Genomic DNA, 115,343 nt, shown 5'->3' on the forward strand with positions numbered 1-115,343 from the left:
CCCTAGCGCTACTCCACCCATCACGGCAAACAGAAGAAAGAAGCGGTACATAAATGATCTTGTAGGCCTAAAGCTAGCGTTTAAGGAGCTTCTTCACGCCCCGGCGGCCGTCGGCGGTGGTCAGTTCCACCAGGTAAAGGCCCGCAGGAAGTTGGCTGACGTCCAACGATATATCAGATACGGACGGGCGTCGGTCCACGAAAAGCCGGCCACTCACCCCGTAGATCCGTACGCGGTCGGAACGTAAAGAGGTGACCGTACGCAGGTTTACGCGGTCGTAAGCGGGATTAGGGAAAACGGACCAATCCCCATCACCCAATCCAGGTTCCTCCGTATCCGTGCAATTATTGGCGAAGGTGAAAGCGCGGAAGTCACCCGCCGTTCCATCACAAAGGCTAGCCAACTCAATATCGTAACTCCCACAGAGGTCGAGCCCTTCAACGGTAGTTTCGATACCGGTGATATCGAGCGTAGTCCAGTTCACCCCGCCAAAAGTGGGTCGGTAGCGGAGTTGATAGTCGTTCCCCGCAGCGGAAGAGGCCTTCCAGGAAAGCAGCGTGACATCCTCGACGAGATCGTACGCTAATTCCAACCCTTTGGGCGCGGAGCAATCCGAGTCGGCGGGCGCGACGGTAATGCAGTAGTCCTCATATTCTCCAGCCTGGATGTTCGAACAGGCCGTTCCCTGCAAGCGGAGGAAACTCATCAGGACGCGCATCCGGGTGGAGAGTAATTCAGCGTCGTCCGGCACGGTGAGGTCCACGATCACTGCTTCTCCTCCGTTGGAAGTGACGTTGTCCGAAGCTTCCGAACCGCTGAAGATGCCATCCTGGTTCCAATCCACGTAGACGCGGAAGACCTCCTGGGCGCGCGGGTCGGTGGTTCCAGGCGTAAGGGTGACGGGGTAAGTCCCACCGCGGTGCCACGTTACTTCATCCGCACCGGTGAAGTCGCCGTAGGCTCCCTGCTGGGCGCCAGAAACGACAATTTCCAGGTTAGCCAGATTGACGGCCTCGATCCAGTCCGCCGCGTTGTCGATCGCATTCGGGCGGCAGTAGCTCTCTTCGAGGCAAGCACCACACCCCAAGCTGAGGACGGTGAGACCAGCCCCAAACTCCGTTCGCGCCGTATCACAGTCCGTTCGGAACTCAAATTCGTAGGCTGTGCAGGGAAGTATCCCGCCAGCAATGATGACATTATCGTTGCGGGAGCTACGCGTCAGCCAGTTCTCCGTACCCGCCTGGCGGTAGCGGACGCGGTAAAATTCACCCGCGAGATTAGGCGTCCAGGTAGCCCGGAAGGTCAGGTTGTTACCGGCCGCTACGCTGAAGTCGGCGGGGATGACGCAGCAGCCGTCCGTACTCGCGGTCAGGGTTTGCACGGGAAGGTCGGTACCGCCACAGGACGCCCGCAATTCAAATTCGTAGGCGACGCAGGTTCCCAAGTCATCTATTTGAAGGGGTAACGCAGGGCTACCCAGGTCGATCCAATCACTTGCCCCTACTTCCCGGTAGCGGAGTTCCGTGGCATCGATACTGGCGATCGCGTTGTAGTTGACCTCGAGCGCGGTGGCGGACCCGGCCTGGGGCGTAACACTAAAACCGGTGGGCGCAAAACAGGCGTCGCAGTCACTCATCAGCCGGGCCATGGCGGCTCCCACGTCCAGTTGGCCACCCGTGCTCGTCCGCCCCGCCAGCGATGAGTTGGCGGCGGTGGTTTCCAGCAGGATCTGCCGGACGTACAGCGCGGCGGCGGCGGGGTCCGCTTCCAGTAATTCGGCGAAAGCAGCGCAGGGTGCGGCGTACAGCAGCGCGGCCGCTCCGGCGACGTGAGGCGTAGCCGAGGAAGTCCCCCCAAAGCGTCCGTAACCGTTGCCCGATTCGGTCGTCAGGACTTGCTCAGCGTGGGCGCCGAGATCCACGGAGGTAGCGCCGAAGCCGCGGCCCGTAGGCTTCTGACCGTTCGTGTTCAGGCTCGTCACGCCGATGAGGTAATCGGAAGTACAGCGGGTGGGTAGGTCGCCGTCCCGCTCAACGTCAATCTCCAGGTTGGCGACGGCGCCGGTGTTGAGGATACCCGCTTCTCCTAATTCATCGTAGAGGGAGCACCAAATGGGGCTATCGGCGGGGTCACCGTAATTACGGCCCCAGCTGGCGTTGGTGACGACGACGTAAGCACCTTTCGTTCCGTTGGAAGTTTTGTAGAGCCGTCGCTGGTCCAGCACGTAGCTGTAGGCCTGGATCACTTCTACTTCGGAGGCAAAGAAGTCGTTGCGGATGATCATCAACTTGGTTTCCCAATTAATGCCCGCTACGCCCAGGCCATTGTTCCCGCGGGCGCCGATGATGCCGGCGACTGGCGTACCGTGGTTGGAGTTGGTTTCCGGGTTGCCGTCGTTATTGGCCGTATCGAAACCGAAGATGTCGTCGACGTAACCGTTTCCATCGTCGTCGATACCGTTGTCGGGGATCTCCGCGCGGTTGCGCCACAGATTTGCTACGAGATCTTCGTGGTCCAGATCCGCCCCGTCGTCAATGACGGCCACTACGATGGTATCTCCGTTCTCGGTTACGCCGCCGGTGGTGACGTCCCAGGCGGGCTCTACGTTGATGTCGGCCCCGAGCGGACCGTTGAGTTGGCCGGTGTTGTTGAAGGACCACTGATCGTCGTACCGCAAGTCATTCGGTTGGCGGCGGAACGTTACCGGGTGGTTGTACTGTACGAGCCTGACTTTGGAGTCCGCGTAGAGTTCTCTTAGTAGGTTTTTTTCCCCCACCGCATCGTGGTCGAAGTCGATCACCAGGATCGGGGTCGTCCGTCCGAGCCGGCGGGGCGTCCCGGGTCCGGGGTAGTCCTTCATCCATTTCCTGGCATCTACGTCAGCGCCCAACTGGACGATGAGTTGGCCGGGCACGTGATCGATACGCTGCGCGCTCAGGCTGGCGAGGCAACAGAAAAGCAGCAGCGGGGTGAGGAAATGTTTGAACATGTGTGGATATAATAGGGTGCTCGCAAAGTAAGACTTTGGCCCGGGAAAAACTGTCGGGCCCGCACGCACCCCGCCATAAATTATCGGGCCACGCAAGTGAAGTTGGTGGCTTCGGTGCGCCAAATTTGCTTCCCGTCCAACGTACCCTGCCGGGTGAAAGCGATGCGCTGGCCGGCTTTATTACTTCCGCGCGCCTCCAAATCTGTCGGCAGCAGGATGTCTACGTACGGGACGTCGAAGGCCGCTTCGTGGGTGAGGCGTAGTTCTTCACCGGTCCATTCCCAGCTCACCGCTACCGGGCCGCGGGGCGATTCGAAGGTGGTCGCGGCATTCTTCAACGTCGGGAAGCCACCGGGTTGCAGCCGGTAAGTCGCCCAGCCCGGGCTGGTGGCCACGGCGCCGGCCAGGTATTTGTTCATGATCGTGAGGGCGCCACCGCTCCAGGCGTGGTTGTAGGTGCCACCGCCGTAACCTTCTTTTCCAATGCCCCACCCTTCGAACAGGGTTGTGTATTCGCTGTCGATCATTTTGCGGAAGCGCTTTTTCATCCGGGTGATGGCGTACTCCTCCTCCCCCATTTTGCAGAGGGCTTCGAGGACGTACTTTTCCATGTAGGGGCTGGCGTGTTCCTGTTCGCGGAAAACCTGTAGGATGGCGGGATACTTGGTCGGATCGGCGAGGCCGGAGACGACAGCCAGGGCGTGTCCGCGTTCATCGGTTTCTCCTTTATAATCGGCGCTGCGGTAGCTGCTCCCGTTCCAGTAGGTCCGGTTGAAGGCCGCTTTGAGCTGCTCCATTTTCGTCCGTGCTTCGCTGGCGGTGGTGGCGTCGTTCTCCAGGGTAGCCATTTGCTCCAGGCCGCGTAGTGCAAGGTAGTACCAGGCGTTGAAGAGGATGGGCATATCCTTATTATTCCCCCAGTCGCCCCAGGTCCAGCCCCCCTTGCGGCGGACGACGAGGCCGTCGGGCTGGGTTTTCCAGACGGCGAGGTAGCGTTTCACGGCGGGGTACACTTCGGAGATGAGGTCGCGGTCGCCCGTATTGTGGTAGTAGTGCCAGATGCCGTAGTGGCTCACGCTGGCGAGCATTTGCATGGGGAGTTCCTGGTCCCAACTTCCGGCCGGGACGGGGCTGTAGATCGTCGAATCCTTCCGTTGCCAGTGCATGAGTTCGCGGATGGCCTTGCGGGTGAGGTCGTCACTCCGGCGGTCCAGCGCGTATACGGTTTCGCCGAGTTCGTTCACGACGTCGCCCCACCACTGGGCGCGTTCGCGGTCGGGGCAATCCATGTAGGTATCCCGCATCGTCAGGTAGAGCGTGCGTTGGGCCTTCTTCCAGAGCAGGTCGAGATCGGCGTCACTGCTCTTAAATAGTGGCGTGAATTCGGTAGCGAATCCGCTCTCCCTGTAGGCCAGGTCGAACACCTCGATGCCGGCCGGGAGGACGTACCAAACCTCGTGGCCGTTCATCCAGCCCGGGGTTTCGAAACTCTGTACGCCAGCCTTCGTGTAGTACACCGTTCGCACGTTCGGCGGGCCGCCACCGCGGTAGTTATCGGTCAGGATTTCCAGACGGAGGCCCGCTTCCGGGGCCTTGATGCGGAAGTAGGGCGTCACCTGGGCATTGTAAGGTAGGGCCAGTTTCAGGGTATCGAAGGTCTGCGTGGCGCCACGTTGGTAAGGCGTTTTGTACTGGGCTAGCGGGCCATTCTTCCACTGGGCGATCGGTCGGGTTTCGCCCCGGTGGCCGGGCAGTTCAATTTGGCGCTGACGCTGGTGCGAAGTAAGTGGGAAGGGCCGTTCAGCCGGGGGAAAGGGGTGGACCTCCAAACTCCGGACCCGCGGCCAGGCAGAGTCGTCATAATCCGGAACCTTCCAGAAGTCGTCGTACTTCGTCGCGTCGAAAGCGATGTTGGATTCCGGCAGCCGGTAATTGGGCCGCGGTGGCCCCGTCTCCCCGAAAGCCGGGTGGATGATCCCCCGCCACTCCGCCGACGACTGAATGGCGGATGGCCCGTCCAACCAAAAACCGGGGAAGCCGCTGGACTGATGGGAAAAGCTCTGCTTCCCGAAGTACCACAGCAGAATCCCAATGGTATTCTCCCCCTCCAACAAATGGGCGGCTAAATCGAAAGTATCAACGTAATACGCATTAAGGTAGGGCCCCCGCTTAAGGCCTCCCTCCCGGACGACGAGTTTACCGTTGACGTACAACCAGTACTTGGAATCCGCCGCAATTTTAATGGGGTACTCCGCCATTTCCGCCGCACTGACGCTGAAGTCGTGGCGAAAGGCCTGCCACAGATTTGGCGAATCCTCCGCGGCCCGGGCGGCGATCCACGTCTGGGCGGTCAGGGATGGAAGGAAACTCAGCAAGCAGCCAAAGAGGAAAAGTAAACGCATGGCCCTAATGTAAGCGATTGGCGGGGTAGGAAGGCGTAGAACGGTAGGGCTACTGCCCGTGGTCTCCGTCAAAACTGATCCAGTGGCAAATCTTCCGGTGGCGGGGGACGCAACATCCGTTTGACCGCCGCGTAGCCGAAGACGGCCACGATGATAATGGCGGTACCGACGTAGAAGGTGGGCTCCAACTCTTCGGCATCGTTCAACAGGAAGTAGGCCAGCAGGATCCCGTACACTGCCTCCAGGTTGACCGTCAGGTTGGCCGCGAAGGCGGAAAGGGAACGGAGGGCCTTGAGGAATAACCAATTGGTAAAAATGGTGCAGAGCAGGGCGAGGGCCACCAGCCAAAACCAGTCCGTAGCGGAAGGCCAGAACTGCCCGCCGTAGAAGGGTAAGAGGGGGGTGAGGAAGAGCGTCCCCGCTCCCAATTCAAGGAAGACGATTTGTAGCGGTTCGGCGCGTTCGACGTACTTCTTATTGTAGGAGGTGAAGACCGCCACGAGTAGGGCCGAAACCAGCCCGACGATCACGCCGGTGGTCATTGATGGGTCCACCCCGTCGGCGATCAGGTAGATGCCCGGCAGGATGAGGAGGCCGACGGATGTTTCGTACCAGTTGAATTTCCGCCTCACGATCCACGGTTCAACGAGGCTGGAGAACAGGGAAGTCGTCGCCAGGCAGATGAGTCCGACGGAAGCGTTGGCCAGTTTTATGGCTCCGTAGAACGTCACCCAGTGCAAGACCACCAGGACCCCCAAACCCGTGAATATCAGCACCTGCTTTCGACCGAGGTCACGCACCAGGTTGGCGACTCCTACGAAAGGAGCCAGGGCAACGGAAGTAATCAGTACCCTCCACCACACCAGCGTCAGCGCCGAAAGGTTAATGATGTCTCCGATAATACCGGTCGCCCCCCAGAGTAGGACGGCCAGGTGCAACATCGCGTAGGCGTTGGTGACGTTGGGAGGAGTGGATTTGATGGGGCCTAATTGAATAAATAATCAAAGTGCACTCCCACGGGGAACCGCCAAGGAGCAACGCAAAGATCAAAAAAGAAAAGCAGGGCCAAAAGTGGCTTCGAGGAGTTGGGGAACTGCCTACAAACGCGCACTTGGCGCCACCTCGTGCCCGACAAATTCCCCGGCAGCATATTTAAAGGTCGCCGTAACGCCGATCATCGCCGCGTTATCGGTGCAGTACTGGATGGCGGGGACGAAGGTCTCCCACCCTTCCCGTTCCCCGAGCTCGGTGAGGCCTTGGCGGAGGGCACTATTGGCACTGACGCCCCCGGCCAGGGCTACGCGCGTCAAACCCGTTTGGGCCACGGCAAGCTGGACCTTCCGCAACAGAACGGACACGATGACGTGCTGGATGGAAGCACAGATATCGGGCAGGTTTTCCTTCACGAACTGGGGATCAGTCTTCAATTTCTTTTGCAACGTGTACAGCACGCTGGTTTTGAGGCCGCTGAAGGAAAAGTCCAACCCTCCGGGATCGGGCTCGGCGAAGGGGATGGAAGGTTCCCCCTCCCCGGCCAGTTTATCGATCTGGGGGCCGGCGGGATAGTCGAGGCCCAGCATCTTTCCCGTCTTATCAAAGGCCTCCCCGGCGGCATCGTCGACCGTCCGGCCAATGACCTCCTGGTCCATGGCCGACCGTACGACCACTAATTGGGTATGTCCTCCGGAAACCGTCAGGCACAAAAAGGGGAAGGCCGGCTTGGGGTCCTCCGCAAAGTGAGCCAGGACGTGAGCTTTCATGTGGTCCACCTCGATGAGAGGCAGGTCCCGCGCCAAGGCAAAGGCCTTCGCAAAACTGACGCCGACCATGAGGGAACCGATCAGTCCGGGGCCCCGGGTGAAGGCGACTGCATCTACCAAATCGGGAGTAACGCCAGCCCGTTCGAGGGCGACGGCCACCGTAGGCACGATGTTCCGCTGGTGAGCGCGGCTGGCGTGCTCCGGCACCACCCCCCCGTACTCCACGTGAATGGCCTGGGTAGCGGTGACGTTGGATAGCACTTCCCCATCACGGACAATGGCCGCGGAAGTATCGTCGCAGCTGGATTCGAGGGCTAGGATAGTGGGCATGTGGCGAAGGTAGTTTATAGTCTGTAGTCTACAGTCTGTAGTCTGTAGTCTGTAGTCTGTAGTCTGTAGTCTGTAGTCTGTAGTCTTTAGTCGGGGCCACTATAGACTACAGACTATAGACTCTAACGCGCAGCCTTCGTCTAATGAATTGGGTAGTTCGTAGATAAACCAGGCATTTTACACCCTCCCAAATAACCTCACTTCCCCGCTGCGCGTTACTACTCTGTATGCGCAAGAAAATCACCAAGTACGTCAAGCAACAGCTAAAAGACTCGATCATGAATCCGAACAGCAATACGGACAAGAACCGCCACGCCGAAACTGTCATCCGAAACCACGTGATCTGGAGCATGGGGGCCAGTTACATCATCCCCCTTCCAATTGCGGACGTGTTTGCCGTCTCAGCCCTGCAGCTCGACATGATCCGCCAACTCTGCCGGGTATACGATATTGACTTTGCGGAAACCCAGGGTAAGGCGATCGTCTCTTCCCTGACGACTTCCACGATGGCGAGAGCCGGCGCGCGAAGCCTGATCAAGGTGATTCCTGGCATTGGCACCGTCGTTGGTGGCATTACTACGGCCATCATTAACGGCGCGAGTACTTACGCTTTGGGTGAGGTCTTCAAGCAGCACTTTGCCCACGGTGGTACCTTCCTGGATTTTGATACCGACCGCTTAAAGAAGCTTTACAAAGAGAGCTTCGAGAAAGGCAAAAAAGTAGCCAAGGACTGGAAGGAAGAAGAAGCCACCGCTACGGCTACGCCTCCCCCCACGCCGGGCACCAACCCTACCCCACCCCCGACGCAAACGGCCGTTCCCGACCCTCACGCCCCCACCTTCGCCGGTACGGACGCGCCCCAGGCTACCGCAGCCACCACACTGGTGGAAGACCCAACCGCCCCCGGTCCCGCGCCCATCAATGATGAGGCCATCCGGAAGATCAAGGAACTGGCGGAGATGAAGGCGCAGAACATCATTACGGAAGAGGAATTCCAGGTGATGAAGAAGCGGATCTTGAGTTAGGAAGTTGCGAGTTTCGAGTTGCAAGTAGCGAGTATATAAGTTGCAAGTATCGAGTCGCGAGTTGCGAGAACTCGACACTTGCAACTTGCAACTTGCTACTCGAAACTATCTTTGCGCGATGCAGTACCTCGCCCAACACATCGAGTCCCTCATCTTTGCCGCCCCCGCCCCGATTTCGCTGGAGGAATTGCAGGACGTCCTGACCGAAAACTTCGGCGTCCGCTTCGCGCAGAAGGTGATGCTGGAAGCCCTCGACGAGTTGGCCAAACGCTACGATTCCGACGCCCACAGTTTTGAAATCGTGGAGGTAGCGGGTGGTTACCGCTTCATGTCCAAAGGTGCCTACCACGAAACGATCGGTACCCACCTGCGGATGCAGAGCAAGAAGAAGTTGAGCCGTTCCGCGCTGGAATCCTTGAGCATCATTGCTTACAAGCAGCCCGTCACCAAATCCGAATTAGAAAAGATCCGGGGGGTGAGTTGCGATTATGCCGTGCAGAAACTGCTGGAGAAAGAGCTCATCACCATCCTTGGCCGTGCCGATTCCGTCGGGAAGCCACTGCTCTATGGCGTTACGAACCGGTTTTTGGATTACTTCGGCATCAAGTCCATTGCGGATTTGCCGACGCCGAAGGACTTTTCGATGCCGGAGAGTGAGATTGGGGAGGTAGTGGAATAGTTGGGTAGTTGGGTAGTCGGGTAGTCGGGTAGTATCGTAGTCAGGCACTACCCGACTAAGTACTACCCGACCAACAACTCAACCCACAGGCCAACCATACCGTTTCCTCCAAAACGCCCCACCCCATGGCCGAAACCCTCACCAACCGCGTCGCCGCCTCCGGTCTCATCACCCTCAAGCTGGAGGAATACTGGCCCACCGCCGGCTTTGCCACGTTTGACCTCAAGGACTATCTCTTTATGGGGCTCATCCTGAAGGAGAAGGATTTTCGGGCGGCGGTGAAGGAGCACGACTTCAGCCAGTACGCCGGGAAGACCTTGTTGGTCTTTTGTTCGGCGGATGCCATCATCCCCAACTGGGCCTACATGCTGGTGGCGGCTGCTGCGGCGCCCTTTGCGGCGGATATTTACCAGGGCACCGAAGAGGCGTACTTACGGCAGCATTTCCGGGGGGTAATCCAGCAATTAAATGTCGCCGACTTTGCCGATAAGCGGGTCGTTATTAAGGGGTGTGGCGACCGGGCGGTGCCGGCTTCGGCCTACCTGGACGTCACCAAACACCTGCAACCCCACGTGAAATCGTTGATGTTCGGGGAGCCGTGTTCGACCGTCCCCGTTTTCAAAAAGCCGCGGAAGAAGTAGCGGGTCGTTTTTGCGCTGCTTAGGGTGGCCCACCGAGGCCCGGGCGCGTCCTTTATACTCATAGTTAAGTAGTATCTTGCCGTTCGCCGCGCCGGTTTTCTGGTGGGTGGCCATGATCCCTTAACCCGCTCCTTTATGCGTTTACACCGCTTATTGCCCTTCTGTTTTGCCCTGGTTTTCGCCACCGGCCTGCGCGCGCAGGACAATCTTTACACCCTCCACGACATGGCGCCACTCTGGCTGAACGCCGCTAATACGGGCGCTTTCGCAGGTTCCGTGCGAGTGGGTGGGATCTACCGCGGGCAATGGTACAGCATCAACGGAATTCAGTCACCGACGGCCTATTTGGATGCGCCATTACCATTCGCGCTGCGTAAGCAGGACTGGATTGGTGTAGGACTAAGCCTGGTGAACAGTAAGCAACCCTTTAACGGGATGAATGATACGGATGAGAGCCCCGTCAACGCGGACATCACCGAGAACTTCTTTGGTTTCAGTGCGGCCTATCATTTGAGTCTGGATAAGAAGCGGACCAACATCCTGACGCTCGGCGCCCAGTACGGTTCCATTTCCTACGGCGGGGAATTTGCGGGCGTCCTCGATCAGGAGGGTAACATCGCCAGTGCACCCGGCTTCCAAACGGAGGGTTTCAACGAGTTCCAGCCGACTGGTAACAATATGGGCAGCGGCGGCAGCGGCCAGGGCAACAACAACCGCAGCGTTAATGATCTCAACGTTGGCCTCAAGCTGAAGCTCCTCCTCGATAAGAAGAAGGAAAACGTCTTTGAAGGTGGCGTCACCATGCTCCACCTGACCAGCCCCGAGCGGCGGCCCATTTTCATGCGGGAAGGCGTCACCAACCCGCCTGATTCGATGGGGATGAACCCGATTAACCCCGGCAATGGACCGCGGGAGCTAAGGGAACGCAAACCGGCCATCCACGCCCACGCGCGCTTGGACCTGGAGATGAGCGAGAAGTGGCGCCTCCAGCCGACGGCCGTCTTCCTGCAATCCAGCCGGTCCAGTTTCGTGAGTGCCCAGGTTTGGGGGCAGCGGAATTTGCGTAAGGACCTGGACCTTCGCCTCGGCGTGGGTTACCGGACGGGCGATGCGGCTCAATTACTGTTCGGGTTAGACTTTGAACAGATCAAGACGGCCATCAGCTACGACCTGACGGTAAACTCCAACTCCCGGCAAGTGACCAACTACCAGGGAGCTTTTGAGATCTCGGCCCAGTACATCTTCAACATCTACAAGAAACCGGAGGTCGTCCCGACCATCCTTTGCCCGGATATTTAGGCTCATCTTTCGCCTGAGTGCGTAGTCCCTCAGCTTTAAGCTTGGCCCCAATGTCGGCCGGCGGGGGATTTTACCTACTTGCCTGGCACCTGCGGCAGCGCCCGCTGCGTTATACATTTCCCGTTGCTACTCGGTTATCTACTTACGAATATGAGATATTTCTTTTCCGCCCTGCTGTTGCTTTCCGGAATCTGCGCCGCCGAACTGGCCGCCCAGCCCCTGGCCGGCACCTCCAACGTGGAACAACTGCAACTGGCGGCAGACTCCGCCTACGCCAACCAGAACTGGTACGTTGCCCTGGAGAACTACGACAAACTCTACGACGAAACGGACGACGACGCCATCATCCCCATCAAGGCGCTCATCAATCTGAAACTGCGCGACATCGCTTCGGCCACGCGCGGCTACAAACAGGTGTTTAGGCGCATGGAAGCCAGCGACACGACCTACAACGAACACCGTTTCTACTACGGACAGGCATTGAAAATGGACGGGCAGTACGACGACGCGCGGACCTACTTCGAAACCTTCCTGATGCACAACACCGACGAGCGAATGGCTGAATTCGCCAACCTCGAACTCGAAGGCATCCGCCTCTACCGCGACGCCCCGCAGGAGACGAGTGAAGTAGCCCTGGAAATCCTGGGCAAAAGCGTGAACGGCGCCTTCAGCGAGTACTCCCCCGTGCTGACGGCCGATGGCAATACGCTGTACTACTCCACCTGGAAAAGCAGCAGCGAAGTGGTGCAGGACGGCGAAGAAGACAGCTACAGCCGCATCTTCCGCTCCACTAAAAGCGAAAAGGGGGAATGGGGCAAACCCGAAGCCCTCGGCAAGGAAGTGAACCGCCCCGGCGTGCAAACCGCCAACCCCGCCCTGAGCATCGACGGCCGCCGGATGTACTTCAACCGCCTGCGGATGGAGAGTAATCGCATCGCCGAGGCCAAGATCTACGTCAGCGACGTGGAGGACGATGGCTGGAAGAGCGGCAACCCTGTCGGGGGCATCAACAGCAATAAACACCTCGCCCTGCAACCCGCCGCCGGTGAGCTGTTTGGTAAGGAAGTCATCTTCTTCGTCTCCGATATGGACGGCGGCTTCGGTGGCCTGGATATTTACTACGCTACCTACGAAGGCGAAGGCCGTTTCGGCAACCCCATCAATCTGGGGGAAGAAATCAATACGATCGGTGACGACATCACGCCGTTTTACTTCGACGGTACGCTGTATTGGTCCACCGACGGCCGGCCCACGATGGGTGGTAAGGACCTTTTCTTCAGCGCCTGGACCGGTAATAGCTGGACAAAGCCCGAGAACATGGGCACGGGCTTCAACAGTACCGTAGATGATAAATCTTTAAGTGTATACGGCGATGGCCTCATTGGTTTCATGACCTCCAACCGCGAAGGCGGCCGGTCAGTGAAGAGCAAGACTTGCTGTGACGATATCTATGGCTTCCAGGTAGCGGAGATCTTTGCGGACCTGGTGGTCGGCGTTTTCAACGAAGCCAAAGAGCCACTGACGGTAGGCCAGGTGAAACTCCAACCCACCCGGAACGGCAGCGACGATGGCCTCGGCCAGCAAAAGACCCGCGACGACGGAAACCGCTACGACTTCGGTTTGGAGTTGGAGACCGAGTACTCCGTAACGGCGACCTCTCAGGGCTACTTCCCCGAAACCGTGGAGATCAACACGCTGGGGCTGACGGAATCCAAAGAGATCCAGCACATCTTCTTCCTGAAGCGCGACCCCTCTCAACCCCTCCCGGGTGAAGAAGGCGACGGCAGCGGTGATGGTGATGGCAATGGTGACGGTAGCGGCACCCCCGTATTCGATACCATTCAGATCGAAGAGGCCGTTGTGCTGGAAAATATCCTGTACGACCTTGACAAATCCGACATCCTACCCGAAGCGGAGGGTGACCTGCGGCAATTGGTGCAGATCATGGAACAGTACCCGGACATGATCATCGAACTGAGCTCCCACACCGATACGCGCGGCCCGGACGATTATAACCAGGACCTCAGTAAGCGGCGGAGCGCCAGTGCGCGGAAGTGGCTCATCATTCAGGGCAACATTGCCGGCCCGCGGATCAAGACCAAAGGTTACGGAGAGACCCAACCCCAGGTCGTAAGCGCCCGCCTAGCGGAGCGGACTGGATTCCTCGCGGAAGGGGACGTCATCACCGATGCCCTCATTGCTAGCCTGGCCACCGAAGAACAGAAAGAGCTGGCCCACCGGCTGAATCGCCGGACGGAGTTCAAGGTGCTGGAAGGCCCGGACAACATCATTATCCGCCGCGACGTCATTGAGCGCCGTCTGGAGGGTGCGGATCGCCAGTCATTACCAACGGAAGCAAAGCCCACGCGTCAGCCCCGCCGGGTAACGCCGACGGTTCAACCGACCGGCACGAGCGCCGCATTGCAACGGATGGACCCGCCGAAGATCAACCGATTTAGTACCCTCTTTGGCCAGGAAGACATCAGTGGATTACCCATTCTGAAGTTCGACCGGCGCGAGGTGGATCTGGGCGACATCAAGCACGGTGATTCGGCGGAGTTTGAGGTCAGTTTCGTTAACCGAGGTACTGCCCCCGCCAAGGTGATGCTCATCTCCGCCTGCGACTGCACAACGGTGACGCACGACAACGCGAAGACCTACGCACCGGGTGAAGGTGGCACGCTGCACGTCCTTTTCGACAGCACGGAGAAAGAGGAAGATGAGACGGTTACCATTGATATTTACCTGGAGCAGGAGGATAAGAAGGGCGTCCCCATTCTGGAAATGGTGGAGTACAAATACCATCTGCTGAAGTAGGTACTTTTGTAAACATCCCCAGTAATTGTATCTTACTCCCGTTCACCACCCCCTTCATCATCAAACTAGAAACACACAACTACTATGATCGAATATTTTAAGTTAGCACTGAGTAAGTACGCTCAGTTTACGGGCCGCTCGCGGCGGAGTGAGTACTGGTACTTCACGTTGGTCAACGTGATCATCAGCTTTGTCATCGGTATACTTGCCACCGTTATATCAGACTCCATTTCCTACCTCGGTAACCTGATCAGCCTGGCGCTCTTCATTCCTGGCCTTGCCGTAGCCGTCCGCCGTCTGCACGACGTTGGCCGCAGTGGTTGGTGGCTATTGATAGCCTTCACGGGTATCGGTATCTTCGTACTGCTCTACTGGTACATCCAGGATAGCGAACCCGGCAGTAACGAATACGGCCCCAACCCCAAGACTGGTGCTACCGCCGAGGACGTTGGCCGCCACTTGGTGGACTAAGTTTAAGACTACAAAAACAAAAACCCGACTACGCTTACGTGTAGTCGGGTTTTCTGTTTTTGAGAATGGTCTAAGTGGAAATTACTACGCAGGGGTCTCTTCTGCCATGGTAGGGTAATCGATGTACCCTTCTGGGCCAGGAGTGTAAAAGGTTTCCTGTTCGGGAAGTTGGAGCTTGTGGGCACCGAAAAAGCGGTCGACCAAATCCGGGTTGGAGATGAAGGGGCGGCCGAAGGCAACCAGGTCCGCTTTGCCGGCTTCGATATCGTCCCCGGCTTCGGTAGCATCGTAGTTACCGCACAGGATAACGGGGCCACCAAAAGCTTCCTTGATCTTGGTTTTGATGGAAGACGGCACGGCGGGGGCACCCAGACCAGAGTGGTCCACTACGTGCATGTACACCAATCCAGTCTCCTTCATCAGTTTGGCCAGGCGGACGTGGGTTTCCTCCACGGAATCGAACTCGCCCATTTCGCCGAAAACGCCGTAGGGACTGACACGCATTCCTACTCGATCGCCACCGATGCGGGCGACAACGGCTTCGGCCACGTTGCGAACGAAGCGCAGGCGGTTTTCTACGGAGCCGCCGAACTGGTCGTCGCGGCGGTTGGTACCGGGGTGGAGGAATTGCTCCAGCAAGTAACCGTTGGCGGCGTGCAGTTCGACGCCGTCAAACCCCGCATCGATGGCGAGTTGGGCGCAGTCGGCGTATTCCCGGACGGCTTCCGTGATGTCCGCAATCGTCATGGGCGTAGCGAGAGGGATGGGTAGTTCACCCTTACCGTCTACGTACATTTTGGTCTGCTCCATCGCAACGGCGCTGGGTGCGAGGACGCGACCGCCGGCGGGTAGATTATCCGGGTGGGTCACGCGGCCGGTGTGCATGATCTGAAGAAAAATCTTTCCGCCGTTATCGTGGACGGCTTTCGTCACTAGTTCCCATCCAGCTACCTGCTCGGACGAAAAGCAACCGGGGATACGAGGATAGCCGAGCCCGTTGGGGCTGGGGGAAGTCCCCTCCGTAATGATGAGGCCAGCACCGGCGCGCTGGCCGTAGTACAGGGCCATCATTTCGTTTGGAACGTTGCCGACGGCGCGGCTGCGGGTCAGGGGTGCCATGACAATACGGTTCCGTAGTTCAGACTTACCGAGTGCAATGGGAGAAAATAACTGGTTGGGCATGGTAGGATAGTTTTGAATGCCTTCCCGTAACGGGATGACCAAGCGGGATGTTGAGTAGCCTGCTCGTTGAAGCGTTGGGTTGAGCCACTACGAAAGAACCCCATCCGAAACAGTTCCGGATGGGGTTCTTTAGATTAACCTTATGGGTTGCAGCTTAGCTTAAGCTTCCTCCACGCGATCTTCTTCAATGTTGTCGTCGACGAGGATACGGTTGCAGTGCTCACAGATCATGACGCGCTTACGCTGGCTGATCTCCAACTGCTGCTGAGGTGGGATGGAGTTGAAGCAACCACCACAAGCATTCCGCTCTACGGTTACAACGGCGAGGCCATTGCGGTAGGAGTTGCGGACGCGATCGTAACCCCGCAGGAAGCGTGCTTCGATGGGCTTGCGTTGCTTGTCGGACTGGCGGCGAAGTTTCTTCTCTTCCTTTTCCGTCTTGGCGATGATGGCCTTGAGTTCTTCCTGCTTTGTTTCGAGGAGGGCGACTTTGGCGGTTTTCTTTTCGTTCGTGGCGTCGAGAGCAGCTTGCTTCGTCTCAAGTTCGCGGCCGCTAGAGCCGGACTTCTTATCGGAGAGTTGGATCTCCAGGCGCTGCATTTCGGTCTCCTTCATGAGTGCCTCGTACTCGCGGTTGTTCTTGACGTTATTCATCTGCTCCTCGTAGCGGAGGATGAGCTGCTCGGATTCGGCGATGTTGGCGCTGTGGCGGCTGATCTCCGTCTGGAGTTCTTTCACTTGGCCTTCGAGGCGATTGATGCGGGTGTCGAGGCCGGCGATCTCATCTTCGAGGTCAGACACTTCCATGGGAAGTTCTCCTTTGAGGATCTCGATCTGGTCGATCTTGGAGTCGATCTGCTGCAGGCGGTACAGCTCGCGCATTTTTTCTTCTACCGTCTTTTCGGTTGCTACTGCCATAGTTGGTCTGTTAGTTCGTTAGTCTGATGGTGCGAAAGTCACCGCTGGGGGTGCGGTCCCGCCGGAAGCGGAGTCAGAGAGGTATAAGTTCTTTACTGACGACTGTTGAGGCAATTTCCCTACACGAAATACCGAACGGGATTGGTGTTTCGCTCCGTGCAAAGAACCGCAAAGGTAGGGAATTTCTCAGTTAACAACTCCGCCAGTAATTGGGTTGTAAACTGCTCGCTTTCGTAGTGGCCAATATCGCAGATGATGATTTCCCCATCCGCGTCGAAGAACTCGTGGTATTTATAGTCGGAGGTGACAAAAACATCCGCTCCAACTGCTTTGGCGCGGTCGAGTAGGAAGCCCCCCGCCCCACCGCAGATGGCTACTTTGGCTACGGGTTGGCCGGCTAGTTCCGTGTGCTTGATGGTGCCCGTTTTCATCTGTGCTTTGAGGTGGCGGAGAAAAACTTCCTCCGAGAGTGGATCCGGCAGCTCGCCCACCATGCCCGAGCCTACGGTGCCCTCTTCATTTTTGGGGCTGAGGATTTCCAGATTCGTGAGGCCCAGCACTTCGGCGATCTTGGCGTTCACCCCCCGGTTGCGGACATTATCCAGGTTGGTATGGATGGCGTAGATGGCTACCCCTTCCTGTATAGCCTTGATGATGGTCCGTTCCACGTAGTTGGCCCCGTTGAATTTCTTTAGCCCGCGGAAAACGATGGGGTGGTGAGCAACGACGAGGTTACAGCCTTTTTCCACGGCTTCTTCGATGATGGTTTCGGTGCAGTCCAGCGTAGTAAGGATACCGGTTACTTTGGTGGTGGGGTTACCTACGATGAGGCCGGCATTGTCGTAGGATTCTTGCAGGTTTAGGGGGGCGATGGATTCTAGGTAGTCCGTGATGGTTTTTATGGTGTGCATGTTGCTTTGCTGGAGTTGTTTAGTTGTTGAAGGAATAATGGCTGCCGTATCACTTAGGTTGCCTCGCTATTTTTTGTGGCCTGGATTTAGCGGCTCCCGGGAGTGTGGCCTTTAGGCCAAACCTAGTGGATTTGTCTGCTATCTCGTCTAGCACTTCTTTTGTGATCACCACTTAGTAGCAGCGCAGCTAAAAGAAGCAAAAGTCTTGTCTGTTGCAGGTGGCTTAACACGAAATGCTACTGGCTCCCGGCCTCCAGGCCGGGCTCTAGTGTTTTGCTGTGCTATCTCGTCTAACACTTCTTTTGTAGCCACCACACAGTAGCAGCGAAGCTAAAAGCAGCAAAAGCTTTGTCCTGTGACCGTGGCTTAACGCGCTTTCAGCGGCAGAAAGCTAAAATTTGCCAACTCGCCAATCGACGGTGGTTCCAAGCATTGAATCTACCGTTTACACTAGACAATAGCTTTTGCATTCAATTGGCGGCTGCTCACACAGTGCAAATTTCTTCACGCTTTCTGCCGCTGAAATCACTACCACGGTCAAGGGACGGATTACTTTGAGGCTGCTATCTATCTTCTAAAATCTAGCATCTAAAGTCCCCGTCCAAGACTTCAGGTATCCCGTCTAAAATCTAACTTCTAAGATCTAAAGTCCTACCTACCCGCTCAATCACCCCCGAAGAGCTCAACCCATCTACGAAAGAAAGGACCTTTACTTCGCCACCCCACGACTGAACTTCCTTGGCGCCAACGATGGTATCAACGGTATAGTCGCCACCCTTGACGAGGACGTCGGGGCGGAGGGTTTTGATGAGTTCGAGGGGGGTGTCCTCGTCGAAGGCGATGACGCCATCTACGAAGAAGAGGCCGGCCAGGAGGCGCATCCGGGCTTCGAGGGGCATGATGGGGCGGTCGTCACCCTTGAGGCGCTTTACGCTGGCGTCAGAATTGACCCCGACGATGAGGCGGACGCCCAGGCCCGCCGCTTCCTCTAGGTACTGGAGGTGGCCGGGGTGGATGAGGTCAAAAACGCCATTGGTGAAGACCGTTTTATGGTCGTAGCAACGCCATCCGCAACGGCGTTGGGAGAGTTGTTCGAGGGTTAACAGCTTGTCTTGTACTAGTTGGGCGGGCGTCATGGGTGACGAAGGTAGTCCCGTAAATTGACGTGACCAATTTGCGAATTTTCGCTACGGTAAACCCTTAATAACCAACGGAATACAGCACCTACGGGCAGGTCTTTCGCTGCGGGGTCTCGTCCCAATTCCCATTTCATCGCACCTGCGGCAGCGCCCAATGTCGATTCGTGTTTAAACGCCCGATCTATAAGGGTAATCGGGTCTTAGCCTAAAAGCGGGATTTACTCAATTCCTTCGTCTGCTTGGCCAGGTAAAGATCGCCAAAAGTGACGCTGGCCGTGATGGTACCTCGGCGCTCGGTGACCGGACGGATGGCCACGCGGCGGACCTCCGTGGTTTGCTCCAACTCCATCACCTTCAGGCCCTCGGGGAGCCGAAGATTTCCGTTGTTGAGGTTGAAATCGTAAGCCAAGCCCTCTACGTTGAGGGGCTCGTAGATGTGGACGTCCGACTTATCCGCCGTAATGCGCAGGTCCCGCATCGCAGCGTTGGGGCTGATGTTGAGCTCGCCGTACTGCGCGTTGATGGTGAAGGTGCCGCCCACGTCGAGTAGACTGATGTCGGAACGGCGGGAGTTGATGACGACGTTGCCGTCGATACGCTCACCACTGATGTCGCCAAAACGGGTGCGGATGTCGAGCAGACCGTGGACGTTATCGATGTTGATGGCCGAATACTCGCCGTTAATCCGTAGCTGGTTCCGGAGATTGGAGATCGTCGCGCCCCCGAAGTGGCTTTTGAGGTAGACGGGACACTCCTCCGGCAGGGTGATGTAGTAGTGAATCGTGAGTTCACTGGATGCATTATAGGTCTTGTCCTTGAGGTTATTCTTTAGGAAGATCTTATCGCCGGCGGCTTCGGCGACGTAAGCCAGGTTTTCGAGATCCTGCTGGGCGCTTTCGAGGGTAGCGTGGCGGGCGGTCATGACGATCTTGACCTCGATCTCCTGCTTATCCCAGGTTTCCACGAAGATCTCCGCCTTTTCACCTTCCACGGCGAGTTCGCGGCCAGGGGTGTATTTGTAGGTATCCTCGATGGTTTTGCTCACCACTTCCCGGTAAGCATTGGCCGTCTGGGCGTGCAGGCTCCCCGCACTTCCAAAGGGAAGGAATGCACAGAGGGAGGGCAGCAAAGTAAACAGGAAGAATACGGTACGCATGCGGTTTGGTTAGCGGGCTGAGGAAGAGGGCGGAGCCGTTAGATGCGCACGATGATGCGGCGGTAGATCTCACTCCGGTCGCGCTCGATGGCGGCGAGTTGGCGCACGACTGCGGGGTCGTCTCCGTAAGCGACGAGGACGGCTTTGACCTCCTCTTTGGCTTCCGTAAGCTCCTCCAGTTCCATACGCATCGTATTGAGCTCAGGCTCGTTGATGGCTTCCAGTTGGGCGAGTACCCTGGCGAAACTTTCTTCGTCGTCGTCCCAATCCTGCACGGGCTGGGTGCTCGGAGCGACTTCCTTATTGAAAGCGTAGGTGACGGTCGGTCCGCCATCCGCGGTAGCAACCGTGTAAGCGATCCCCAGAGTCAGCAGGAATGCGGCGGCAACGGAAAGCCAGCGGAGCGGTAGTTTGCGGAGAGGCCTAGTAACGGTCGCTGCGGGTTGCGGGGCAGCTTCCGCGCGGGAAAGCTCCTCGGCCAGGCCGTTCCAGACCGCCGGGGGTGGTTGGTAGGAGGGCAATCGGTCGCCGAGGGACGGCGTCAGCTGCCGATCGATTTCCCGCCATACACCGGGTGCGGGGTCGTGCTGGGGAAGGGCGTTCAGCCCATCGTGCAGGGTACGTTTATTCAGCTCCTTCATACGTAATGGCGCAGGTATTCGCGCAGTTTTTTCTTGGCGTAAAAGAGTTGGCTCTTGCTGGTGCCGGTGGTGATATTAAGCATTTCGGCGACCTCCTTGTGCTTGTAGCCTTCCACTTCGATTAGGACGAATACGGCCCGGTAACCATCGGGTAACTTGGCGATAGCTTTTTCGAGGTACTCGGTATCGAGGGCGGAGGTGCCCCAGTCAAGTTCTTCGTCCGCGTGGTTGAGCGGCAGGTCCTCCATGATCTTGCGGCTCCGCAATTTGTTGAGGGCCGTGCGCACGATGACGACCTTCATCCAAGCACCCACCGTAGAATCGCCGCGGAACGTATCCAGCTTCTGGAAGACCTTGAGGAAGCCTTCCTGCAGGGCGTCGTTGGCGGAATCAAAATCGCCGCAGATCCGGTAGCAGGCCGTGTACATCGCCCGGGAGTAGCGGTCGTAGAGTTCTTTTTGCGCGCGCCGGTCCTGGCGGCGGCAGGCGGCAACGAGTTCTTTTTCAGTCATGCGGGCCGGGGTCGGTGCGGAAAACGTCGGGCCGCGGTTTACGGAAAGCTTCATGTCAACGTGGAGTGTAAGGTAAGGAGGTGGGCCCTCCTTTAACGGTTGGTTGGTGGGGTTGATTATTTTGGGGGCCGCCACCTTTAAACCAAGCCGGACGCTCGCGGGACCTCCTGCGTCGGACGCCACGAGGACCTGCAGATTTCGGTAGCTGAATAATTCTCTCGACTCTTATAGCTCCTCGTAGCGTCGATTCTATTGTAGCGCAGCGGAAATAGAATCGTCCTGCGAGCGTGCGGCCAAACACACTACCAGACGCTCGCAGAACCTCCGGCGTCCGCCCCCCCGCGCACGTCTAAGATCTAATGCACGGAGTACTGCGAAGCAAATCCAACTTCTAACGTCTTCTCCACCTTACCTTAATCCCCCCAACCACCACCCCATGCCAAAACTCACCATCGAGTACCAGTCCTACCCCTCCCCTAGTGAGCTACCGGTGGCCGACCAGGAATTACTGGAAGCAGCGACCGCCGCGCTCCCTAACAGCTACTCGCCTTATTCCAAATTCCGGGTGGGCGCCGCGGCCTGCCTGCAGGACGGCACCATCGCTACGGGTTGGAATACCGAGAACGCCGCCTACCCCATGTGCCTCTGCGCGGAGCCGGCCGCCCTCGCCGCAGCGGCCAATTTGCGGCCGGGGATGCCCGTCGTAGCCATGGCCATTACCGTCAAAAGCAACGGGCAGGTAGTTGATAGCCCGGCCTCTCCCTGTGGCTCCTGCCGGCAGCAACTTAGCGAGCACGAGGCGCGGTTCGGCCATCAAATGCGGTTGATCCTACGGGGAGAAAACGGGCCGGTTTACGAGCTCCGTTCCGCTTCCGACCTGTTACCCTTCGGATTTTCGGCTGATCTACTTTAAAAAATAGTAATCGTCAAGGCAGTGAACACCGGTCTGCATGCAGGGTATTATCACAAATTGTCTACCTTGGCCTGCCTACTTTTACACTCATGAAGCTAATACCTACGCTGCTCGCAGCGCTTTTCCTCCTGGGCCCCGTGGCCCTTTCCGCACAGGACTGCCCTTCCTGCGGTGAGGAAGTGAAACTTTCTACGGACGAACTGAAGTCCCTGGCCCGCAAAATGGCTGAGTTACGGGCCCGCCGCGTCGCTCAGTACCAACAGCAGATGGCCTTGTGGCAGCAGTACAACTATTATCAGCAACAACAAGCGGGCGCTGCCGCAGGTGCTCAGCAAGGACCGGGTACGGTACGTAGGGAAATGAACGTAAGGATCGATACCCGGGGAGGTGTGGAAACGGACACCATCATCACCATCGACGAAAATTTCAACGAGGATACGACGATCATCGTCCGCAACATCGCTCCTCCACCGCCGCCCACCGTGGCAGATGATGGCAGGCTCGACGCGGAAATGGAAGCCCTCCGCCAACGCCTCGACCGCCAGGAAGAACTCCTCCTTCAAATTCGGGACGCCAACCTGATGGCCAAATCCGCCCCCGCAAAACGGGACACCGTCATTGAACGGATTCTGACGAACGACGACCCCGATCGCCTCACGCGCACGGACCTTCGCCGCCTCTCCGATGAGATGGGCGAGATGAACCGCGAGATCGCTCGCCTCCGCAATCAAGTGCAGGTAGAAGAAAATCGCCGCCGCCGCGCCGAGGACCGGATGGAAGACGTCCTGCGCGACAACCGCAACGCCATCCGCAGCAATAACCGCAATGATCGGGATACGCGCATCGCCGTCCAACCCAACGTTCAGCCGGACCGCCGGGTACGGGAGCCCGTCGTGATTCGGGATACCGTATTTGTGGATCGTACTGCTCCCGCCCGGGTCGATACCGTCGTCCAAACCGTAGCCGCCGAGCCGGAGATCCGGACCATCCGTGACACGGTCGTTCAGACCCAGGACCGGATCGTGACGGAAGAAGTCGTCCGCACCGAAACCGTCCAATTGGCGGCGAAGGAGCCCATCAGTTTCCCGACCGTATTCTTCGACAACAACTCCGCTACCCTGAACACCAACCACCGGAACATCATCGCTACGATGATCGAAGACATGGAGAACAAGGGAAGCTACAACGTCCGGCTTACCGGCTATGCCAGCCGGAGTGGCAATGCGGACTACAACCAGCAACTAAGCGCCCGCCGCGCGGAAGCCGTTAAACAAGGGCTCGTGAATATGGGGATTTCCCCCAACCGCATCCGTCTCGTCGCTGGAGGTATTGACTTCCAGGCTACAACACCCGCCGCCGGCCGCCGGGTTGAAATTCAGGCCATCCCACAGTAAACCAACAACTACATCTCCCAGTCTCCCCGGAGGCTACTCTCAGCTAAGAATAACCTTTGAATATGAACATCAAGCACTACGCAAAATCGTTCTTCCTCCTGCTGGCGCTTGGCGCTGGTTGCGGGTTGAACGCTCAGGTGAACGGTCTGTCTTACACCCTTCAACCAACGATCAACTACAATATTTTCGACGACCAGTCCGCACTCGATAATGGCATCATGTACGGTGGACGATTGGGATTGGGCTTCGGCCAGAACGTGGAACTGCGCGCGCTGTACATGCGCTCCGCTTCCCAAAACACCAACTTCAGCAACTTCGACTTCGATGATTTCGACTTCATGGGTGACGAACTCGGTGACCGGGATATCGACCTGACCCGTTACGGTGGTGAAGTAAAACTGAACCTTTCCCGCGGTAAGCTCCTCCCCTACCTGACGGTCGGTGCCGGCATTCAGGAATTTGCACTGGACGGTGGTGACTTCGACGATCTGGAAAGCGAAACGATCTACGCCGCGGGTGGCCTCGGGGTGACCTTCAGCTTCCTCGACCGCTTCACGCTGAACCTCGAAGCCCGCAACACTTCCTACAACCAGAACGCCATCCAGAACCTCGTCCTGGCTGATGACCGTGACCGGATCAACCTCGACCCGAAAAACTTCACGGCGGACCGGCTTTACAACTGGTCCTTCGGTGCCGGCCTGGAGTTCTACCTCGGTGGCCGCCGCCCCGGCACCCTTTCTGCGGTTGACCAGGCTTACTCCGAGACCTTTGGTAACGGCTTCCGCAACGTCAGTCTCCTCGTAGAGCCTACGCTCGGTAACGTGAACTGGGATGATGCCCTTCCCTACCAAGACACTTACTTCGGTGGTGCCAGCCTTGGTTTGGACTTTGGCCCCCTCGTCGGAGCCCGCGTCTTTTACTACCGTTCCATGGAGGATGGCGACGTCAACTTTGATTTTGACGACCTCTCCATGTACGGTGCCGATTTCCGTTTCCGCTTCAGTAGCGTGACGACCGGCCTCTCCCCCTTCCTGACGGTAGGTGGTGGTTACATCGACGTGCAAGATGACTACCTCGACCGCAACGGTGAGTTCGGCCAGGCACCCAGCCAGGGCTTTGCTTCCGGTGGTGGTGGTATCTCCCTCAACATCACGCGTAACTTCCGTCTGACGGGCACCTACCGCGCCCTCCTCACAACGGGTAGCGACATCGAGAACGTCAACACGACCGACCAAATTCGTACCTCCAACCAGTGGACGGCAGGTATCAACCTCGCCTTCGGTAAGAAAGCCGCACGCCCCGACGCCGTGTTCAGCAGCACCGCCGACGCCCGCGTCCGCGCCCAGCAGAACGCCGACCAGGCCCGCATGCAGGCCGCCCTCGCCAAGCAGGCCCAGGAAAACAAGGACGCGACGAATCAACTCCGCGCCGACTACGAAATGCGGATGGATGACCTCCGCGCTGAACTCGCTCAGGCCGAGATCGATCAGGACACCGCCCTCGTTGCCGAACTCGAAGAAGAACTTGACGAAGCCGAAGAGGTCGTCGCTGAACTCGAGGACCGCTCCGAAGAGTACGACGAAACCATCGCCCAAGCCCAAGCTAATCAGGCGGCTCTTCTCGACGAAGCTGCCACCATCCAACAGAACACCGCACCTGCGGCAGCGCCCGCATCCAACGGCCGCATCAGCCTTACTCCGGCTGAACTAGAAGGCCTCATCGAAGAGATCTTCGAAGGCATCAACGCCGGCATGAACATGATGCCCGCCCCCCCGATGATGGGTGGCCAGCCAATGATGATGCCCGGAGGTGAATTCGGAATGGCGACCGATACCGCCCGCATCAACCAAATGGAGCGTGAAATCGCCGATCTGAAAGCCGCCATGGGTGAAATGACGGAATTGCAGAAAGAGGAACGCGAACTGAACGCCGCTGCCCGCGAGGAGAACAAAGAGGAACTCCGGAAGGAAATGAACGAGTCCACGAAATCCATCCTCACCGCCATTCAGGACATGCGCAGCGAGATCCGCCAGGAGCTCGACAACAAGTCCAACATGAGCGACAAGGAGCGCAAGCAGATCAACAAAGCCGCCGCCGACGAAGCCGCGAAAGCCGCCAAGGAAGCTGAAAAAGCAGCGAAGGAAGCCCAGCGGGCCGCCGAGAAAGCCGCTAAAAAAGCGGAGAAGGAAGCGAAGAAGGGGAATAACTAATTCTCGCCCTATTTGCTTTGAAAGCCCGGTTACTCGTTGAGTGGCCGGGCTTTTTTGATGACTTTAGACGTTAGATTTTAGATTTTGGACGGGGTGTGCCTAACCAAATAGCGTTGACAGATTAATAATGAAGTCGCGCCATTACGCACGACGGTTTTTAAATTTTTCCTCAGTTAGGTACTTGACACCGGCGGGGAGTATTTGCCCACGCCCCTCACGGGCATACTTGCCGGGCGTGGGTAAATACTTCACGACGGTTGGGCACAGGTCTTCATTCACCCCCTGGCCGTCCTTGATCAAGAGCGCATAGCGGTAGCCTGGCTGATCCGATCGCCAGCCGGCCACAAAGGCTTTGGGACTGCTTCGCAACGGCAACCTTCCGTGGATCCGTTTGGTATTATAGTGCTTCACGGCTCTGTTTACCAGGCGCTTTAGCTGGTCAAAGTCTTTGGGTTGCCAGTGGTCGAGGTACTCTTGTTTGATCACACCGTTGAGGCGTTCAGCGTAAGCATTGTCCAGCGCTACGTCGCACATACTACTTGAGATGCCTCTGCTACGCAGTCGTTCGACGAACTGACGACTACGATACTGCGAACCACCATCGCTGTGGAAGATGAGACCCTGTAGATCTGACTGACCACACTGGCGAAAAGCGCTTTCCAAGGCAGCGATGTTTGCCGTTGCCAGTAGGTGTTTGCTCGTATGGACACCTACGATCTGACGGCTATAAACGTCAATGATGAAGGTGATGTAGTAAAAGCTATTGTTGATGCGATAGTACGTCGTATCGCTCTGCCATACTTGGTTAACCCCATTGATAATCAGTTCTTTAATTAAATTAGGATAGCGATAGGACCCCGATCGGGTTACCCGCACGTAGTTGCGTTTACGGACTAGGGCATAGCCACGCCGGGTCATCTCACGGCAGAATGCGTTGCGCGAGATATGCCGCGGCCGTAGCATACTCCAGGCTTTCTGTAGGCCCAGGCCGGGGTGTTCTCTGCGCAACAGTTTTAACTGAGACTCAGCTCCGTTCATGGCATCCTCGTACTTAGCTCGGCGCTTCCAAAAAGCAGCGTGAGCTTGTCGACTAACGCCCAAGGCTAAATAGATCGTTTGCTTCGTCATTGGCTCTTCTTTTTGCTCGAAGAGTCGGCTGAGCGCAGTGTGGAAGCAGCTTTTTTTTTGAACTCCGGCATCTCCTCTTCGTAAATGGCCAGCATTCTCGTTTTGTGGTCAAGTTGAATGGCCATCCGACCGAGGAGGGCTTGCTGTTCGGCGAGCTGACGTTGCAGTTCTGCAAGCTTAGCAGTTTGACTATTGGGGACTTCGACGATAACGGCATTCTTCTTGGCCATGCTACTGTATTTAGCGATCCAGTTGTAGATCGTTTGATAAGATACGCCGTAAAGCTGGACCATTTGCTTGACACTAAAGGTGCCCTCCTCAAAATCTTTGACGCGGGCTCGTTTGAAGCACTCGCCGTAGCGCTTGGTGGGACGGATCTTCCGATTTTTTGTTGACATTTCGATGCATTGGTGTCAACGTATTTGGTTTAGGACAGGGTACCTGATACCGTCGTAGTTTATCCGTCCCTTGCAGGTGGTAGTAAAATTTCTTCGGATTAGCGTTAAGAACGCTGCACTGTTCGAGCTGATACAGTTTATGAATGAAACCCAAATTGATGCAACCGCAAATCGCCGCCTGAAAATAAGTCGTTGAGCGAGTTTAGCTTCGCTGATCGTCGTACCTCCTCTGAGTTGCAGCGTTTAGCTAATCCGAAGAAATTTTGCGTTAAGCCACCTGCACAGGACAAGAATTTTGCTTCTTTTAGCTGCGCTGCTACTGCGTGGTCTTCTGAAAAGAAGTGCTAGGCGAGAAAGCTTAGAAGGCTAAAAGCCCGGCCTGGAGGTCGGGAGCCGGAGAACAAAGAACCCGCTCATTCAACCAGAATGAGCGGGTTCTCTAAACAGGTAACTAAACTCACTTCGAAAAGTGGCCGTGAATCTTTTCAAACAACTCCGTACCAATGTTGTACTGCGCTTCTCCAGTCGCCGCCCCAATATGCGGCGTAACGCTGATCTGCGGGTGCTCCAGCAAATCCCGGCGGGGGTTGGGTTCACCGACAAAAACGTCGAGGGCGGCACCGCGGACTTTTCCTGATTCCAAAGCAGCCAACAGGGCATCTTCGTTGATGACGCCGCCGCGGCTGGTATTGGCGAGAATCACGCCATCCTTCATTTTGGCCAGCTCCGCTTCACCAATGAGGTTACCACCGGGAACGTGGATCGTGATGTAATCCGACTCTGCCAACATCTTTTCCATAGAGACTACCGGTACGTTGACGGTCACTTTCTGGCCGAGGAGGTCCAGTTCGATGTCTTCGCTCTCCTTAACGAGATCGACGGGGAGGACGTTCATGCCCAGGCCGATGGCGATGCGGGCGGCTTCCACACCGATGCGGCCAAACCCGAGGATGCCGAGAGTGCGGCCACGTAGTTGCTGGCCCTTCGCGTAAGCTTTCTTGAGGCCTTTGAAGTTGCTATCCGCCTGGCGCAGCTCGAAGTTGGAGCGCTGCACGTCGCGGCTCAGGGAGAAGAAGTGGGCGAAAACTAACTCCGCTACACTCGCGCTCGAAGCAGCTGGCGTATTGTAGGTAGGAATGCCCTTGGATTTGGCGTATTCGTGGTCGATGTTATCAATACCAACACCACCGCGGCAGATGGCTTTGAGGTTGGGGCTGGCATCAATCAGATCCTTCCGCACTTTGGTAGCGCTGCGAACGCAGATGACGTCGAAATCATTCAGTTTGGTCATCAATTCCTCCTGGGGGATGTGGTCGGTGACGACTTCGTAACCGGCGGTTTCCAGGGCTGCTTTTCCGTTGGGCGCAATGCCGTCGTTGGCGAGGATTCTGATCATGTTGGATTTTTTATGGGGAAATGAGGGGCAAAGAAACGGTTTTTCTACTGGGCGGGGTGTGGGAAAGCGGGGGGAATTACTACGCGCTGCGCGCTTGGCGTAACTGGTGGTTTGGTACTTTGGTGCTTTGGGCTGCCGCACATCACAGCGGCAGCCCAAAGTACCACCACGAAGTAGCAGCCTAGCTAAAGCACTAAAACACCCTCGGCAGGATCATCTTGACCTGGCTATCGCACGTCCCATCCTTCCCCAATTCAAAACGTTATCCTCTTACACGCCGTACCTTCGCACTCCCAAATCCACCAACATGGCTATTGACATCATCTGCCTGATTTTTGCCGCTTACGGATTTTACGTTGGCTACACGAAAGGCATCATTTCTACGGTACTGACGCTGGCGAGTTACGTCATCGGTTTACTGGCCGCCATGAAGTTTGGCCCGATTGCCGGAGATATGCTTTTCGAAAGCTTTCCGGCCGTGACCAAGGGCGGCAGCTTTTTGTTGGGGGTCGTCCTCGTCTTCTTTCTTACCCTACTCCTGTTCAAACTGGTGGCGCGGGGCCTGACGGGCTTTATGCAGACGGTCAACATCAACATCGTCAACCAGCTGCTGGGCGGTATCATTTCGGGGCTGTTCTTTGTCTTCGTGTTTTCCGGCCTCGTGCTGTTGGGCGACGGTAGCCGAATCATCACCAAGGAACTCCGCGATACCAGTATCACTTACGGGCCCATTACTCAGCTACGGGAAACCGTCTGGGAAAAGGGCAAGGGTCTCTTCCCCGTCTTCCGCGATTTCTACGACCAGGCCGTTGACTCCATGGACCGCATGCGCGACGGTATTGAACGCGGCGAAAACGACAGTATTTACGATATGGAAGAATGAGAAGGGGAGGCATCGCTGGTAAGGATTCGTTAAAGTTGAAAGCCAATCGTAACGAGCTATGAAGTGGCAGAGTCTATAGTCTGTAGTCTATAGTCATCCGTTCAAGCTCCAAACTATAGACTGCAGACTAAAGACTATAGACTCCAGACTATAAAATGCGCTATTACCTCATCCCCATACTCGCCCTCTTCCTCTGCACCCGCGGCAGCGCCCAGGTGACGCAACCCGAGCCGGTGGCCGAGAAGGAAGTGATCAGCATCGATCGGGCGGATGAGCTGCGGATGATCGGCCAGGGGAAGACTCAGGAGTTGGTCGGGAACGTGGAACTGAGCCAGGACAGCATCTTTATGTATGGCGATAGTGTCATCCTCGTCGGGGAGCAGCAGGTGTACGCTTACGATAACGTCACGATCCAGCAGGGAGACAGCCTGGCAGCTTTTTGTGACGTGCTTGACTACAACGCTGGAACGCTGTTGGCGGACCTGCGGGGAGACGTCGTCCTCAAGCGCGGCGAGACCGAACTCTATACCCAACGGCTCGATTACAACCTCGCCACCAAAGTGGCCACCTACCACAACGGCGGGCGCATCGTCCGGCAGGGAACGGAACTCAACAGCCGCCACGGCTACTACTACGCCGATGCCCGCGAAGTGTATTTCCGGGATAGCGTTGTAGTGGTGGACGACCGCTTCGAGATGCGCGCCGACACCCTGAAGTACGACCTGCTGAATGAAAAAGTATACTTCCTGGGGCCTACCGTCATCCGCACGGATACCCACCGGATTTACTGTGAATCGGGTTACTACGACGTGGCCAACGACGTGGCCGTTTTCGCCCAGAACGCCCAGTACAAAAGCGGTGAACGGGTGGCGGCGGCCGATACGATCAAGTACTTCGGGAAAGACGAAAACTACATCCTCGAGGGCGACGCCTACGTAGCCGAAGGCGACAACCAACGGGCGACGGGGGACCGGATCAACTACTTCCGCCGCCAGGATCGGTACGTACTGGAAGGCAACGCCTTCGTGCGGGATTCCACCCAAACCGTGACGGGTGATACGATTGATTACAACGCTAAGCAGGAGACCTACTCCGTGGCCGGCGGGCGACCCCGTGTCTCTGCCCCCCCGATGATCGTGGTGGCCGACCAATTGAATTCCGACCCCGAAAGTGGATTCTCCACGGCGCTCGGTAACGTGATCTGGCAGGACACCTCCGCCAACCTCATGATCGAGGCCGAGAACGCCCGCTACAACGAAAGCTCCGGCTACCTGAAAGCCACCGGTGGAATTCGTGGCCGCCCGCTGCTGACGTCGATCCTGGACCAGGATACCATGTGGATGTCGGCGGACACCCTGCTCTCCGTCCGGTCGGACAGCGTGGATACGCAGGGTGATACGGTGCGGTTCCTCTCCGCCTACAACGACGTACGCATCCTCAAATCGGATATCCAGGCCGTGTGTGACTCCCTGGGCTTCAATACGGTGGATAGCGTGCTTACCCTGTACCAAAACCCGGTCCTGTGGCAAGACACCAGCCAGCTAACGGGGGATACGATCGCCATTCTCTTTAAGGGGGAACAGCTCGACCGCGTCAAATTGCGCCGCAACGCCCTGGTCCTCACTTCGCCGGACCTCGTCTTTTTCAACCAAGTGAAGGGCAAGAACATCGTGGCCACCTTTGACGAATCCAGCCTCACCCGGACGGACGTGGTGGGTAACGCCGAGGCCATCTACTACATCCAGGACAAGGTGGGCGCTTACGTGGGCGTCAACAAAACCGCCTGCAGCTCGATGTCGCTGGATTTCCTGAACGGTGCCGTCCGTAAGATCCGCTTTCTGGATGCCCCGAGCGGCAAGATGGACCCGATGGGCGCGGTGAACCACGACGCCTTTAAGTTGGAAGGTTTCCGGTGGGAGGTGGCGCGGCGGCCTCGGGTGCTGGGGGATTTGTTTGGGGTGTTGTTGCGGTGACGCGCAGATGCCACAGTTAGCTTGAATAACGTAGCTTTGAGTTCGGCAAACATTTTTCCGCTAGCACCTTAAATACTGTAGGCAACTAACATGGTTTCAGCTCCTTTCCGATACCTCGTCGTGGTCGCAGTCCTACTCTTCGGATATACCGTTGTTGGCCAAAGTAACGCACTGGTTGAAGCCCGGGAAGCACTGACTTCAGGTAATCCAAGCGAAAAGATCTCCCTGCTCGACAGCCTCACTAAAACCAACACCCTCTCCCCCACCCTCTACCAGGCCCTGGGCAACGCCCACCACGATCGGGGAGAATACGGGAAGGCTATCCTCGCCTACGAGCGGGGGCTGCGGTTACAACCTGCCAATAAGGACCTAGCGAATAACTTGAAGTACGTCCGCGGCGAAGCGGGCATTGACCGGCCCATCATCAAAGAATTTTTCGGCGTCCGCTGGTGGCGCAGTTTTGGTGCCTGGGTGGGCGTCGCCGCCGCCAAGTGGATCGCGCTGCTGTGCTGGTCCCTCGCCGTTGCGGGAGCCGCCCTGTGGTACCTCCGCCGCGAGCAAATGGCGGAAACCCGGCGCTTCGCCCTGCTGCCCGCATCCGGTGTACTCCTGGCCCTAGCCTTCGTTTTTTACGTCCTGGGCTCCAGCCGCGCGGCTTACCTGGGAAATGACCGGGACGCCATTCTCACCGCCCGCTCCGCCGAACTCCGCGTTGCCCCCGGCCCGGACGCTACCCTCGAAGAAACCCTCACCGAAGGCCTCAAGGTCCGGATCCTGGACGAATTTGAATCCTACGTAAAAGTCTCCCTAGAAAACGGCCGCCAGGGCTGGCTAAGATCCGACGTAGTTGACATTATTTGACCACTAGTCCCGGAGGGGCGCCTATTGTAGCGAGGGGATGCTTCCCCTCGTTTTCGTTGACAATCGTTGCATCGGATGCTCCCCTCGTATTCGTTAAATATTGTTGCAGGTATGCTTCCCCCCATTTTCGTTTCCCCTCTTATTCGTTGAATATTGTTGCAGGGGATGGTTCCCCTCGTTTTCGTTTCCCCACATATCCGTCTCCCCTCACACACCCCCCGCAAAACTATGCCCCTCCCTCCGCGTTAACCGAGGACCAAATCACCCCACCCACCCAGCGTGCGCGAACTACAATACCTCAACAAATTTTTCTGGCGCTACCGTGGCCGTTTGCTCCTGGGGATCATCTTCATTTGTACCTCTAATTATTTCCAGGTCCTGCAGCCACAGGTGATTCGGGAGGCGCTTGATCTCGTGGTCGAGCACCTGAATAATTACCAGATGTACGAAGGCTTCGGAGCGGTCCGTGACCAGTACTTTGGCGTCCTGAGTCACACGTTGATGTTGTTCGGTGGCCTTGTCTTCGTCCTCGCCTTAATGATGGGTTTTTTCCTGTACCTGACGCGGCAAACCATCATCGTGATGTCCCGCCTCATCGAGTATGACCTGCGTGAGGTGATCTTTGACCACTACCAGGAACTGAGCCTCGACTTCTACAAACGGAACAACACCGGTGATCTGATGAACCGGATCACGGAGGACGTCAACAAGGTGCGGATGTACCTGGGGCCGGCCATCATGTATTGCGCGAATTTGATCTCTACCATCGCGCTGGTGGTCTACGCGATGCTAAAGGTTAGCCCTACTTTGACTTTATACACGCTGATACCGCTCCCATTGCTGGCCATCAGTATTTACTACGTGAGTAACATCATCCACACTCGCTCGACCTTTATTCAGCAGCAGTTATCGAAGCTGACGAGTATTGCTCAGGAGGTGTTCAGTGGTATCCGCGTCGTAAAGAGTTACGTTCGGGAACAGCAGCAGGTGGCCTACTTCTCCGAGGAAAGTGATAAGTACAAGGAGATGAGCATGGACCTGGCTAAGGTGGATGCCTGGTTCTTTCCCCTCATGGTATTTATGGTAGGGGCCAGCACAATTCTGACCGTTTACGTCGGTGGCCTCCAGGTGGTGGCCGGGAACATCTCAGCGGGTAACATCGCCGAGTTCGTCATCTACGTCAATATGCTAACGTGGCCCGTCACGGCCATCGGCTGGATCGCCAGTATCGTTCAGCAAGCCGCCGCCAGCCAGAAACGGATCAACGAATTTTTGAGCTCCAAAACGAGCATCGTCGACCCCGCGCCGGAGGAGGATCACGCCCTACGTGGGGAGATCACTTTTGAGCGGGTAGCCTTTACCTACCCGGATACGGGTATCGAAGCCATCAAGGAGGTAGATTTCCACCTGCGGGCCGGCGAAAAACTGGCCATCATTGGCCGCACCGGCTCCGGTAAAACGACCATCGCCGACCTGCTTGTCCGCATGTACGACGTCACCAAAGGGCGTATCCTTATTGACGGCAAAGACATCCGCGAAATTGGCCTGGCCAATCTGCGCCGCCGCATCGGCCTCGTACCGCAGGACGTCTTTTTATTTTCGGACACCATCCACAACAACATCGCTTTCGGTGCCGACCACGACCCCTCACGCGAGGAAGTCACTCAGTTCGCCGAGTACGCGGCGGTCAAGGATGACATCGAAAATCTACCGTTAGGATTCGACGCCATGGTGGGCGAACGCGGCGTCACACTTTCAGGCGGCCAGAAGCAACGCGTCAGCATTGCCCGTGCCCTCATCAAGCATCCCGATATCGTCATCCTGGATGATTCCCTTTCCGCCGTAGACACCAATACGGAGCAGCAGATCCTCGGCTACTTCAACGAAGCACTGGCGGATAAGACCTCCATCATCATCACCCACCGCATCTACGGCCACCTCAAGTTCGATAAGATCATCGTCCTGGAAGACGGCCGTATCGCCGAGATGGGTACCCACGAAGAGCTCATCGAAAATGGCGGCTACTACTCGGAGGTGGTGGAGCGGCAGATGGCGGAGGAGGTGGAATGATTGGCGATTTGCTTCGCAGTACTTCGTGCACTCGATTCTCGATAAGTGAGGACTGATTTCGCTACCGCACGGCTTTGTCGCACTGCGTGCTTCCGCCGGTATCATAGTGAAGGTTATATCCTTACATAGTTTATCTAGGTATCGTAACCGAGCGAAGCGAGAGTAACTGCGGTAGCGCGGAGCGAAGCGACTGTAACAGCGGTAGCCAATCAGTCCTCGCCAATCGAGAATCGAGTATCGAGAATCAGAAAGCCCCACCTGCAAACTGCAAGCGGGGCTTTTCAAATCGGATGTTATTGCTATTAGACAACTTTCACATCAACTGCATTCAGACCTTTACGGCCTTCTTCCACGGTGTAGGAGACTTTGTCGCCTTCGCGGATGTCGTCGATGAGGTCATTGGCGTGAACGAACACGTCTTTGCCCCCGTCGTCGGGAGTGATGAAGCCAAAACCTTTGGCGTTGTTGAAGAATTTAACGGTTCCCTCGCTCATGTTCATGATATTTAGGGGGTGACTAAGAGGCTGCAAGGTAGGCGCAGAAAAGTCGGTAATCTCTTTATCCACCGTTTGCCAAGCTTTTACGGGCAGTATTTCCAACAATAAATTCCCCGAAATCACGAGGCCACTTCCCTGATTATCGGCTAACACCTAGCGGGGCGGGGCTTCCCCCCGTTTGGGTTTAAGGGTAGGCCCAAGTAAAAAGATGGCTCAAAAGAAAATTGAAAATAAATATCGAAATGGCCATAAAAGAGCGGAGGCTTTACCGAATGTAGCCATTTCTGACCTGTTCCGATCATAAAACGACATCAATTACAGCTATTTGAGTTTCAGACACTTGCAACTATGATGACTTATAACGTAATTTTACGTTAAGTAACGAATCATGAATAAATTAACCACGGCTCAGGAGGAGATCATGCACCACGTCTGGTCGCTCGGTGAATGCACGGTGGGCGACGTCCGCGCCAGCGTTGCAGAAGCCAAGGGAGGCAAACAGCCTGCGCACAGTACTATTTCTACACTGATGCTTGCCCTCAAAGAACGAGGCTTTCTGCACCATAAGGCCTACGGGCGCACCTTCGTCTACCGGCCTGCCATTACGCGCGAGGCGTACGGCAGCCGCTCCCTGGCTGGTCTGATCAAAAACTTCTTTGGCGGCTCCGCTTCCCTGGCCGTCAGCAACCTTGTGAAACGGGAAAATCTTGACCTGGATGAGCTTAACGCCCTCGTCCGCCAACTCGAAGAAGAATGATGGACTACCCCGAATTCCTGTTGCGGCTGTCGGTCGTTTGGGCCGCCCTGATCGCTTACCACTGGATCGCTCTGCGCCGGGCACCGTTCCGTACGCAACGCATCTACTTGCTGTTCGCCACGTTCGCCGGCTTGGTGATCCCCACGCTACCGACGATTTCGGGATCTGCCGTACTTCCCATACTCGTGCCCATCCAAGAAGCCTTTTCCTTCACGGTCGTGGCGGGTGAGAACTTGATTACGGCAAACCCGCAATCCATCATGCCATCGTTCTGGGTGATCGCGTATGCGTCTGGCGTTCTTTTCCTTTTGGCGCTGTCGCTGGTGCAGTGGTGGGGACGGAGGCGGTGGAATGCGACTGGAGACCAAGCCTCCCACGAAGGATATCAACTGACCATCCATCCCGACATCCCCAGCCCGTTCACCCTCTTTGGGCGGATCTACCTGCCACAGCGTTTGGTCGGGACATCGCTAGGCGATACCGCACTACTCCACGAAACATCGCACCTGCGGCAGCGCCACCACTACGATGCGCTGCAGATGCAGATGCTGTGCACGCTGCTATGGTTCCACCCCCTCAGCTGGATACTCCGGAAGCTGCTGAGCGACGTCCACGAATACGAGGCGGACGCGCAGGTCATCAAAACCATTCCCCGCAACGCTTACGGGCTGCAGCTATTGCGCGCCAGCCAGACATCGGGCTTCGCGCTCGGCCTATTTTCTTCACCACTTAAAAACCGTATTAACATGCTTACGAATTCATCACCCCGCCGTAACCGCCTCGAACTGGCCATCCTACCCTTATTGTTGGGGCTGCTCACCTTTACCTGTAGTGACGTGATCGCTCAGGACGCCCCAATTAAAGCCGTTGCCGTCAGTGCCGCCGGTGTGCCTCACTTGGCTAGTCTTCCCGAAGATGCTACGGATGAAGAAGCTCTACGCGCATTCATGAAGGCCGTGTACAGCGAAATTCGCTACCCGCAATCGGCTCGCAACTCCGGTGTCGAAGCCAGAATCTACCTATCCATGTCCGTAAGCCCGGACGGCAAAGTGCGCCAGTTTGAAGTGACGGACCGGGGTAACGGCCCTTCCTTCGGCGGCGACAACATCGTCGTGATCGGCTACGGAGATAAGGGTGCCGGCGACGCGGGAGAGCGTAATAGCGAATCGTTGATCGCTGAGGTCCGTCGCATGGTTTCCTACCTCAATCAACAGGGCGGCTTCAAATACGAAGACAGCGGTTACGCCGACGTCCCCGTGACCTACGGCATCAGCTTCCGCTTCAAGTTGGAGCCCGAAGAGGATGAATAGTTTACGGATTCGTTAATCCAGCCAGACCAGATCAACCCGGCCACCACGCACGCGTACCTTTGCGGTACAACCCACCCGCCATGCCCCTGCTTGCTTTACTTTCTGCCTTGCTGCTCGGCTTCAATGCCCCGGTGCACGAATACCACATCTCAAAGACCAATATCCGTTACGTAGCCGAACGGCAGCAGGTACAGGTGGAGATGCACCTCTTCGTAGAGGATCTGGAAAAGGACATGATGGCCTTCGGCGCTCCGGCCGGCCTCGAGCTCGGGACGGAACTGCAACACGACCAGGCTGAAACCCTATTAACACAATACCTGGCCGATCACTTCCGCATCAACTGGAACGGCGATGACCTACCCTTAGAAATCATCGGCTACGAACTGGAGGATGACCTCCACGGGTTTTGGGTCTATCTCGCCGCGGAGGAGGTGGCTCCACCCACCGAAGTTGAAGTAATGACCTCCCTCCTCACCGAGACTTACGCCGACCAGAAGAACATCGTCAAGATCTACAACGGCGAAGAACGGGGCGCGACATTGTTGATGTCGAAACAGCGCAGTGTAGGGAGGTATAGTCTTTAGTCTGCAGTCTGTAGTCTATAGTCTGGCACTACAGACTACAGACTACAGACTAAATACTAATCCACCGCCGCCGCCGCATCAACAATCCCCCAACCGAAATTCCGATCCCGGCTCGGGTAGATGGAAGCGGCCTGCTTCATCCGGTTTAAGACTTGACTGCGTGACTGGCCCGTATTCGTAGCCCACACCAGCGCGGCGATACCGGCCGTTGTTGCCGTTGCGGCGCTGGAGCCGCCAACGTAACCCGGTGTATTGTTGTAGCGGCTTAGCGTGAGGCTGGTCCGATCAGTAGCGTTGCGGCGTTGCATGACGGCTACGAAATCTACTTTGCTACCATCGTGGCAAGTGTTACAACGTTGGAGGGGTGAGCCGTCCCGCACGCCCGTCACGGCTACTGTCCGGCTGAGGGAAGCGGGGAAGATGACGCCGTACCAGCTCGTCCAACTCAGCGAAGTGCCGGCTGCGGCGAAGATCATTTTGCCGCGGTTATACGCGTAGTCGATTCCGTCTTCCACCGTTCCGCTACTGAATACGTCACCGATGCTCATGCTGATGACCTTAATGTTGGATTGCTGCCCGGCATTGACGAGGGAATTCTTCACGCCCCGCTTTTCGCGGCTGTTGTTGACGATCACGTCGCTCGTGCCGCGGTAAGTCCGCAAGTTGGCTTTGTACGCTACCCCGACGGTGGCGCCACCACTACGGCGGGGGCCGGCGGCCAGTCCGGCCATTTGGGTGCCGTGGCCACAGCGGTCATTGGGGCCGTCAGTAGCGCTACTCCACCAGTTCGGGCGGTAGTAGCCCAACTTGCTAATGGACCGGCCCGTACTGTATCCGGAACTGAAATTTCCGTTCAGATTTGCTTGCTCAGGGTAGGTACCGCTATCAATCACGGCGATGCCGATGTTGTCGCCCTGGCTCGTGTTCCAGGCCTGCTGGATGTTCATGTAGCTATAGTTCCACGGCACTTTTGCTCCGGGGGTGATCGTGGTGTAATCCGCGCTGTTGATGTTATTCGCCGGGGCTTCGGAACAGCCGGACCCGGAACGGAGGGAAATATCTCCGCCTTCGTAGTTGCTGGGTTCGAGGTAGCGCACGTCGGGGCGGTTCCGGAATTCATCCACCAGGCCGGCGTGCAGTAGCTTCACCTCGATGAGTGGAAGCACGCCGTCGTCCTCTACCAGCAGCAAGTCTTTTTCGGCGATGGTTTCCCCCGTAAGTCGTTCGTGGGCGGCGCGGAGGTCCGCGACGAGTTCATCACGGGTTTGCTTCCAGTCGCCACGGCTTACGTCGACGAGGTGGATTGTCTCCTTCAGGTTATCGTAACCGGCTGGTTGGTAGCCAATTACGGCGTGGTGCTCGCTCAGGTCGAGGGCACTCCACAGCATATTGCTGGGTGCTTCATTCCAGTCGAAGGGGCGGTCCGTAGCGTGCAGGTGGGCCTCCACGGCAGCGTTGATCTCGGAGCGGCTGAGCTGCTCGTCGGTGGTTTCGTTTTGGGGTGCGACGGTCGTCAAGTCATCATCACACGCAAAAAAGGTGAGCGCCAGGGCGCAGCAGAGTAAAATCTTTCTCATGATCGAATAAAGGTTTGGTTTGGGGCGCCCGGGCGCTGCCGCAGGTGCCCCAGAAATGGGCTAGAAAACGTAGGTAACGGATGGCAGGCGGACCAGACCCAGTGCAACGGAAGCAACGAAAACCAAATGATTGATCGCCACCAGAGCCTCCTACCAATTATTACGGCTGTAATATAGCAAGGAACTTTTCTTTTCCATGATTTCGGACTCAGGAATAAAGAATTGAGCCATCTCGATAGTGCGCTTCAAAAAAGGAACGGACCGCTAATTTGATACCACGAAGACCGATCCGCCTTCACTTACCTTTGTGGCCGACAGTTGAACTTTCCCCATGCGTATTCTTCCAATGGCCTTGTTGCTTTTCCTGGTAGCGCTCTGCAGCCACTCAGCCAGCGCGAACGAAACGACGCCCACTACGCTGGCGGCGGGTATGGACTACGGCGGCCCTACAGACCTAAGAAAGGACACCGACGGAGACGGCATCCGGGACCGCGATGACGACTGCCCTACCGAAGCCGGCCCCGCCTCAACGAACGGCTGCCCCGATACCGATGAGGATGGCGTCGCCGACCACGAAGACGAATGCCCCAATCTACCAGGTACCGAAGCCCACGCCGGTTGCCCCGACCGCGATCGCGATGGCCTCGTTGATAGCCTCGACCGTTGCCCCAACCACTACGGCCCCGCCCGCTTCAGTGGCTGCCCGGATACCGACGGGGACGGCATCGCTAACCCCGACGATAAGTGCCCCCGCGAATTTGGCTTGGCCGCCACCAAAGGCTGCCCCGACGGTGACGGGGATGGCATTATCGACCGCCGTGACCAGTGCCCCGGGGAATACGGGCTCAAAAGATTCCAGGGCTGCCCCGATCGCGATAACGACGGCCTACCCGACGAAGCCGACCGGTGCCCGGATCTGCCAGGCAACCTCATCACCGGCTGCCCCGACGCCGACGAAGACGGCACCAACGACGCCGATGACGAATGCCCCGACGAACCCGGCCCCCTCCGCGGTTGCCCCGATACGGACGGAGATAAGGTGGCCGACTGGGAAGACAATTGCCCCCGCAAGTCCGGGCCCGCCCTCAATGGTGGCTGCCCCGACGTACAGTTCCGAAGGCTGAGCCCCAGCGCCCTGGAACAACTCCGCCTCATCGGAGAAAACATTAAGTTCGAAACCGGTTCCTCCGAATTAAGCGCGGCCAGTAGCCAGGAGATCCTGGATCTGGCGGAGGTCGCCCGTCGCTACCCTAATCATACCTTGGTCATCAAAGGCCATACGGACGACGTGGGGGACGACGAAAAGAACACCCGCATCAGCCAGGAGCGAGCCGACGCTTGCCGGGACCTTCTCCTCGCTTACGGCTTTCCGGAAGACCGCGTACGGGCCGTCGGCTACGGCGGCAGCACCCCCGTGGCGGACAACTCCACCGCCGCCGGCCGGGCCCGCAACCGCCGGGTAACCTTTGAACTCCTGGAGCGATGATGCGCCACCTCGCGATCGTGCTTTGCCTCTGCGCCTGCCTTTTAGGCTGCAATCGAACCGCCCGGACCTACGACTTTCCCCGACCGGTGGACACCAACGATCAACCCACTGATATCCTGGAGGGTAAAGCTTGGAATTTGGGCAATGGCATCAGCCTCAGCACCAATTTTCCTTCCGCTCGGCTTACGGAGGTGAAAGTAGCCGCTCCGGGCCTCATCACCGGTTTCGTTCCTGGGGAGAACACGCCCATTAACGTCAGCCCCTGGTACGCTTTCCTACTTTCTTCCGCCGTGGATACCACCCTCCGGGTACAACTTGGCTATCCAAATACGGCCTACCACCGCTACTGGCCCAAACTGAGTAGTGATGGTGACACCTGGATGAGGATCGATAGCACCAGATTTCGAGTGGCTCCGGACAGTAAACTGGCCACGCTTACCCTGAGATTGACTGCAGGGCAGCCACTTTGGGTAGCCGCTCAGGAACTCCACGATGTCCGCCGGGTCGAGACATGGATCGAGAAAATTGCACGCAACCCCAACGTAAGGGTGGAATCCGTCGGAACTAGCGTTGGCGGTCTGTCGCTTCCCAAAATCACTATCCGTCGTCCGGGTGGTTCACCGCGGCGTACCATTGTTGTTTTGAGCAGACAACACCCACCGGAGGTGGCGGGCTACCTGGCCATGAAAGCCTTTGTAGAGGAGCTACTTGCCGACCCCAGGTTTTCAAATTTTATAGACCGATACCAAGTGCTGGTCTATCCACTCCTAAATCCGGATGGCGTCGAGCTTGGCCACTGGCGCCACAACCGGAATGGCGTAGACCTTAACCGGGACTGGGCCTTCTACCGCCAACCCGAAATCCGGCAGGTAGCAGACGACATTGTCCGGACGGCTCGCAAATCAAAGGCTCCCGTCGTGTTGGGTTTGGACTTCCATTCTACCTGGAAGGATGTGTATTACACCCACGACGATTCCGTACAACCACCTTCCCTACTTGGCGATTTTAAGGACCGCTGGTTAAACACCATTGAGACCGAAATCGGAGGCAACTTCAAGATCAATGAAGAAGCGGAGCCCATCGGCAGACCTACCTCCATGAGTTGGTTCCGGACTCAGTTTAACGCCGAAGGCATCACTTATGAGATCGGAGACGATACACCACGGGACTTCGTCCGCCGGAAGGGTCAGGTTTCCGCGCGGGCGCTCATTACGGAATTGATGAAATAGCCCACCAAGTGATTCTATACACGTTTGAGCCGGACTGGATGGGTCCGTCCGGAGTACCATTGCGGGACGTAGAGGTTACCATCTTCGTCGGCACAGACGTCGTGGGGGTTCATGAAGGTTTCTCCATCCCAATTAACGTCGTTGTAATTATCCAATCCTACTGGTGATGATCCGCCGGGGAGGGATAAAACGTTAAAGTCTTTGTCCAGTATGGCCACCATCCCATCGTAGTGCCACCAGCTGGTGGTGACGATCACAGCGAAGAGGGTTTCGGCGCCGGAAATGACCGGTCGGCAAATTTGGAGGCCGGGTAGTTCGTGGGTTTGCAGGTGCTCACCGTTCAGGCTCCAGCGTTGGAAGTTCTGGGCGGCACGGCTGGTAATGAGTAGCTCCGGGGTGCTCCGCCGCTCGTCTAAGGTGATGCCGTGGCAGCAGTCAAAGTGGTCCGGCCCGCCGAAGGAATTTACCAGTTTGCCCTGGCCATCAAAGTGGAATATGAGGTTAGTGCCGTAACCATCCGCCACGTACACGTCTCCGTTACTGGCAACTGTTGTCTCCGTGGGTTTGAATTGCTTTCCTTCCGGAATCAGGTCGTCTGGTACGTCCAGTTCGCGAATAAGTTGGCCGTCCAGCCCAAGATTGATAACCCGGCCGCTTTCGCTGTCCGTAAGCCAGAAAGTCTGGTCGCTCCCCTCCCCTGCTTTAGTGAAACCATGTGGTTCGACCAACCCGTGTTTGAAGGAATCGAGAATCTTTCCATCCTTATTATAGACGAGTACGTCCGCCTTTTCGCTCACGGTGGAACACACCAGCCGCCCGCGGCTATCTAGGACCATTTCGTGGCAATGCATCACTGGGTGAGCGGCGGTATTACCTGAGTTCCACTTCAAGTCTGCTTCGTAGGTGAAATTACCGTGGCCAACAATTCTGCTGGGAGGTGCTGTTTTAGTCGGCGTTTTCTCTTCCTCGCAGGAAGAGTAAGCCAGGGGCAGCAGAGCGGCGGTGGCACCCAGACCGGCTTTGCGCAAAAATTGGCGGCGATTATCAGGCTTAGGCATACGTTCTTGACTAGTTATTTATTTAGACGTGGGCGCGGCAACTGGCTGGTATCCAGTATTTACGGCAATACTTGGATGAGCGGCGGTGAAAGCTTCCACGGCGGCCGGGCTCACCCCCGTCTGCCACAGATAGACGCGCTTTAGTTTCGGGTAGTCCGCCAGATGCGTAAAAATGTCATCCTTCACTTGCGTTCCGTAGAGGTTCAGGCTTTCGAGATGCTGGAGCTCTTTTAGTTGCTCCACGGTGCTACCAGTTACCTGCGTACCGTTCAGGCGCAGGCGATTCAGGTTCTGGAATTGGCGCAAGGGTAGCAGGTCTGCATCGGTGACCGGCATTCTATCCAGGCTGAGGTAGACGACCTGGTCGGCGGCCACTCTGGCGAGTTCACTGATGGCTTTGGGGCTGGTGCTTTTACCGGGCTGCACTTTTGCTTCCAGAGCGCCTCCCTTCGGTTGCAGGGAACTGAGCGACCATTCCAAACCAGCGAGTTCTTCCATTTCCTGGGCGCTCAACGCGGGTGCAGTGATCGTTTCGACGAATAAGCGCGGGCGTAGGTCCAAACCATAATCCCGTTGGAGGAGAAGCTTAATGGATTCGGGCGTATCCCTTGGGTCGAATGTAAAGAGGGTGTCCGCTCCCTGATCAATCCAATACTTCAGCAGCTCTATCTCCGTATAATCCCACGGATCACCCTGGGGGGGCATTGCTTTGGCATTTGAGGAAGGCAGGGTGACACGTTTGGTCCACAGGCTCCCGAACGCATTACCGGGGACGAACAGGGGGCCAGTATCTCCGCCCAAGAAGGCAAAGTGAGGTTCATCCATCCGCAGGCCTCCATTTTGCTTCTGATCGTTGTGGCACTTCGCGCACGTTTCGGTGATGGCCGGCTGGAGGAAGGTGTGGTAAAGGTTGATGGAATCGGTATTGACCGTCTCCCAGTCGCGAATAGTCTCCGCCTCTCCCTCATGGCCGGCGATGCGTTGAACGATTGGCGGAGCGTGTTGGAAGAGGTATTCCTCACCGTGCGTCAGGTTGCCGCCCTGGTGACCGGCTAAGCCGAGGAGGCCGGCTACTACTATTCCGTAACCCTTAGCCAGTTTACCCCCCTTATGCGTTAAGAACACTCCAGCCACGGCCAGTACGGCTACGCTGATCCCTAACCATCGGTGCCAAAAGAGGGTATCTCCCCCACCACTCTCTTCGGCCAGTAACCAACCGAATAAGGCGGCGGCCACCGCGGAGGCGGCGCCGAGTACCCAGGCTACGCGGATGGCGGGCCTGGCTTTACTGCCCGGCCACCATTCCAGAACGGCCGCTAACAGCAAAAAGCCGATCGGCAGGTGGACGACCAAAGGGTGAAAGCGGCCAAAAAAAAGGCTCAAATCGGTTAGTAAAACGGGTGGCATGGTGAAATTCTTAGCCCTAAGGTATTAAACTTTGGGGCAAGCACTCACCTACCCCCACACAGTTTATTCCTTGGCATTTAGGGGCCGGAACCACTTTTATGTCGGTCCGCAACCCAAAAGAAGCGATCCATATTTTCCCCATTGCATCATACCCGCGGAAGCGCCCAAGTGGACAGTGAAAAATTTGCAGCAAAGACTCAATGCTTACTTGCCGGCGTAAGGGTTGCGCCTTAACTTTGCGGGTCCAACGACAAAACCGACCGCCCCTTCAGGGAGGAAATCGGTACTTAACTAACCTAGATAATTTGTCCTTATGCCAGTTCGTCTCAGACTCCAACGCCACGGTCGCCGCAAACGTCCCTTCTACCATATCGTAGCCGCTGACTCCCGCGCCCCCCGTGACGGTAAGTTCATCGAAAAGCTCGGTACTTACAACCCAATGACCACCCCCGCTACGATCGATCTTGATCGCATGGCCGCTTACAAGTGGCTGACGAAGGGTGCTCAACCCTCTAACACCGTAGCCGCCATCCTCCGCTTCAAGGGAGTGATGTACTACAAGCACCTCATGCGGGGTGTCGCTAAAGGTGCCCTCACGCAGGAGCAAGCCAGCGAGAAGTGGGTAGCCTTCATCGAAGGAAAAGAAGGCGCCGCCGAAGCCGCCCGCCAGAAGGAAGCTCAGAAAATTGCTGACTTCCACACGGCCATTGCCGGTGTCGCACCCGTCATCGAAGAGCCCGCTCCCGAAGAAGTTGCAGTCCCAGCCAACGCCGAAGAGCAACTCACTACGCCCGACGATCAGCCCGAAGAAGCTGCCGCTACCGAAGCCGCCGTTGCTGAAGCTACCGGCGAGGGCGTAGAAGCTGCCGCTACCCCCGACGCTGAAGTTGAAGCCGCCAAGATCGCCGGTGAAGCCGTCGCCGAAGCCGAAGCTGCTGCCGCCGCCGAGGAAGGCCTCAAAGCCGCCGAAGAAGTTGCCCCCGAAGGCGCTTCCGACGTAGAGAAGAATGCTTAATCCAAGCAAAACTCACAATAAAGAGCCCCGCTTGCCAACTGGTGAGCGGGGCTTTTTCTTTGGCTTGAGTACCTAAACAGTAGCAGGTAGCTGATTGAGAATTCAGGGAGAAGCTACTTCGATGAATCCCAAAAGCGATTGACGTCTACCTCTGCGGGAATCGCCTGATTATTGGTGATAAATTCAAACAACCACTTGCTGCCCAGGGGAGCCAGCGAAGCGCCCTTCGTTCCCAAGCCATTGAGGATTAATAGTCGCTTCTTTGCCGGATGGGCACCGATCATCATCCGGCGGTCCCGAGATGTTGGGCGCACGGCAGCGGCGTGGGAAATGATCTCGTAGGGCACGGTTAGCACTTCGGATAATCGATCCTCCAGAAACTTCCGGTTAGCAGCAGTTGGCGCATCGTCCTCAAACTGATTTTCACTAGTCGCTCCCACCCAGTAAAGCTCCTCCTCAACGGGAACGAGAAATACCCGGTGCTTAAACATTCGATCCAGTTGGGGTGCGTCGGTCTTCACGAATAAGACCTCCCCCTTGTTACCGGAATGGCCGGCGAAAATGAAGTAGGGGTTATAACGAGCCCGCCAACCTTCGCAGAAAATGATACGGTCGTAGCGCTCGAGGTGTGCCGGCACCTGGTCATATTCGAAGGTGCCAGCGGTAAACCGCCTATCTCGCAAAAGGTACGCGCGGTAATCATTCACCAGGTTTTTTACGTCCACCCGTCCGGCTTGCTGAACGCCGCAGTAGGCAAAGACGGGTGCAGTAATTTCGGGAAGCTGACCCAGAGCCGGGTCGTCGTCCATATACGCTACGTAACCCTCATCCGCGGACCGCACCTCCCAGTCATTAACATCTCCCCGATTGTACAGTGTGCGAATCAATGGTTGCGGATGCCAGTAAGTGCGCCCGAGTAAATTGGATATCCGACCGTACAAATTGATGGTCTCGGGCAAGAGCTCATCGATCTTCCAACTCTTGACGAAACGGCGCCCCGTAATGGGGTTAATGATGCCCGCTGCGATACTACTGGAAGCGGTCTGACCCGGTGCATCCATGAAGTTTACGTCGTACCCGGCTTCCGCTAACCGAAACCCCAGCAGCGTCCCCGCCAACCCCTGACCAACAATAAGCATCTTCATGGACCAAAGGTAGCTCAATGCTGAACTGCAGACTAAAGACTATAGACTACAGACTAAATCCTACCTTCGCCCCATGAAAACAGTGACCCTGAGCAAAGGCAAGGATGGAGCCATCCGCCGCCGCAACCCCTGGATCTTTTCCGGCGCCATCAAACGGGAAGATAATGGCATTGAAGACGGAGAATTGGTGGCCGTAGATGCCATCGACGGGGAGCGCCTAGGGTTTGGCCATTACGCCACTGGAGGTATTCGTGTCCGACTGTTGGACTTTGGAGAGCACGAACTTCCGATCGAAGAACTGCTACGGGATCGCCTCGAGGATGCCATTGCCTTGCGTAAACAATTAGGCCTGAGCGAAGACCCACTCACGAATGCCTACCGCCTGGTACACGCAGCCGGTGATGGCTTGCCGGGCCTCATCGTGGACCGTTACGCGTCCGTAGCCGTCATCCAGTGCCATAGCGTGGGGATGCACCTGCTCAAGGACACCATTGCGGCCCTCCTGTTGGAATTACTTTCTGGCACCATTACTACCGTTTACGATAAGAGTAGTAGCACCCTACCGGGCCACTACCAGGCAGAAAACGGGGTACTGGCGGGTGAAGAACTTACCGAACTTGTCATCCTGGAAAATGGCCGTCGTTTTCGCGTCAACGTAGCCGACGGGCAGAAAACCGGCTTCTTCCTGGACCAGCGCGACAACCGGTGGTTACTCGGGAGCTACGCCGAGGGCAAAAAGATCCTCAATACGTTCTGCTACACCGGTGGTTTCTCCGTGTACGCACTTTTGGGCGCCGCCGCGCAGGTGCAGAGTGTGGACCTGAGTGGATCGGCCATCACGCTGACGGAGGATAACGTTTCACGAAATGGTGACTTCGATCCCGGCCGCCACGAAGCCCACGCCGCCGACGTCATGGAGTGGCTAAAGGAGCACGCCGCGGACCAGGATTACGACATCATCGTTGTCGACCCACCGGCCTTCGCAAAGAACAAGCATAAGCGCCACAAAGCCGTCCAGGCCTACAAACGGCTCAACGCCAGGGCGATGAAAGCCATTAAACCAGGTGGGCTACTTTTTACCTTCAGTTGCAGCCGCGTTGTGGACCGGCAATTATTCTACGATACAATCGTCGCTGCGGGGTTGGAATCCGGGCGGAATTGTCGTGTACTCCACCACCTTTCGCAGGGGGCGGACCACCCCGTCAACCTCTACCACCAGGAAGGGGAATACCTGAAAGGCTTAGTCGTGAGGGTTGATTGATTAGGCTGGGCAGTCGGATTAGTCCGAGCTTAAGTCAATGCTGCAAGTATTCCGATTACCAGTGGCTCTTACCCCAGGAAGTAGGAGAGTAGCTGCTCCAGTTCCTTACCGATCGTCGTTCCCGGGTTTTGCCTTCCGGAGCGGGCGTACCAGTAGCTGGCGTTAGCCTGGTCACCTTCCATGCGGTGTAAGAATGCGTGGATCCAGGCGAGGTCGATGCCGGGTTCCCGATCAATCAGGTCGTGAGCTTTCTCCCAGTTGGAATTGCAGAGCCACCATAAAGCAGCTACGGCAAGCGAGGAACCAGCGGGTGGGGAGGAATCGTTTTTAAGGGAAAGATCGAATTCTGTTCGTTGCACTAGGTATAGAGCTTCGCTATTAGGCGTAGCTGGACAAATATAGTGGCTGGCCTGCCGGCTACCGCGCTTATTTTCAGTGTGCAACCTTCTAACCTGAATGGTAGTAATCAGCCGGGAAGAGATAAACTCTTGCCGCAAGATATCATCCTTGGTGTGTGTTCCGCGAGTAGTATATTGCTTCGGAAACTTAAACCTCGGAGTACTAAGCCGCAAGGCTACTCCCCTTCCCCCCCGGATTATGTACGAAATTGGAGGACTCATCATCATTGGTATTCTCGCGCAATGGCTGGCCTGGCGCTTGCGAGTACCCGCAATCCTTCCACTAATCCTGGCGGGGCTCTGCGTTGGCCCGGGCTATGAATGGTACACTGGTCACGCCTTACTGAGCCCCACTTTTGACCCCGATGCCGGTACTGGATTATTCCCAGGGAACCTGCTGTACAGTTTCGTTTCCCTGGCGATCGGCCTCATCCTATTTGAGGGTGGGCTGACGCTGAAGACCTCTGAAATAAAAGGGTTGACGAATAGTATTCTGCGGCTCTCCACCTACGGAGCCTTTACCACGACGATTGTGGCTGGCTTTGCGGCTCACTTCATTATTGGGTTGGATTGGCAGATAGCCTTTCTGTTCTCCACACTGATTGTGGTGACGGGGCCAACGGTGATTGCGCCCATCATGCGGCAGATCAACGTCAAGCGGCAGATCTCTACTATTTTGAAGTGGGAAAGTATCGTCATTGACCCGGTGGGGGCATTCCTGGCCGTCCTCTTCTATAAGTTCATCATCGCCTTCTACGAACCGGACGCTACGGTCCCTGAAGCCATTATTGAATTCGCTCGTTCGGGCCTCGTCGGGATCGGACTGGGAGCGACGCTAGGTTATGGGCTTTACCTCTTGATCACTCGCCTCTACGTGCCCAAGTTTTTGCTCAACGTATTTACCCTGGCTGCAGTGATCGGAGCCTTCTTAATGTCGGATGCCATCGCTCACGAAAGTGGCCTTTTGACGACGGTGGTTATGGGTGCCTTCTTAGCGAATCGCGATGTTCCTTTCTTGCACGATATTCTGGACTTTAAGGAGAGCCTTACGATCCTGCTTATTTCCATGCTTTTCATTTTGCTCTCGGCCAACATTACCGTGGAGCAGATCATGCTTGTCCTGGAACCTAAAGTCCTGGCCCTCTTCCTCGTCGTCGTTTTCGTTGCTCGTCCACTGGGTGTATTCTGGAGTCTGGCTGGTTCGGATCTGGATTGGCGGGATAAAGCCTTCATCAGTTGGGTTGGCCCACGAGGTATTGTTGCCGCGGGTGTCGCCTCCCTTTTCGGTCTGGAATTAGCTGAGCGGGGTATTGCCGGGGCGGAATACATCACTCCCTTAGTATTCATGATCGTCCTCGGAACCGTTTTGCTGAACGCTACGCTGGCTGGCTTCCTCGCCAAAAAGCTACGCGTCAGCCTTCCTAAGGGAAGTGGCATCGTCATCTTTGGTGGTGGGGAAGGTGCCCGTGAACTGGCCGTTTCACTGGAGGGTAGTGGCCGCGATGTCACCATCGTCACCGATAACCAGGCAGCGGCAGATACCGCTAGGGATGCTAACCTGGCCGTAGTGGAAAGTGCCGTGAATACGGACGATTTGGATAAGGTGCTGGACCTTACCGACGTAGGCTACATCCTGGCCATGACGAGTAGTGATGAGGATAATTTCTACATCACGAATAACTACCGGTCGCGGGAAGGCCTACGCGGCATCTACCGATTGATCACCCGCAAAGAAGTTATGCGGCACCGTTATTCCAAGCGTTCACTGTTTAGCCATTTCGCTAGCTACTTGATCTTCAACCGGACGGCGCGCACGAATAATGGCCACCACGTCTACCCCATTCATGATCCTAAATTGATTGATGAAGCCCTCGAAGCCATCCGCTCCGTCAAGGCCATTCCCCTTTACCTAAAATGTGCCGCGTCGGGCGACATAACCTTCATCGGTGCCGATATGGACGATCTGGAGGCCTCCGTAAATGACGAACTTTACTACCTCGGCCCTAAGGTGCACTTGGGCGATCTGGTGGACCGAGTAGACGAACCTGATGCTACTACTGCCCCACCTGTAAAAGCCGAAGTAGAGCCTGAAAGCGTCACCGTAAAACAGGATACAACGGGAGAGATTATCGAATAGCCACTAACTAGAAGCAGGCGGCATTATACTTGATCTGCACTATCCGACGATCTTACGAATAGATATAGGCTTACTTTTCGTTACCGTTACTCTTTCGGCGCTATTTCCAGCAATCGCTCCAGCTTGTTACCCCGGCTGCCCTTGACGAAAACGGTTTGCCCAGACCAATCCTGCTTCCAAAACCAAGTAGCTAAGTCATTGCTATTCTGGAACCACGGCCGTTCAAATTCCCGGGCTGGTTCGCGCATGGCTTCACCCACCAAAGCTACCTGCCCGGCCACCTGTCCCGCTCGAAACGCAATGCGTCGGTGGGCTTCCGCGCTGGTGCTACCTAATTCTAACATCTCCCCGATCACTGCGGTGGCTGCACTGAATTCAATTTCTTCCCCGAACCCATTGAGCGCTGCCATTGTACTGGAAGGGTTCGCATTGTAGGCATCCCAGTAGAACTTTACCCCACCTTGCTCCATCCACTGGCTACGATGGTTTTCGGAGCGGTATCCAGCAAGCGCCGTGGCGATCTCCCGCCCGGGTACTTTAAAGTACTTACCTACCGCAACGGCGGCCTTTACGTTTTGCAAATTATGGCGCCCACTTAGTTCGACGTCAACCGTCAATGTTTCACCGTGTCCGGAAAGGAATTCTACCCGGATGTGGGGATGTAATTGTAGCACCTTAATCTCCATGGCGGCCACCTCCTTGCTGGGCGCGTCACTCTCGCGGAAATATATGACCCGTGCGTTGGGGTCGACCATTTCCGAAAGGTATTCCTCATCCTCGTTGACAAAGCAGACGCCGCGCTGAGTCCCCAAGTAATCGAACAGTTCTCCCTTTCCAGCAATGACGCCAGGGATGCCACCGAATCCCTCCAGGTGCGCCTCCCCGATGTTAGTGATCAGCCCGTGGGTAGGCCGGCCGATGACGCAGAGGTCTGCAATTTCCCCCTGATGGTTGGCGCCCATTTCCAGGATCAACATTTCCGTTTCCTCCGGAGTGGACAGTACGGTGAGGGGAAGACCTAAGTGGTTATTGTAATTACCCGGCGTAGCGTGCACCCGGTATTGCCGGGACATCACCGCGTTGATCAACTCCTTCGTCGTCGTCTTACCGTTACTTCCCGTAATGGCCAGCGTGGGCATGCGCTGCTGCTTTCGGTGAGTGATGGCCAGCTCCTGGAGCGCGGCCAGGCTATCTTCCACCAGCAAGTAACGCTCGTCTCCGGCGGGGCATACCTCCGCGTTGTCGACAATCACGTAAGCGGCCCCTTGCGCCAGTGCTTTCGCAGCGTAATTGTTACCATCTACCTGCGTCCCCACAAAGCCGACAAAGAGGTCGCCACCACTAACCTTCCGGCTATCAATCTGAATATTCGGATGCTTCCGATAAGCGGAATACAGTTCGGACGGGTCCACATATTTCATGGGCTTAAAGATACACGGGGTGGCTAATTTCGATCTTCTTAACCAGCGATTTTATCTCGGCGCCGAGCCACATTAAAGGCGACATACTTTTGATGCTTGCACAAAAAAATCCCCTTCGGTATTGGTAGCCGAAGGGGATTTTCACTGCTCATATTAAAGATTACCGGCGCGAGCGGCGGCGCTGTTTCTTGGCATCTTTACCGAAGCGGTTCTTCTTACCACCGGAGGCTGCTTCTGCTTCACCGCCAAGGTGAATCATTGCACAACGGAACCCGACGGAACGGCTCGCCTTGTCTTCGTCCATGAAACGACGCGTACCAGGGCTGAGCCAGTAGGCACGGTCGGCCCAAGAGCCGCCTTTGTAAACGCGCGCTTTGTCGGAGATCAAGGTGTGCTCGTTCGTAGCGTAGACAGCTTCGGACTGCTCATCACCATCCAGGTAGTTGAAGGGGCGGCCAGTCTTGTAGTTGTCCCGCTGAGCGGCCTCTTCGTCCGTTACGTACTCGTACTGGAGGCGGCCAAGGCTATCCTTCTCCGCGATCTTTCCGGTTACTGGGTCACGCTTTACGTTCTGGAAGTTGTTACCCCGGAAGGAGTTGAGATCGTGGTTCTCGAAGTCATTCAGCGTCTGCGTGGTGAGCGGACGGTAGAGGTCAAGTACCCATTCGTTGACGTTACCGGCCATATTGTAGAGACCGAAGTCATTCGGGTAATTCTCGGTAACGGGGGTAGTTACGGAAGCGCCATCATTTGGCTTACCGGCAATACCCATATAGTCACCACCACGGCGCTTAAAGTTGGCGTACATCTGGCCCTGGTAACGATCGTGGCGCTGGTAACGAACGCCCGTGCCAGACCAGGGGTAAACCCGGCGGTCGGTGTAGTTCTCGTCCTTTTCGTTTTCCTGGAGGCCCTGAAGGCCGAGTGCGGCGTATTCCCATTCTGCTTCGGTTGGCAGGCGGAATTCAGGCTGGAGGATACCATCTTCCCAACGTACCTGGCGGTCACCACCGGTACGGTAGTCCTTGACGCCCTTACGGATCTCAGGTTGGTACTGGCCAGTTGTGTAGGCATCGGTAACGAACACGTTTTCGTCCTTCGGCGCGGGGTTCGGATTGATGATTCCCTTGTCGATCAGGATGGCTTCGTTTACCCGGTCCGTCCGCCAACGAGAGTATTCGCGGGCTTGCGTCCAGGTCACACCAACTACGGGGTGGTCCTTGGTAGCGGGGTGGCGCAGGTAGTTTTGTACGTAGGGCTCGTTGAACGAAAGTTCATCGCGCCATACCAGCGTATCCGGAAGGGCATTCACGTAAACTTCGGGGTAGGATTCACCGTAAGCGAGGCGCGTCCATTCCAGGTACAACAGGTAGTTATCATTGCTGATCTCCGTCTGGTCCATGAAGAAGGTAGAGACCGTTACGCGGCGGGGAATGTTATCCCAGTCGTAAGGCACATCCTCTTCGGTGAAACCCATCACGAAAGAACCACCGGGGATCAACACCATATTGGGCGGTGTTTCCTGGCCGTCGTAGTCTTTCTTGGATTCATACCCACCCCAATCGGTATCGTTCATCTTCCAGTTGGTCGTGGAGTCGCGGTCATTCCGCCCACAGGACGAGATGAGGAGCACGGCAAGTGCGAAGAGAGGGGTTGCTTTTAACCAGTAATTCATAGAGCTGAGGTAAGCCGATTATTCAGATTAGGGGCCGCAAATATAACGCCAATTCAGCACCCAAAGCGGGGCTTAACGTTTGCCGGGCGGCCACGCTAAGGTAAACCCTTATTCCCATCCGTCTATTGTGCGTTAAAGCTTAAAGTTTCCGCACCGCTGTCGGATTTGAACGCCCTGACTATCTGCGCAGCGTACTGCGAGGCGCTGCCGCAGGTGCAAAGTTTGTGGGGACGGGAAACCGAGCCTTGGAGTGATGTAGTAGCTGACTGTAATAGGGACAACCACCAAGATCCGACCGGGAGTGGGTTCGGTCGGACGGTCACCTCAACGCTTGTCAATAGTGCAGACGACTAAAGACCAACTTAGATAGTCCGTGGCCCTTGAGTCCGTTTGTTGAGTTCGTCCTGAAGCTGGCGGCGGAGATTCTGCTCCACTTCCAGCCGGCGGCGTTTAGAGGTTTCCAATTCCTCCGTCAGTTTGGCGGCTTTCTCGTTGGCTTCCGTTGCCGTGCCCGTAGCGTAGCGCATGCGGAATAAGGCTAACAGCAATGCACCAAAGAGCACGAGGATGGTCGTCCACATGATCGTGCTGTAGGTATCCTTGGAGAGGGGCATTCCAAGTAGGTTAATGCTTTCCTTGTCTTCCTCCAGACCGACGATCGTGCCATCACGCTCCGCAATGCTGGCCGTCTGCTCCTGAATCTTACTCGCCTGAGTGGAAATAGTAGAATTGAGCTCCTTAATTTCCGTAGTGTAGGTGCTGATGGAATCCTGCACGTTGGCCATAAATGCCCGCAAGAATGGTTCTCGGACCACCTTATAAGTTTGGAAGCGATTCGACACCCGCAACATCTCATCGAATTGCTTTTGCAGGGAAGCCGAATCCGCCCTGGCAGGATTACCTACCTGAGCGCTTACGTTAACACTGACTAGGAGCAGGAACGCTCCGAGTAATATGGAGAAAAAATTACGCATCAATCTTTAGTCTTGTGGGATCTAGGGCGCCCGTAGCGCCAAGGCTCAAAGATACTTAGCCCGAATGGCTAAACGTGGCCCGGATTACAATTATTCCCGCATTATAGAACAAAGCCAGCCACGGACCACTATCCATTTCTTATCCGACAAGCAATGGCCCCGCCGTACCTTGCTTACCTATGAAACTGCCAGCACTCGTACTCTCCATATTGCTACTTTTTCTCTGGGTGCTGGTCGGCAGCGCGGAAGGCATCATGGGGTCTCCCTTACCCCGCTTGGGTACATTTTTCAACCCACCGACCGGCTTCTGGACGAATGCCGCTACGGCGGATTGGACGAGAGGTCAAATTTCCAAAGTTCAACTCGAGCATCCACTGGCAAAAGGGACGATCTTTTTTGATCGGCGGGGTGTACCACACATTTTCGCGAACACGCTCAGCGAAGCCAGTTTTCTCCAGGGTTACGTACACGCCGCCGACCGGCTGTGGCAAATGGACGTCAGCACCCGCGCTACGGATGGTACGCTGAGCGCCGTCCTTGGGGACAGAACTTACGCGCGGGACCTTGACCAAATCCGCAAGGGTTACCGGCGGAGCGCCCAACAGGAAGTAGATACCATCTACCAAAATTTTCCGGAGGATGCAGAACAGATATCCGCTTACAGCGCAGGCATCAACACGTATATCAACCAGTTAGCTCCTTCGGACTACCCCGTAGAATATAAGCTGTTGGGCCACTCACCACAAAAGTGGTCCCCTTACCGGACGATGCTTCTCCTCAAGGGGATGTCGCAGGCGCTTAGCAGCAGATTTGCGGACGCCGAGCGAGCAGCTACGGTTAAAACCCTTTCTCCGGATACCTATCGCCTACTGTACCCCGATCATTCCGCGGGTGAAGAGCCCGTCATTCCTGACGCTTCCTCCGTTGCCCAATTACCTAAATCACGAAAGGGCCAACCTCAACCGGTTGGCAGGTTCAGCTCAAATAGTGAGGTTAAGCCCCAGCCCCTTTTCTCTGCACCTGCGGCAGCGCCCCAGAACATATCTGCCCCGTCCAAACCACTACTTGCAGATCTTCATACATTTCCACACGCCTTCACGCTAATGCCACCCGACCCCGGAAATGGATCGAACAACTGGGCGGTGAACGCAAGACTATCCAACACCGGCTACCCTATGCTGGCCAGCGACCCGCACTTAACGTTAACCCTGCCAAGTATCTGGCACGAAATCCAAATCCACCTACCAGAAATGAATGCGCGGGGCGTGAGTTTGCCGGGTTCCCCGGGCATCATGATTGGGTATAATGACCATATCGCCTACGGGGAAACCAACGTTGGGCAAGACGTCACTGACTGGTTTAAAATTGAATGGACGGACGAATCCCGCACTGCATACGTGCTCGACGGCGCAACCGTTGCGGCCGAAATTGTGCGCGATACGCTGTTTGTAAAAGGCCGCGAGGTTGAGATCATCGAAACGCCGTATACCATCTTCGGGCCGGTTCCCTACACGGAGGGACCCTACGCTGACCACGCTATGCGCTACCTGGGTCACGTAGCAGTCGGTGGTCAGCAGCGTAAACACAGCAGTGTTGGCACCTTCCTACAACTGATGCGAGCGGAAGGGCATGCGGACTACGAAACGGCGCTCCGCGGACACGTAGACCCAGCCCAAAACTTCGCCTACGCGGATCGTTACGATAACATTGCCATGCGGCCAAATGGATTCTTTCCCGTCCGGAGTAGCGGAGATGGAGGCCGCCCCTACGACGGAAGCGTTTCGGCTAATAACTGGCGGGGATTCATTCCTTTTGAGCAACGGCCCGGCCAACTTAATCCTCGACGGGGGTTCGTTTCTTCGGCTAACCAGGTCACGACCGGGCCGGCCTTCCCCTACCCTTATACCGGTAAATTTGCGCAGTACCGAGGCCGCTACATTAACCGCCACCTGGAGCGTGAAGGGGTGATGAATCAACGCTCCATGAAAGAACTGCAGTTAGACAGCCGCTCGCTACTCGCCGAGGAGTTGACGCCACTGCTACTGGCGCGCTTGAACCGCAGCCAACTGAGTGACGACGGGAAAAGATTACTACGCCTGGTAGCTGACTGGGACTATGACTACCAAGGCAATAGCCAGGCCACTACTGTATTCGAGCGATGGAAAAATCGCGTCTTTGAACTCACTTTTGATGAATTAAAGGCGGAGGATCGCGACTTCCTCCTACCGGGAAAGCGTGCCTGGACTCAGCTGATCCGCAAACAACCGCAACACGAAATTTTTGACATCGTCGCTACCACCGAGTTTCGGGAAACCGCCGCTACGTTAGTACAACGTGCTTTTGATGAGATCCTGGAAGGTTTAGAGGGCGGCGAACCCGAAGAATGGGCCGTTGTCCGCAATAGTCGGGTAAGGCACCTAGGGGCCATCCCGGGGCTCGGCTCAGACCTGATCACTACGGCGGGCGGAGGCACTTCCCCACGCGTGCTCCGGGGAGGCCACGGCGCGAGTTGGCGAATGGTCGTTGAACTCGGGAAATATCCGCGGGCCTGGGGTGCCATCCCCGGTGGGTCTTCCGGACATCCCGGCAGCGAAGCTTACGATAATGGATTGGAGGACTGGACCAACGGGCGCTACCACGAACTCGTACGGTGGCGAGACTGGGAAGAGGCGGAGAACAAATCCGTAGGCCGTTGGGAATTTGAGTAGGTCAGCATTGCCGTAAACGCTTAGTTAATCTCACCAACACAAAAGGCCAGTCGCGGATCTACTGCGACTGGCCTTCTGCGAGGGCTGTAAAGTTTTGACGTTAAGGCAGAAATGGAAGCTTTACGACTTCCGCCTCCATCGTTTTACGGCCAAGATCAACCTGAATTTTCGTGCCCGGCCGGTGATTGCCAATCGCTACGTAACCCATACCGATGGGGTAATCGAGGCTGGGTGCATGGGTGCCACTAGTGACTTCCCCAATTGGATTACCTTCCGCATCTAGTAGGCCGTGGCCATTTCGGGGCGAACGCCGACCATTGACCTTGAAGCCTACCAGACGGCGACCGAGGCCGGCTTCCTTTTGTTGGACGAGATGATCCTTACCCACAAAATCGTCTCCCGCCAGTTTGGTGATCCATCCAAGGCCCGCCTCCAGTGGCGTGGTCGTATCATTAATGTCGTTACCGTAGAGACAGTAACCTTTCTCCAGCCGAAGGGTATCGCGCGCGCCGAGGCCGCAAGGTATCAGACCTTCTTCTTTTCCGGCCTTGAGGATGGCGGACCAAACTTCGGTAGCTTTATCCGCTTGGAGGTAAAGCTCAAAGCCACCCGACCCGGTATACCCCGTGGCGGAGAGAATCACATTGTCTACTCCAGCCAGGCTCCCCCGTTTGAATTGATAGTAAGGGATAGCAGTTAGGTCATGCTGCGTCAATGTTTGAAGGATAGCGGTCGCCTTTGGACCCTGAACGGCAAGGAGCGCCGTATCCGCGGAGATGTCAATCATCTCAGCACCGAATGTGTTGTGCTGCTCAATCCACTGCCAATCCTTTACGATGTTACCAGCGTTCACCACCAGCATGTAGGCGGGGTGTTCGCCAGACATACCCATCTTAGGGTTGGGGGGAAGACGGTAGACCAGGAGGTCGTCCACAATACCACCTGCAGGGCGAGGCAGGCAACTGTACTGCGCCTGCCCTTCGGCTAGCTTATCTACGTCGTTACTGGTCACGTACTGAACGAGATCCCGAGCACCAGCTCCGCGGATGATGAACTCGCCCATGTGGGAGACGTCAAACATTCCCGCAGCTTCCCGAACGGCTTGGTGTTCCTCCTTAAGACTAGTATAGGTAAGGGGCATTTCGAAGCCCGCAAAATCGACCAGTTTAGCACCAAGTTCCCGGTGGACGTTCGTAAGGGGAGTAGTTTGCATAATGACGTATTTCGTAGGGCCCGAAGGTAGGTAGAGCGGTTCAACTCAACCTTTGATTGTTGGGAGAAAGATTTTAAATACCGTGCCACCTTCAGGGTTGTCCGACAATTCTAATTGTCCTCCGTGAAGTTCAACGAGTTGGCGAACGATAAAGAGACCGAGGCCCGTCCCTTTTGTTGTCCGGGTATCTTCACTACCGACGCGGTAAAATTTAGTGAAGACTTTTCTTTTCTCTTTATCGGTAATTCCCATGCCATTGTCTTTGACCTCCCAAACTAGTTCCGTGGAGCCACCACGCTGCACCGAGGTGTGAATTACCGGATTGGGTTGGCTGTACTTGGCAGCATTTTCGAGGAGATTGACAGCGACACTCATCATACCCATTCTGTCACCGTTGATGGGGGGGAGGTCTGGCTCGATATCTACGTGCAAATTCGCAGATCGATACTTTACGGCTACCCGGTCGGCGGCATCCTGAATGATATCTCCAAGCTGCAATTCTTCTTTGTTGAGTTGGTAAGCCGTTTCCAGTTTAGCGCTCAGCAGTAAGTCATTGACTAGCGCGGTGAGGCGGTCGGTTTCTGCCAATGCGTTAGTGCTCAGTTTTTCTTGAATGGTTGGCTTTAATTCCTTCCTTTTTTGGAATGTCTCGAGGATGAGGCGGATGCCAGCGAGTGGGGACTTCAGTTCGTGAGTGATGCTTAACAAAAAATTACGTTGCTGCTCGGCGGCACTGATCTCCCTCTTTAGGTTGCGGAACAGTACGACCAAACCGATGATCAGCAGTGTAGCCAGTAAAAGCGCTTCCCCAATTACCATGTACTGCTGCCGCTCGAGTTGCCGCGTCATGGTGGCGTATTCAGGGGTAAGCTTGAAGTCCTTAGGCTGCTCAATTCGCTGCTCTACCGCCATGCGTAGGGCTAATTTCTCTACCTGAGCATTGTAGACCTCCGTGTTTTTCCGCATTAACAGGATCGTCCACCAGCCGAAGGCCAGGAACATGTATACCAGAATGAGGTAGATAATGGGGGGAAGCTTGCGCATTCGGGCGGATGGCTACAGTGAGATGATCTTAATAGGTACGAGAGTAAAGTATAGTAGTAGCCAGGGCCTTTGCTAAAAAGAAACCCAGGATGCCAGGTCTTGCGACTCCGACATCCTGGGTTGAGAGACTAATCTATGTTCAACGCTGTACGTTGCGACTACCACCTTACGAAGTAGTGCTCCCGCAGCAGTTAGTCAAAGAAAGAATCGTACTGATTCTTCGATCCGGACTGCCGCGCTCTTTCGGGAATGGGTGCATCCAGGTCGAGTACGTCGGTGTTGGATTCCGCCTTGAGGAGGAGAGTGCCTTTTTCTTCGCCGAGCAGGAGGCTTGTGGATTCCTTTTCCCACTGCTCAAGCATTTGCATGCCTTCTTCTTCGAAAACACCGTTCTGGAGGTCAACGGAATCCATGAAGTTGGCGGACATTTCCATGAAGCGCTCCATTTCTCCCACTTTGTTCGCTACGTCCTCGGTAATGTTCTCCATGGCCATATCGAACATGGCGCGTTGGTCGGGATCTCCGTTGATGACACTCATTGCGGACTTCATTGCACCGTGGCTGGCGTGGATCGCTTTGCGTTCTTGCTCTTTGACCATCACCTGATCCTTGATGTCCTCACTCAGGATCTGGCTGTTCTCGTACATTTTGGTGAGCACCCGGTAAAGCACCTCCATTTTTTGGTAGAGCGTTTCCAGGCGAATGTTGCTGTCCTTCAGGCGGCCGGCGCGGCGGCTTTTCAGGATCATCACGTTGCGCTTATTAGTTTCCTTCGCTTTACCCGCAAGTTTCAGGTTACTACTGATTTCGCGTTCGTTGTTTACGATGACTTCCTTGAGCTTGTGCATTTGCGCACGCAACTGAGAAATTTGCTTGTTCATCTTCCGCAGATTGTTCTGCAGTTCTTCAACGTAAGTTTTGAGGATGCCAATCGGATCGATCTGGACGAACATTCCGGTGATGGCCCGCATCACGGACTTATACATGTAGTAGACGAGGTTCCTCATTTTTGGGTCGAGGACCATGTAGACCAGGATACCCAGAACGGCGATGACACCCGCCATGTACAGCGTGTTGGCTAAAATAGCCGCCCAGGGTAATGATACCGCGAGGAACCCAATGCCTCCTAAGATGGCGACGAGGAATATAAGTCCGGTCACCCCTTCCGGCCGTTGCCAGAAGGACTTTGGTTTCATTTGAGGTGCATCCATAATTGATTACGCTTTAGTCGGTCAGTTGATCGTACCAAAGATACAGAATCCCTGGTGCGTAGATAAAAGGCTTCGGGAGGAGTTTTTGTTACCGGGCTATCGACGAACATCCCATGGATATCGACTACTTAAGGTAATTTTTAATGTTCTCCACGTCCACCTTGATACTTTCGGTAATGACCTTGAAGGTCGCTTCAAAGTCTGCCTGTGTTTTTGCCAGTTTGCCCATACTCTGTTGAATAGAGCCACGGAGGCGCTGTTGCTCCGTTTTAGTTTTTTTAATCTTCTCCTGCAGCTCCTTGATCTTGGCTTCTTGCTGAGCGACACTCTCGTCGAGCTGCTTTAATCGTTGTTGTTTATCGTTGACTTGTTGTGATTTCTGGCCACTTAGTGCCTGACCAAATTTCGTCTGCTCCTTATTCAAAGCACTTACGTAGTGCTCGGCGGACTTTAGCAAATCCTGAGGAGATACCCCCATGCTTTGAGCGGCAGCGAAGGCAGTCTGATAGCGTACGTCATCCGTGAAGTTCATCTTCTTCAGGTTTTGGAGGCTCTTCTTGTACTCCAGGTAGTCAAAACCAGGAAGATTGGCCTTTTCCATAGCCTCCATCAGAATCTTGACGAATTTATCATTGACCGCTCCGGAGGCATCCTGAGTACCACCAACTGGTACCGATGCGGGTTGCCCCGTTGCAGAGTGTTGGGGAGAGGGGGCGGGTTTGACTACTCCCGTTCCCTTTTTGGCTTTATTTCCATCTTCTTCATCGACGATGAAATATCCCTTAAGATTCTTCCACATACTTCTAAGGTTTCAGTTGTGCCGCAAGCTACAAATTTTCTTTTTGGCCCGTACGCTATGACGTATCGCTGAAATGTTACCTCTCTTCGAAGTGGGACTGTCAGTTGAACTCTACTTGGAATCTCCCACACAACTCACTTAAATAGCAAAAGGCCCCGCCGGTAGATTACCGATGGGGCCTTTGCCTTCCACAATTTAATGTGGGTCAATCAATGATTGGTTTCGCTTAGCGAACAACAACCATCTTCTTCGTAGCGGAGAAGTCACCAGCAACGAGCGTGTACGTGAGGACGCCAGTAGCGCCGTTCAGGTCAGCAACGTTGATCAGCTCACCGTTTACACCAGCAGTACCGCGGAGGTTACGTACGAGGATCGTACGGCCCTGAACGTCCTGGATGCTCAGCGTTACGTCGCTGTCAGCAGCGAGCGTGTAGTTGATCATGGTAGACTCAACAACTGGGTTTGGCGTAGCCTCACCGAGCGTAGTTACAGCCTCACCAGCGGCAACAGCGCCGAAGGTCAGGTTAATAGCACCAGAAGCGCCGTTAGCCGCAACACCTTCGCGAACAGCGATGGCGTCAGTCAGCGTAACGTAGTCGCTAAGGTTACCAGCTTCAGTAGCACGTACCTCGAGGGATACGGAACCACCAAGAAGAGCAACAGCGATCTGGCCCTGAGCAGCGTAGTTCAGGTTCAGTGCACCTTCGCCAGCGTAGTCAGCAGCAACGAGTTCGAGGCCAGCGGCCAGTTCGATCGTGCCCTGGAAACCAGCAAGCTCAGCAGCGTCGATAGTCAGCGTGTGCGTCTCACCAGCGGCGAGAGCAGCATCAGCAGCTTCGATGGTCATTGCCGTACGGCCTTCACCGGTTACGTTACCGTAAGCGAAGGCTACGAAGTCAGCGTCGAGGACATTTGCTTCGAGGTCGTTAGCATTGATTACTTCTGGGAATGCAGTAGCGTAAGGGTTGCTTACGTCAACGTCAGCAGGAACAAAGCCCCAAGACTCGCCAGTAGCGAAGTTGTCGTCAAGACCAAGGATTACACGCTGGATACCTACCATATCGAGAACGTTGAGGTTCTGATCCTGGTTAACATCGGCAGCGAGGTAGTCGTAGTCAGACTCGAACTGAGCCGTACCGAGGATTACGCTGGAGATCATGACAACGTCAGAGATCTTCACTTCCTGGAGGTTTACGGGCTCCTGGTAAGCAGGAGTCAGCGTGTAGTCACCACCCAGTGGGAGGTTTACGAAGCTGAAGGAACCGTTGTCGTCGCTCATGTCCATTACGTCCATGTCGTCAGCACCGGTGAGGGTTACCTCAACGTTGCCCATAGCAGAGCTGCTGTTGGTTACGATCGTACCGGAGATGTTACCACCACCGCCACAGTCAACACCGTCGCCTTCGTCAACCTGGATGAGAACGCTACAGAATGCTGGAGCTACGTCATCGCTTACGTTGTCAGAGAAAGCGTACACTTCAACGGCTACGAGTTCACCGGCGTCAGCACAGGTTACGTCGAGACCGATCATGTCAGCAGTAGCTGGGCCTTCGCCAGCGCGTACGATACCGTACTTGGTTACGTCGTCACCGAAACAGTCAACGAGTGGGGAGTTGGTGAGGAAGTCGGTTGCCCATACTTCAGCAACACCACCACCGTTTCCATCATCCTGGAGGGTAGCGATCAGCGTACCGATACACAGTGGAACTGGTGCAACATCACCACATACGCTCACCTGTACGATAGCAGGAGTAGCGTTACCACAACCGTCGATGGCCGTGATGCGGATAGCGTGGTCACCAGCAGGTACGCCGGTAGCATTGATTACGTAGTTACCGTTGTCAGCGTCAGTAGCGTCAAGCGTGATTACCACACCGTCAACAGTTGCAGCTTCGAAGGTACCCGTGAAGTTAGGATCGAGCTCAAGCTGGATGCGAGGAGCAAGACACTCATCAGTAGCCGTGAATGGCAGGCTGAGGTCAGCCGTACAACCAGGCACACAAGCAGTAGGAGCAGCAGCTTCTACAACTGGGCTGGTGCGGTCGAATACGTTGATGTTCTGAACGTACGTGAAGTTACCACGGCCAGCAGAGGCAGCGTAACCAACGAGTTCGAGGTCATCATCGTCGTTTGGCGTGAACTGAACGTTGTCAGAACCAGAAACGAAAGCGAGGTCATCACCTTCAGTAGCAGCGTTGTTGCTTACTACGTTAAGGTAGATAGGATCGCTGTCGGAAACGTCAAGACCATCGCGAGAGATTTCGGTAGTACCGCCAGTCGCAGGGTCAAATTCACAAGTGTTAACGATCGTGTACGTAGTACGGATCTGGTAGCACTCTTCACCAGCAGTGTTGAAGATCTCTTCGGTTACCGGAGTAACAACGGGGAGGTCACAAGCACCACCAACGATCTCAAGCTCATCAGCTTCGAATTCGTCCATACAGTCGTTCGTGCGGGCGTTGCCAGGAAGAACGATCTGGTAGTCGTAGATACCTACGATAGTGATCAACTGCGTACAAGTGTTCTGAGAAACGCCACCCTGTGGGTCAGTCGCCTGGTATTCACGTACAGCGGTACCGATACCACACTCGTTGAGGTTGTTTACTACAAACTCACCAGTAACTTCAGCACCACAAGTACCAACACCGGTAGCTACACCGAAGGCAGCGTTCAGCTCTTCGTCAGTAGCCTCTTCGAGGTTGCCGGGAAGTGCAGTGGTGAATTCAGAACAAGTCAGTGTTACAGCGCTAGGAGCGATACAAGTTGGCGTGTCACCAACTTTGAGTTCTACGAGGACGGTTGTCCAACAGTAGTTTACGTTCTCCTCTTCGTCAGTGATTTCGAGGGTTACGAACTGAGTGCCGAGGTCATCACAAGTGAAAACGATCTCGTCAGAGAATTCCGTAGGAATAGAGGTCATGTCTTCGCCAACACCCAACTGGTAGGTGAGCTCAGAAGAACAGTCATCGAAAGAACCTTTGTCGATCTGCTGTGGGGTTACCACTGCAAGACCAGCAGGGCGGCTCAGGCCGATGTTGAGGCCATCTTCACAGAAGGCAGCTGGGCCATTGCCGTCAACAACCTGGAAAGGAACGGTAGAAACGGTCTGGTTGCCACACTCATCAGTAGAGGTGTAAACGAAAGCGTAGTCACCAACTTCCAGTGGGTCAGACATTTCAGGAGCACCGTTGCTCAGCATTACAGGGTAAGCACCGAAAGGAGCCTGCGTGATGTCACCATCAGGGTAGATAGCAACGCTGATGTCTACGGTAGAACCGGAACACTCATCAAGAGCGCCAACACCGGGGCCGTCAAGGCGAACCATAGCAGCACACTCACCACCTACGTTAGTGCGGTAAGTAAGGGTAGCGTCAAGGTTACCTTCACCGTCGATAGTAGCAGATGGGCTAGAGAACGTTGGGCCGGTGGTGTCACCAACTTTTACGAACTGGCTGAAAGTCTGTACTTCCGTAGGGTTACACCAGTCAACGACGGTGTAAGTACGCTGGAACTTAACCGTGAATGGGCAAGTCTGGATGGGCGTCTCGTTGTTAGAGAACGTCGTAGCGATCATGGAACAAGCAGCTTCGTTGCTAGCCAGAGAGAACGTACGCTCACCAAGCTGCAGGAAGGGGAAGTCCTCCTCTTCGGGAAGGAATTCAAGGGCAGAGTTAGCGTTACCACAAGCCTCGATCTCAACAACTGGGTTGATGTTCTGAGGATTCAGGCTGTCGAGCGTAGGACGGTCGAAAGCGATGGTGAAGCTGGTTACGATTTCAGTGTCAGCACCGGCTTCGTCTTCGTTCAGTGGCGTACAAGCGTTCTGCTCGTTAGCACGGAAAGTACGGGTGATAACCGTCTGGCCACAACCGTCGGTAGAAGACTCAACAACGTCAGATACACATACTTCGATGATACCGGCACAGCCGTCAAAGAAAGTAGGTACGAGCGCCGTGTCGGGAGATACGTCATCGAACATGTCGGGGCTAAGAACTGCACGCAATTCAGGAGCCATAGAACCTGGGATGGTAGCACCAGTTACGGAGTTAGCGAGGTAACAACGGCTCACGGTTGGAGCGAGGTTGTTCAGGTTGTTAGCGTCAACGTCAACACAGAGAAGACCGGAGAGGATGTCATCAACACCTTCTACGAGAACGGGTGGCGTCTTGTCTTCGGCGTTAACCGTACCCCAGCCAGTGGTGAAGTTTACGATTTCCAGTGGCGGTCCGGGAGGAGTCGCGATGAACTGGAAGTCAGTGATTTCGAAGGTAGAAGTCTCCTGCGTGCTCACTACGTTGTTACCCTGAAGGATGAACGTAAGCGTATTACCGGGAGCAACTTCGATGTCGGTGATCTTACCGTCGTCCTGAAGGAGTGAGGTAGTTACCTGAGGAAGCTGGTAAAGAACGTTACCCTCGAAGTCGATTACCGCGAAGTCAAACGTACCGTCAGTTTCTTCGAGGAGTACTTCGTAGCCGAAGCTTACGAAACCAGTCTCGATGAACATGATGTCAACAACAGCGTCGTCGTCAGCAAGCTCGGTAGAACCGCTACCGGTAGAAGTCATCGTCAGCGTAGCGCCGTCGAATTCAGCCGTTGCGTCAGGACCAACAGTAGTAGTTACGTTGGGGCCGTCTGGATCGAACTGGTCAACGAAACCGCTGGTGATGTCAAAGTCAGGCTCGAGTGCGTTCACCATGAAGGTGTAAGAACCACAACCGTCAACAACGGGACCGTTAGACTGGTCTTCGTCAAGAACGATTACTTCGAAGAAGTCAGGATCAACAGCAATGCTGTCACCGTCGTCGTCGAAATCACCCGTGAGGACCATTTCAGGAATTACGAGACCCTGGCAGTCATCGTTGAGCGTCAGGTTGATCTCAGAGATGGTTGCGAGGTTTACGCGCTGCATGTTGGTAGGCGTAAGGTCAGTCTGTGGGCCGAAAGCAAGGCTAGCGCCTACGAACGTACCGGTGTCGCCACCGAACTGGTCGTAAACGTTAAGCTTCCACGTTCCCGTTACGTCGTCACCACCGAACATGGTGTTGAAGGGGAAGAGTGGGCGAGCAGAAAGAGTGAGGGCGTCCGTACCGGGAACACCACCTTCAACGGCGATAGAGGCCGTGTCCGCGTAGATGTAACCGTTGTAGCCATCATTATCACCACCGGAACCGGTCGTGACTACAGTTTCGATACCGTCAGGATTAACGAGTACCAGGAAAAGATCGCCCACGAAAGTGTGGTCGATGAAAAGCTGAAGGCTCTGGATCTCGATGTCTTCACCGAGGGTACCCTCAGCGTCTACGTCGAAGTTGAAGGATTGGAAGTTGCCTTCGTATCCTCCACCACCGGTGCCTTCCAGCGGGATGATTTCCCCCACGCCGTCGGCCTGGTAGGTTTGTGCTGTCAACCCGATACTGCAGAGGCAGCATAGAGCTAACATAAGCAAATGTTTTGTTTGCTTCATAAGATTACGATTTAATTGAAAAGATTGAAAGCCCAAATCAGGCATGTATTAAAGGTTATCGGTTAGCTACGCACAGGGCATAGCAGTGTCTTTTGGTCGATTTTATCACGTAAAGCTAATATGTCTCAGCACTTGCACAAAACTTGCGGGCACTTTTATGATTTATTCACCGTTATCGTCAACTCAGAGAAGAGGCCGATCCGCCGTTAGTCCCCGCTCTCTATAGGTTTACGGCCCGTCCGTGTTCACTTGCCCCTTGCCCTGGCACCCGCGGCAGCGCCCGGAGAATGGGTATGAAAAGCGCGAATACATTAGGAACACCAGGGCTGAAAGCAAAAAATGCCCCGCCAGTTAGACCGACGGGGCATTCTACAAACAATTGTTTGATCTTAGTTGAAGCGCAGCTTCACTTTCTCGTTGATTCCACAGCCAACGGTGAGTACCTGACCTTCCGAATGGCTCCGGCTAAAGGCATCTGCTTTGATGGGCATTGAGTTAGAGTAGTTGGCGATCCGGCTGCTGGCCGTTCCGGCTACTTCGCTATCAATGCTGCGGGCGTAAGCGTACTTGTCGATGGCGGCAAGTACGGCAAGGCGCTGGTCGTAAGCATCGCCACAGTTGCGGCTCATGCGGCCGTAGATGTCACCGATGAGGATGTAGGGCTTACCCCATCCACCCTTGAGGGACGCGGCTTTGTTGGCGTTGACGCGGGCGGAACCGTACTGACCAAGCTTGGCGTTCTGGATGGAAGCAATCTGGTAGTAGACTTGCGCTTTCTTCTCGTTGTCGTCGATGAGGTCGATTGCCTTTTCGTATTCAGCGACAGCACAAGCGTAATCCTCGGCGTCGTAACACTCACGAGCGGTATAGGTAGGATCGTTCTTGCGGCGCTCCTCCTCGTACTCTTCGGCGCGGGAGGCGTATACGACATCGTAACGAGCCTGTACTTTCTGGACGAATGCGTCGCTCTCGTCACAACCCTGAGCTTTCGCCTTGGCTACTACGTAAAGGAGCATTTTAAGATCATCCTGGTTCTCTTCGAACGTGGGGAGCAGCTGCTGCTTGAAGTACTCACAGTCAAAGATCTGGTCTTCGTACTTCTTGATGGCCGCTACGAGGTTGGCTTTTGCATCACCGTAGTACTGCGCGTAATCGCTACCGGTGTTGGCATCGGCAAGTGCGACGCCCTTTTCGTAGAGGGAGCGAACGCGGTCAGCGTCAATTTGCTCTTTCTCGAAGTAGTAGCCTAACAACTGGCCGAGTGGCGGGAGCACGATGTACTCCGTCTTGTCACCCCCTTTTTCCATGGCGGCTTCAATCACATCGATGGCCTGAAGGCTGTAACCGTTGAGGTAGAACATATCGTAACCCTTACGGCCGAGGATGTAAGCTTCCTCCTCGGGGTAACAGGCGAGTTGCTCGTCGTAAAGTTCCACGAGGCGCTGACCGTATTCCTTTTTCTTGGCGGCATCAGTCGTTTTTTGAATCATGGCGCGGTAGAGAAGGCGGCCATCGCGGTAGTGCGTAGCACGCTTGCCATCGGCAGCGGGAGCAATATCGTAAACGGTCTTCCAGCTATTAAAAGCGGCGTCGAAGTCGGATTGGGGCATCGCGGCTACCTGTTCGGCCGTTTTGTCCTTCACGAAGTTGCGGTAAGAGACGTGAGCATCGGTGGCCTTATCCATCTGGGGAGAGTCCACCCAAGTGGCACACTGAGCGTTTGCCGTGGCGGCCGTAGCGCAGAGAACCAGCAGCAGGGTTAGTTTTCTTAGTAAGTTTTGCATGTTGGCTTATTAATTGAGTTTACGTTTAAAGAACCATGAGTTATCGTTTAACGAGAAGCCCAGGGTGAGTTGTATGTAGTTTTCGTCCAGCACGTCCTTGACGCCGAACTGTCCGGCTTCCACGGCGAAGTCTACGAAAGACACCTGGTTGCGGGGGAGGCGGAGCGGAAAACCCGCACCGAGGGTAACGGCGTTGCGGCGAACCTGTTGGCCATCCACGGAACGCGGATCATCCTCCAGGCGCAGGCCCGCACGGTACCTTACTCTTTTCCAATAGCTGTTGAAGCTAGCAATGTTCGGTATGTACTGGATGCCAAAAGCGATCCGGTTGGCGTCCAGCAACCGATCCGGGTTGACGGTATTGACGTATTCGCTGCCGTTCTGCATCCCGAACTCTACGCCGACGTAAAGGCGGTTGATTTGCTCATAAGCTATTCCTGCATTCAGCGTGCTGGGCATCGTGACGGTGCCAAAGGTCTCCTGCACTCCCCCACCGATCGTGTCGGATAGGAATAATTGGCCGTTGGGGCTAAAGCGACGAAGCACGCTGGTTGCGTCCACCTCCACGTCTCCACCAAACTGGCCGCTCAAGCCCAGTAAGATGCGTTTGCCGTTGGGCACTAACTCTCCATCATCGTTGGTCATCTTGAAGTTATAGGCGTACTGCACGCCGTATCCAAAGGTGAGCCCATCCAGCGCACTTTCCTGCAGCAGTTCACTGGCCAGCGATTCTTCCACTTCATCAAAAATGACCAGGCGGCTGTTGGTCGTCTTGCCAAAGTTGTAGTTCAGGTTCACACCAGCGCTCAAGGACTTGTAGCGGAAGGCATTTGACCAGGTGAATCGGTATGCGCCACCCTTACCTCGTAGGATATTGGTCGTGCGACCAAATTGATCACTCTCACCGTCCAAGGCCAGGTCGTAGCCCACAACCGTTGTGGGTGCTACTGAGAAAGCCATGCCGGCATTCCAGTTGTCGTCCTGCCGGTCGATGCTCTGCGTAATTGGGCTGCGGAGTGGGAATCCCAGCGCGAGGTAGCGGAGGTTACCCTGGTCCGTAGTAGCCGATCCGCTGGCATCCGTCAGGTCTGCGCGGCGGGCGTAGATACCCAGTTCAAAGCTGGCGCTCCGCAGGCTAGCCAGGGAGGCCGGGTTCTGGATATTCAGGTGGAAAGCATTTTGGTACGTCGTGTACATCGCTCCCATTCCGGAGTTGGCGGCGTGGACCTGATCCAACGGGTTGCCCAAACCAGTACGTGAGAGGGGGCTATTCAGCTTCGGCCGAATTTCCGACACGTCCGAAAGCACGCTCTGCCCGCACAATGGCGCACCACTCAGGAGGAGTAGCGCGTAGAGGAGCAGACTTGATTTACGATTCGTTGGGTACATAAGTTGACGTGATTTCGATAAGGCCGCGCAGGACCAGGTTAGGGCGATAGGAACAAGGCACGGACAATTGTTCAGCAAGCCACTCACCATCTCCACCGGTCAGAATTAATTCCAGACCGGGGTAGGTGGCAGCCAGGCGGTGGTACAAACCTTCCAGTTCATAAACCAATCCGCGCATGGCACCGTGGCGCAGCGCCGCAACCGTTGCATCCCCTACCGTACCCGAAGGCGTAAGGGGATCCGGCAGCGGAAGGCGCGCGGTAAACTCGTGCATGGCCCGCAACCGCATCCGCATCCCGGGGCTAATGTTGCCGCCGTGGTGCAGACCATTTGCGTCCACCAAATCACTCGTTACGCAAGTTCCGGCGTCCACAATCAGATAAGCGGTTGTTGGGTTGGGCGCTGCCGCGGGTGCAGGGTGAGTGGGTAAATCCGCCCGCATACCGAGGATGGCCGCGATCCGGTCCTGACCCAACGTTTCCGGAGTAGTGTAAACGGAAGGGAAAGGGAGGGGCGAGCCGGGCTGCAGTGAATAGAGGCGGATGCCTGCTGTTGTCCATTTGTCCAGAACCTCTTGAGGTGGCTCGTTCGCCACTGAGGAATAGACGATGTTCCTGACGCGATGGTTGGTCACCAATTCGTCCGCAACGTGCCAATCGGCGTAGTCGAAGCGAACCGGCGGGCTGATCAGTTCCCCCTCCCGGAATACACCCGCTTTCGCGGAAGAATTCCCCATGTCAATGGCCAGGGTGGACGATTTGATCGGCGTTTCCATATCGTAAAGTCGGCGATAAGACGCTCGGGGCGGGCCCGGGGGTTCTTAAGCCGGCGTTAAATATTTTGATTAATGCTTGAAGTGCCGAACGCCGGTAGTGACCATGGCCATACCACGCTCATTACATGCGGCAATTGAGTCCTTATCCCGAATTGAACCACCCGGCTGGACGACGGCTTTGATGCCCGCTTCGTGGGCGATCTCAACGCAATCGCTAAAGGGGAAGAAAGCGTCGGAGGCCATTACGGCACCCTCCGTCGTAAAACCGAAGGCGCCCGCCTTGTGGATGGCCTGCTTGAGCGCATCCACCCGGCTCGTTTGCCCACAACCCATGGAGATCAGCTGGTTATCGCGCACCAGAGCGATGGTGTTGGACTTCAGATGCTTCGCACACTTATTAGCGAATACCAAATCCTCCACCTCCGCTTGCGTAGGCTCCCGATCGGTGACGACGGTGAAGTCAGCGGCCGTTTCCGTTTTGCGGTCGGTATCCTGAGCGACTACGCCGTTGAGGAGGGTCTTGAAACTGCGGTGCTGCTGCTCCAGGTGGTGGTACTGCAGGAGGATCCGTTTTTTCTTCTTGCTGAGAAGTTCGCGGGCGGCGTCGGTAAAGTCCGGGGCGATGAGTACTTCGTAGAAGAGCTTATCGATTTCCTGCGCCGTGGTGAGTTCCACCGGCTTGTTGGTGATCAGAATGCCACCAAAGGCAGAAACGTTGTCGGCAGCAAGGGCAGCATTCCAGGCTTCCAATTGGGAATCCCGGACGGCAACGCCACAGGCATTGGTGTGCTTCAGGATGGCGAAAGCGGGCTTACCGTGCTCGAACTCAGCCATCAGCCCAACTGCGGCGTCGATGTCGACGAGGTTGTTGTAGCTGACATCCTTACCATTCAGCTTGGTGAACATCTGTTCGAAGTGACCGTAGAAGGTCGCTTTCTGGTGAGGGTTTTCGCCGTAGCGGAGGGGCGTGGCGTGTAGCTCACTCACTTTCAGGACGTCTAATCCTTCGTCCTCGTTAAAGTAATTGAAGATCGCCGTATCGTAGTGGCTGCTCACCGCAAAAGCACGGCGGGCCAGGTTGCGGCGGTCGGCCAGATCGGTGGTGCCTTCCTTCTCGTCGAGGATGGTCTGCAGGGTAGCGTAGTCATCCTGGCTGGGCACGATCACCACGTCGTTGTAGTTCTTCGCCGCGGCGCGGATAAGGGCGATCCCGCCGATGTCGATCTTCTCGATGATGAGTTCCTCTTCTTCCGTGTTGGCGACGGTTTCTTCGAAGGGGTAAAGGTCAACAATGATGAGGTCGATCTCCGGAATGTCGTACTTCTCCAGTTGGCCGAGGTGGTCGGCTTCCCGGCGGGCTAGGATTCCCCCGTGCACCTTTGGGTGGAGGGTCTTAACACGGCCGTCCAGGATGGAAGGGTAACCCGTCAGGTCCTCTACGGGTACGACGCCGATACCGCGGTCGCGGATGAACGTTTCGGTGCCACCGGTGCTGTAGATTGTGACGCCCAGTTTATCCAGCGCATCCACAATGGGCCCGAGGCCGTCTTTATGGTACACGGAAACTAGGGCGGATTTGATTTTCCTCTCGGTCATAGCCACTTGGTCATTTTGAGGGCGCGAAGGTAGGGGTTTTTGAGTTGCGAGTGTCGAGTTGCAAGTATCGAGTTACGAGTTGCACAACTTGCTACTTGCTACTTGCTACTTGCTACTCGCTACTGATTACTCGCAACTCCTAACACCCAGCCTTCGTGGCGGACGGCTTGCTTGCGTTCTTTTTCCGTCAAGTCGGTTGGGGCGGCCAGGATACCCGTGAGCTTTTCGCTTTGCTGGGACGATCGGAGCCATTTTAGGTAGGTGCGGACTTGTTCCCGATCCACGATCTTATCCTTTTTAGGCAGGGACAGCATACTGGGGTAGATCTCGGCGTGGAGGATCAAGGGTCCCACTGCTGGGAGGTCGCGGTCAAAGTCGGTCTGGAAAGGCCATACTCGCGTGTTCTCCTGGAGTTGCTCGTCGTTCACCAACTGGCAGAGGCGGGGGATACCGAGCAGGGATTGGCCACCAACGCTACCGGTGTAGGCCAGCTTCCAGGGTGGCTGCATTTTGGGTGCGCGCAGTTCCACCAGCCGCCGTTCTTTCAAAGAGACCCGTTTATTTTTTACCGGATAGGTGAAATCCTTTTTTGACCCCAAGAACACACCACTTTGTCCGGCGGGTACGCCCCAAAAAGGCCCGCTCCCTCCGGTAATTCGCCGGTTCAGGTCACCTCCGACAGTAAAGCGGTTGTTGGCGTTATCTTTTTTATCCCTGATAAGACTATTGAGTAGTTTCCAGATGGACGGCCAAGGTGCTTTCTTCCCAAGCCGTAGGGCTTTGGCAAAGCCCTTGGGGTAGCCGAAGGCAAAGTCCCACCCCACCAGAACGCGATGTTTCTTTTTGTGGAGATACCGCAAGCGGCGGCGCACGTAGGTCTGGCATTCGGCCCGCGTGCGAAAGTACTTGGTCACCGTGCGCCCCTCCGCTGGTCCTTCCGCTACCCAGATGGCGTCCTTCGCCGGCTTGGCCGGGCTGGGTTTGGAGCGGGAACTCCAGTCGATAACGAGGAAGTGGTCGAAGGGCTGCAAGGGGTGTACGTTGGCTGGGGCGCTGTCTACGTGCGTCCGGATTACTCTGGTATAAAGAGTGATTTCAATGATCACACATCTACCGGCAAGGTAGCTGTCCGTACCCTGGGTGCCAAGCTTTTCGAGTGGAGTATTTCCCGATCCGCTAATTATATCCGGAACTCCTCGATAGAGTTCTACCCTACGCTACGGCCTCGCCAAACAACGCGAGCCGCTTCTCCTTGATCTCATCCGACTCCAGGTATTCGGAGTAGCTCAGCAGGCTATCGATCGTACCGCCGGGGCCGATCTCAATGATGCGGTTACAGGAGGTTTGTACCAATTCGTGGTCGTGAGAGCTCATGATGAAGTCCCCCTTGAATTCCTTCAGGGCGTTGTTCAGTGCCGTGATGGATTCCAGGTCAAGGTGGTTCGTCGGCTCGTCCAGCAAGAGGAAGTTCGGGCTGTTCAGCATCATTTTACTGAGCATACACCGGACCTTTTCTCCACCGGAGAGTACGCTGCTGTCCTTGTGCACTTCCTCACCGGTAAAGAGCATCCGCCCGAGGAAGCCACGGATAAACTGCTCATCCTTATTCTGGGAGTACTGCCGCAGCCACTCCACCAGGTCGAGACCGTTGGATGCTTGGAAATACTCAGCATTTTCGTTGGGAAGGTGCTGAACGGTGATCGTCTGCCCCCACTCTACCGTACCGCTATCGGCTTCGGTTTCTCCCGCCAGGATCTCGTAAAAGGCCGTCAGGGCCGTCGCTTCCTGCGCCAGGAGGGCAATCTTGTCCTTGCTGTTCATGGTGAAGGACACGTTGTCGAACAGTACGGTGCCTTCGGGCGACTTCTTGCTCAGGTTGGTCACCTTCAAGATCTGGTCTCCCGGCTCTCGCTCCGGCTGGAAAGCGATAAAAGGATACTTCCGCGAGCTGGGCTTGATTTCTTCGATATTGAGCTTCTCCAACGCCTTCTTCCGGCTCGTAGCCTGCTTGGACTTCGAGGCATTGGCGGAGAACCGGGCAATGAACTCTTGCATCTCGGCCCGCTTTTGCTCCATCTTCTTATTCTTGTTGGCCGCCTGTTGCAGCGCCAACTGGCTGGATTGGTACCAGAAGGTGTAATTACCCGTATAGATGTTGGCTTGCTGCCGGTCAATGTCCACAATGTGGGTACACACCATGTCCAAGAAGTAACGATCGTGGCTCACGATGATGATCGTGTTGGGGAAGTCCGCCAGGAAGTCGGCCAGCCAGTGTACCGTCGGTGCGTCCAGGTCGTTCGTCGGCTCATCGAGCAGGAGGATATCCGGGTTACCGAATAGCGCCTGGGCGAGGAGGACCTTTACCTTTTCGGGGCCGCTGAGTTCCTCCATCATCTTGTAGTGGAGGTCTTCCTTGATGCCCATATTCGAGAGCAGTTCGGCGGCGTCGGAGTCGGCCGTCCAGCCACCCATTTCGCCGTAGGTGTTTTCGAGTTCGGCGGCGCGCATCCCGTCGGCTTCGGTTGCCTCGGGGTTCATGTAGATGGCATTCTTCTCCTGCTCCATCGCGTAGAGCACTCCGTGGCCCATTTTGACGGTGTCGAGCACGGTGTGTTCCTCAAAACCGAAGTGGTTCTGGCTGAGGACGGCCATCCGGTTTCCCGGCTCGAGGCTGACGTGGCCGCGGGTGGGGTCCAACTCCCCGGAGATTACCTTCAGGAAAGTTGATTTACCGGCGCCGTTCGCACCAATGATACCATAACAGTTACCGTGAGTAAACTGGAGGCTGACTTCGTTGAAAAGTACGCGTTTACCGAACTGTACGGTAAGATCCTGGACGTTGAGCATGGCGGAAGGGCTTGTAATTGCGGCCGCAAAATTACGGAAAATTGCGTTGGCGTGTTGTAGCTCTAGTAAACGCTGCCAGGGGAGGTTGGGTTGAGGGTTTGGCAGGTCAAAAGCACCGCCGGGATTGAGTTAAAGATTAGGTCTTGGCGCTGCCGCGGATGTAGAGCTTGTGGGGTAAACTGTGTCAAAACATACTCATACATTTAATACGGTGGGTTTGTGGTAACACCTAGCACCCCTATACTGACTACGAGAATAAAGCAAAGACAGAAAAATGTCAGCACGTTTAAGGTCAGACTTAGTATTCCAGAGGCAAAAAACAGAGGCTTTTTATGTTGCGCTGACTTAAAAAATGACCTTAGGATTAATACTACTCTAAATAACCATACTACAATTAAAAATAATGATGCGTATGTATACATCATTACATCTTGCCACATATTGGGCATATCATTAAATAGGGCAGCCATTGAAATAAAGAACATCAAATCAAAGAACAACCAAATCAATTGCGCTAAAATGGTTTTCATTGTTCAGCATTTAAATTCTTAAAATCTCAACCATTTTCACACCTCCTATTTCTTGTTTAGCTCCGGTTCAATCATATTGCACAGAGTTCTTAAGTTAAACAAACCTTCAGTAGACGTAGACCAATCATACTCATCTGGATACTGGTAAAACGTATCGTGCATGTAATAAACAAAGGAAGTAGCTACTTGCCCATCTCGCTTAATGCCGTGGGGCCTGAAATTTTCCCGCTCACTGGAAACCCAGGTGCCATTGTGGTTTCTGAGGTAGCACTCTCCAACGTATACTGTTAAAGCATTTAAAAAGAAATGCGTAGCGTGTTCATAAGGATCAAATTCTTTGGCAAGATATAATTTTGCCAATTCAGCTTGAATGGAATCTAATGATTCTACCGTGAAGTTTAATAAAACATCATTTAGGCTAGTGTCAGCCCGCAGGTGTTCGATATAAGAATCTACAGTGTATTCCCCCTCTGAATTGTAGGGATATACAGACTCAGAATCCATAGAACAACCTTGTAGAATTAATAATAGCGGCAGAAGCAGTAGGCATAGTTTCATAAACTTTTAGAGTAGAAAAGCCGAATTGAGATAATCTATTTTAAATAGTATAAATCACATCAGTTAAGTGGGACGGCAATACTTTAAACTATCAGACATCAATATAAGGATTAAATATTGACACCTCTTTGCCCCCAAAAACCCGGCACCCGCGCCAGCGCAAAAAAAAATGCCCCGCCAAGCAAAAAACCTGACGGGGCAACTCTTTTCAAAAGTAAAGCAAAGCTTACTTGACCAGCAACAGACTCTCTCCGTTAACGCGGAGGAGGTAGCGGCCAGCGGGTAAGTCCGCCGTAGCGATCTCGGTGCGCTGGAAGCCGGCGGCCAGGCGGCCACTGCGGAGTTCACGGCCGAGGGCATCGTACAGGCTGTAGTTCGTCGTTTCGGCAAACTCCGTTTCTACCGTAAAGGCATTCCCGATGGGGTTGGGGTAGGCGGAAAGCGTAACACCCGAAGCCCGCTCGATGCGGATGACGTCGGACAACTGTGTAGCACCGTCAAAATCAACGGAACGGAGGCGGTAGTAGGAAGCACCGAGCGGCTGCTCGTCCATGGCTTCGTAAGCTACTTCGCGGTCGCTATTGCCAGCGGCGTTCACCGTTGCAATTTCCGTCCAGGCGTCGACACCGTTGCGGCTGCGCTCGAGGTAGAACATCTCCGTATTTTCTTCGGAAGAAGTAGACCAGGTGATTTTGTTGGCTTTATTCATGGCTACCCCGCGGAAGTCGCTGAGGGTCACGGGGAGGGCCGTTACGTTGACAATAGAGATGTTGTCAACGGTAATGTAACCTTCACCACTTCCCCGCTCTACCTGTAGTTGAAGGGTGGCCGAACCGGGAGGAGCGATGTACGTGTATTCGGAACGAACGTAATCTTCACCCTGAGGGATGTTATTGTCGACGCGTCCACCATCATCTCCATCTACGTCCAGGATAGCACCGGCAGCATCGCGGAAGGTGTAGTTTACTTTAGCAAAGTCCAGTGAACCAGCATATTTGCTATCGAAGGAGGTCATAATTTCGGCACCTTCGCTAACTGCATACTCCGGAGTGGAAGCTGTTGCGTACTCGCCGGATGGATCATTAAACGTCAAAGCCATCACGCCAGTGGCGGGATCCTGCACCAACTCGTTGCGGAAGGTCGCTTCGGTAAGCGCGGAACCGGCTTCAAAGTCACCATTTACAACCAGTTCTCCTTCGGGCGTCATCGGAGCTTCAACCGTGTAAGGCAGGAAGCAGACATCATCTACAACGTAGTCGACGCCAGGGTTACCATTGAACTGTACGGCGAAGTGGGCAATATCGGGGTCTGTAGCCTCAGCAATAAGACGGTAACCGATCAACTCATTACCCTCAATCTTGATGGACACCATACTCAGGGTTGAGGAGTAATCGTCGTTGAAGAACTTAATTTCAGCATTCGGGAAACCACCATCTACAAGCGTCTTGGCCACAAAGTTGAGTTCGTAAGCGCCACCGGGGCCGATGTCACCGTAAGTCGCCGTACCACAGCCGTTGGCGGCACACGCAACGCGGAGCGCACCACTATTTAGGGTACCCTGATCAGCGGACCAGGTGATGTCCATATCATCACCAAAAGCCGTTGAGTAATTGGAGATATTAGCATCGAAGGTCTGGTTACTCACCAAGCCGTCAGGGCAAAAATCTACGGGGGGTTGAGGATCAGTCATGGATAAACACCAGTTATCCGCAATGGATGAGGCGCTTTCTCCGCCTACAATTGTTACGCGGACTTCATTAGCTTCCGGTGGGCAAATACCACTGAAGTTGAAGGTTTCGAAGTCAGCGGAGGTAAGGTCCATGGACTGCTCACCGTAGCGGGTAAAGGTGGTGTTGTCCACAAACGCAAAACGAACCTGAGCGTAACCAGCTGTCGCCAAACGCTTAGCGTCTACCTGGCCGTAAAAGACCTCGCCGTTGCTGGCTGGTTTTGCCTGGTAGAATTCGAAGTAGGTATCGGGCAGCGGACCAACCTGTACGGCGCCGGATCCACCAACACCGCCGGTAGCTGAGGCAGTACCCACCGGTGAACCGCCGGCGTTAGCGAAAGAACCGTAAGCACTCAGATCACCATCGTCAAGAAGTGGGTTCGTGAACAGGTTATTTTCACATACGGGGGTGACGGGTGCCGTCGTCAGATCAAAACACCAGTTATCCGTGCGGAAAACGCCGTCTCCCTGTACGGCTAACTGAACTTGTGCAGTACCTGCAGGCGACACCAAGGTGCGGCTAATGGTTTGCCAATCCATATTCTCGTCGGCAAATACGGTAAAGTCCGCAGCACCGATGTCCGCACCGTTCATATCCCGGTAGTAAATAGCAATGCCAACGTAGTCGGCTTCCGTCGGTAAACGGAGGATGTCGACCGCAAAAGTGTATTCCGTGTTTTCGGCAATACCTCCTACCGTTTGCGCAATGGCACCAAAACCAGTAGAATTGATCTCTGCGGAGTTAGCCGAACCATCTCCGGTGTTGCTTGACAGACCAGTGAAAGCTGCACCGCTGAAAAGGTAGTAGCTATTCGGAAGACCAGTTCCGCCATCTAAACCGCCTTCAAAATCGGCGTTATTGGCCAGCGTGGAGGCACACTGTGCCTGAAGGGCACCCACCGATAACAGGAGGGCCAGCAAGGTCAGGCCCTTGCGAAAATAAGTAAAGTCTAATTGCATGATTGGTAGGTTTTTGCGACTGGAATCAAGCCCGGAATCGCAGGCTTTAACTGGCCAAGGATAAGGAGATATAGCGTTAAGGCGAGCAAAAAAGGCGGCTAAATGTCCTAACAATACATAGTAAAAACCAGCAAACCCCGCCGGCTATGGGGCCTGGCGGGGTCTGCAATCCATTGTAGGTTATCCGGCCAATTTTAGCCGGGAACTGGCGTTCAACTTAGTTAATTACTACGCGAATCGTCTCCTGCTCGCCTCCAACCGTCAGTTGAAGAACGTAGATGCCGGCCTGGAGACCGCGTACGTCCACGTCCGCCGCCACCGTTCCGGCGGGAAGCTTGAGTGAAGTGCCGGCGGCGCGGCCCTGAGCGTCGAAGAGGCGGATGCCTACACCTTCGCTCACGTCGGCGCGGTCACTGAGTTCAACGTGGACAAAGCCATTGTTGGAAGGGTTCGGGAACACCCGGCCGAGGGTCGTTACCCCAGCGGCGAAGTTCAATTCCACTACGTTCGACATCAGGTCACCAAACTCGGCGTCGATGAGGCGGATGCGGTAGAAGTTGCGGCCGTTGACCGGCGAGACGTCCGACTGGCGGTAGATCGCATCGCTACCGGACATAAACGCCGCCTCGGTGAGGCCTTCCCGCACCATCTCGAAATCGACTCCGTTGGTAGAGCGCTCCAGTTCGAACTGGTAGAAGCTACCGTCATTAGGCACCGTCCATTCAATCGTCACTTCCCGGTTGGCTAGGTTGTTCATTACGCCGGTTGCCGTCAGGTTGCCGCCACAGCTGGCGGGGTTAGCGATGACGTTGACGAGGAAGGGATCACGGCTCACGCAACCGCCGCCGGAAGCGGTCAGGTTGGCGTTGTAGAGGCCGGTTTCCGTCCAGGAATTCGTCACTACTGGGCCGTTCAGGACGGCTGCTTCGGCGGGGCCGCCGAAGTTCCACGTCAGCAGGTTACCCGGAGTTGGGTTCAGGGCCGTGAAGGTGGCATCCTCACCAACGCAAACGCGGGTGGTTCCGGATACCTGAGCATTCGCGGCGTCACCAACGGTGATCAGGACGGGTTCGGTCTCCCGGTAGCGGCAGAGGCCGCGGCGGACACAGCGCGCGAAGTAAGTATTCTCGTAGATCGCGCCGGGCTGGTAGTTCTCCGTGTTGGTATTCGGGATCGGCGTCCAGAAATCAATGTCCAGATCGGGGCCGACGGTCGTCATCATCCATAGGTACTGGAGCTCACCCTGGCCACCGGTAGCGGGGGCGGTTTCGACGAGTTCATCCGGTACGTTGCCAGGGCCGCAAAGGGTTTGGTTGCCGCTGATCGCTCCTGGGTCGTCCACGTTGTCGATACAGGGGCTCGTAAAGCCGGCGTCGATCGTTGGGATTCGACCGTTAGGCCCAACCGTGTAGAAGGGCGTCATCAGCATCTGCGGGTCCACGTCGCTGTCGTCGCCGTCGTTACCCATATTCTGTTGCGTTGCCGTCAGGTCGGCGGGTTGCTCGAAGGTCAGTTTGTAGGTACCGGGGTTGACCATGAACATGTACATCCCGTTTTCGTCGGTGAACTGCATGTCCATGAAGCTGCCGTCCTGGCTATTTACGGTGACTTTTACGCCTTCAATACCGGGTTCACCGGGGTCCTGCATACCGTTGCCGTTGAGGTCTTCCCAGACGAAATCGCCGAGTTTCGCCATACAGTCATCGGTGATTTCAATGGTTCTTTCCAAATCCACGGTACAACCGTTGGCGCTGCCGCTGGTGTAAACTGCGGACAGTACGTACGTACCGGGCGCCAGCGTAGAGGGGTCCAGTTCCGTAACGACGACGTCGTTGATCGTATAGGTGATATTGGCCGTGGTAGCTACGCCACCCTCAATAGCGACGGCGTTGAGCGCCACGGCACTATCGAACGTACAGAGTAAGGACGGTGGCTCCGGCTGGAAACTCAACGTCGGGTAATCACACTGGTTGGCGAAGGAAAGGCTGGATAATCCATTGGAGACCGTCGCGCTGAAGGCCTGCCCATCAATTACCCGGAAGGTGATGACGTAGAGGGATTGGTTGGCGTTGTCCGGGTCCGGCGTTTCGGTGAGCTCCGTCCCGATGGGGAGGGGAGCCGTCGGGGTACCGAGGTTGGTGAACATTCCGGTGCGGTCGGTGACCGTCCAGGTTTGTCCCGGGCTGGCCGTCACGGTGATGGTTTGCTGGAACTGTCCGTTGCCGGGGTTCGAGGCATTGCTCAGGCAGTTACACTCATCGAGCTCGCCGGTAGGGACCGGTACAAATCCTGCATCGACGGTGGGGTCGAACTCACCCGCTTCCAAATTATAAATGCCGGTCATTCCGTTCATGGCAGGGTCGGCGTCACTATCACCTGCGTCAGCGCCCTGATTGGCTTCCGTACGGATGTTGCCGGGCAACTCGGGGAAGAGGACGCTGTAATCTCCGGGCACGAGGCCGTTGAATGCATACATTCCGTTGGCGTCGGTTACCGTTTCGTCGATGATATCACCGTTCGCGTTCTTCAGGAAGACGGTGTAACCAGCCACACCGGGCTCGTTAGGATCTTGCTGCCCGTCGGCGTCGTAATCGAGCCAGACGAAGTTACCGAGGCCCGCAAAGGCCGCCAGCGTTTCGCTACAAACCGTCGTACAGCCGTTTGCATCGGTGACGGTAGCGGAGTAAGTGCCAGGAGCGAGATCGGAGATTGTTTGAGTAGTCGCGCCGGTATTCCACAGGTAGGTGTAAGCACCCGTACCGCCCGTTCCGGTAACGCTTAGCGAGCCGTTATCTCCAAGGGTAGATTCCTGCAGCACGTTGACGGTACAGGTGAGCGCATCTGGCTCGGTGATGGTGAAAGGCGCCACCGCCGTACAGCCATTGGCGTCGGTAACGGTGACGGATTCGGTGCCGGCGGGTAAACCGACGATGGGGGTTCCCACCGCTCCGTTGCTCCAGGTAATTTCGTAGGGCTGCGTGCCGCCGGAAACGAGGACGGATGCCGTGCCGTTAGCGTCGCCGTTACAGTCGTTATCCGTGGTTTGTACGCTCAGGTCGATCGCGTCAGGCTCGGTAACCGTGAAATTGGCGACCGCGGCGCAGGCGTTGGCGTCCATAACGGTGACGGAATAATTGCCGGCAGTGAGACCGTCCAGGTCCGCCGTCGTGGCACCCGTACTCCAGGCGTAGCTGATGGTAGCCATATCACCTCCCATGACGGAAGTAGTGATGGCGCCCGTGGCGTCGCCATTACAGTTGATGTCAGTAACTACTCCGGTTACGACGAGGGCCGTATTGGTATTGATGGTGTAAGTAGCCTCGGCCGTACAGTTGTTAGCGTCCGTAACGGTAACCGTGTAGTTACCGGCCTCGAGATCATCGATATCCTGGCTGGTGGCGCCGTTGCTCCAAGCGTAGGTGTAGCCCGGGGTACCGCCACCGACGCTGAGGTCGATGCTGCCGTCATTGTCACCAAAACAGTTGATGTTGGTGACTTCGGCGGAGAGTTCGATGGCATCCGGAGCCGTGAGGGTGACGGACATGCTACCGAAACAGCCGTTACCGTCGGTGACTTCCACGAGATAGGTGCCGGCGCTGACGTTGTTGAGGGTGCCGTCATTTGCTTCCCCGTTAACCGTGATCGTAAAGGGCATGGTGCCGTTGACGATACCGATCAGGACGATACCATCGTCGCTATCCGAACAGGTGGGGTTGGTGGGAGAAAGATTGACGACGAGCGCGTCGGGTTCTTCCACGGTGTAACTCGCTTCTGTGGTACAGTCATTGCCGTCCGTAGCGGTAATGGAGTAGGTACCAGCGGCGAGGCCCGTGCGGTCTTCGGTGGTGGCGCCGTCGTTCCACAGGTAATCATAGTCACCGTCGCCACCGCTGACGTCGATATTGATGACGCCGCTACTGTCGCCTTCACAAGTCAAATCGATGACCGTCCCAACGATGGAAAGAGCGTCATTTTGCTCGATGGCAAAGGTGGAGGTGCCGACACAACCTTCAATGTCCGTGACCGTAAGGGAGTAGTCTCCGGCGGCCAGGTCATTAATAAAGGAGGTAGTCGCGCCCGTGGACCAGGCGTAGGTGTAAGGGGGCATGCCGCCGCTGACCGTGGTTGCGATGGAGCCATTTTCCTGACCGAAACAGGCGATGTCTTCTACACTGCCGACGATTTCAATGGGGGGAGATTCGACGATGGTGTAGGAATCAACGAGGGTACAGCCGTTCTCATCAGTCACCGTGATGGAGTAAACGCCGGGGCCGATGGGGCCGATGCCCTGCGCCTCCTGGCCCATAAAACTCCAGACGTAGGAGTATTCACCGGTACCACCGGTTGGGGCAATGCGTAAGAAAGCATCCCGCACGCCGGGGCAAACGGTGGAGTCACCGAAGATGAATCCCTCGATGGGGTCGGGTTCGTTAACGGTGGCCGTTGCCTCGTCCGTACAGCCGCGGCTGTCGGTCAGGGTGACGGTGTAGTCGCCGGGGGCTAGGTCGTCCAAGGTGGGCCCAGTTGCACCGTTGCTCCAGGCGTAGGTGTAGGGAGGGGTACCGGCCGTGGCTGTAGCGTCAAGGCTACCGTCATCATTACCGGGGCAGGTGACGTCGACGGACGCAACGGTAACCAGTGGATTGTTCGGTGCCACTCTACGGCAGGTGACGAAACCACAGAGGTTATTATCTACCAGGGTCACGCAGTAATTGCCGGAGGGCACGGTGATCGACTCGGTCGTCTCACCGGTGGACCAGGTCCAATCGTAAGGTGCCGTGCCACCGGAGGCGACGATAGATATCTCGAAGGGTTCGTCACACTCCACCGGCTCGGTGATGCTGACGTTGAGGCGGTCCGGTTCGTTGAGGGTGACGGATCCGACTACCGTATTGTTAGCCGCATCCGTGACCGTAACGGTGTATTCTCCGGCCGTCAGGTTAGTGATGGCGCTGGTCGTTTCGCCGTTGCTCCAGGCGTAAGCGTAAGGGGCAGTGCCGCCATCGGCAGTGGCTACGGCGATACCTTGAGGGATGGAGTTACAGGTCAGGTCCTGCCCGGTCACCTCAACGTTGAGCTGGCCGTAGGCGGCGAAGGAACAGACCGTAAATAATAGGAGTAGAGCCCGGCGCACGCCGAACAAGCTGGGTCGAAGTATTTGCATAAGATTATGATTGGACCGATCGGGTCAAAAAAAATTGGAGAGACGTAAAGTGGTTGAAAACGAAGAGCTGCAGGCCGGCCTGATGGTAGAAAGTAGGTCGTCAGATTATCAAGTTTAGTTACTGGCCGGCAACCCTGCGTGCTACAAGTTAAGGCCACAACCACCGGTTGATCAAATTTGAAAGGTGCAATGATGTTCGCTCCCGATTAAAAATTAGTTCATCACCAGTAAACAGCAGCGTGTTTTCGGACTGCTTCGTCTTCTCCCAAAATAACGAAAGGCAAGTGTAGCCTTCTAGCCACACTTGCCCTCACGCAAATCGTAATCTCAAAATAGAAAATCAGCTGAAGCATCAGTGATGCTTTAACATCAATGGACCCGGATCTTTCCTTCCCGTTCCCATCAACAATACAATGATCGTCATCCCACCCGCAAAACCCAATGACACAAAATTGAATTTGTGAAAAATTTTGGCCTGCAAGAGGAATAGCAGCATCCAAAATACTAGTATCACCCTCAAAAACTCTATGCTATACCGGCGTTTTCGAATGGAATCCAATCCAACATTGTGAAACATAATGCTCACGCGGACTACTGAAAAGGATCAGAAAAATTTGGATTATTTATCAGCGTCTCATCCGTCAGGGATTCCAGAAAGGCTACCAGGGCTGCTTTCTGCCGGTCGGTGATGGGAAAGCCCGTGATATTGGGGTCCTCATTCTCCACCCCGTGCCCACCGGCCGCGTAGTGATCGATGACTTCCTCCAGGGTTGCGAAACGACCATCGTGCATGTAGGGCGCCGTCAAGGCAATATTTCGGAGTGTGGGCGTGCGGAATTTTCCGTTATCGAAGCGGCTACCGGATACGTCACCAAAGCCTTTGTCGGGGAAGTCGTCCAGGTTGGCCACGTCATCCAGGCCGTTATTCTTGAACCGGTCATCACCGAAAGCCGGGGCGTTGTGGCAGTGCCCACAACCGGGGTGGAGGGCACCGAGAGGCACGTCCTCCACGAAGAAAAGGCTGTCCGCGCCCAACTGCTCTTCTTCGGTAAAGAACTCGGTATTCTGATAGACTACCCGGTCGAAATGACTATCCGCCGAGATAATGGTGGACTCAAATTGGGCGATGGCTTTAGCCACCATCTCGCGGTTCAGTTCACTCGGCCGGTCGATACCAAAGGCCGCCCGGAAGCGCCGGCGGTAATCCTCGTGCTTTCGCAAACGGGTAAGGACGTTTTCCCACTCTTCATCCATCTCCAGCATGTTCTCTACCGGGTGAATGGCCTGTTCCCACAATTTACCGGAGCTACCGTCCCAGTTGAATCCGTTGCCATTGAAGACGAGGTTGACCAGCGACATCGCGCTACGGCGCCCTACCCGCCCGTCGATTCCTTCGGCCAGCGCCCGGCCGTCGGTAAAGGCCAGCTCCTGTTTGTGGCATTCGGAGCAGGAGAAGGCGCTATCCCGACCCATGATCTTATCGTAGAATAGTCGGCGACCGAGCTCAATGCCTTCTACCGTCAGTGGATTATCGGCGTCCAGCACCGGCCGGGGCAGGTAGTCGGGGACGTCAACGGCGAAAGCAGTCGGCACGGATGGCCCTTCAATCAACGGGTCGGGATCGGTCACCGGGCAATTCGCGCACGGCACCGGTTCTCCGCCGTTGTCATCGTCATCCGGCCCGCAGGCGGTTACGCTAGCGATGACGAAAAAACCCGCGAAAAGCAGCAGAATCCGGAAGGGCATCACTTGAGTTGAAGTGGTTGGTAAGCGGGATTAGTAACAAAGCTACTGTCCGTCAGGGTTTGCAGGAAGGCGACCAAACCCGCTTTTTCTTCGGGTTTGAGGCCGATGGGCATCACGTTAGCACTTCGGTTTTCGGCGTACCGGCCACCGGTATCGTAATGGTCCACCACTTCCTCGAGGTTGGCCATCCGGCCGTCGTGCATGTAGGGCGCGGTCAGGGCAACGTTGCGGAGGCTGGGCGCCCGAAACAATCCATTTTCGTAGGGGTTGGCGGTGACGGCTCCCCGCCCCTTGTCCTTAAACTTAGTCAGGTCGATCACCTCATCGAGGCCATTATTGAAAAAGCGTTGGTTCGTGAAGTGGGGGGCGGTATGGCAGTGGGCGCACTCTCCGGTGGGGATCTTCCCGAACCACTTCGGTTCTTCGGGCTGGTCACCAAAATCAAAGAAGATGGCGGCGCCCAGTGCTTCGGCCTCCGTGTAGGTAGCCTCGCCCCGCTGTACCCGGTCGTACTTGCTATCGGCGGAAATGAGGCTGCGTTGGAACTGCGCCAGTGCCTTCCCGACGTGGTCCGGGTTTAGCCGGTTAATGTCCGCCAACCCAAAAGCTTCGCGGAAGGCATCCGCGTAAACGGGGTGTCGCCGCAGTTTGGAGATGACGACTGGCCAGCTGCCGCCCATTTCGTTGGGGTCGGCAATGGGGTGCAGGGCCTGGGCCTCGAGGTTGGAAGCCCGGCCGTCCCAAAAGAGGGTTTCGTGGAGGTAGCCGACGTTCGCCAGCCCCGGGCTGTTTCGCCGCCCTACCCTACCGTCAATTCCAATACTACGGGCCTGCCCATCCGCAAAGGCTAACGCTGGCTCGTGGCAACTTCCACAACTGATCGTTGAATCGGACGAAAGGATGGGGTCAAAAAATAAGCGTCTCCCGAGCGCCAGCCCTTCCCGCGTGGTGGGGTTGTCGGCGGGGTAAATGATCTTGGCGAAAGCGTCCGGCTCGGGAATATGCAGTGGGGTAGCCTCCGGCAGCGGTTCACCGCAACCTACCAAGACCAACAGTAATAGACCAAAAGCACCACGCATCCCTAGCGTTCGAGGGTAAATTCATCCGCCAAGCCACTAAATACACTGGTCGCTAAAGCTTGATTACCCCCGTGGACGCGGCGATTGGCCTCCACAGTGATGTCGTAGGTGTCATCGCTGCCACCTAAGGCTTCGAGAATGTCCGTCACAACGGTAAGTTCCTCGGCCCCGTTACCGGTTAGGCGGAAGTCACGGTCCAAGGTCACGGTGCGGTACAGGTCATTGCTTCCCATGTGGATTGTAACGGGGATGTCGAAAATGTCATCTCCCAACAGGTCCGCATTCGCTTCAATTTTGGCGAATACGTAGCGAGTAGCTGCCGTCCAGAACTCGTTGGCGTTCAGTGGGTCGGTGGCGGCGAAATTATTGGGGTCCACGGCGTTCAGCTCCGGTTTCACGCCCAGGCCAAATCGTACCCCAGTGTATTCACCCGTTGGCACGGTAAACGTCCGCGTATCCACATTATCCTCGGTTGCGCTGGCGTAGCGGATCAACTCAATTTCACTGAGCAGCACGGGGTCACCACCATCCGCCGGCAGGAGTTGGAGGTCAGATACGTAGTACTGGAACAGTTGCATTTTTAGCCGGTCACCACCGGGGTAATCGTACGCCTCGCTCTGGATGGCCAGGTCTTCCCCACCAAACTCAGCCGCAAAGTTGATGCTCAGTTCCGTATCGCCGGCCACAATCGGATCCTCATCATCCTCGCAGGATACGAAGGTAAAGGCAAGGGCAAAGAGTAGTAAATAGGTTAGGTGCTTCATAATTTGTTTTGGTTCTGGGTTTAGTTGCGGGTAATACTCCAGTACGTTCTATTACGTCACCATTCGTGGGCGCTGCCGCAGGTGCACAGGAGAAGGGTGAGTAACGAGACTGAACACCAACCAAAGGTAGGCCGTCCCACGAATGACACACCATGAGCAACGGACCAATACCTCGTAATATTGGCAGGAAAGGCCGTTGTGCCGCCCGTAAGACGAATAGCTGGATACGAACATCAGCTCAGTAAACCCAGTTACAATTGGGCATCACATCAGTAAATTATCAAATCCAAACCATGAGCAACCAGACCAATAAAGACCTCAACGAAGCCCTGAAACAACTCACCTACGGCTACTACCTACTCGCCACCCGTGCGGACAGCTCCGAACTCAAGACCCGCGACGAAGACTGGGTCAGCGCCGGCACCGTAAGCTGGGCCACGCAGTCCAGTTTTGAGCCTCCCTACATCACGGTCGCCATCCAGAAGGACAGCAACCTGAACGAAACCATCCAGAAGAGCCAGGTATTCTCCCTCACCGTCCTTGGTAAGGACGAGCGGGAACTAATCGAACGCTTCGCCGAGAATACGGACGTCGACTACTCCAACAACAAAGTAAATGGCATCAGCTACCGCGAAGGTGAATCTGGCGCTCCCCTCCTCGACTGCGGCGTAGCTACCCTCGAATGTAAATTGGAGGACGCCCTTACCACGAGTGGCGACCATTTACTCTTCGTCGGCCGCGTGGTAAACGCCAGCACCAACGGTAAGGACCCCATCACCGAACGGGAAGCCCGTTTCGAGTATGCCGGCGTCTCCCCCCGCAGCTAAGACTGATTAAGTTGATTAGCGATCAATTGGCCGCGCAAATTCATTCTCTTGGAGGGTGGAATTTGCGCGGCCTTTTTTGTTTTCTAGGATAGGACTTTCCGGCAGGAGGGGACTCTAGATGTTAGATTTTAGAAGAAAGACCGCACCGGACACAGACAACCGGTGCCATTATAGGTAATGCTTCGGTCGCCTAAATCATCCGTAGCCGCAGCGTTGTAGTTTCCAGGTCCTCCTCCATCCGGAACTTCGTTTCGCTGAAGGTGGGCAGCCGCAAGCGAGTGATGGCTTCGCCACTGAAGGCCCAGGGTTCGGAGGGCAAACCCAGCCAGTTGCGGTTCATTTCGCCGTCGTTATCCACGTCATGGAAGATCGCCAGGGAGTATTCCTGACCAATCGTAAGGGCGGGGAGGTCGATGTACGTTGTCCCCGACGCTGTCACTTTTACGCCGACCAATTCGGCTTTCTCCTTGATTAGGAAGTTGTCATCCCCCGTGTAGATGCCCACCCAGATCATGCCCGTCTTTTCTTTCACGTTCGTCACCTCGAGACGCAAGGGTTGTGAGCGGGGAGGGTCCACGGCAATCATATCATTAGGCTGAGCCGCACCCGAAAGCAGGGGAAGGAATACAGACCAACAAAGCAGGAGGATCAATTTTTTCACGGTACTGGAAGGACGCTTATTCAGCAAGGAGAGTTGCGGACAAATGGTTCATCCGCCAGCCTTATGTCTTGGTACGACAAAATAAAAGTAGCCACCCCCAATTATTTGGAGATGGCTACAAACATAATAGCGAGCTATTGAATCGGGTTGACCTGCGGCCGCCCTTAGAACAGTCCGTTACTTGATCACGGCAAATTGTTCCTTGCGGTTGGGAGTATCCTGGTGCACCCCTTCCAGCGAGATCGGTCCGCTCGCTCCAGAGAGGGCACGATCCACATCCTTAATACTACGAACAGTCCGGCCGTCAATTTTTTGTACGACGAAGCCGGGTCGGATGCGCGTCTGCTCAGCCACCAGACCTTCGTTGATCTTACGGATAACCACGCCGCCGTCAATACCCAGGTCTTCGGCCTGACCTTCGCTTAGTTCAACGAATTCGGCGCCCAGTTTCTGCGTTTCGCGGGCGGCTACCGGACGGCTCACCGAGCCGGACCCACCTTCCGTGTTTTGCAGTTTCGCCTGGGCGGTGCGAGCATCGCCATCCCGTTCGTAGCTTAGGGTGACGACGTCACCGGGGCGGCGGCGGCCCAATTGCTCGAGGAGTTCGCTGTTGCGGAGGGTCGTGACACCGTCAACACCAACGATGACGTCGCCTTCCTGCAGGCCAGCTTCTTCGGCGGCGCTACCGGAGATGACGTCGGATACGTACACACCATTGTCGCGGTCAATACCCAGTTCTTTGGCAAAACCAGTATTCAGCTCACGAATCTTGGCACCGAGGAGGCCCCGCTGTACGATGCCGAACTCGCGCAAGTCTTCGGTCACCTTCTTCACGATGGCGGAGGGGACGGCAAAACTGTAGCCCGCGAATACACCCGTAGGGCTAGAGATGGCCGTATTGATACCCACCAGGTTTCCGTTGATGTCGACCAAAGCGCCACCGGAGTTACCGGGGTTTACAACGGCATCCGTTTGGATGAAGGATTCGATGGCGAGGTCGCCACCACTCTGGCGGACGATGTCGATGCTCCGACCTTTTGCGGATACGATGCCGGCGGTGACGGTGCTCGTCAGGCTGAAGGGGTTGCCTACGGCTACTACCCAATCACCAATTTTGAGGGCATCACTATTGGCAAAATCTACCGTAGGAAGTTGGTCGGCATCAATTTTAATCAAAGCGATATCCGTCGTTGGGTCAACGCCAATGATCTCGGCGTCGTAGGTCCGCTGATCGTTGAGGACGACCTCAAGCTCTTCGGCGTCCTCTACCACGTGGTTATTGGTAGCGATGTAGCCATCCGCGCTGATGATAACGCCGGAGCCGGAGCCCTGCTGCAGGCGGTCGGGCATCTGCCCGCCACCACGGGGGCCACCGAAGAGATCCCGGAAGCCGGGAGGTAGCTGATTGGGGTCGATCTGCATTTCGCCGCGGCTACCGCTTGCTTTCTTACTGGCTTTGATGTGGACGACTGCGGGAAGTGTTTTCTCGGCGGCTACGCTAAATCCTGCGGCGGGGGCAGGTGCCACGGTGCCGGAGTTGCCGGAGGGATCTGCGTAGCGGGCAAAATTAGTCGCCGGCTTACTTTCCAGTTCAACGTATTTAACGGATTGGTTCCAGCCAAAATACTGGGCGCCGCCGAGTGCAGCAAGGCCACCCACAATGGCGGCCAGCACGACGAAGAGTAGCTTTTTCATGTTGATAGTTTTGGGGTAAAAGGAAGGAATTATTGGAACGCATACGCAGTGGTCATTCGTTCGCAATTCACGCTTCTAAGACGATCTACCCTTTGATTTGGTTGGCCCGCTTAACTTTCGTTAACGCTGCTTAACCCGGATTGCGGCAAGGACCAGCTGAATAGTGGTATAGCCTGCCTTCACGGCCTCAATTGGTACGTTGTATTTAAGACCAGACCATTACAAAACAATCCACGGATAAGCCTCCGCAAATGACTGGCGCCAGGTGATGTGCCAGTGCCCCAACCCTTCGTAGACGGTCAACTTGCGGTTATCCGCCGAAATGCCTGCTGCGGCGAGCCGATCATGGGCCTTCTGCGCCAGTGGCACCATTGGTGCTTCCAATTCTCCCACGGAGACGAAGACTTTCTTGTTGCTCAGGTCGCCATTGGGCTCCATCGCCAAAAGGCGCTCTTCGTCGACCCACATGGAGGGGGACTGAATTAGGGCGACGCCGAAAGTTTCGGGGTGGCTCATGATGGCGTAGTAGGCCATCATACCACTGCGGGAAATACCTCCAATGGTAGTGTGTTCGGGTGCCGGGAGGGTGCGGAAATTGGCATCTACCCAGGGTTTGAACTCCTTACAGAACCAATTCATGTAAGCTTCTCCGTGGGCCTGAGGGATATCGCTGGTTGGCCAGGGCGTGTATTCCCCGTCGCGGTCCTCGGCGGATTCCAGGCCAATTACGATGGCTCCGCGCCCACCGGCGTTCACGGTGGAGTCGATCACCTCATCTACCCGCCATTCTTCGGATTCATTCTCCAGCTCATTGAATGCACCGTCACCATCCATGAAATAGATTACCGGGTAGCTGATGGAGTCGTTTTCGCGGTACCCCGGTGGGAGGTATACGTGAACCGTCCGTTTGCTGTTCTGATAGGGGATCAGGATGGAATCCCGTAGGACGGTTACGTTTTCGGAAGCGGTATTAGTGGCCTGCGCCATGAATTCAGCGTGGCTGCGTTCCCACTGGTAGTCGTGGTATTTACGTTGCCCGTACCGAAAAGCAAAGTAGCTGAGTGCAGGAATGACTACAAAAAACAGGAGAAGGCGAAGCGTCTTTTTCATTAGGTGGTTGATTACAATGGAAAGAATACAAGTTATACCGTCAAACCCAAAGACCTAGCATTAGCAATAGGGTTGCATCCTACTCCGAGATTAGACTAACCTGCCCTCAGCACCTACACCCTATTTTCGCCCTACCAAAATCCGACGCATGCGCCTGTTTTCGTTTCTTTTCATCTGGGCCTGGGCCCTTCCCCTATTCGGCCAGGCCTACTTCCAGCAGGACGTAGCCTACGACATCAAGGTGACGCTCAACGACGAAACGGATGAGTTGAACGGGCAACTTACCCTCGAGTATACCAATAATTCGCCCGACGTCCTGGCGGCGATCCCTTTCCACATTTGGCCCAACGCCTACTCCAGCGATGCCTCGGCGTTTGCCAAACAAATGCTGCGCAACGGCAACACGAAGTTTCACTTTGCCGACGCCAGCAAGCGCGGTGAACTGGATGGCCTCAATTTTACCGTCGACGGCCAACCCGCTCCGCACCGCCCGGATGAGGAACACCTCGATATTGTACACCTCCCCCTCCCCTCCCCCCTCGCGCCCGGGGCAAGGGCGACCATCCGTACACCCTTCCGCGTCAACATCCCCAACAGTTTTTCTCGCCTGGGTCACGTTGGGGATTCCTACCAGATGACGCAGTGGTACCCCAAGCCGGCCGTCTACGATCGGGACGGCTGGCACGCCATGCCCTACCTGGATCAGGGAGAATTCTACTCCGAATTCGGCTCCTTTCGCGTCAGCATCACCTTACCGGAAAACTACGTCGTTGGAGCAACCGGCACACTAGTGGAAGCCAGCGAAAGAACCTGGCTACTCGCCCGGGCGAACGACGGTCTTGAACGAATGCTTCAATCCAACTACGGAATCACCCGCAGCGAGGAGGAGAGCGAACCCTTCCCCCCTTCTTCGGACCGTACCAAGACCATTACTTACGTCGCGGACCGCGTCCACGATTTCGCCTGGTTTGCGGATAAACGCTTCAACGTATTGCACGATACGCTCCACCTGCCCGGGGTGGAGGAGCCCATCGACGTTTGGTCCATGTTCACCGAAACGGAGATCGATCTTTGGTCGCGGAGCATCGAATACCTTAAGCGGTCCACCCGCTTCTACTCCGAGAAAGTGGGCACTTACCCTTACCCCCAGGTTACCGGCGTTCAATCCGCTCTTTCCGCCGGCGCGGGGATGGAGTACCCGATGATCACCGTCATCGGCTTGAGCTACAGTGGCCGCTCGCTCGACGAGGTGCTGGCCCACGAGGTCGGCCACAACTGGTTCTACGGCATCCTCGGCAGCAATGAGCGGGACAGCCCCTGGATGGACGAGGGCTTCAACAGCTACTACGAAGCCCGCTACATGGATACCTTTTACGAACCGAACGACGTCGAACTTCCGCTCGTCGGATCACTTGACCTTAACCGGACGGGTTACCAGTACCTCGCCCGCCAGGGCCGGGACCAGGCACCGGACACCGATTCCGACAGCCTCAGCCAGTTCAATTATTGGATCCAGGCCTACAGCAAGCCCGCCATGGCGTTGCAGGAGTTGGAGGCCTTCATCGGGCGGGAACGGCTTGACGAAGCGATGCGGACCTATTTCGACCGCTGGTCCTTCCGCCATCCCCAGCCGGAGGATGTCTTTTCGGTATTCGAAGAAGTCCTCGGCCCGGAGGTATCGCCGTGGTTCACCCAGGCGATGACCACCACGCTGACGTCCGATTGGAAGGTAAGCAGGTTGGCCGATGGGCAATCCGCGCTGTCCCATTCCGGTCCTCGCTCCGCACCCGCGGCAGCGCAAAAAGAGACACTGACGGGAGAAAAAATTGGGCTTCCTCCAGTGCTCCCAAAAAATGATGCTGTGTTGGAAGCCGGTGAAGACGCAGTGGCGGTCGTGCTTCCCGCAGATGACAACCCGCTTGATCTGAAGATTGGTAATAACCGCTCCGGAGCCCGAAAATTGGCTCTCGGATTAGGGATTGGCGCTGAGAGCGCCGAGCGGGCCCGGGTGTACCTGCTACCCATTATAGGGTACAACATTCACGATGGCGTGCAGGCAGGATTGGTGGCGCACAACCGTGGTTTTGAGCCGAAGACCTTCGAGTGGATGGTTGCGCCGCTGTACGGGTTCGGGAGTAGCCAACTCAATGGTTTTGGCGGAGGGCGCTACCGGATCACGCGGCCCTTCAATGGCGTCCGGCAGGTACTCCTGAGCGCGGGGACGCAGCGGTTTAGCGACTTCACGCTGGCCCGAACGGAGGAGGCTTATAGCTACCAACGCACCGCGCTGAAGGCCGCATTTGAGTTCGACAATCCTCCCATTACCCAGCGAGAATCCTCCGTATTTGCCCAGGCCATCTACCTAGCCAAAGACCGGGCGGAATTCGATGGTTCGCCGGAACCCGCAGGCATGCGTACGGAGACCAACCTCTTTCTACGCCTCGGTTATCAGGCGGAGATCAAACGAGAAATCACGCCCCTCGCCTACGCGCTGACGCTGGAGTATAAAGACCGCGATGACCAGCAGCCGGAAGCCTTTGAGACCGACCATTTACGGTTGGACCTGACGGTGGAGGGTGGCTACCAGTACGAGGCCAACCACTTCTTCCGCTGGCGCGTATTCGGCGGCTACTTCCTGGCTAATGACCTGCGCGAGCAGGCGAATTACCCGGAGTCCGCACTCAGCCTGGTGGATAACGCCGACAGCGATTACCGGCGCGACGGGCTCTACTTCGGCCGCAACGTTGGGCCCAACCAAAACAGCTGGCCGGACCAGCAACTCGGCCGCCGCCAGGGGGGATTCCGGGCGCCCATCAGTTCTTCGTTCACGGCTTTCCAGAGTAACGATTTCATGCTGGCGGCCAACCTGGACGTAGACCTGCCGCTGGGTGAGCTGCCCGTCCCACTGGGCGTCTTCCTCGACGCTGGGTACTACGGTTTCCGTGCGACGACCTCCGACCCGACCTCCGGCACCCTGAGCTGGGTGGGCGGCGCTGCACTGACGGCGTTGGACGGTCGCGTTGGGCTGTACCTACCCCTGGTGGCGGACCCGGACACGAAATTCCTATTGGAGCAACGGGGCAACTTGCTGGACCGAGTTAGTTTCCGCCTCAACTTGGAAGGGTGGCTACCGTGGAAGTGGGTGGACGGCATCATCCGGTAGCGCTTGCTGCACCACGAATTGTTACCTTCGCGGCATGACTTTAGGAGATCTCTTTCAGTACGCAACGGACCACCCGGCGCACGTTTTGTTTTACTTCCTCATCATTCCCTTCGCCGCGTTGCTGGCGGGCTGGATGGAGCGGGAAGAAGGGCACCTACCGCCGTGGAATTACCTGTTCAGCACGCTGATCTACCTGGTCGCCATCCCGGCCATCCTCTCCTTCGCCTACTCTGCCTACCGCTGGTTTTTTGACCGGCAGGCGATTGACAATACCAACCTATTGCTGCAGGTGCTGCCCGTAGCGAGTATGGCGGTGACTTTCTTCATCGTCAAACGCCACGTCAAAGTGGATACCCTGCCCGGTTTTGGCCGCCTGAGCGGCATGGTGATGATGATCTTCGCTACGATGGTCATCATGTGGTTCCTGGACCGGTTCCGCATCATCGGCTTCACCTTCATTCCGTTCCAGTACCTGCTGCTGATCTTCCTGGTCCTCCTCTTCGCCATCCGTTACGGGTGGAAACGGATCGGGTCCTAAGCAAGCTACTTTCGTTGTACCAGCCGTAAGTAATCGTTGATCGTGATGGTCGCGTAGTCACGAGCGAGCCCGGGGAAGGCCACCAAGGTATCGCCGCCGGTGACCCAGTTGATCTCCCGGTTGGTCGTCAGGTGGTGCTTCAGTTGTTCCGCGTTGTCGTAGCTCAAGCGGGCGGGTAGGCTCACAGCGTTCGTGCCTTTGGGCGACGTAATTAGTAATTCTACTTTGCCGGAGGGGCCGGCCGGCCCTTGTTGCGTGCGGGTATGTAGCTCCAGGAAAGCCTGGTCTTCCAACCAATTATCGTAGATCACCGGCAGGAGGGTGGCGTCCGAGTCGTAGAGATCATCGTGGGTGAAGTGGTTGCCACGGTCACCACCATCTAGCACCCGGTAGTCCGCCTGCCGGGTGTTCTTGAAGAAGAGGTAGTTGGGGTCGGGCACGAAACTTTCGCCCTTGGCGGCACGGCGGGCCTTGGTGTTGCCATCGCAACCCAACGTGCACAGGCAAAGACAGGCAAATAGGGCAAGAACGAAGTACTGCATAGTCGTATTTATAAAGGTGTTATTCGTCAGCTAAAGATTTAGGCGCACTGAACTAAGGTTTGGCGCTGCCGCAGGTGCCGACAAATGGGTAGGAGGAAACCGCTCAGGTAAGGATTACCCGTTGACCCTGCGGACCGATTAGCGTGGCCGTTAAATTAGCCGTAGAGGAATTGTGAAAAGACAAGCCAGCGCTACCACCGAGGGTAGCCAAGTTGCTGACGTTAGGTCCGGAGACGGCGAGACGTTGCAGCACCACCCCCTGGTCCGGCAAATTGTGCGCCGGCGTCGAGCCACCCAGCCAGTCGATAAGGAAAGGTTGGGGAGAAATGAGGGGCGTGGCACCGGGGTCGGTCAGTTTCCAGTGGAGGGTAGACCCATCGGCCCGGGTGCGGCTGCCCGCCTCGAAAGGTTGGTTGGTAATGGGTTGGCCGTCTTCGCCGGTGAGAATTGCTCCATCAGTGACGGCCCAGGCCCAGCGGGTGAGGCGGCCGCTGGTCGTGACCGGTAGGCCATCCGTTCCCATCCAGCGGGGTTGCAGGTTAGGGTCGGCACTGGGGTCGGCGGCCAGTAATTCCAAATAGGTATTGGGGCCAATCCGGAGCAGGCGGTTCATCGTCCCCCGATTGAGGTGGCGACCGACATCCGAAAAGGTGACGTGAAGCGCTACCTCCAGCAAGGCAGTGGTTGCCGCTAGATCGTGGGTGACGTAAACGAGGTGATCGATCATATAATTAGGATGACGTAGATGCTAAATAAAGAAAGCTGCACCTGGTTGTTGGCTGGCGATAAATTTTAATGGGAGCACTAAAAAGCAGCAGGAGCGCATACCGATCTCAAACAAAATACTTACGCTCGATCGCTCTGCCGTACAATCGACGGAGACAGTCAAGTCCCGAGCGAATTAATCATCTGGATGACGCATCGCGACAAAATTTACGTAGTTTGCAGCGTCTTAACTTTTTCACTTGCTTTCACGTCACCCCGCATTTGGGTCGATCGTACTAACTGGAACACCAAATCTTACTAACGGTATTATAAAATTCCCGGATGGTCTCCGGCGGATTTGCGGTGCCGTTTTGTCTTGCACGACTGGTTACTACGTGAAGACGTGGAGCGTAATCAACTCCTATGTCTAATAGCTTTACCAAATTACTTTTTCTGTTACTCGCAACGTTCGGCCTGTCGTTAACCGTGACGGCCCAGCGTAACTGTGGTTCGATGGACGTCCTCGAACAACAGATCCAGGCGGACCCCGCGCGGGCCGCTAACCTCGAAGCCCTCGAGAAATTCACTCGGTCCTTTAAGGTTCAGGAAGGTCAGAAGGCCATTCTCACCATCCCCGTCGTGGTGCACGTAGTCTACCGGACCAACACTGAGAACATCTCCCTCAGCCAGATCCAGAGCCAGATGCAGGTGCTCAATGATGACTTCCGCCGCCTCAACGCGGATGCCGACGGCCGTTGGTCACAAGCCGCCGACACGGAGATCGAATTCTGCCTCGCGACGGTGGACCCGAACGGGAACGCAACGGATGGCATCATCCGGAAATCCACCAACGTAAATGGCTTCGGTACGAATGATGCCGTAAAACGCGCCAGCTCCGGCGGCTCCAATGCCTGGCCGGCAGCCGACTACATGAATATGTGGGTCTGTAACGTCGGTGGTGGCATCCTCGGCTACGCCCAGTTCCCCGGCGGCCCCGCCGCTACGGACGGCGTGGTGATGGATTACCGCTACTTCGGCACGGTGGGCACGGCGACGGCGCCCTTCAACCTGGGCCGGACGGCTACTCACGAGGTGGGCCACTACCTCAACCTACGCCACATCTGGGGCGACGGTGGTTGTGGTGCCAGCGACTTCGTCAGTGACACGCCCGATAGCGACGGCCCCAACTACGGTTGCCAGCCCAACAGCGCGGGTTGCGGCACTACGGATATGGTCCAGAATTACATGGATTACTCCGATGACGGCTGTATGAATCTCTTTACGGCCGGGCAGCGGAACCGGATGCAGGCGGCCCTCCAGGGCTCCCGCTCCAGCCTTCTATCTTCCGGCGCCTGCGGAACGCCCGGTGGCGGCGGCGGCGGCGGTGGCAGCTGTACAGATACCGAGGTAACCCTTACCCTCATTACGGACCGTTATGCTTCCGAGACTTCCTGGACGCTGACGGGCCCCGGTGGCGTCGTGGCTTCTGGCTCCGGCTACAGCAACAGCACCTCGAATACGGAAACCTTCTGCCTGCCCGACGGCTGTTACGACTTCACGATCAACGATAGCTACGGCGACGGTATCTGCTGTGCTTACGGCAATGGCTCATACGCCCTTTCCGGTGGCGGCGTCAATGAATCCGGCGGCAGCTTCGGTTCCACTGAGACTAAGAGCTTCTGCGTGGGTGGCGGTGGCGGCCCGACCCCTACCTGTAATGATGGTGTACAAAATGGCGACGAAACCGGTGTTGATTGTGGTGGCTCCTGCACACCCTGTAATACCGGCGGTGGCGGTTGCTCCGACGTCACGTTGACCTCGGACAACTTCGAATCCAACTACGGCAACTGGAACGACGGTGGTTCGGATTGCGTCCGCAGTACCATCCGCCCCATTCAGGGTGCCCGGAGCGTTTACCTCCGCGATAACACCTCTACGTCCGTACTAACTTCCGATCCGCTGGACCTCCGCGATTTCGAAGAGTTGACGGTGGACTTTAGCTACTACCCTTACTCAATGGAAAACGGCGAAGACTTCTGGCTCCAGATCGATAACGGCAGCGGCTTCCAGACCGTCGCTACCTGGGCACGGGGAACGGACTTTAACAACAATACGCTCTACCAGGAATCAGTGACGGTAACGGGTAACTTCGGTGCCAACGTCCGGGTACGCTTCCGCTGTGACGCTTCCGGGAACCGGGACTACGTCCACCTGGACAACATCGTACTCGGTGGTTGCGCCAACGGCAATGCTCGCCGTATTCCGATGCGCTCGCCCTCCACTGACTTTGAGCCGGCAGAATCCGACGACTTTACGGAGGATATTTCCATCAACGTGTACCCGAACCCCGCCCGGGGTGCCTTTACGGTAGACGTGAACGAGGGAGGCCTGCAGGCTCACCTCACGGATATTTCCGGCCGTCTGCTACTGAAAGCGCAGTTGACGGAAGGCACGAACCGCATTGAAGCCGGCGATCTGGCCGAAGGCATCTACCTCCTCGTCGTGGAAGATGGTGACGGCTTCCGCGAGGTGACGAAGGTGGTGCTGCGGTAACCCGGAGTAACCAAGCCTTCACCTTCGGGTGAACACTAAAGCAGCCCGGCTACGAATGATCGTAGCCGGGCTGCTCTATTTAAGGAGGATTCTAGATGGTGCCTCTACTTACAACCAGCGTAGGAAGTCGATGATGACCTTGCCCCAGGTTTCGGGGTTGTGCTGCCCGTCGGGCACTTCTACGTAGGTGAAGTCCGTGTTTTCGCGGAGCCCTTTTTCGGTAAGGGCGGCCATGAGTTGGAGGGTATCGTCGATGGCGTCGATGATCCCATTATTGTTCCGGTCGGAAGTTTCGTCGTCAGTACCGGCCATGAACCAGAAGCGGACGGGTGGGGCCTTTTTTGCTTTGCGTACGTAATCGTGCACGATCAGGTCGCGGTCGGGGAACTTTTTGGTGAAGGCTTTCTTCCGCCACCAGAGGGAGCCGCTGAAGATGCCGGCGGCGCCGAACTCCGAGGGGTTGTGCCAGGCCAGGTCGAAGGCACTAAGGCCACCAAGGCTGAAGCCGGCAATGGCACGCTTGCCGGGGTTGTGAAAGATGTTGTACCGGTCCTCCAACCAGGGGATGAGCTCTTCGCGCAGGAAGGTCTGGTATTGCTCGGACTGGTCGCCACGTTGTTGGTAATCCAGCCGGCCGGCCGTGCCGTATTCCCGCATCCGATCTCCAGCGTGGACGCCGACGATGAGGACGTTGCTCAGTACGTCATCGTTATACGCTTGGCGGAGTTGGTCCTCGAGGTTCATCCGTGCTAAATCCTGCCCGTCGTTGAAAACCACGAGGGAGAGCAGGCGCCAGGGAGGTACGGCGGGGCGGTAGACGTCGATCATCACGTCACGGTCCAGGGCGTGGCCGGGCATCAGGAAGGACCGTTTAATGACCTGGCGGCGGCTGGAGAGCACGCTGCCGAGAATTTGCCGGACGTAGGAAAAAGCCATGTAGATCGGGTGGTTAAGCGTTGGTGCCCACGAGTTATGGCACCATTGCTACTCGGAACGTAGCAGCTTGGGAGCGGGTTTCAAGTGTTTGCAAAATAGTCTTGGCTCGTGCGTTTAATTCCGGTGCCGTCCGCTTGGTCATTTTCTCCTCCCCATTACGTGGCACCCGCGGCAGCGCCCGGATGAAAAGTGCGGGAGCGCAGACCTGATTTTTTAGAATCGCTGATTACCTTGTGGGCATACACCCCGCACAATGAAAGAGACGTATACCGAATTTTACAGCCACCATCTGGGCCACAACGTAAAGATGCTCACCTTTGGCGACCGTGGGTACCCGCTGGTGATCTTCCCAACGACGCTGGGCAGCTACTTTGAAGCGAAGGATCGGGGGATGATCGAAAGCATCCGGTGGTTCGTAGAGCGGGGGTTCATCCAGGTATTTTGCCCGGATAGTATTAACAACGAGAGTTGGTACGCAAAGATCCACCCGCGGCACAAGGTGTTGCGCCACATTCAGTACGACCGCTTTCTGGCCGAGGAATTTATCCCCCAGATCCGTTGGAACACCGGCACGGGGAAAGTAGCCTGTTGCGGCATCAGCTTCGGAGGGTTCAGCGCGAGCAACTTCGCTTTCCGCCACCCGGAGATGGTGAGCCACCTGATCTGTTTGAGCGGTGCCTTCAGCATCAAATCCTTCATGCACGGGTACTACGACGATGACGTGTATTTCAACAACCCGGCTGACTTCGTGCAGGGCGCCAACGACCCCGCGATCTGGGAGATGAACATCATCCTCGGAACGAGCAACTGGGATATCTGCCTGGATAACAACCTGAAGTTCAGCAAAACCTTACGGGAACGCAACATCCCCCACTGGCTCGACGTGCGGGGCGACGTGGAGCACGACTGGCCGCTGTGGTTAGAAATGCTGCCGCACTACGTGAGTTTTATTAAGTAGAGACTGGCGACTAGCTATCTAAGGTCTACTCAAACTGTACTTGCACCATATCCTCCTCCTGAATGCTGAGAAGGGATGCGGCGCGGCCAGAATTGATGGCTACCTCGAGGAAGCCATCCGAACTGAAGCGGCAGAGGGTCTCCCCCTGCTCCACGTCGTGGTAATCCTCACTCAGGTGGACGAGGGGCACCATTCGTTTAATCAGTAGCTGAAAGGGGCGGCCCTGGCCGATCTCATCAAAACGGTCGCGGGTAATGTTGGTCGTTACGTTATCGTAACGGTCGATGAAACTGACGGTGCCGCGGATGTAGTCCGGACCAATGACGGGCTGAAAGGCCAACCGTTCGGTAAATTTCTTAAGGGGCAGGCCGACTTCGTAAAAGGGCTTTTCCTCCGCGATGTGGCCGATCGCCTTGGCGTAAATAGCGGGTAGGGAGGTGATGCCCTTGAGGCCGTCCAGCACGTAGGTTTCTTCCGGCGTCTCGTCGAAGATCAGGCTGAACATTCCATTATCGGGCCCGACGAAGAAGTGGCGATCGTGCAAGATGGCCAGGAACCGGCTCTTCACCTTGTAGAAGTCGTTGACGCTGAGCAGGTGGATCGTGCCTTCCGGAAATTGCCGCCACACCCGTTTAAAGATGAAGGCGGCCCGCACGATATCGTAGGGTGGTATTTCGTGGGTGACGTCCACCAACCGGCACGACGGGGCGGCCGTGATTAGGTGAGCCTTCAGCCGGGGGAGGTGAAAGTCTTCGTGGCCAAAATCCGTAGTAAGAGTAATGACGGGTGTGTTCGGTTGAGCCATGGCAGGAGTTGGGCCGGAGGTACGCTGTTCGTTTGTCGGCAAGCGAAGGTACGGCGAAAGGGCTTGGCGGGTGGAGGCACTTTGTTAGTCCCATTCTCTCTTGAAAAGCGCGTGGAGTGCCCCTGGATGAGTCCTTCACGCCGCAACCTTTAGGCCGCCTTTCCCGTTTGCTTGGCCTGAGTCAGTACCTAAATTCGGGTGCGACGTAAACCTATTCGTTTGAGCGAAATCGAACTCTCCATCAGTGGCGTAGATCCGCTGGCCCTATTGGGTGGAAACAATAAGAAACTTAACATAATTCGCGATGGCTTCCCCGACGTCAAAATCACGCAGCGGGGCACCAACGTCAAGATCAAGGGCGGTCCGAAGGACTCCCAAAAGGTAAAGCACCACCTCGAGCTCATGATGCGCCTGTTGCAGGATAACCGCGAGCTCACTACCCAAACCGTAGAGGATATTATGGCGGGAGAAAACCCCTTCATCACCAAACTAGGCCCCGGGGCGTCCAACAAAACCATTTTGTACGGACTGAGTGGCAAGCCCATCAAAGCCCGTACCGCCAACCAGGCTAAACTCGTGGAATCCGCGGCGAAGAACGACATCGTCTTTGCCGTCGGGCCCGCCGGTACCGGTAAGACGTACACCGCCGTGGCGCTGGCCGTCCGGGCACTGAAGACGAAGGCCGTTAAGAAGATCATCCTCACCCGCCCCGCCGTCGAGGCCGGAGAGAGCCTTGGTTTCTTGCCGGGTGATCTGCAGGACAAGATCGACCCCTACCTACGCCCGCTTTACGATGCGTTGGACGATATGATCCCCGCTGACCGGCAAGCGAAATTCCGGGAGGAGCGCATTATTGAGATCGCTCCCCTCGCCTACATGCGGGGCCGGACGCTGGACAACTGTTTCGTCATCATGGACGAAGCTCAGAACACGACCACCAGCCAGCTAAAGATGTTTTTGACGCGCCTCGGCCCTTCGGCAAAGGCGATCATCACCGGAGACTTGAGCCAGGTAGATTTGCCACGTAATCAGCAGTCCGGTCTGCGCCGGGCGGTGAAGATCCTCGGCCCCATTAAGGGCGTTGGCGTAGTGAAGTTGACGGCTGATGACGTTGTCCGCCACCGGTTGGTTAAATCCATCATCAAAGCATACGACGCGGATGATAAGGAAGAAGGCCGCGGCAAATACGCCGACCGGGATGGTGGGACGTTTGAGCGTTTGGGGGCGCCGGCGCGTTCGCGGGATGGGAGAGAGGACAGATAAGCCAACTGTTCCACACATCACAATTCCACTGAAAGCCAACTACCTAAGTAGTTGGCTTTCAGTTTTTTACCTTAATTTTAAGTGATAATTCTGACAAATTTTGCGTCAGCGAGGTCTTTTAAGTGATTGATCCTTATTCCTATTGCAGGCTGACCTTTGCAAGGCAACGGCAATTTGCTTTTCCCCAGGGAGTAATCTAACCCTGAATAATGGATCATCAGCCCTCGTTCATAGGCTGTCCATCCGATTAGGCCTGGGGTGAATTACTGGCGCTCAATTACTTAACCACCAAAACACAATGCTTTGGAAGCTATATTAGGATTACTTAGTCCAGAACAGGTTGACCTTATCCTGGACACTTACGATTCTCTTGAAACCTGGTACAATCAGGTCATCATCACTATTGGAGATACAATTGACAGCATCGTGATTGAGGACGTACTACTTTAAGCGTATCGTTGGTGCCCCATCGGGTCACTTTACCCCCGCCAAGTGCCGCATGATGATCTGCCAGAGGTTTTCGTAGACGATGATCTCCAAATCATTCTGTGGCCCGGTTGCCAGCGCCTCCCGCATGCGGGTGAGGGTGCGGGCAGATTTCCGTTCCGCCGCGATACTGTTGAAATTGGCCTGGATAACGATCAGTAACAATTTGAAGAAAGCGTTATTTCTGAGGTTATTATCATCTTTTAGGTAACGGTTGCAGTAGATGGCCAAGGCATCCGTTCGGTCGATGACCGCATCGTATTTACCCTGGAGAATAAGGATCACCGCCTGAAGGATCAGGATTTGAATGTTCGTCCCCTGCTTATTGCGGATGTTGGCCGGCACGTTGTTGAGGAAACTACTCAGCCGGAACCGTTTGATCTTGGGCCAGCCCGGCCGCACCACGATCTCACCGGCCAGGATGAGCATTTGGATATAAGCGGTGAGGATGGTCCAGAATTCCTGGTGGCGGGCCGTCAGCAGTTTCTTCAGGCCACGTTTTTCCACCTCGGCGTAGGCCTGATAGGCATGGTCGTAGTTTTCGGTGAGCAAACTTAGCCGGATGGTGTATTCGTAGAGTTTGAGCTCGTTGATCGTCCCGCGCGGCACCCACTGGCTGGCGGCTTCGATTTGTTTTTGCCCCAGGGCGAAATCACGCAGCTTAGTGGTGCAGTCCACCCGCACGAGTGCCAGCATGGCGATGGAAGTCATGCTCACACCGTGACAGCGTTGAATGGCTTCCATTCCCTTTTCGGCGCTGTGGATGGCTTCCAGGTATTTGCCCTGGTACATATAGCTGGCCAGTTCCGTTTGGGTGAACATCGTTTGCACTAGCGACACGTTCGGGTTGCGTTGCTGAAGTGGGCGATCCAACTCCGTGAACTTGGCGGCCATTTCACCGATCTTCAGGGGCGACCGGTGGTTGGCATACACCTGGTTCCTGATGGCCCGGTAGTGGGCCGTGATAACGTCGAGGTCCTGACAAACCTTACTATAGTGCAGGTATAAATCGTGGTACTTGGTGAAGAGTTGTTCGTTATAGGCGACACCCAGATAGAGGCTACTGAGTACATCTACCAGACCAAAGTTGAGCCGTGCATTCTCGTAGTGTTGTACCCGGCGAAAGGTTTGGGAGGCCACCTCACGGGCGGCGGAATACAGGCGGCGCCGGGTTAAGATCCGGGCCACTTCGAGTTGCCGATAGCCGTGTTCGTAGGCTTCGTCGTAAGTCCGGTATTTTGGTTGCATGGCCTGGTTGATCAGGATGGCCTTGATCAGGTAGCGGTTCAGCCGGCTCCGGATGGCGCGGTACCGATTATCAGTCGTAGCGACTTCCCCTCCGTAGAGTTGATCGACGGCCATTTGCTCCGTGCCCCCGGCTTGGAGGATGGAATGCAGGGTAAACACCAGGGTGTTTTTTTGCTGCTCGGTCTCCCCCATCGCCGTGAGAAGTGCCTCGGGGCTCACGTGGGGCACAAGTTCAAGGGTTGTATTCATCGATCTAAGGTAGAAAATGAATCACAATCCATTAACTTTATCCTACTACAATCAACTGACAATCAACTATATAAATTTTTTAACTTCCTGAAATAGGGGGAAAACAGGCGTCACCAATCACTGTTTTTTGATTGTTTTCCACGCTCAGCTTGCCCCTACCTTGGTACCATCAAAGAATCACAGCACCTGTACTGACTGGAATCACACAGTGCTACTGGCCCGCAAGGGTTTATACGTTTGAGTTGTTGTTTAGTATTTAGTTGGTGCCATGGCCACGTTTCTCATGAAAGATTGAAGACGACCCAATAATGGCCATGGCACCTTTTTTAGCCCTCTTAGAATTGCACCTCCCATTCACATTCACGGCTAGTATTTGCCCCGCAGCTAACGAACCTTGTTAGCCGGGGCTTCGTGTTTACTTGCCCTTCTGCACGGCACCCGCGGCAGCGCCATATTTCTACATTTGTGCCCCTACAACTGCCTCAACTAGTCTGCTAAAGACCCTACCCACAGGGCATTAGCCGAATTAGACGAGTTGGCGCTGACGCAGGTGCCAGGTAATTGGGGAAATAAAGCCAGCCCTAAAAATTTTGGGGCGGACAACGAACAAACTTGAGTGCCGACGCGCTTAATTGGCAGGGATAACACGAAGTTGCCCCGCTCACATAACCAAAATCTAAGCATAATGAACAACCAGAATAACGACAGCTCTAAAGGATGGGCACTTGGATTCGGCCTGCTCGCCGGTATCGCGGTAGGTTACTACCTCAACTCTAACGAAGGACGCGCCGCCCGCCGCAAAGCTCAGGTTCGTTTCGACGAATACGGCAACCAAATCTCCGAGTACAGCACCCAAGTATCCACCCGCGCCAGCGAACTCGCCGCAGAAGCAAAGAACAAAGGCCAGGAATACGTAAACACCGCCAAAGTAAAGGGCCAGGAGTACGTAGAGACCGCCAAAACGCAACTCGCTTCCGGTAAGGAATGGGCTACGGAAACAGCCGGCACCGTAAAATCTACCGTAACGACCCAGGTGAACAGCCTTAAGTCTGGCGCCACTGAATCCGCCAACTCCGTTGCTGACAGCTTCAAGAGGGGTATGGACAAAGCAAAGAACAATATTGACGGCAAGGCCGACAAAATTGAAGAGATCGTAAAGGCCTAATTCGGCCCCACATCGCAAGTAAGGAAATAGCCGTGGTGCAGTTGCACGACGGCTATTTCTGTTTCTATTCCACGCTGAGCACCCGTGTTCATATTTTTTTCGTGCTGCTGCGCACAGATGCCAACCCGGGCCGTTAGATCAATAGCCATTACTGAACCAGCAAACACTCCTTTTGATATGTTGAGACCAAGACAAGCACCCCTTGCGGAGCAAGTAGGCGAGACCGTGGGCTACGTTGCCGAGATATTTGACCGGAAGGTGGAGAGCATTAAGATCAGTGTAGCGGAAACCTCCGCCTCTACAATTTCCGGCGTCATCATGGGTTTAGTCCTCGCAACGTTGGGATTGATCCTATTCATCTTTTCGCTCGCCACGCTGGGGTTCTGGATTGCGGGCATGGAAGAAGCCGTTAAAGGTTTTGGTATTGTCTGCCTAATCCTCCTGGGTCTGCTGATTTTGATCTTCCTGCTTCGAAATGTCCTGATCGTAAATCCAGCCGTGCGGAAGATCATTGCCATCTTTTTCCCCGAAGACCCAGAGGCTGAGAAAAAGCCAACCGTGACCAAGCAAATTGAAACGACATGAGTGAATCTAAGCACATCCACACCTTCCAGGAACTTGAAGAACGCAAGCGTGAATTAGAGCTGGAAGTAGAAGTATCCAAACGAGAGCTGGCCCACAGCCTCGGAACGAGTAAGGTAAATTTGAATGATTTCCTACTCAAAAAAGTAGCTCTCCCAATCGGTGGAGCTATTGCTGGCGTGTACCTGATCTCCAAACTAACGGGCGGAAAGAAAAACGAGCCTACTCACGAATACCACGAGAAGACGATCGTCCGGGAAGTTCCAGCGGGCGACGAGGTGGCCAAATACCACTACCCCGTGCCACCCCCGCGGGAAGAACGCCGGCAACAGGCTGCTTCGGGATACGCTGCTCGCCAACCGGCCTACCAACGCCCGACTCCTGAGCGTAAGCAGAAAACGGATGGTCTGGACGTGAGCCAGAAGGACAAAAGCAACCTGGTCAATCTGGCAACTATTGCCTCCGTAGCCAAGATTGCCGTCCCCGCGGTAAAAATGATCATCAAGGCGGTGAAGGACCACCAGGATAAGCAGTTGGCCCGTAATACGGATGGCGTGCCTAACATTTAGCAGCCACCTAGCTTTATTTTGTAGCGATCAATTATTCCGCCCTATGAGCCGTGGCTTCGTCAAAGAATCGGACCAGGAAGAGCTCCCCCTCATCCCCGCCCGGGCGCCACTGCCCGCTGGTGTGACCAATTACGTGACGCCAACTGGTTTGCGGGCGCTACGGGCTGAACGGGAAGAGCTGGAAGCCGAAAAGGCTGCCCTCCCCACCACCAACGAAGACGAACACCGCCGTGCGACTACGGTAATCGATGGCAAACTGGCCTTACTGAACCAACGCATCACCGGCGCCCGCCCGGTGGATCTGCGAAAGCAACCAGAGGGAGAAGTCCGTTTTGGCGCTACGGTGCACATTACTTTTTTGAAGAATAGTGCCCAACAACAATTCCAAATTGTAGGCGTAGACGAGGCCGACGTGAAGAACAACAAATTGGCCTTCACCGCGCCGATCGTCCGGGCGCTCACTGGTTTGTACGAAGGCGAGGTAGCCGATTTCAACCTCGGCGGTGAAACCAGGCAGATCCGGGTGGATAAGATCAGCTACGGGTTGAACTGACTACCCGCTTATTGCTTACCCATTGTAGCATTTCCTTTCGCAAAAGTTTTTCCAAAAGCTCCTACGAAACCAACTGGTGCAGCATCTTAGCCTGACCAGCAACCCCTAACCATGGCCTTCAAGATCCACTCCCCTTTCTCCCCAACCGGCGATCAGCCACAGGCCATCAAGGAATTGGTGCACAACGTTGAACAGGGGGAGCGCGGGCAGGTCCTGCTGGGGGTAACCGGCTCGGGTAAGACCTTTACGATGGCCAACGTCATCGCGCAGTTGAACCGGCCCACGTTGGTGCTGACCCACAATAAAACCCTTACGGCACAGCTGTACGGAGAATTCACGGAGTTCTTCCCCAATAACGCGGTGGAGTACTTCGTGAGTTACTACGATTACTACCAACCGGAGGCCTACATCTCTACGTCGGATACCTACATCGAGAAGGACCTGGCCATTAACGAGGAGGTGGATAAGCTAAGGTTGCGCGCTACCTCGAATCTCCTGACTGGCCGCCGCGACATTGTGATTGTCGCCTCCGTCTCCGTCATCTACGGTATGGGCAACCCGGAGGATTACAAGTCGGGAATCGTACGCCTTAAGAAAGGTCAGATCAAGAGCCGCAACGGCCTGCTCTACGATCTGGTGGACAGCCTCTACGCCCGCACGGAAGTGGAATTTAAACGCGCCACCTTCCGAGTAAGGGGGGACACGGTGGACATCAACCTTCCCTACGCAGAATTTGGCCTGCGGGTCATCTTTTTTGGAGACGAGATTGAGACCATCGAGCGCTTTGAGATCGAGACGGGAAAGCGGATTGAGGAATTGGAGTTCGCCGCCGTCTTCCCGGCCAATCTATACGTAGCGCCCAAGGAAAGACTCAACGGCATCATCGCTCAGATTGAGGATGAGCTTTACGAGCAGGAGCGGTACTTCGAGCGGGAGGGACGCTTGCTGGAAGCCAAACGCATCCACGAACGGGTAGCCTTTGACCTGGAGATGCTCAAGGAATTGGGCTACTGTAACGGGGTGGAGAACTATTCCCGCTTCTTCGACCGCCGCAAACCGGGCACCCGCCCCTTCTGCCTGCTGGACTACTTCCCGGACGACTTCCTGATGATCATCGACGAGAGCCACGTGACCGTACCGCAAGTACGCGGGATGTTTGGGGGTGACCGGGCCCGAAAACTGTCGCTGGTGAACTTCGGCTTTCGCCTCCCCTCCGCGATGGATAACCGTCCGCTCAACTTCACGGAATTTGAATCGCTGATTAATCAGGTCATCTACGTATCGGCTACGCCCGGCGATTACGAACTGGAGCAGACCGGTGGCGAGATCGTTGAACAACTCATCCGCCCCACCGGGCTGGTGGACCCTCCAATTGAAGTACGCCCCAGCATCAATCAGATTGACGATTTACTCGAAGAGATTGACAACCGGGTGAAGGCTAACGAACGGGTACTCGTTACTACCCTCACGAAGCGGATGAGTGAGGAACTGACCAAATACCTGGAATCCCTAAGCGTGAAGGTCCGCTACATCCACAGTGAAGTGGACACGATGGAGCGGGTGGAAATCCTCCGCGACCTGCGGTTGGGGGAATTCGACGTGCTGGTCGGCGTCAACCTGCTACGGGAAGGTCTGGACTTACCGGAGGTATCCCTCGTCGCCATCATCGACGCAGATAAGGAGGGCTTCCTGCGCAACGAACGGTCTTTGACTCAGACTGCCGGCCGTGCGGCCCGTAACGTCAATGGTAAAGTCATCTTCTACGCCGACGTGGTGACGGACTCGATGCAAAAGACCATCGACGAGACGAATCGCCGCCGTGCCGTGCAGCTGGCCTACAACGAGGAACACGGCATCACGCCCAAGACGCTCGCCAAGACGCGCGAACAGATCATGGAACGGAGTACGATCCTGGATATCCGGGGTAAGAAAGCGCGCGTGAGCAACGTCGAACGGGTAGAGATAAAAAGCGCTGCGGACCCGATCCTCAACACGATGTCCAAAGAGCAAATCGAACTGGCGATGAAGGAGGCGGAACGGAAGATGAAAAAGGCGGCCAAGGAATTGGACTTCATGAGTGCGGCGCAGTACCGGGATGAGGTGTTTGCGTTGAAGGCGCGGTTGAATGGGGGGAGGTAGTTTTTAGTTTCTAGTGGGTAGTTTCTAGTGGGTAGTTTCTAGTCGGGTGGTGGTTTAGCTTCGCTGCTACTTCGTGGTGGTGCTTTGGTGCTTTGGTGGAGGCGTCGTTCAACTAAATGGGGTCTAAGTTTTTTACGGGAGTATGCAACAACACTTTCGCGACGCGGCTACGAAGGGGTACCTGAAGATCATGGTGGGCCAGGATGACCTGCACTATAACCCGTACGAGAATGCCGGCAAACCCTACACCGTAGCCTGGAACCGGGGCGAGGCGCAACGGTTGGTGGTGGATGAGACGGAACACACCATCGGTAAGAACCAGATGGCGCTGCTCGTGGTGGAACAGGACTTCACCTTTGACCGGCCGGAGGATATTACGGCTTACCAGTTTAATCGGGAGTTCTACTGTATTGTGGACCACGACAAGGAGGTGAGCTGCGTGGGCTTCATTTTTTACGGTTTGCCGAGCCCGATGATCATTGAGCTGGACGAGGCGGAGATCCGGTCATTTGATCTGTTGCATCAGGTTTTTCTGGAGGAATTTGCGAACTACGATACCATCCAGGGAGAGATGTTGAGGATGTTGCTGAAGCGGCTCATCATTAAGGTTACCCGCATTGCTAAGGAGCAACATTTACAGGAGGAACTACCCTCGCAGGAGTATGACTTGCTGCGGGAATTCAACCTGCTCGTAGAAAAAAATTTCCGCCAGTACCATCAAGTGCAGGACTACGCAGGGCTCCTTTTCAAAAGCCCAAAAACGCTCAGTAATCTATTCAAGAAGGCCGGCGCCAAATCACCGCTGAAGATCATTCAGGAGCGGATCAGTCTGGAAGCAAAACGGCTACTTCGTTATACGGACAAGGATGTTGCGGAGATCGGGTATGACCTGGGATTCGTGGAGTCCAGCCATTTCAGCCGGTTCTTCAAGAAGATGGAGGGGATGAGCCCGGGGGCCTTTCGGAAGGGATAGATGGGGGCGATTTAGCCAGGCAATAACAATGGTGCGGTCTTGTTTAGCCTTCCAAAATATGTAGCTACACGCTTTTACGAGATCCACACCGAATAATCCGTGTCGTTCACTGAATAATCATGACCGTTCCCTGAAAGTGTGGCCGCATATTTAGGAAGCGCGTGCATTCGGCCTACTTTTGTACCCGTTACGATTTATAGCAATGTTATCAGAAATATGGGTGCGTGGAAAACATACTGTCACAAAATTTAGCGCCAGTTCAATACAATTTTAATGCCCGGTGCGCAACTGCTTATTGTTGAAGATGACCCCATCATCGCTGCGGACCTCGGAGACCGAGCAGTGGAACTTGGTTATGAAGTACTAGCCCTGTTGCGGCACGGCGAGGCGGCGCTGAAATTTGTCCGCTCCGGTCAGGTACCCGATCTTATTTTAATGGATATTCAACTCGCCGGAGCGATGGATGGCATTACGGCGGCCATTCAACTTTACGAAGAGTTCCCCCAACTCCCCCTGATCTTCCTTACGGCGAATACGGATACGGCTACCTTCAGCAGCGCGCGCCAGGCCAGGCCCCGGGCTTTCCTATCCAAGCCCATCCGTACAAATGACCTGGTCTATGCCATCGAGTTAGCCCTGGATGAAGGGCTACGCCCCAACGCACTGCCCCTCGCCAATGACCCGGCACCTGCGGCAGCGCCCTCTACTGATCCTGATGGGTTAGCAGACCCTTCGGCAGACGAACGGGATAGTGCTGAAGACCTAGCCTCTAAAAATATCATCTCGCTTCGAAGTGGCAACCGACTATTGCGGCTCGACTTAGGCCAAGTACGGTACGTAAAGGCCAACGACTATTACTGCCAAGCCGTAATGAAAACGGGTGATACGATGCTGACGATGACGCTAAAGGCGTTCCTCAGTTTCCTACCGCAGAACCATAGTTTCATGCGCGTCCACCGCTCCTACTTAATCAACCTGCACCACCTGAAAGAAGTCGCGCAGCATACGGTAATTATTGCCGGTGAGGAGATTCCCGTCAGCCGCAATAAGCGGAAGGAATTACTGGAGCGACTTAAGGAATTGTAGCGGCAGAAAATTCGGGGATGCTGACCTGCACCCCGTAACCCACCTCCTTCACCTCTTCCAACTCGGCGTTCATTTTCGCCGCCAGCAAACTAATTAACCGGCTACCGAAGCGAGTGCCAGTGGACTCCTCACGCAGACCTACCCCATCATCGGCCACCCGCATAATGAGCGTATCGTTGGCCTCTACTTGCAGGTTGACCTCAATGGTTCCGGACCGCCCACCAGGGAAGGCGTATTTAACGGCGTTGGTCACCAATTCATTATAGATCAAACCCAGCGGAATGGCCAAATCAACGTCCAGCCAAACGGACTCGATGTCTTGATAAAGATCGATCTGGTCGCCAGCCGTACTGGCCGAAAGGATGGCCTTGCCCAATTCTTCAAAATAGACTGCCGTGTCCACTGAGGTCACCTCATCATCCGCGTAGAGTTGCTGGTGCAGGAGCCCCATCGCATTGATCCGGTTACTCCCTTCCTTGAGCGCATTTCGTGCTCCTTGTTCCCCTTCGGTATCGCCGGTAACGGCACTCTCCTGCAGGCGGAAGAGGCTGGAAAGCATCTGTAGATTGTTCTTGACGCGGTGGTGGACTTCCTTAACCAGCGCCTCCTTATGCGTCAGTAGCTTACGGTATTCCCCGTTGCGGCGGCTCAACTTGCGCGCGAGGAAGAAAAGTGTAAGCCCGAAGGCCAGCACGACCAACAAGCCGGCTACCGTTGCAGTCAGGATTAAACGCTGGCGTGCTAACTGAGCGTCTTGATCCAGGATCCGGGCTTCCTTGCGCGCGGTCTCGAAGGTGATGGCCCGCTCCGCCCGCAGGCTGGCAATTTCGGTGGAATCGGCCAGCCGCTGATTAGTGTAAGCCCTACGGACGTACGCTAGCGCCTTATCCGTTTCTCCGCGGGCTTCCAGGTACGGCGCCAATTCCATGGCCACCTGCCCGGCCAGGGGGCTGATCCGCAACGCTTCGTAGTCTCGCACGTAGCCGAAGTAGTCATCCAACGCTTCAACGGCCTGCCTTTCGTTTAGCAGTTGGTGGTGAGCGTAGGCTTTTGGCACCGCGAAACGGCGGAGGCGGTCATCGTCAAAACCAGTGGCTTCGCGGTGGACGGCGAATGCTTCGTTCAGGATCGTGAGGGCAGCTTCCGGCTCGTCGTTCATGATCTTGGCCAGGGCGCGTTCCGTTTGGATGCGAACGTAGGTATCCGCGTCGTCGGGGTTATCCAGCAGCGCGCGTTTTGCGTAGATGGTTGCGGCTACCTCTTCCATAGCATCAAACTCCTCCAAAATCACCAGGGCCCGGACGAGCTGGTCAGCTGCCGAAAGGTAGAGGTAGGGGCTCTCCTCCCACGTCACCAGGTCGAAGGCTTTCTGGGCGTAGCGGCGGACTTCGTTGGGTTCATCCAAGCCGTCGTACAGGAAGGCCATGCGGCTGTATCCTTCTGAAAGTACCAGCGGCTCTGCCTCAGCCTCCAGCACCGGGATGGCCGCAACCATGGGCGCTTCGGCTTCGGCGTAGCGGCCGATGGAGCAGAGGTCCGTACCTAAATCTATTTGTGCCCGGGCGGCCATGAGTGGCTCACCACCGGCTTCGTAAAGATCTACCGCCTGCCGCTCGTAACTAATGGACGCTTCAAAATCCGCATCCGTCTGGTAGTAGATATTGTGGTAGAGCGCCCAGGCGTTTTTCACGTGGGCCTGGCCGACAATGTTATTTGCGCGCTGGGCGATACTGTCCGCCTTCACGAGAAAGGAACGTGGTACATCAGTCGCATCGGGGCCTTCGTAGCTGACCTGTAGGTAAGCTCGGATATCGTCATAATCTAATGGACTACTCTCCTGCAAGGCAGTTAGCAGTTGCTCGGGGTCTTCCCAAATATCCTGGCAGAACAGACCGTTCGATGAGAGTACCAAGAACAAGCTGATAGCAATACATGCGTAATTACGAGGCATTCAGCAAGGTAAGCCTTACTATTATTTTGTCCATAGTTCGCGGTCCCCTAACCTTTGGAGATGGCCACCAAAACGAAGCCCGCAATCGTAATGATTGTTCCGGCAATGCCGAAACGGATTGTCCAACGCCAAGTCTTGGCGAAGCGCGCGATGATACCTCCCGTCACTACCAAACCGATACCAATTACGGGAATGATCCTCAAATAGTGCTTGAGCGACAGCCCATCCTGGCTGCCCATTGCCCCTTTTAAGTAACCACCTACGTATAGTGTCTGACCCACAAATGCGATGATCCCTAAAAAGATTAGCGCTTGTATACCTATCGCTAAGAGTACATCGGATGGTTTATCGATCCAGACCCGCACAATGGCGTATAGGAGATAAGCCATTTGAAGAAACCCGATGGCCTGATACGCTTTCGCTATCGCAAACGGATCGGATAGGATTAAGAAAAAGGGAATTAAAAAGACGGAAAATAACGTCGCGTGCGCACTAGTATAGGCGGTTGCCACTATCGTCTCCGTATAGTTATAATCCTTCCTGGGGAATACGAAATAATATAAAAGCGCATTTAGTGGAATAAACAATAAACTGAAATAACTACTGTACTGGATAAACCACTTCGTCATTTTCTTTAAAAAGGAAGTGTATGCATCCGTGTACCACCGGGCAAATTCTTCCGCTTGGGCATTATTATCTTCCGCCTGGGCTAAAAGGGCATCCAGCATTTGTTGACGGCCAGCTTCGTATTCCTGCTCGTAAAAAGGCATTAAAAAATCATGGAGAGGCTCTCCGAAACGCAGTTGCACGACGAAGTAGGACGCCGCCACCACCGAAAGCGCAAACAGAAAATAGCGCGTCGGCCGAATAAACCGGGCCCGGTCCTTAAACAAATAGGTATCGACGACCTCATTCGGGTAGGTCGTCAATTTCACTACCGTACCCAGCATGCCTCGGTCCGCATTCGCGAGATCGGCAAAAAAGGTTTTTATTAGTGCGCCGAAGGATAGCCGTTCGGGCGGTTCGTTGTTGGGGGTAGCCATAGGGTTGGCGTTCAATTTTAGCGGAAAGCGAACTCCAATTTAGTCTTTAGAAGTGGTTTATCGTTATTTCGCCCTACATCCGAGCCCGCATCCAATTCCTAAGGGAGTACCGTGGCGCTGCCGCAGGTGCTAAAAAATTGGATGAGCACGA

88 protein-coding genes (1 of these 88 cut by a window edge) are annotated in these 115,343 nt (G+C 55.7%); 36 read left to right on the top strand and 52 right to left on the bottom strand.

Features of this window, described 5'->3' with window-relative positions; genetic code table 11:
- The 5 genes from A3850_RS18680 to tsaD form a co-directional block, all read right to left on the bottom strand.
- On the bottom strand, positions 1-51 hold the 5' end (the start) of the coding sequence (locus tag A3850_RS18680; protein WP_068220834.1) for a hypothetical protein. It extends 315 nt beyond the left edge of the window; the window shows 51 of its 366 coding nt (coding positions 1-51); it begins with the start codon at positions 49-51; the stop codon falls past the left edge of the window.
- A 22-nt stretch (positions 52-73) separates the two neighbouring features.
- Positions 74-2,989, bottom strand: a complete 2,916-nt coding sequence (locus A3850_RS18685) for a S8 family peptidase (RefSeq protein ID WP_068220837.1) — start codon at positions 2,987-2,989, stop codon at positions 74-76.
- 80 nt (positions 2,990-3,069) lie between these two features.
- Positions 3,070-5,391: an alpha-L-rhamnosidase C-terminal domain-containing protein gene (locus A3850_RS18690; protein WP_068220840.1), complete on the bottom strand. Its 2,322-nt coding sequence runs from the start codon at positions 5,389-5,391 to the stop codon at positions 3,070-3,072.
- A 68-nt stretch (positions 5,392-5,459) separates the two neighbouring features.
- Entirely contained in the window at positions 5,460-6,332 is an 873-nt protein-coding gene (locus A3850_RS18695) for a DMT family transporter (protein WP_068220843.1), read from the bottom strand.
- A gap of 156 nt (positions 6,333-6,488) precedes the next feature.
- On the bottom strand, positions 6,489-7,481 hold the full coding sequence (tsaD, locus tag A3850_RS18700; RefSeq protein WP_068220846.1) for a tRNA (adenosine(37)-N6)-threonylcarbamoyltransferase complex transferase subunit TsaD: 993 nt from the start codon (positions 7,479-7,481) through the stop codon (positions 6,489-6,491).
- Positions 7,482-7,708: 227 nt separating this feature from the next.
- On the opposite strand from tsaD, the gene A3850_RS18705 reads away from it, so the two are divergent.
- From A3850_RS18705 to A3850_RS18730, 6 genes are all read left to right on the top strand, one after another.
- On the top strand, positions 7,709-8,506 hold the full coding sequence (locus A3850_RS18705; protein WP_082921962.1) for a DUF697 domain-containing protein: 798 nt from the start codon (positions 7,709-7,711) through the stop codon (positions 8,504-8,506).
- A 118-nt stretch (positions 8,507-8,624) separates the two neighbouring features.
- Complete coding sequence (gene scpB, locus A3850_RS18710; protein ID WP_068220849.1) at positions 8,625-9,185, top strand: SMC-Scp complex subunit ScpB; 561 nt, start codon at positions 8,625-8,627, stop codon at positions 9,183-9,185.
- Between the two features lie 125 nt (positions 9,186-9,310).
- Positions 9,311-9,826, top strand: coding sequence for a DUF2480 family protein (locus A3850_RS18715; RefSeq protein ID WP_068220852.1), 516 nt, complete (start codon positions 9,311-9,313; stop codon positions 9,824-9,826).
- A gap of 135 nt (positions 9,827-9,961) precedes the next feature.
- Positions 9,962-11,125 carry a type IX secretion system membrane protein PorP/SprF gene (locus A3850_RS18720; RefSeq protein WP_157501451.1) on the top strand — a complete coding sequence of 388 codons (1,164 nt, stop codon included), beginning with the start codon at positions 9,962-9,964 and terminating at the stop codon, positions 11,123-11,125.
- 150 nt (positions 11,126-11,275) lie between these two features.
- A complete protein-coding gene (locus tag A3850_RS18725) occupies positions 11,276-13,942 on the top strand; it encodes an OmpA family protein (protein WP_068220857.1) in 2,667 nt (888 codons plus the stop codon).
- An 87-nt stretch (positions 13,943-14,029) separates the two neighbouring features.
- The gene (locus A3850_RS18730; protein ID WP_068221175.1) at positions 14,030-14,413 is read left to right on the top strand and encodes a DUF805 domain-containing protein; all 384 of its coding nucleotides are present in this window, start codon (positions 14,030-14,032) and stop codon (positions 14,411-14,413) included.
- 84 nt (positions 14,414-14,497) lie between these two features.
- Here A3850_RS18730 and A3850_RS18735 read toward each other — a convergent pair whose 3' ends face one another.
- The 7 genes from A3850_RS18735 to A3850_RS18765 form a co-directional block, all read right to left on the bottom strand.
- Complete coding sequence (locus A3850_RS18735; RefSeq protein WP_068220860.1) at positions 14,498-15,595, bottom strand: alkene reductase; 1,098 nt, start codon at positions 15,593-15,595, stop codon at positions 14,498-14,500.
- 159 nt (positions 15,596-15,754) lie between these two features.
- Positions 15,755-16,513, bottom strand: coding sequence for a zinc ribbon domain-containing protein (locus tag A3850_RS18740; protein ID WP_068220863.1), 759 nt, complete (start codon positions 16,511-16,513; stop codon positions 15,755-15,757).
- 119 nt (positions 16,514-16,632) lie between these two features.
- The gene (locus tag A3850_RS18745) at positions 16,633-17,424 is read right to left on the bottom strand and encodes a Nif3-like dinuclear metal center hexameric protein (protein ID WP_068220866.1); all 792 of its coding nucleotides are present in this window, start codon (positions 17,422-17,424) and stop codon (positions 16,633-16,635) included.
- 629 nt (positions 17,425-18,053) lie between these two features.
- Complete coding sequence (gene rfaE2, locus A3850_RS18750) at positions 18,054-18,560, bottom strand: D-glycero-beta-D-manno-heptose 1-phosphate adenylyltransferase (protein ID WP_068220869.1); 507 nt, start codon at positions 18,558-18,560, stop codon at positions 18,054-18,056.
- 208 nt (positions 18,561-18,768) lie between these two features.
- The gene (locus tag A3850_RS18755) at positions 18,769-19,719 is read right to left on the bottom strand and encodes a DUF4097 family beta strand repeat-containing protein (RefSeq protein ID WP_068220871.1); all 951 of its coding nucleotides are present in this window, start codon (positions 19,717-19,719) and stop codon (positions 18,769-18,771) included.
- Positions 19,720-19,757: 38 nt separating this feature from the next.
- On the bottom strand, positions 19,758-20,360 hold the full coding sequence (locus A3850_RS18760; protein ID WP_068220874.1) for a hypothetical protein: 603 nt from the start codon (positions 20,358-20,360) through the stop codon (positions 19,758-19,760).
- A complete protein-coding gene (locus A3850_RS18765; RefSeq protein WP_082921963.1) occupies positions 20,357-20,926 on the bottom strand; it encodes an RNA polymerase sigma factor in 570 nt (189 codons plus the stop codon). The genes A3850_RS18760 and A3850_RS18765 overlap by 4 nt, the downstream gene beginning before the upstream one ends.
- 382 nt (positions 20,927-21,308) lie before the next feature.
- Between A3850_RS18765 and A3850_RS18770 the strand changes: the two genes are divergently transcribed.
- The 3 genes from A3850_RS18770 to A3850_RS18780 all read left to right on the top strand — a co-directional run bounded on the left by A3850_RS18770 (position 21,309) and on the right by A3850_RS18780 (position 25,389).
- Positions 21,309-21,785, top strand: coding sequence for a cytidine deaminase (locus A3850_RS18770; RefSeq protein ID WP_068220878.1), 477 nt, complete (start codon positions 21,309-21,311; stop codon positions 21,783-21,785).
- Between the two features lie 89 nt (positions 21,786-21,874).
- A complete protein-coding gene (locus A3850_RS18775) occupies positions 21,875-23,179 on the top strand; it encodes an OmpA family protein (RefSeq protein WP_068220881.1) in 1,305 nt (434 codons plus the stop codon).
- 62 nt (positions 23,180-23,241) lie between these two features.
- The gene (locus A3850_RS18780) at positions 23,242-25,389 is read left to right on the top strand and encodes an outer membrane beta-barrel protein (protein WP_068220884.1); all 2,148 of its coding nucleotides are present in this window, start codon (positions 23,242-23,244) and stop codon (positions 25,387-25,389) included.
- A 141-nt stretch (positions 25,390-25,530) separates the two neighbouring features.
- Here A3850_RS18780 and A3850_RS18785 read toward each other — a convergent pair whose 3' ends face one another.
- From A3850_RS18785 to A3850_RS18795, 3 genes are all read right to left on the bottom strand, one after another.
- Positions 25,531-26,517: an IS3 family transposase gene (locus A3850_RS18785; protein ID WP_068214173.1), complete on the bottom strand. Its 987-nt coding sequence runs from the start codon at positions 26,515-26,517 to the stop codon at positions 25,531-25,533.
- On the bottom strand, positions 26,514-26,915 hold the full coding sequence (locus tag A3850_RS18790) for a transposase (protein ID WP_068214175.1): 402 nt from the start codon (positions 26,913-26,915) through the stop codon (positions 26,514-26,516). The genes A3850_RS18785 and A3850_RS18790 overlap by 4 nt, the downstream gene beginning before the upstream one ends.
- Positions 26,916-27,372: 457 nt before the next feature.
- Positions 27,373-28,311: a D-2-hydroxyacid dehydrogenase gene (locus A3850_RS18795; RefSeq protein ID WP_197494116.1), complete on the bottom strand. Its 939-nt coding sequence runs from the start codon at positions 28,309-28,311 to the stop codon at positions 27,373-27,375.
- 307 nt (positions 28,312-28,618) lie between these two features.
- Between A3850_RS18795 and A3850_RS18800 the strand changes: the two genes are divergently transcribed.
- From A3850_RS18800 to A3850_RS18815, 4 genes are all read left to right on the top strand, one after another.
- Entirely contained in the window at positions 28,619-29,194 is a 576-nt protein-coding gene (locus A3850_RS18800; RefSeq protein WP_068220886.1) for a CvpA family protein, read from the top strand.
- A 155-nt stretch (positions 29,195-29,349) separates the two neighbouring features.
- Complete coding sequence (locus A3850_RS18805) at positions 29,350-31,167, top strand: OstA-like protein (protein ID WP_068220889.1); 1,818 nt, start codon at positions 29,350-29,352, stop codon at positions 31,165-31,167.
- A 90-nt stretch (positions 31,168-31,257) separates the two neighbouring features.
- Positions 31,258-32,028 carry a tetratricopeptide repeat protein gene (locus A3850_RS18810; RefSeq protein ID WP_068220892.1) on the top strand — a complete coding sequence of 257 codons (771 nt, stop codon included), beginning with the start codon at positions 31,258-31,260 and terminating at the stop codon, positions 32,026-32,028.
- 279 nt (positions 32,029-32,307) lie between these two features.
- A complete protein-coding gene (locus A3850_RS18815) occupies positions 32,308-34,098 on the top strand; it encodes an ABC transporter ATP-binding protein (protein ID WP_068220895.1) in 1,791 nt (596 codons plus the stop codon).
- A gap of 302 nt (positions 34,099-34,400) precedes the next feature.
- Here the strand turns inward: A3850_RS18815 and A3850_RS18820 are convergent, their stop codons facing one another.
- Positions 34,401-34,592 (bottom strand): cold-shock protein, encoded by a 192-nt coding sequence (locus tag A3850_RS18820; RefSeq protein WP_068221189.1) that lies wholly within the window; start codon positions 34,590-34,592, stop codon positions 34,401-34,403.
- Positions 34,593-34,983: 391 nt separating this feature from the next.
- Between A3850_RS18820 and A3850_RS18825 the strand changes: the two genes are divergently transcribed.
- The 3 genes from A3850_RS18825 (at position 34,984) to A3850_RS18835 (ending at position 37,246) form a co-directional block, all read left to right on the top strand.
- The gene (locus A3850_RS18825; RefSeq protein WP_068220898.1) at positions 34,984-35,352 is read left to right on the top strand and encodes a BlaI/MecI/CopY family transcriptional regulator; all 369 of its coding nucleotides are present in this window, start codon (positions 34,984-34,986) and stop codon (positions 35,350-35,352) included.
- On the top strand, positions 35,349-36,662 hold the full coding sequence (locus A3850_RS18830; RefSeq protein WP_068220900.1) for a M56 family metallopeptidase: 1,314 nt from the start codon (positions 35,349-35,351) through the stop codon (positions 36,660-36,662). Before A3850_RS18825 ends, A3850_RS18830 begins: the two co-directional genes overlap by 4 nt.
- 80 nt (positions 36,663-36,742) lie before the next feature.
- Positions 36,743-37,246 (top strand): DUF6702 family protein, encoded by a 504-nt coding sequence (locus A3850_RS18835; RefSeq protein WP_068220903.1) that lies wholly within the window; start codon positions 36,743-36,745, stop codon positions 37,244-37,246.
- A 56-nt stretch (positions 37,247-37,302) separates the two neighbouring features.
- On the opposite strand, the gene A3850_RS18840 is transcribed toward A3850_RS18835, so the two are convergent.
- Complete coding sequence (locus A3850_RS18840) at positions 37,303-38,823, bottom strand: S8 family serine peptidase (RefSeq protein WP_068220907.1); 1,521 nt, start codon at positions 38,821-38,823, stop codon at positions 37,303-37,305.
- Between the two features lie 331 nt (positions 38,824-39,154).
- On the opposite strand from A3850_RS18840, the gene A3850_RS18845 reads away from it, so the two are divergent.
- Both A3850_RS18845 and A3850_RS18850 read left to right on the top strand, forming a co-directional pair.
- Entirely contained in the window at positions 39,155-40,309 is a 1,155-nt protein-coding gene (locus A3850_RS18845; RefSeq protein ID WP_082921964.1) for an OmpA family protein, read from the top strand.
- Entirely contained in the window at positions 40,306-41,538 is a 1,233-nt protein-coding gene (locus A3850_RS18850; protein ID WP_082921965.1) for a M14 family metallopeptidase, read from the top strand. Before A3850_RS18845 ends, A3850_RS18850 begins: the two co-directional genes overlap by 4 nt.
- A 14-nt stretch (positions 41,539-41,552) precedes the next feature.
- Here the strand turns inward: A3850_RS18850 and A3850_RS18855 are convergent, their stop codons facing one another.
- Both A3850_RS18855 and A3850_RS18860 read right to left on the bottom strand, forming a co-directional pair.
- Positions 41,553-42,596: a hypothetical protein gene (locus A3850_RS18855; RefSeq protein WP_068220917.1), complete on the bottom strand. Its 1,044-nt coding sequence runs from the start codon at positions 42,594-42,596 to the stop codon at positions 41,553-41,555.
- A gap of 18 nt (positions 42,597-42,614) precedes the next feature.
- Positions 42,615-43,979, bottom strand: coding sequence for a c-type cytochrome domain-containing protein (locus A3850_RS18860; protein WP_197494117.1), 1,365 nt, complete (start codon positions 43,977-43,979; stop codon positions 42,615-42,617).
- Between the two features lie 337 nt (positions 43,980-44,316).
- Here A3850_RS18860 and rpsP point away from each other — a divergent pair, with 337 nt between their 5' ends.
- Positions 44,317-45,018 carry a 30S ribosomal protein S16 gene (gene rpsP / locus A3850_RS20535; RefSeq protein WP_068220923.1) on the top strand — a complete coding sequence of 234 codons (702 nt, stop codon included), beginning with the start codon at positions 44,317-44,319 and terminating at the stop codon, positions 45,016-45,018.
- Positions 45,019-45,131: 113 nt separating this feature from the next.
- Here rpsP and A3850_RS18870 read toward each other — a convergent pair whose 3' ends face one another.
- The gene (locus A3850_RS18870; protein ID WP_068220926.1) at positions 45,132-46,163 is read right to left on the bottom strand and encodes an FAD-binding oxidoreductase; all 1,032 of its coding nucleotides are present in this window, start codon (positions 46,161-46,163) and stop codon (positions 45,132-45,134) included.
- Between the two features lie 73 nt (positions 46,164-46,236).
- On the opposite strand from A3850_RS18870, the gene A3850_RS18875 reads away from it, so the two are divergent.
- Entirely contained in the window at positions 46,237-47,424 is a 1,188-nt protein-coding gene (locus A3850_RS18875) for a class I SAM-dependent rRNA methyltransferase (protein WP_068220929.1), read from the top strand.
- 68 nt (positions 47,425-47,492) lie between these two features.
- On the opposite strand, the gene A3850_RS18880 is transcribed toward A3850_RS18875, so the two are convergent.
- A complete protein-coding gene (locus A3850_RS18880; RefSeq protein WP_068220932.1) occupies positions 47,493-47,783 on the bottom strand; it encodes a hypothetical protein in 291 nt (96 codons plus the stop codon).
- 238 nt (positions 47,784-48,021) lie between these two features.
- On the opposite strand from A3850_RS18880, the gene A3850_RS18885 reads away from it, so the two are divergent.
- Positions 48,022-49,959: a sodium:proton antiporter gene (locus A3850_RS18885; protein WP_068220935.1), complete on the top strand. Its 1,938-nt coding sequence runs from the start codon at positions 48,022-48,024 to the stop codon at positions 49,957-49,959.
- 86 nt (positions 49,960-50,045) lie between these two features.
- Here the strand turns inward: A3850_RS18885 and murF are convergent, their stop codons facing one another.
- The 3 genes from murF to A3850_RS18900 form a co-directional block, all read right to left on the bottom strand.
- Positions 50,046-51,380, bottom strand: coding sequence for a UDP-N-acetylmuramoyl-tripeptide--D-alanyl-D-alanine ligase (gene murF, locus A3850_RS18890; RefSeq protein WP_068220938.1), 1,335 nt, complete (start codon positions 51,378-51,380; stop codon positions 50,046-50,048).
- Between the two features lie 160 nt (positions 51,381-51,540).
- The gene (locus A3850_RS18895) at positions 51,541-53,055 is read right to left on the bottom strand and encodes an SUMF1/EgtB/PvdO family nonheme iron enzyme (RefSeq protein WP_068220941.1); all 1,515 of its coding nucleotides are present in this window, start codon (positions 53,053-53,055) and stop codon (positions 51,541-51,543) included.
- 362 nt (positions 53,056-53,417) lie between these two features.
- A complete protein-coding gene (locus A3850_RS18900) occupies positions 53,418-54,029 on the bottom strand; it encodes a hypothetical protein (RefSeq protein WP_157501455.1) in 612 nt (203 codons plus the stop codon).
- Between the two features lie 179 nt (positions 54,030-54,208).
- Here A3850_RS18900 and A3850_RS18905 point away from each other — a divergent pair, with 179 nt between their 5' ends.
- Entirely contained in the window at positions 54,209-56,737 is a 2,529-nt protein-coding gene (locus tag A3850_RS18905) for a penicillin acylase family protein (RefSeq protein WP_068220947.1), read from the top strand.
- A 100-nt stretch (positions 56,738-56,837) separates the two neighbouring features.
- Here the strand turns inward: A3850_RS18905 and gcvT are convergent, their stop codons facing one another.
- The 18 genes from gcvT to A3850_RS19000 all read right to left on the bottom strand — a co-directional run bounded on the left by gcvT (position 56,838) and on the right by A3850_RS19000 (position 87,392).
- Complete coding sequence (gene gcvT / locus A3850_RS18910; protein WP_068220950.1) at positions 56,838-57,950, bottom strand: glycine cleavage system aminomethyltransferase GcvT; 1,113 nt, start codon at positions 57,948-57,950, stop codon at positions 56,838-56,840.
- Between the two features lie 45 nt (positions 57,951-57,995).
- Positions 57,996-58,994 (bottom strand): sensor histidine kinase KdpD, encoded by a 999-nt coding sequence (locus A3850_RS18915; protein ID WP_068220953.1) that lies wholly within the window; start codon positions 58,992-58,994, stop codon positions 57,996-57,998.
- A 191-nt stretch (positions 58,995-59,185) separates the two neighbouring features.
- Positions 59,186-60,190: a hypothetical protein gene (locus A3850_RS18920; protein WP_369916987.1), complete on the bottom strand. Its 1,005-nt coding sequence runs from the start codon at positions 60,188-60,190 to the stop codon at positions 59,186-59,188.
- Between the two features lie 139 nt (positions 60,191-60,329).
- Positions 60,330-61,004: a hypothetical protein gene (locus tag A3850_RS18925; RefSeq protein ID WP_068220959.1), complete on the bottom strand. Its 675-nt coding sequence runs from the start codon at positions 61,002-61,004 to the stop codon at positions 60,330-60,332.
- Between the two features lie 226 nt (positions 61,005-61,230).
- On the bottom strand, positions 61,231-66,447 hold the full coding sequence (locus tag A3850_RS18930) for a proprotein convertase P-domain-containing protein (RefSeq protein ID WP_197494118.1): 5,217 nt from the start codon (positions 66,445-66,447) through the stop codon (positions 61,231-61,233).
- A gap of 413 nt (positions 66,448-66,860) precedes the next feature.
- On the bottom strand, positions 66,861-68,255 hold the full coding sequence (locus A3850_RS18935; protein ID WP_068220965.1) for a hypothetical protein: 1,395 nt from the start codon (positions 68,253-68,255) through the stop codon (positions 66,861-66,863).
- A 9-nt stretch (positions 68,256-68,264) separates the two neighbouring features.
- Positions 68,265-69,644, bottom strand: a complete 1,380-nt coding sequence (locus A3850_RS18940) for a hypothetical protein (protein ID WP_068220968.1) — start codon at positions 69,642-69,644, stop codon at positions 68,265-68,267.
- Positions 69,625-70,419, bottom strand: a complete 795-nt coding sequence (locus tag A3850_RS18945; protein WP_068220971.1) for a type III pantothenate kinase — start codon at positions 70,417-70,419, stop codon at positions 69,625-69,627. The genes A3850_RS18940 and A3850_RS18945 overlap by 20 nt, the downstream gene beginning before the upstream one ends.
- Before the next feature lie 69 nt (positions 70,420-70,488).
- Complete coding sequence (gene purH, locus A3850_RS18950; protein WP_068220974.1) at positions 70,489-72,015, bottom strand: bifunctional phosphoribosylaminoimidazolecarboxamide formyltransferase/IMP cyclohydrolase; 1,527 nt, start codon at positions 72,013-72,015, stop codon at positions 70,489-70,491.
- Between the two features lie 119 nt (positions 72,016-72,134).
- Positions 72,135-73,046, bottom strand: a complete 912-nt coding sequence (locus A3850_RS18955) for a hypothetical protein (RefSeq protein ID WP_157501458.1) — start codon at positions 73,044-73,046, stop codon at positions 72,135-72,137.
- 181 nt (positions 73,047-73,227) lie between these two features.
- On the bottom strand, positions 73,228-74,862 hold the full coding sequence (locus A3850_RS18960; protein ID WP_068220980.1) for an ABC-F family ATP-binding cassette domain-containing protein: 1,635 nt from the start codon (positions 74,860-74,862) through the stop codon (positions 73,228-73,230).
- Between the two features lie 203 nt (positions 74,863-75,065).
- Complete coding sequence (locus tag A3850_RS18965; RefSeq protein WP_068220983.1) at positions 75,066-75,392, bottom strand: hypothetical protein; 327 nt, start codon at positions 75,390-75,392, stop codon at positions 75,066-75,068.
- 45 nt (positions 75,393-75,437) lie between these two features.
- Positions 75,438-75,950, bottom strand: a complete 513-nt coding sequence (locus A3850_RS18970; protein WP_068220986.1) for a hypothetical protein — start codon at positions 75,948-75,950, stop codon at positions 75,438-75,440.
- Positions 75,951-76,176: 226 nt separating this feature from the next.
- The gene (locus A3850_RS18975) at positions 76,177-78,639 is read right to left on the bottom strand and encodes a T9SS type A sorting domain-containing protein (protein ID WP_068220989.1); all 2,463 of its coding nucleotides are present in this window, start codon (positions 78,637-78,639) and stop codon (positions 76,177-76,179) included.
- Between the two features lie 217 nt (positions 78,640-78,856).
- A complete protein-coding gene (locus A3850_RS18980; protein WP_082921968.1) occupies positions 78,857-83,803 on the bottom strand; it encodes an SdrD B-like domain-containing protein in 4,947 nt (1,648 codons plus the stop codon).
- Between the two features lie 591 nt (positions 83,804-84,394).
- Positions 84,395-85,549, bottom strand: coding sequence for a cytochrome-c peroxidase (locus A3850_RS18990; protein ID WP_076639982.1), 1,155 nt, complete (start codon positions 85,547-85,549; stop codon positions 84,395-84,397).
- Positions 85,549-86,628, bottom strand: coding sequence for a cytochrome-c peroxidase (locus A3850_RS18995; protein ID WP_231915367.1), 1,080 nt, complete (start codon positions 86,626-86,628; stop codon positions 85,549-85,551). Before A3850_RS18995 ends, A3850_RS18990 begins: the two co-directional genes overlap by 1 nt.
- A gap of 2 nt (positions 86,629-86,630) precedes the next feature.
- Positions 86,631-87,392: an MbnP family protein gene (locus A3850_RS19000; RefSeq protein ID WP_068220997.1), complete on the bottom strand. Its 762-nt coding sequence runs from the start codon at positions 87,390-87,392 to the stop codon at positions 86,631-86,633.
- Positions 87,393-87,685: 293 nt separating this feature from the next.
- On the opposite strand from A3850_RS19000, the gene A3850_RS19005 reads away from it, so the two are divergent.
- Positions 87,686-88,219, top strand: coding sequence for a flavin reductase family protein (locus tag A3850_RS19005; RefSeq protein WP_068221000.1), 534 nt, complete (start codon positions 87,686-87,688; stop codon positions 88,217-88,219).
- 190 nt (positions 88,220-88,409) lie between these two features.
- On the opposite strand, the gene A3850_RS19010 is transcribed toward A3850_RS19005, so the two are convergent.
- From A3850_RS19010 to A3850_RS19020, 3 genes are all read right to left on the bottom strand, one after another.
- A complete protein-coding gene (locus A3850_RS19010) occupies positions 88,410-88,871 on the bottom strand; it encodes a DUF2141 domain-containing protein (protein WP_157501461.1) in 462 nt (153 codons plus the stop codon).
- 186 nt (positions 88,872-89,057) lie between these two features.
- Complete coding sequence (locus A3850_RS19015) at positions 89,058-90,575, bottom strand: trypsin-like peptidase domain-containing protein (protein WP_068221007.1); 1,518 nt, start codon at positions 90,573-90,575, stop codon at positions 89,058-89,060.
- 219 nt (positions 90,576-90,794) lie between these two features.
- A complete protein-coding gene (locus tag A3850_RS19020; protein ID WP_068221010.1) occupies positions 90,795-91,685 on the bottom strand; it encodes an alpha/beta hydrolase-fold protein in 891 nt (296 codons plus the stop codon).
- A gap of 148 nt (positions 91,686-91,833) precedes the next feature.
- Here A3850_RS19020 and A3850_RS19025 point away from each other — a divergent pair, with 148 nt between their 5' ends.
- A complete protein-coding gene (locus tag A3850_RS19025) occupies positions 91,834-94,848 on the top strand; it encodes a M1 family metallopeptidase (RefSeq protein ID WP_068221013.1) in 3,015 nt (1,004 codons plus the stop codon).
- A gap of 34 nt (positions 94,849-94,882) precedes the next feature.
- Positions 94,883-95,386 carry a hypothetical protein gene (locus tag A3850_RS19030; protein ID WP_068221016.1) on the top strand — a complete coding sequence of 168 codons (504 nt, stop codon included), beginning with the start codon at positions 94,883-94,885 and terminating at the stop codon, positions 95,384-95,386.
- 5 nt (positions 95,387-95,391) lie between these two features.
- Here the strand turns inward: A3850_RS19030 and A3850_RS19035 are convergent, their stop codons facing one another.
- Together A3850_RS19035 and A3850_RS19040 are read right to left on the bottom strand one after the other, a co-directional pair.
- Positions 95,392-95,928, bottom strand: coding sequence for a hypothetical protein (locus A3850_RS19035; RefSeq protein ID WP_068221019.1), 537 nt, complete (start codon positions 95,926-95,928; stop codon positions 95,392-95,394).
- 103 nt (positions 95,929-96,031) lie between these two features.
- Positions 96,032-96,655 (bottom strand): VOC family protein, encoded by a 624-nt coding sequence (locus A3850_RS19040; protein ID WP_068221022.1) that lies wholly within the window; start codon positions 96,653-96,655, stop codon positions 96,032-96,034.
- A gap of 401 nt (positions 96,656-97,056) precedes the next feature.
- Between A3850_RS19040 and A3850_RS19045 the strand changes: the two genes are divergently transcribed.
- Positions 97,057-99,186 (top strand): M43 family zinc metalloprotease, encoded by a 2,130-nt coding sequence (locus A3850_RS19045; protein ID WP_068221025.1) that lies wholly within the window; start codon positions 97,057-97,059, stop codon positions 99,184-99,186.
- 108 nt (positions 99,187-99,294) lie between these two features.
- On the opposite strand, the gene A3850_RS19050 is transcribed toward A3850_RS19045, so the two are convergent.
- On the bottom strand, positions 99,295-100,122 hold the full coding sequence (locus A3850_RS19050; RefSeq protein WP_068221031.1) for an esterase family protein: 828 nt from the start codon (positions 100,120-100,122) through the stop codon (positions 99,295-99,297).
- Between the two features lie 253 nt (positions 100,123-100,375).
- Between A3850_RS19050 and A3850_RS19055 the strand changes: the two genes are divergently transcribed.
- Positions 100,376-101,080 carry an alpha/beta hydrolase-fold protein gene (locus tag A3850_RS19055; protein ID WP_068221033.1) on the top strand — a complete coding sequence of 235 codons (705 nt, stop codon included), beginning with the start codon at positions 100,376-100,378 and terminating at the stop codon, positions 101,078-101,080.
- A 25-nt stretch (positions 101,081-101,105) separates the two neighbouring features.
- On the opposite strand, the gene A3850_RS19060 is transcribed toward A3850_RS19055, so the two are convergent.
- On the bottom strand, positions 101,106-101,885 hold the full coding sequence (locus A3850_RS19060; RefSeq protein WP_068221194.1) for an S-adenosyl-l-methionine hydroxide adenosyltransferase family protein: 780 nt from the start codon (positions 101,883-101,885) through the stop codon (positions 101,106-101,108).
- 219 nt (positions 101,886-102,104) lie between these two features.
- On the opposite strand from A3850_RS19060, the gene A3850_RS19065 reads away from it, so the two are divergent.
- Together A3850_RS19065 and A3850_RS20270 are read left to right on the top strand one after the other, a co-directional pair.
- Entirely contained in the window at positions 102,105-103,148 is a 1,044-nt protein-coding gene (locus A3850_RS19065) for a PhoH family protein (protein WP_068221036.1), read from the top strand.
- A gap of 303 nt (positions 103,149-103,451) precedes the next feature.
- Complete coding sequence (locus tag A3850_RS20270; RefSeq protein WP_157501464.1) at positions 103,452-103,598, top strand: hypothetical protein; 147 nt, start codon at positions 103,452-103,454, stop codon at positions 103,596-103,598.
- 24 nt (positions 103,599-103,622) lie between these two features.
- On the opposite strand, the gene A3850_RS19070 is transcribed toward A3850_RS20270, so the two are convergent.
- Positions 103,623-105,131, bottom strand: a complete 1,509-nt coding sequence (locus tag A3850_RS19070; RefSeq protein ID WP_068221039.1) for a hypothetical protein — start codon at positions 105,129-105,131, stop codon at positions 103,623-103,625.
- Positions 105,132-105,816: 685 nt separating this feature from the next.
- On the opposite strand from A3850_RS19070, the gene A3850_RS19075 reads away from it, so the two are divergent.
- The 7 genes from A3850_RS19075 to A3850_RS19105 all read left to right on the top strand — a co-directional run bounded on the left by A3850_RS19075 (position 105,817) and on the right by A3850_RS19105 (position 112,198).
- The gene (locus A3850_RS19075; protein ID WP_068221042.1) at positions 105,817-106,296 is read left to right on the top strand and encodes a YtxH domain-containing protein; all 480 of its coding nucleotides are present in this window, start codon (positions 105,817-105,819) and stop codon (positions 106,294-106,296) included.
- Positions 106,297-106,473: 177 nt separating this feature from the next.
- On the top strand, positions 106,474-106,881 hold the full coding sequence (locus tag A3850_RS19080) for a hypothetical protein (protein WP_157501467.1): 408 nt from the start codon (positions 106,474-106,476) through the stop codon (positions 106,879-106,881).
- Positions 106,878-107,447: a hypothetical protein gene (locus A3850_RS19085; RefSeq protein WP_068221048.1), complete on the top strand. Its 570-nt coding sequence runs from the start codon at positions 106,878-106,880 to the stop codon at positions 107,445-107,447. Before A3850_RS19080 ends, A3850_RS19085 begins: the two co-directional genes overlap by 4 nt.
- A 43-nt stretch (positions 107,448-107,490) precedes the next feature.
- The gene (locus A3850_RS19090; protein WP_068221051.1) at positions 107,491-108,000 is read left to right on the top strand and encodes a GreA/GreB family elongation factor; all 510 of its coding nucleotides are present in this window, start codon (positions 107,491-107,493) and stop codon (positions 107,998-108,000) included.
- Between the two features lie 111 nt (positions 108,001-108,111).
- Positions 108,112-110,139, top strand: coding sequence for an excinuclease ABC subunit UvrB (gene uvrB, locus A3850_RS19095; protein WP_068221055.1), 2,028 nt, complete (start codon positions 108,112-108,114; stop codon positions 110,137-110,139).
- A gap of 142 nt (positions 110,140-110,281) precedes the next feature.
- Complete coding sequence (locus A3850_RS19100; RefSeq protein ID WP_068221058.1) at positions 110,282-111,112, top strand: AraC family transcriptional regulator; 831 nt, start codon at positions 110,282-110,284, stop codon at positions 111,110-111,112.
- 273 nt (positions 111,113-111,385) lie between these two features.
- Positions 111,386-112,198, top strand: coding sequence for a response regulator (locus A3850_RS19105; protein WP_068221061.1), 813 nt, complete (start codon positions 111,386-111,388; stop codon positions 112,196-112,198).
- Here A3850_RS19105 and A3850_RS19110 read toward each other — a convergent pair.
- Positions 112,185-114,149, bottom strand: coding sequence for a sensor histidine kinase (locus tag A3850_RS19110; protein WP_068221063.1), 1,965 nt, complete (start codon positions 114,147-114,149; stop codon positions 112,185-112,187). The genes A3850_RS19105 and A3850_RS19110 overlap by 14 nt on opposite strands.
- A gap of 47 nt (positions 114,150-114,196) precedes the next feature.
- Complete coding sequence (locus tag A3850_RS19115; RefSeq protein ID WP_157501470.1) at positions 114,197-115,192, bottom strand: DUF3667 domain-containing protein; 996 nt, start codon at positions 115,190-115,192, stop codon at positions 114,197-114,199.
- Positions 115,193-115,343 lie beyond the last annotated feature (151 nt).

Origin of the sequence: Lewinella sp. 4G2, assembly GCF_001625015.1 — a bacterium.
In the GTDB taxonomy this organism is placed as follows: Bacteria; Bacteroidota; Bacteroidia; order Chitinophagales; family Saprospiraceae; genus Neolewinella.

Coding starts and splice junctions, on each gene's coding strand:
- A3850_RS19030 (WP_068221016.1), top strand. CDS start 94,883: ATGACTTTAGGAGATCTCTTTCAGTACGCAACGGACCACCCGGCGCAC.
- A3850_RS18850 (WP_082921965.1), top strand. CDS start 40,306: ATGATGCGCCACCTCGCGATCGTGCTTTGCCTCTGCGCCTGCCTTTTA.
- A3850_RS18905 (WP_068220947.1), top strand. CDS start 54,209: ATGAAACTGCCAGCACTCGTACTCTCCATATTGCTACTTTTTCTCTGG.
- A3850_RS19025 (WP_068221013.1), top strand. CDS start 91,834: ATGCGCCTGTTTTCGTTTCTTTTCATCTGGGCCTGGGCCCTTCCCCTA.
- A3850_RS18935 (WP_068220965.1), bottom strand. CDS start 68,255: ATGCAAAACTTACTAAGAAAACTAACCCTGCTGCTGGTTCTCTGCGCT.
- A3850_RS18915 (WP_068220953.1), bottom strand. CDS start 58,994: ATGCGCAAGCTTCCCCCCATTATCTACCTCATTCTGGTATACATGTTC.
- A3850_RS18990 (WP_076639982.1), bottom strand. CDS start 85,549: ATGCCCTTCCGGATTCTGCTGCTTTTCGCGGGTTTTTTCGTCATCGCT.
- A3850_RS19115 (WP_157501470.1), bottom strand. CDS start 115,192: ATGGCTACCCCCAACAACGAACCGCCCGAACGGCTATCCTTCGGCGCA.
- A3850_RS19085 (WP_068221048.1), top strand. CDS start 106,878: ATGAGTGAATCTAAGCACATCCACACCTTCCAGGAACTTGAAGAACGC.
- A3850_RS18705 (WP_082921962.1), top strand. CDS start 7,709: ATGCGCAAGAAAATCACCAAGTACGTCAAGCAACAGCTAAAAGACTCG.
- A3850_RS18685 (WP_068220837.1), bottom strand. CDS start 2,989: ATGTTCAAACATTTCCTCACCCCGCTGCTGCTTTTCTGTTGCCTCGCC.
- A3850_RS18830 (WP_068220900.1), top strand. CDS start 35,349: ATGATGGACTACCCCGAATTCCTGTTGCGGCTGTCGGTCGTTTGGGCC.
- A3850_RS18725 (WP_068220857.1), top strand. CDS start 11,276: ATGAGATATTTCTTTTCCGCCCTGCTGTTGCTTTCCGGAATCTGCGCC.
- rfaE2 (WP_068220869.1), bottom strand. CDS start 18,560: ATGACGCCCGCCCAACTAGTACAAGACAAGCTGTTAACCCTCGAACAA.
- murF (WP_068220938.1), bottom strand. CDS start 51,380: ATGAAATATGTGGACCCGTCCGAACTGTATTCCGCTTATCGGAAGCAT.
- A3850_RS18770 (WP_068220878.1), top strand. CDS start 21,309: ATGCCAAAACTCACCATCGAGTACCAGTCCTACCCCTCCCCTAGTGAG.
- A3850_RS18930 (WP_197494118.1), bottom strand. CDS start 66,447: ATGTTAGCTCTATGCTGCCTCTGCAGTATCGGGTTGACAGCACAAACC.
- uvrB (WP_068221055.1), top strand. CDS start 108,112: ATGGCCTTCAAGATCCACTCCCCTTTCTCCCCAACCGGCGATCAGCCA.
- A3850_RS19020 (WP_068221010.1), bottom strand. CDS start 91,685: ATGAAAAAGACGCTTCGCCTTCTCCTGTTTTTTGTAGTCATTCCTGCA.
- A3850_RS19110 (WP_068221063.1), bottom strand. CDS start 114,149: ATGCCTCGTAATTACGCATGTATTGCTATCAGCTTGTTCTTGGTACTC.
- A3850_RS18945 (WP_068220971.1), bottom strand. CDS start 70,419: ATGGAAACGCCGATCAAATCGTCCACCCTGGCCATTGACATGGGGAAT.
- A3850_RS18800 (WP_068220886.1), top strand. CDS start 28,619: ATGGCTATTGACATCATCTGCCTGATTTTTGCCGCTTACGGATTTTAC.
- A3850_RS18995 (WP_231915367.1), bottom strand. CDS start 86,628: ATGCGTGGTGCTTTTGGTCTATTACTGTTGGTCTTGGTAGGTTGCGGT.
- A3850_RS18805 (WP_068220889.1), top strand. CDS start 29,350: ATGCGCTATTACCTCATCCCCATACTCGCCCTCTTCCTCTGCACCCGC.
- A3850_RS19105 (WP_068221061.1), top strand. CDS start 111,386: ATGCCCGGTGCGCAACTGCTTATTGTTGAAGATGACCCCATCATCGCT.
- A3850_RS19090 (WP_068221051.1), top strand. CDS start 107,491: ATGAGCCGTGGCTTCGTCAAAGAATCGGACCAGGAAGAGCTCCCCCTC.
- A3850_RS18845 (WP_082921964.1), top strand. CDS start 39,155: ATGCGTATTCTTCCAATGGCCTTGTTGCTTTTCCTGGTAGCGCTCTGC.
- A3850_RS18810 (WP_068220892.1), top strand. CDS start 31,258: ATGGTTTCAGCTCCTTTCCGATACCTCGTCGTGGTCGCAGTCCTACTC.
- A3850_RS19055 (WP_068221033.1), top strand. CDS start 100,376: ATGAAAGAGACGTATACCGAATTTTACAGCCACCATCTGGGCCACAAC.
- A3850_RS19035 (WP_068221019.1), bottom strand. CDS start 95,928: ATGCAGTACTTCGTTCTTGCCCTATTTGCCTGTCTTTGCCTGTGCACG.
- tsaD (WP_068220846.1), bottom strand. CDS start 7,481: ATGCCCACTATCCTAGCCCTCGAATCCAGCTGCGACGATACTTCCGCG.
- A3850_RS19100 (WP_068221058.1), top strand. CDS start 110,282: ATGCAACAACACTTTCGCGACGCGGCTACGAAGGGGTACCTGAAGATC.
- A3850_RS18970 (WP_068220986.1), bottom strand. CDS start 75,950: ATGAAACTATGCCTACTGCTTCTGCCGCTATTATTAATTCTACAAGGT.
- A3850_RS18980 (WP_082921968.1), bottom strand. CDS start 83,803: ATGCAAATACTTCGACCCAGCTTGTTCGGCGTGCGCCGGGCTCTACTC.
- A3850_RS18820 (WP_068221189.1), bottom strand. CDS start 34,592: ATGAGCGAGGGAACCGTTAAATTCTTCAACAACGCCAAAGGTTTTGGC.
- A3850_RS18790 (WP_068214175.1), bottom strand. CDS start 26,915: ATGTCAACAAAAAATCGGAAGATCCGTCCCACCAAGCGCTACGGCGAG.
- A3850_RS19040 (WP_068221022.1), bottom strand. CDS start 96,655: ATGATCGATCACCTCGTTTACGTCACCCACGATCTAGCGGCAACCACT.
- A3850_RS18765 (WP_082921963.1), bottom strand. CDS start 20,926: ATGAAGCTTTCCGTAAACCGCGGCCCGACGTTTTCCGCACCGACCCCG.
- A3850_RS19015 (WP_068221007.1), bottom strand. CDS start 90,575: ATGAAAAAGCTACTCTTCGTCGTGCTGGCCGCCATTGTGGGTGGCCTT.
- A3850_RS18940 (WP_068220968.1), bottom strand. CDS start 69,644: ATGTACCCAACGAATCGTAAATCAAGTCTGCTCCTCTACGCGCTACTC.
- A3850_RS18900 (WP_157501455.1), bottom strand. CDS start 54,029: ATGCGTAATTTTTTCTCCATATTACTCGGAGCGTTCCTGCTCCTAGTC.
- A3850_RS19045 (WP_068221025.1), top strand. CDS start 97,057: ATGTCTAATAGCTTTACCAAATTACTTTTTCTGTTACTCGCAACGTTC.
- A3850_RS18760 (WP_068220874.1), bottom strand. CDS start 20,360: ATGAAGGAGCTGAATAAACGTACCCTGCACGATGGGCTGAACGCCCTT.
- A3850_RS18740 (WP_068220863.1), bottom strand. CDS start 16,513: ATGGCAGTAGCAACCGAAAAGACGGTAGAAGAAAAAATGCGCGAGCTG.
- purH (WP_068220974.1), bottom strand. CDS start 72,015: ATGACCGAGAGGAAAATCAAATCCGCCCTAGTTTCCGTGTACCATAAA.
- A3850_RS18735 (WP_068220860.1), bottom strand. CDS start 15,595: ATGCCCAACCAGTTATTTTCTCCCATTGCACTCGGTAAGTCTGAACTA.
- A3850_RS19080 (WP_157501467.1), top strand. CDS start 106,474: ATGTTGAGACCAAGACAAGCACCCCTTGCGGAGCAAGTAGGCGAGACC.
- gcvT (WP_068220950.1), bottom strand. CDS start 57,950: ATGCAAACTACTCCCCTTACGAACGTCCACCGGGAACTTGGTGCTAAA.
- A3850_RS18720 (WP_157501451.1), top strand. CDS start 9,962: ATGCGTTTACACCGCTTATTGCCCTTCTGTTTTGCCCTGGTTTTCGCC.
- A3850_RS18690 (WP_068220840.1), bottom strand. CDS start 5,391: ATGCGTTTACTTTTCCTCTTTGGCTGCTTGCTGAGTTTCCTTCCATCC.
- A3850_RS18920 (WP_369916987.1), bottom strand. CDS start 60,190: ATGAAACCAAAGTCCTTCTGGCAACGGCCGGAAGGGGTGACCGGACTT.
- rpsP (WP_068220923.1), top strand. CDS start 44,317: ATGCCAGTTCGTCTCAGACTCCAACGCCACGGTCGCCGCAAACGTCCC.
- A3850_RS19060 (WP_068221194.1), bottom strand. CDS start 101,885: ATGGCTCAACCGAACACACCCGTCATTACTCTTACTACGGATTTTGGC.
- A3850_RS18870 (WP_068220926.1), bottom strand. CDS start 46,163: ATGAAGATGCTTATTGTTGGTCAGGGGTTGGCGGGGACGCTGCTGGGG.
- A3850_RS19050 (WP_068221031.1), bottom strand. CDS start 100,122: ATGGCTTTTTCCTACGTCCGGCAAATTCTCGGCAGCGTGCTCTCCAGC.
- A3850_RS18775 (WP_068220881.1), top strand. CDS start 21,875: ATGAAGCTAATACCTACGCTGCTCGCAGCGCTTTTCCTCCTGGGCCCC.
- A3850_RS19005 (WP_068221000.1), top strand. CDS start 87,686: ATGAGCAACCAGACCAATAAAGACCTCAACGAAGCCCTGAAACAACTC.
- A3850_RS18960 (WP_068220980.1), bottom strand. CDS start 74,862: ATGCTCAACGTCCAGGATCTTACCGTACAGTTCGGTAAACGCGTACTT.
- A3850_RS19000 (WP_068220997.1), bottom strand. CDS start 87,392: ATGAAGCACCTAACCTATTTACTACTCTTTGCCCTTGCCTTTACCTTC.
- A3850_RS19070 (WP_068221039.1), bottom strand. CDS start 105,131: ATGAATACAACCCTTGAACTTGTGCCCCACGTGAGCCCCGAGGCACTT.
- A3850_RS19075 (WP_068221042.1), top strand. CDS start 105,817: ATGAACAACCAGAATAACGACAGCTCTAAAGGATGGGCACTTGGATTC.
- scpB (WP_068220849.1), top strand. CDS start 8,625: ATGCAGTACCTCGCCCAACACATCGAGTCCCTCATCTTTGCCGCCCCC.
- A3850_RS18840 (WP_068220907.1), bottom strand. CDS start 38,823: ATGAGAAAGATTTTACTCTGCTGCGCCCTGGCGCTCACCTTTTTTGCG.
- A3850_RS18785 (WP_068214173.1), bottom strand. CDS start 26,517: ATGACGAAGCAAACGATCTATTTAGCCTTGGGCGTTAGTCGACAAGCT.
- A3850_RS18875 (WP_068220929.1), top strand. CDS start 46,237: ATGAAAACAGTGACCCTGAGCAAAGGCAAGGATGGAGCCATCCGCCGC.
- A3850_RS18695 (WP_068220843.1), bottom strand. CDS start 6,332: ATGTTGCACCTGGCCGTCCTACTCTGGGGGGCGACCGGTATTATCGGA.
- A3850_RS18825 (WP_068220898.1), top strand. CDS start 34,984: ATGAATAAATTAACCACGGCTCAGGAGGAGATCATGCACCACGTCTGG.
- A3850_RS18835 (WP_068220903.1), top strand. CDS start 36,743: ATGCCCCTGCTTGCTTTACTTTCTGCCTTGCTGCTCGGCTTCAATGCC.
- A3850_RS18795 (WP_197494116.1), bottom strand. CDS start 28,311: ATGATCAGAATCCTCGCCAACGACGGCATTGCGCCCAACGGAAAAGCA.
- A3850_RS18855 (WP_068220917.1), bottom strand. CDS start 42,596: ATGCCTAAGCCTGATAATCGCCGCCAATTTTTGCGCAAAGCCGGTCTG.
- A3850_RS18975 (WP_068220989.1), bottom strand. CDS start 78,639: ATGCAATTAGACTTTACTTATTTTCGCAAGGGCCTGACCTTGCTGGCC.
- A3850_RS18885 (WP_068220935.1), top strand. CDS start 48,022: ATGTACGAAATTGGAGGACTCATCATCATTGGTATTCTCGCGCAATGG.
- A3850_RS18895 (WP_068220941.1), bottom strand. CDS start 53,055: ATGAATTACTGGTTAAAAGCAACCCCTCTCTTCGCACTTGCCGTGCTC.
- A3850_RS18780 (WP_068220884.1), top strand. CDS start 23,242: ATGAACATCAAGCACTACGCAAAATCGTTCTTCCTCCTGCTGGCGCTT.
- A3850_RS18925 (WP_068220959.1), bottom strand. CDS start 61,004: ATGTGGAAGAATCTTAAGGGATATTTCATCGTCGATGAAGAAGATGGA.
- A3850_RS18755 (WP_068220871.1), bottom strand. CDS start 19,719: ATGCGTACCGTATTCTTCCTGTTTACTTTGCTGCCCTCCCTCTGTGCA.
- A3850_RS18715 (WP_068220852.1), top strand. CDS start 9,311: ATGGCCGAAACCCTCACCAACCGCGTCGCCGCCTCCGGTCTCATCACC.
- A3850_RS18965 (WP_068220983.1), bottom strand. CDS start 75,392: ATGAAAACCATTTTAGCGCAATTGATTTGGTTGTTCTTTGATTTGATG.
- A3850_RS18745 (WP_068220866.1), bottom strand. CDS start 17,424: ATGCACACCATAAAAACCATCACGGACTACCTAGAATCCATCGCCCCC.